Source organism: Methylobacterium sp. Leaf466, from assembly GCF_001425565.1.
Lineage (GTDB): Bacteria > Pseudomonadota > Alphaproteobacteria > Rhizobiales > Beijerinckiaceae > Methylobacterium.
In genome coordinates, this window is sequence record NZ_LMRC01000034.1 from 284,583 (window position 1) to 382,252 (window position 97,670).

General features: G+C 70.4%; 90 protein-coding genes, 1 tRNA gene and 1 pseudogene (1 of these 92 only partly in view). 39 read left to right on the forward strand and 53 right to left on the reverse strand.

Annotated elements, in window-relative coordinates; all coding sequences use genetic code 11:
* Together ASG59_RS17465 and ASG59_RS17470 are read left to right on the forward strand one after the other, a co-directional pair.
* Positions 1 to 307: the 3' portion of a protease modulator HflC gene (locus ASG59_RS17465; RefSeq protein WP_055886732.1), read on the forward strand. The gene continues 641 nt to the left of window position 1, outside the view; 307 of the gene's 948 nt are visible here — the last part of the coding sequence; its start codon lies off the left edge, out of view; it ends in the stop codon at positions 305 to 307.
* Between the two features lie 135 nt (positions 308 to 442).
* Complete coding sequence (locus ASG59_RS17470) at positions 443 to 1,966, forward strand: Do family serine endopeptidase (RefSeq protein WP_056410351.1); 1,524 nt, start codon at positions 443 to 445, stop codon at positions 1,964 to 1,966.
* 253 nt (positions 1,967 to 2,219) lie between these two features.
* Here ASG59_RS17470 and ASG59_RS17475 read toward each other — a convergent pair whose 3' ends face one another.
* A complete protein-coding gene (locus tag ASG59_RS17475) occupies positions 2,220 to 2,714 on the reverse strand; it encodes a phosphohydrolase (RefSeq protein WP_056410353.1) in 495 nt (164 codons plus the stop codon).
* A 30-nt stretch (positions 2,715 to 2,744) separates the two neighbouring features.
* Positions 2,745 to 3,008, reverse strand: a complete 264-nt coding sequence (locus tag ASG59_RS17480) for a hypothetical protein (protein WP_055887378.1) — start codon at positions 3,006 to 3,008, stop codon at positions 2,745 to 2,747.
* 197 nt (positions 3,009 to 3,205) lie between these two features.
* Between ASG59_RS17480 and ASG59_RS17485 the strand changes: the two genes are divergently transcribed.
* Positions 3,206 to 4,654 (forward strand): phospholipase D-like domain-containing protein, encoded by a 1,449-nt coding sequence (locus ASG59_RS17485; RefSeq protein ID WP_055886721.1) that lies wholly within the window; start codon positions 3,206 to 3,208, stop codon positions 4,652 to 4,654.
* 28 nt (positions 4,655 to 4,682) lie between these two features.
* Here ASG59_RS17485 and ASG59_RS17490 read toward each other — a convergent pair whose 3' ends face one another.
* The 3 genes from ASG59_RS17490 to ASG59_RS17500 form a co-directional block, all read right to left on the reverse strand.
* A complete protein-coding gene (locus tag ASG59_RS17490) occupies positions 4,683 to 5,435 on the reverse strand; it encodes an endonuclease/exonuclease/phosphatase family protein (RefSeq protein WP_244475746.1) in 753 nt (250 codons plus the stop codon).
* 90 nt (positions 5,436 to 5,525) lie between these two features.
* Positions 5,526 to 6,296 (reverse strand): glucose 1-dehydrogenase, encoded by a 771-nt coding sequence (locus tag ASG59_RS17495; RefSeq protein WP_056410355.1) that lies wholly within the window; start codon positions 6,294 to 6,296, stop codon positions 5,526 to 5,528.
* A 130-nt stretch (positions 6,297 to 6,426) separates the two neighbouring features.
* Positions 6,427 to 6,693 (reverse strand): YARHG domain-containing protein, encoded by a 267-nt coding sequence (locus tag ASG59_RS17500; protein ID WP_055886715.1) that lies wholly within the window; start codon positions 6,691 to 6,693, stop codon positions 6,427 to 6,429.
* Between the two features lie 205 nt (positions 6,694 to 6,898).
* On the opposite strand from ASG59_RS17500, the gene ASG59_RS17505 reads away from it, so the two are divergent.
* From ASG59_RS17505 to ASG59_RS17515, 3 genes are all read left to right on the forward strand, one after another.
* Positions 6,899 to 7,147 (forward strand): hypothetical protein, encoded by a 249-nt coding sequence (locus ASG59_RS17505; protein WP_056410357.1) that lies wholly within the window; start codon positions 6,899 to 6,901, stop codon positions 7,145 to 7,147.
* A gap of 68 nt (positions 7,148 to 7,215) precedes the next feature.
* Positions 7,216 to 8,205 carry an Ldh family oxidoreductase gene (locus tag ASG59_RS17510; RefSeq protein WP_056410359.1) on the forward strand — a complete coding sequence of 330 codons (990 nt, stop codon included), beginning with the start codon at positions 7,216 to 7,218 and terminating at the stop codon, positions 8,203 to 8,205.
* A 23-nt stretch (positions 8,206 to 8,228) separates the two neighbouring features.
* Positions 8,229 to 8,477, forward strand: coding sequence for a hypothetical protein (locus ASG59_RS17515; protein ID WP_055886707.1), 249 nt, complete (start codon positions 8,229 to 8,231; stop codon positions 8,475 to 8,477).
* Positions 8,478 to 8,492: 15 nt separating this feature from the next.
* Here ASG59_RS17515 and solA read toward each other — a convergent pair whose 3' ends face one another.
* A complete protein-coding gene (solA, locus tag ASG59_RS17520) occupies positions 8,493 to 9,713 on the reverse strand; it encodes an N-methyl-L-tryptophan oxidase (protein WP_082528827.1) in 1,221 nt (406 codons plus the stop codon).
* Positions 9,710 to 10,717, reverse strand: a complete 1,008-nt coding sequence (locus tag ASG59_RS17525) for a threonine aldolase family protein (protein WP_056410527.1) — start codon at positions 10,715 to 10,717, stop codon at positions 9,710 to 9,712. Before ASG59_RS17525 ends, solA begins: the two co-directional genes overlap by 4 nt.
* Before the next feature lie 252 nt (positions 10,718 to 10,969).
* Here ASG59_RS17525 and ASG59_RS17530 point away from each other — a divergent pair, with 252 nt between their 5' ends.
* Positions 10,970 to 12,418 (forward strand): DEAD/DEAH box helicase, encoded by a 1,449-nt coding sequence (locus ASG59_RS17530; protein ID WP_244475747.1) that lies wholly within the window; start codon positions 10,970 to 10,972, stop codon positions 12,416 to 12,418.
* Here ASG59_RS17530 and soxA read toward each other — a convergent pair.
* The 9 genes from soxA to serB all read right to left on the reverse strand — a co-directional run bounded on the left by soxA (position 12,408) and on the right by serB (position 19,736).
* Positions 12,408 to 13,178 carry a sulfur oxidation c-type cytochrome SoxA gene (soxA, locus tag ASG59_RS17535; protein WP_056410363.1) on the reverse strand — a complete coding sequence of 257 codons (771 nt, stop codon included), beginning with the start codon at positions 13,176 to 13,178 and terminating at the stop codon, positions 12,408 to 12,410. The two genes, ASG59_RS17530 and soxA, sit on opposite strands and share 11 nt — an antisense overlap.
* Positions 13,175 to 13,495 (reverse strand): thiosulfate oxidation carrier complex protein SoxZ, encoded by a 321-nt coding sequence (gene soxZ, locus ASG59_RS17540; RefSeq protein ID WP_056410365.1) that lies wholly within the window; start codon positions 13,493 to 13,495, stop codon positions 13,175 to 13,177. Before soxZ ends, soxA begins: the two co-directional genes overlap by 4 nt.
* 4 nt (positions 13,496 to 13,499) lie before the next feature.
* On the reverse strand, positions 13,500 to 13,973 hold the full coding sequence (locus tag ASG59_RS17545; protein ID WP_056283176.1) for a SoxY-related AACIE arm protein: 474 nt from the start codon (positions 13,971 to 13,973) through the stop codon (positions 13,500 to 13,502).
* Positions 13,970 to 14,362, reverse strand: coding sequence for a sulfur oxidation c-type cytochrome SoxX (gene soxX / locus ASG59_RS17550; protein WP_244475755.1), 393 nt, complete (start codon positions 14,360 to 14,362; stop codon positions 13,970 to 13,972). Before soxX ends, ASG59_RS17545 begins: the two co-directional genes overlap by 4 nt.
* Positions 14,363 to 14,478: 116 nt before the next feature.
* Complete coding sequence (locus ASG59_RS17555) at positions 14,479 to 15,735, reverse strand: NAD(P)/FAD-dependent oxidoreductase (protein ID WP_056410368.1); 1,257 nt, start codon at positions 15,733 to 15,735, stop codon at positions 14,479 to 14,481.
* Positions 15,732 to 16,061: a cytochrome C gene (locus ASG59_RS17560; protein ID WP_244472334.1), complete on the reverse strand. Its 330-nt coding sequence runs from the start codon at positions 16,059 to 16,061 to the stop codon at positions 15,732 to 15,734. Before ASG59_RS17560 ends, ASG59_RS17555 begins: the two co-directional genes overlap by 4 nt.
* A complete protein-coding gene (locus ASG59_RS17565; protein WP_056410371.1) occupies positions 16,058 to 18,259 on the reverse strand; it encodes a molybdopterin cofactor-binding domain-containing protein in 2,202 nt (733 codons plus the stop codon). Before ASG59_RS17565 ends, ASG59_RS17560 begins: the two co-directional genes overlap by 4 nt.
* Positions 18,260 to 18,269: 10 nt before the next feature.
* The gene (locus ASG59_RS17570; RefSeq protein ID WP_055886691.1) at positions 18,270 to 18,737 is read right to left on the reverse strand and encodes a (2Fe-2S)-binding protein; all 468 of its coding nucleotides are present in this window, start codon (positions 18,735 to 18,737) and stop codon (positions 18,270 to 18,272) included.
* Between the two features lie 96 nt (positions 18,738 to 18,833).
* Complete coding sequence (gene serB / locus ASG59_RS17575) at positions 18,834 to 19,736, reverse strand: phosphoserine phosphatase SerB (RefSeq protein ID WP_056410372.1); 903 nt, start codon at positions 19,734 to 19,736, stop codon at positions 18,834 to 18,836.
* Between the two features lie 3 nt (positions 19,737 to 19,739).
* Here serB and miaA point away from each other — a divergent pair, with 3 nt between their 5' ends.
* Positions 19,740 to 20,684 carry a tRNA (adenosine(37)-N6)-dimethylallyltransferase MiaA gene (gene miaA, locus ASG59_RS17580; protein ID WP_056410374.1) on the forward strand — a complete coding sequence of 315 codons (945 nt, stop codon included), beginning with the start codon at positions 19,740 to 19,742 and terminating at the stop codon, positions 20,682 to 20,684.
* Here the strand turns inward: miaA and ASG59_RS17585 are convergent.
* Positions 20,674 to 21,540, reverse strand: a complete 867-nt coding sequence (locus ASG59_RS17585; protein ID WP_056410376.1) for an NAD(P)-dependent oxidoreductase — start codon at positions 21,538 to 21,540, stop codon at positions 20,674 to 20,676. The genes miaA and ASG59_RS17585 overlap by 11 nt on opposite strands.
* Before the next feature lie 85 nt (positions 21,541 to 21,625).
* A complete protein-coding gene (moaA, locus tag ASG59_RS17590; RefSeq protein ID WP_055886681.1) occupies positions 21,626 to 22,663 on the reverse strand; it encodes a GTP 3',8-cyclase MoaA in 1,038 nt (345 codons plus the stop codon).
* A 181-nt stretch (positions 22,664 to 22,844) separates the two neighbouring features.
* On the opposite strand from moaA, the gene ASG59_RS17595 reads away from it, so the two are divergent.
* Positions 22,845 to 23,363 carry a DUF971 domain-containing protein gene (locus ASG59_RS17595; RefSeq protein WP_056283166.1) on the forward strand — a complete coding sequence of 173 codons (519 nt, stop codon included), beginning with the start codon at positions 22,845 to 22,847 and terminating at the stop codon, positions 23,361 to 23,363.
* A gap of 131 nt (positions 23,364 to 23,494) precedes the next feature.
* Positions 23,495 to 23,821 carry a hypothetical protein gene (locus tag ASG59_RS17600; protein WP_056410536.1) on the forward strand — a complete coding sequence of 109 codons (327 nt, stop codon included), beginning with the start codon at positions 23,495 to 23,497 and terminating at the stop codon, positions 23,819 to 23,821.
* Positions 23,822 to 23,932: 111 nt separating this feature from the next.
* On the opposite strand, the gene ASG59_RS17605 is transcribed toward ASG59_RS17600, so the two are convergent.
* The 3 genes from ASG59_RS17605 to ASG59_RS17615 all read right to left on the reverse strand — a co-directional run bounded on the left by ASG59_RS17605 (position 23,933) and on the right by ASG59_RS17615 (position 25,984).
* Positions 23,933 to 24,640: a hypothetical protein gene (locus ASG59_RS17605; protein WP_056410378.1), complete on the reverse strand. Its 708-nt coding sequence runs from the start codon at positions 24,638 to 24,640 to the stop codon at positions 23,933 to 23,935.
* Positions 24,633 to 25,529, reverse strand: a complete 897-nt coding sequence (locus tag ASG59_RS17610; RefSeq protein ID WP_056410381.1) for a PhzF family phenazine biosynthesis protein — start codon at positions 25,527 to 25,529, stop codon at positions 24,633 to 24,635. Before ASG59_RS17610 ends, ASG59_RS17605 begins: the two co-directional genes overlap by 8 nt.
* Before the next feature lie 107 nt (positions 25,530 to 25,636).
* On the reverse strand, positions 25,637 to 25,984 hold the full coding sequence (locus ASG59_RS17615; RefSeq protein ID WP_055886670.1) for a hypothetical protein: 348 nt from the start codon (positions 25,982 to 25,984) through the stop codon (positions 25,637 to 25,639).
* A 287-nt stretch (positions 25,985 to 26,271) separates the two neighbouring features.
* Between ASG59_RS17615 and ASG59_RS20755 the strand changes: the two are divergent.
* The 3 genes and pseudogenes from ASG59_RS20755 (at position 26,272) to ASG59_RS17630 (ending at position 28,842) form a co-directional block, all read left to right on the forward strand.
* Positions 26,272 to 27,148: pseudogene (locus ASG59_RS20755) on the forward strand (CoA ester lyase).
* The gene (gene dut, locus ASG59_RS20760) at positions 27,145 to 27,648 is read left to right on the forward strand and encodes a dUTP diphosphatase (protein WP_055886667.1); all 504 of its coding nucleotides are present in this window, start codon (positions 27,145 to 27,147) and stop codon (positions 27,646 to 27,648) included. Before ASG59_RS20755 ends, dut begins: the two are co-directional and overlap by 4 nt.
* Positions 27,649 to 27,777: 129 nt before the next feature.
* Entirely contained in the window at positions 27,778 to 28,842 is a 1,065-nt protein-coding gene (locus ASG59_RS17630; RefSeq protein ID WP_056410383.1) for an HD domain-containing phosphohydrolase, read from the forward strand.
* A 63-nt stretch (positions 28,843 to 28,905) separates the two neighbouring features.
* On the opposite strand, the gene fabI is transcribed toward ASG59_RS17630, so the two are convergent.
* The 5 genes from fabI to ASG59_RS17655 all read right to left on the reverse strand — a co-directional run bounded on the left by fabI (position 28,906) and on the right by ASG59_RS17655 (position 32,704).
* Positions 28,906 to 29,715 carry an enoyl-ACP reductase FabI gene (gene fabI, locus ASG59_RS17635; protein ID WP_056410386.1) on the reverse strand — a complete coding sequence of 270 codons (810 nt, stop codon included), beginning with the start codon at positions 29,713 to 29,715 and terminating at the stop codon, positions 28,906 to 28,908.
* Positions 29,716 to 29,789: 74 nt separating this feature from the next.
* Positions 29,790 to 30,518, reverse strand: coding sequence for a sigma-70 family RNA polymerase sigma factor (locus ASG59_RS17640; RefSeq protein ID WP_055886658.1), 729 nt, complete (start codon positions 30,516 to 30,518; stop codon positions 29,790 to 29,792).
* Positions 30,519 to 30,668: 150 nt separating this feature from the next.
* A complete protein-coding gene (locus tag ASG59_RS17645; protein ID WP_055886654.1) occupies positions 30,669 to 31,499 on the reverse strand; it encodes a class II glutamine amidotransferase in 831 nt (276 codons plus the stop codon).
* A 91-nt stretch (positions 31,500 to 31,590) separates the two neighbouring features.
* The gene (locus tag ASG59_RS17650) at positions 31,591 to 32,076 is read right to left on the reverse strand and encodes an MmcB family DNA repair protein (RefSeq protein ID WP_055886651.1); all 486 of its coding nucleotides are present in this window, start codon (positions 32,074 to 32,076) and stop codon (positions 31,591 to 31,593) included.
* A gap of 106 nt (positions 32,077 to 32,182) precedes the next feature.
* Positions 32,183 to 32,704: a DedA family protein gene (locus ASG59_RS17655; RefSeq protein ID WP_056410540.1), complete on the reverse strand. Its 522-nt coding sequence runs from the start codon at positions 32,702 to 32,704 to the stop codon at positions 32,183 to 32,185.
* A 175-nt stretch (positions 32,705 to 32,879) separates the two neighbouring features.
* On the opposite strand from ASG59_RS17655, the gene pdxY reads away from it, so the two are divergent.
* A complete protein-coding gene (gene pdxY / locus ASG59_RS17660; RefSeq protein ID WP_055886649.1) occupies positions 32,880 to 33,728 on the forward strand; it encodes a pyridoxal kinase PdxY in 849 nt (282 codons plus the stop codon).
* On the opposite strand, the gene ASG59_RS17665 is transcribed toward pdxY, so the two are convergent.
* Positions 33,715 to 35,511, reverse strand: coding sequence for an ABC transporter ATP-binding protein (locus ASG59_RS17665; RefSeq protein ID WP_056410387.1), 1,797 nt, complete (start codon positions 35,509 to 35,511; stop codon positions 33,715 to 33,717). The two genes, pdxY and ASG59_RS17665, sit on opposite strands and share 14 nt — an antisense overlap.
* Before the next feature lie 219 nt (positions 35,512 to 35,730).
* Between ASG59_RS17665 and ASG59_RS17670 the strand changes: the two genes are divergently transcribed.
* From ASG59_RS17670 to ASG59_RS17685, 4 genes are all read left to right on the forward strand, one after another.
* On the forward strand, positions 35,731 to 36,060 hold the full coding sequence (locus tag ASG59_RS17670; RefSeq protein ID WP_056410389.1) for a hypothetical protein: 330 nt from the start codon (positions 35,731 to 35,733) through the stop codon (positions 36,058 to 36,060).
* 4 nt (positions 36,061 to 36,064) lie between these two features.
* Positions 36,065 to 37,555, forward strand: coding sequence for a methyl-accepting chemotaxis protein (locus ASG59_RS20995; RefSeq protein ID WP_056410390.1), 1,491 nt, complete (start codon positions 36,065 to 36,067; stop codon positions 37,553 to 37,555).
* 243 nt (positions 37,556 to 37,798) lie between these two features.
* Complete coding sequence (locus tag ASG59_RS17680; protein ID WP_056410391.1) at positions 37,799 to 39,958, forward strand: helicase-related protein; 2,160 nt, start codon at positions 37,799 to 37,801, stop codon at positions 39,956 to 39,958.
* Positions 39,959 to 40,409: 451 nt separating this feature from the next.
* Positions 40,410 to 40,604, forward strand: a complete 195-nt coding sequence (locus ASG59_RS17685) for an Rmf/CrpP family protein (RefSeq protein WP_056410396.1) — start codon at positions 40,410 to 40,412, stop codon at positions 40,602 to 40,604.
* 7 nt (positions 40,605 to 40,611) lie between these two features.
* On the opposite strand, the gene hrpB is transcribed toward ASG59_RS17685, so the two are convergent.
* A complete protein-coding gene (gene hrpB / locus ASG59_RS17690) occupies positions 40,612 to 43,116 on the reverse strand; it encodes an ATP-dependent helicase HrpB (protein ID WP_056410397.1) in 2,505 nt (834 codons plus the stop codon).
* A 262-nt stretch (positions 43,117 to 43,378) separates the two neighbouring features.
* Between hrpB and ASG59_RS17695 the strand changes: the two genes are divergently transcribed.
* Together ASG59_RS17695 and mutS are read left to right on the forward strand one after the other, a co-directional pair.
* The gene (locus ASG59_RS17695) at positions 43,379 to 43,666 is read left to right on the forward strand and encodes a hypothetical protein (RefSeq protein WP_055886631.1); all 288 of its coding nucleotides are present in this window, start codon (positions 43,379 to 43,381) and stop codon (positions 43,664 to 43,666) included.
* A 258-nt stretch (positions 43,667 to 43,924) separates the two neighbouring features.
* Complete coding sequence (gene mutS / locus ASG59_RS17700; protein WP_244475756.1) at positions 43,925 to 46,579, forward strand: DNA mismatch repair protein MutS; 2,655 nt, start codon at positions 43,925 to 43,927, stop codon at positions 46,577 to 46,579.
* Positions 46,580 to 46,624: 45 nt separating this feature from the next.
* On the opposite strand, the gene ASG59_RS17705 is transcribed toward mutS, so the two are convergent.
* A complete protein-coding gene (locus ASG59_RS17705; RefSeq protein ID WP_056410399.1) occupies positions 46,625 to 47,443 on the reverse strand; it encodes a universal stress protein in 819 nt (272 codons plus the stop codon).
* A gap of 262 nt (positions 47,444 to 47,705) precedes the next feature.
* On the opposite strand from ASG59_RS17705, the gene ASG59_RS17710 reads away from it, so the two are divergent.
* Positions 47,706 to 48,311 (forward strand): SAM-dependent methyltransferase, encoded by a 606-nt coding sequence (locus tag ASG59_RS17710; RefSeq protein ID WP_056410401.1) that lies wholly within the window; start codon positions 47,706 to 47,708, stop codon positions 48,309 to 48,311.
* Between the two features lie 5 nt (positions 48,312 to 48,316).
* Here the strand turns inward: ASG59_RS17710 and ASG59_RS17715 are convergent, their stop codons facing one another.
* A complete protein-coding gene (locus ASG59_RS17715) occupies positions 48,317 to 48,745 on the reverse strand; it encodes a response regulator (protein WP_056410402.1) in 429 nt (142 codons plus the stop codon).
* A gap of 42 nt (positions 48,746 to 48,787) precedes the next feature.
* Positions 48,788 to 49,894: a PAS domain-containing protein gene (locus ASG59_RS17720; protein ID WP_055886615.1), complete on the reverse strand. Its 1,107-nt coding sequence runs from the start codon at positions 49,892 to 49,894 to the stop codon at positions 48,788 to 48,790.
* A gap of 368 nt (positions 49,895 to 50,262) precedes the next feature.
* On the opposite strand from ASG59_RS17720, the gene ASG59_RS17725 reads away from it, so the two are divergent.
* Together ASG59_RS17725 and ASG59_RS17730 are read left to right on the forward strand one after the other, a co-directional pair.
* Positions 50,263 to 51,705, forward strand: coding sequence for an MFS transporter (locus tag ASG59_RS17725; protein ID WP_055886612.1), 1,443 nt, complete (start codon positions 50,263 to 50,265; stop codon positions 51,703 to 51,705).
* Positions 51,706 to 51,765: 60 nt separating this feature from the next.
* Complete coding sequence (locus ASG59_RS17730) at positions 51,766 to 52,698, forward strand: EcsC family protein (RefSeq protein ID WP_055886610.1); 933 nt, start codon at positions 51,766 to 51,768, stop codon at positions 52,696 to 52,698.
* A gap of 3 nt (positions 52,699 to 52,701) precedes the next feature.
* On the opposite strand, the gene ASG59_RS17735 is transcribed toward ASG59_RS17730, so the two are convergent.
* Entirely contained in the window at positions 52,702 to 54,081 is a 1,380-nt protein-coding gene (locus tag ASG59_RS17735) for a leucyl aminopeptidase family protein (protein WP_056410403.1), read from the reverse strand.
* A gap of 115 nt (positions 54,082 to 54,196) precedes the next feature.
* On the opposite strand from ASG59_RS17735, the gene ASG59_RS17740 reads away from it, so the two are divergent.
* The 4 genes from ASG59_RS17740 to ASG59_RS17755 all read left to right on the forward strand — a co-directional run bounded on the left by ASG59_RS17740 (position 54,197) and on the right by ASG59_RS17755 (position 58,085).
* On the forward strand, positions 54,197 to 55,054 hold the full coding sequence (locus ASG59_RS17740; RefSeq protein ID WP_056410404.1) for a tetratricopeptide repeat protein: 858 nt from the start codon (positions 54,197 to 54,199) through the stop codon (positions 55,052 to 55,054).
* Between the two features lie 91 nt (positions 55,055 to 55,145).
* Positions 55,146 to 56,975: a PQQ-binding-like beta-propeller repeat protein gene (locus ASG59_RS17745; protein ID WP_056410409.1), complete on the forward strand. Its 1,830-nt coding sequence runs from the start codon at positions 55,146 to 55,148 to the stop codon at positions 56,973 to 56,975.
* 20 nt (positions 56,976 to 56,995) lie between these two features.
* A complete protein-coding gene (locus tag ASG59_RS17750; RefSeq protein WP_056410410.1) occupies positions 56,996 to 57,391 on the forward strand; it encodes an acyl-CoA thioesterase in 396 nt (131 codons plus the stop codon).
* Between the two features lie 172 nt (positions 57,392 to 57,563).
* Positions 57,564 to 58,085 (forward strand): DUF1993 domain-containing protein, encoded by a 522-nt coding sequence (locus ASG59_RS17755; protein WP_056410412.1) that lies wholly within the window; start codon positions 57,564 to 57,566, stop codon positions 58,083 to 58,085.
* 382 nt (positions 58,086 to 58,467) lie between these two features.
* On the opposite strand, the gene ASG59_RS17760 is transcribed toward ASG59_RS17755, so the two are convergent.
* A complete protein-coding gene (locus ASG59_RS17760; RefSeq protein WP_056283088.1) occupies positions 58,468 to 59,124 on the reverse strand; it encodes a class I SAM-dependent methyltransferase in 657 nt (218 codons plus the stop codon).
* Positions 59,125 to 59,351: 227 nt separating this feature from the next.
* On the opposite strand from ASG59_RS17760, the gene ASG59_RS17765 reads away from it, so the two are divergent.
* Positions 59,352 to 60,515: an endo-1,4-beta-xylanase gene (locus tag ASG59_RS17765; protein ID WP_055886591.1), complete on the forward strand. Its 1,164-nt coding sequence runs from the start codon at positions 59,352 to 59,354 to the stop codon at positions 60,513 to 60,515.
* Between the two features lie 5 nt (positions 60,516 to 60,520).
* On the opposite strand, the gene ASG59_RS17770 is transcribed toward ASG59_RS17765, so the two are convergent.
* A complete protein-coding gene (locus ASG59_RS17770; RefSeq protein WP_056410414.1) occupies positions 60,521 to 61,426 on the reverse strand; it encodes an alpha/beta hydrolase in 906 nt (301 codons plus the stop codon).
* Between the two features lie 88 nt (positions 61,427 to 61,514).
* Positions 61,515 to 62,732, reverse strand: a complete 1,218-nt coding sequence (locus tag ASG59_RS17775; protein ID WP_056410415.1) for a glycosyltransferase — start codon at positions 62,730 to 62,732, stop codon at positions 61,515 to 61,517.
* Positions 62,733 to 62,855: 123 nt separating this feature from the next.
* On the opposite strand from ASG59_RS17775, the gene ASG59_RS17780 reads away from it, so the two are divergent.
* Together ASG59_RS17780 and ASG59_RS17785 are read left to right on the forward strand one after the other, a co-directional pair.
* The gene (locus ASG59_RS17780) at positions 62,856 to 64,130 is read left to right on the forward strand and encodes a glycosyltransferase family 4 protein (protein WP_056410417.1); all 1,275 of its coding nucleotides are present in this window, start codon (positions 62,856 to 62,858) and stop codon (positions 64,128 to 64,130) included.
* Between the two features lie 55 nt (positions 64,131 to 64,185).
* On the forward strand, positions 64,186 to 64,392 hold the full coding sequence (locus tag ASG59_RS17785) for a hypothetical protein (RefSeq protein ID WP_056410419.1): 207 nt from the start codon (positions 64,186 to 64,188) through the stop codon (positions 64,390 to 64,392).
* 60 nt (positions 64,393 to 64,452) lie between these two features.
* Here ASG59_RS17785 and chlG read toward each other — a convergent pair whose 3' ends face one another.
* The 5 genes from chlG to ASG59_RS17810 all read right to left on the reverse strand — a co-directional run bounded on the left by chlG (position 64,453) and on the right by ASG59_RS17810 (position 70,576).
* Positions 64,453 to 65,472: a chlorophyll synthase ChlG gene (chlG, locus tag ASG59_RS17790; protein WP_082528829.1), complete on the reverse strand. Its 1,020-nt coding sequence runs from the start codon at positions 65,470 to 65,472 to the stop codon at positions 64,453 to 64,455.
* Between the two features lie 13 nt (positions 65,473 to 65,485).
* Positions 65,486 to 67,060: an alpha/beta hydrolase gene (locus ASG59_RS17795; protein WP_056410421.1), complete on the reverse strand. Its 1,575-nt coding sequence runs from the start codon at positions 67,058 to 67,060 to the stop codon at positions 65,486 to 65,488.
* Positions 67,057 to 68,322 (reverse strand): Coenzyme F420 hydrogenase/dehydrogenase, beta subunit C-terminal domain, encoded by a 1,266-nt coding sequence (locus ASG59_RS17800; protein ID WP_056283067.1) that lies wholly within the window; start codon positions 68,320 to 68,322, stop codon positions 67,057 to 67,059. Before ASG59_RS17800 ends, ASG59_RS17795 begins: the two co-directional genes overlap by 4 nt.
* Before the next feature lie 189 nt (positions 68,323 to 68,511).
* Complete coding sequence (fghA, locus tag ASG59_RS17805) at positions 68,512 to 69,345, reverse strand: S-formylglutathione hydrolase (RefSeq protein ID WP_056410423.1); 834 nt, start codon at positions 69,343 to 69,345, stop codon at positions 68,512 to 68,514.
* 94 nt (positions 69,346 to 69,439) lie between these two features.
* The gene (locus ASG59_RS17810) at positions 69,440 to 70,576 is read right to left on the reverse strand and encodes an S-(hydroxymethyl)glutathione dehydrogenase/class III alcohol dehydrogenase (RefSeq protein WP_056283525.1); all 1,137 of its coding nucleotides are present in this window, start codon (positions 70,574 to 70,576) and stop codon (positions 69,440 to 69,442) included.
* A 271-nt stretch (positions 70,577 to 70,847) separates the two neighbouring features.
* Here ASG59_RS17810 and ASG59_RS17815 point away from each other — a divergent pair, with 271 nt between their 5' ends.
* The gene (locus ASG59_RS17815; RefSeq protein WP_056283061.1) at positions 70,848 to 71,408 is read left to right on the forward strand and encodes a hypothetical protein; all 561 of its coding nucleotides are present in this window, start codon (positions 70,848 to 70,850) and stop codon (positions 71,406 to 71,408) included.
* Positions 71,409 to 71,471: 63 nt separating this feature from the next.
* On the opposite strand, the gene ASG59_RS17820 is transcribed toward ASG59_RS17815, so the two are convergent.
* Complete coding sequence (locus ASG59_RS17820) at positions 71,472 to 71,963, reverse strand: DUF4174 domain-containing protein (RefSeq protein ID WP_347379718.1); 492 nt, start codon at positions 71,961 to 71,963, stop codon at positions 71,472 to 71,474.
* Positions 71,964 to 72,052: 89 nt separating this feature from the next.
* On the opposite strand from ASG59_RS17820, the gene ASG59_RS17830 reads away from it, so the two are divergent.
* The 3 genes from ASG59_RS17830 to ASG59_RS17840 all read left to right on the forward strand — a co-directional run bounded on the left by ASG59_RS17830 (position 72,053) and on the right by ASG59_RS17840 (position 74,895).
* Positions 72,053 to 73,069, forward strand: a complete 1,017-nt coding sequence (locus ASG59_RS17830) for an NADP-dependent oxidoreductase (protein WP_056410425.1) — start codon at positions 72,053 to 72,055, stop codon at positions 73,067 to 73,069.
* A gap of 203 nt (positions 73,070 to 73,272) precedes the next feature.
* Complete coding sequence (ssb, locus tag ASG59_RS17835; protein WP_055886559.1) at positions 73,273 to 73,854, forward strand: single-stranded DNA-binding protein; 582 nt, start codon at positions 73,273 to 73,275, stop codon at positions 73,852 to 73,854.
* 99 nt (positions 73,855 to 73,953) lie between these two features.
* On the forward strand, positions 73,954 to 74,895 hold the full coding sequence (locus ASG59_RS17840) for a GAF domain-containing protein (RefSeq protein WP_055886557.1): 942 nt from the start codon (positions 73,954 to 73,956) through the stop codon (positions 74,893 to 74,895).
* 11 nt (positions 74,896 to 74,906) lie between these two features.
* On the opposite strand, the gene ASG59_RS17845 is transcribed toward ASG59_RS17840, so the two are convergent.
* Positions 74,907 to 75,896 carry a catalase family peroxidase gene (locus ASG59_RS17845; RefSeq protein ID WP_056410427.1) on the reverse strand — a complete coding sequence of 330 codons (990 nt, stop codon included), beginning with the start codon at positions 75,894 to 75,896 and terminating at the stop codon, positions 74,907 to 74,909.
* A 368-nt stretch (positions 75,897 to 76,264) separates the two neighbouring features.
* On the opposite strand from ASG59_RS17845, the gene gyrA reads away from it, so the two are divergent.
* On the forward strand, positions 76,265 to 78,985 hold the full coding sequence (gene gyrA, locus ASG59_RS17850) for a DNA gyrase subunit A (protein ID WP_056283048.1): 2,721 nt from the start codon (positions 76,265 to 76,267) through the stop codon (positions 78,983 to 78,985).
* Between the two features lie 180 nt (positions 78,986 to 79,165).
* Complete coding sequence (locus ASG59_RS17855; RefSeq protein ID WP_156399283.1) at positions 79,166 to 79,999, forward strand: porin family protein; 834 nt, start codon at positions 79,166 to 79,168, stop codon at positions 79,997 to 79,999.
* A gap of 121 nt (positions 80,000 to 80,120) precedes the next feature.
* Here the strand turns inward: ASG59_RS17855 and ASG59_RS17860 are convergent, their stop codons facing one another.
* From ASG59_RS17860 to ASG59_RS17870, 3 genes are all read right to left on the reverse strand, one after another.
* Positions 80,121 to 81,611, reverse strand: a complete 1,491-nt coding sequence (locus ASG59_RS17860) for a carbohydrate porin (protein WP_082528830.1) — start codon at positions 81,609 to 81,611, stop codon at positions 80,121 to 80,123.
* A 293-nt stretch (positions 81,612 to 81,904) separates the two neighbouring features.
* On the reverse strand, positions 81,905 to 83,527 hold the full coding sequence (locus tag ASG59_RS17865) for a peptide chain release factor 3 (RefSeq protein WP_056283045.1): 1,623 nt from the start codon (positions 83,525 to 83,527) through the stop codon (positions 81,905 to 81,907).
* A 146-nt stretch (positions 83,528 to 83,673) separates the two neighbouring features.
* Positions 83,674 to 84,423: an SDR family oxidoreductase gene (locus ASG59_RS17870; protein WP_055886546.1), complete on the reverse strand. Its 750-nt coding sequence runs from the start codon at positions 84,421 to 84,423 to the stop codon at positions 83,674 to 83,676.
* A 68-nt stretch (positions 84,424 to 84,491) separates the two neighbouring features.
* On the opposite strand from ASG59_RS17870, the gene ASG59_RS17875 reads away from it, so the two are divergent.
* Positions 84,492 to 84,566 (forward strand) — tRNA-Gln (locus tag ASG59_RS17875).
* Positions 84,567 to 84,687: 121 nt separating this feature from the next.
* Here the strand turns inward: ASG59_RS17875 and ASG59_RS17880 are convergent.
* The 8 genes from ASG59_RS17880 to ASG59_RS17920 form a co-directional block, all read right to left on the reverse strand.
* On the reverse strand, positions 84,688 to 84,945 hold the full coding sequence (locus ASG59_RS17880) for a hypothetical protein (protein WP_056410428.1): 258 nt from the start codon (positions 84,943 to 84,945) through the stop codon (positions 84,688 to 84,690).
* A gap of 160 nt (positions 84,946 to 85,105) precedes the next feature.
* Positions 85,106 to 86,614, reverse strand: coding sequence for a hypothetical protein (locus ASG59_RS20765; RefSeq protein ID WP_156399284.1), 1,509 nt, complete (start codon positions 86,612 to 86,614; stop codon positions 85,106 to 85,108).
* 115 nt (positions 86,615 to 86,729) lie between these two features.
* Positions 86,730 to 87,233 (reverse strand): hypothetical protein, encoded by a 504-nt coding sequence (locus tag ASG59_RS17895; protein ID WP_056410433.1) that lies wholly within the window; start codon positions 87,231 to 87,233, stop codon positions 86,730 to 86,732.
* 98 nt (positions 87,234 to 87,331) lie between these two features.
* Positions 87,332 to 87,994, reverse strand: a complete 663-nt coding sequence (locus ASG59_RS17900) for a tail assembly protein (protein ID WP_056410434.1) — start codon at positions 87,992 to 87,994, stop codon at positions 87,332 to 87,334.
* Positions 87,991 to 88,338, reverse strand: a complete 348-nt coding sequence (locus ASG59_RS17905; RefSeq protein WP_056410440.1) for a C40 family peptidase — start codon at positions 88,336 to 88,338, stop codon at positions 87,991 to 87,993. Before ASG59_RS17905 ends, ASG59_RS17900 begins: the two co-directional genes overlap by 4 nt.
* A gap of 79 nt (positions 88,339 to 88,417) precedes the next feature.
* A complete protein-coding gene (locus tag ASG59_RS17910) occupies positions 88,418 to 88,918 on the reverse strand; it encodes a hypothetical protein (protein ID WP_156399285.1) in 501 nt (166 codons plus the stop codon).
* A gap of 205 nt (positions 88,919 to 89,123) precedes the next feature.
* Entirely contained in the window at positions 89,124 to 89,735 is a 612-nt protein-coding gene (locus ASG59_RS17915) for a hypothetical protein (RefSeq protein ID WP_056410445.1), read from the reverse strand.
* Positions 89,732 to 90,352: a recombinase family protein gene (locus ASG59_RS17920; protein WP_056410449.1), complete on the reverse strand. Its 621-nt coding sequence runs from the start codon at positions 90,350 to 90,352 to the stop codon at positions 89,732 to 89,734. Before ASG59_RS17920 ends, ASG59_RS17915 begins: the two co-directional genes overlap by 4 nt.
* Before the next feature lie 713 nt (positions 90,353 to 91,065).
* Here ASG59_RS17920 and ASG59_RS17925 point away from each other — a divergent pair.
* Complete coding sequence (locus ASG59_RS17925; RefSeq protein WP_156399286.1) at positions 91,066 to 96,468, forward strand: calcium-binding protein; 5,403 nt, start codon at positions 91,066 to 91,068, stop codon at positions 96,466 to 96,468.
* A 20-nt stretch (positions 96,469 to 96,488) separates the two neighbouring features.
* Positions 96,489 to 97,670, forward strand: a 1,182-nt coding sequence (locus ASG59_RS17930; RefSeq protein WP_162245468.1) for a calcium-binding protein, incomplete at its 3' end; no start/stop codon positions are given.

The window sequence follows — 97,670 nt, forward strand, 5'->3', positions numbered from 1 at the left end:
GAAGGCCGACCGCGACGTCACGGTGCTCCTGTCGGAGGCCAACCAGTCCTCCGAGACCCTTCGCGGTCAGGGCGACGGCGACAAGAACCGGATCCTGGCCGAGGCCTACGGCAAGGACGCCGACTTCTTCAGCTTCTACCGGTCGATGCAGGCCTACGAGGCCGGCCTGAAGGGGTCCGACACCCGCCTCGTCATCAGCCCGAACTCGGACTTCTTCCGCTACTTCAGCGATCCGCAGGGCCGGGCACCCGGCACCGCGCCGCGGGCGGCCCGCGATCCCGGCGCCACGGGATCGACGGCCCGGTAAGACGCGATGCGGCCGGCTCCGTTCTCCACGAGCCGGCCGCGGATGCGGCCAAGCGCCCGAGCGGCATCCGATGCCCTTGATCGGCGCACGCCCCGGACGATCTACCACCCTCCCCGCCATTCGAGAGGTTGATCCATGGTTTCCGTCGCGAGCGCCGTGAAGATGCCCCGTGTCCGGGCCATGCTGGCCAGTGCCGTCATCGGCGCCTCCGTCGCTGCGGCGGCCCTGCCGTTTCCGGCCCTCGCCAAGGGCCCGGAATCCCTGGCCGATCTCGCCGAGCAGGTGACCGACGCGGTCGTCAACATCTCGGCATCCACGACGGTCGAGGCGCGCCCGCCCACCAGCCGCACCCTGCCGCAGTTGCCGCCGGGCACGCCGTTCGAGGATCTGTTCGAGGACTTTTTCAACAAGCGTGGCCAGCGCGGCGGTGGTGACCGCAGCGAAGGCGAGAACAGCACGCCGCGTCAGCAGCGCAAGTCGAACTCCCTGGGCTCGGGCTTCATCATCGACGCCTCGGGCATCGTGATCACCAACAACCACGTCATCGGCGATGCCAACGACATCCAGGTGATCCTGCACAACGGCTCCAAGCTGAAGGCCGAGATCATCGGCAAGGATCCGAAACTCGACCTTGCCGTGCTGCGGGTGAAGCCGGAAGCCGACAAGCCGCTCAAGGCGGTACCGTTCGGCGATTCCGACAAGATGCGCCCCGGCGACTGGGTGATCGCCATCGGCAACCCGTTCGGCCTCGGCGGTTCGGTCTCGGCCGGCATCGTCTCGGCGCGCGGCCGTAACATCGAGTCCGGCCCCTACGACAACTACCTGCAGACGGACGCGGCCATCAACAAGGGCAACTCCGGCGGGCCGCTGTTCAACATGAACGGCGAAGTCATTGGCATCAACACTGCCATCCTGTCGCCCACCGGCGGCTCCGTGGGCATCGGCTTTGCCGTCCCCTCGGGCACCGCCGGCCCGGTGATCCAGCAGCTGCGCGACTTCGGTGAGGTCCGCCGCGGCTGGCTCGGCGTGCGCATCCAGAACGTCGACGACGTGACCGCCGATGCACTCGGCCTCAAGGGCGGCGCCAAGGGTGCCCTCATCGCCGGCATCGACGAGAAGGGTCCGGCCAAGTCCTCGGGTCTCGAGGTCGGCGACGTGATCACCCGCTTCAACGGCACCGTCGTCCAGTCCTCCGCCGACCTGCCGCGAATCGTGGCGGCGACGCCGGTGGGCAAGACCGTCGAGGTCCTGGTCGTCCGCAAGGGTCAGGAGGCGACCAAGTCCGTCACCCTCGGCCGGCTCGAGGACAACGAGAAGCCCCAGCTCGCCAACGTCCGCCAGCCCGAGGCCGAGAGCGTCGCCCGGCCGGTCCTGGGCCTCAGCGTCTCGGGCATCACCGACGAGCTGCGCCGCCGCTACAGCATCAAGGACACCCTCAAGGGCGTCGTGGTGACCAAGGTCGACGCCAACTCGGCCGCGTCGGACAAGCAGATCAAGCCCGGCGAGGTCATCGTCGAGGTCGGTCAGGAGGCCGTCGCCACCCCCGCCGACGTGACCAAGCGTGTCGACCAGATCAAGAAGGAGGGCCGCAAGTCGGTGCTCCTGCTCGTGGCGAGCGCCACCGGCGACGTGCGGTTCGTGGCGATCGGCCTCGAGTAGTCGTTTCGCGCGAACCATCGTCGGGCGGCTCACGCACCGGTCCGTGCGCCGCCCTTTTGCCATCTCACCACAGAAACGCTTGCTGTCTGCGAGGTTTCAGATTTGCGATCCGTGACCACCGGCTTCTGCCGTCGTCCCTGAAGGAAACGCGACGACGTTCCGGGAGCCTGAATCCCCGCGCCGGGTGATCCGGGACGCGGTGAGGGAAGCGGCGCGTCGTAAGGGTGGACCATTCCGGATCTAGTCGCCGGATCTAGTCGCCGGTGTAGCCCAGAGCCCGCGCGGCCTCCCGCAGGCGGGCGAAGGCGATGGCGTAGCGGGTCCGGCGATCCTCGCCGTCCGGCAGGGTGCGCTCGGGACTCAGGTTGTCCTCGGTGTCCGACATCTTGATGAGGATCGCGCCGAGGTTTCCGCTCTCGACGATCCGGTCGATCGCCTCTTCGTAAGGGGGCTTGCCCGGCGGCTTGGTGAGCAGCACCACCTTCGCGATCACGGCGTCGGCGAAGCCGCGCACGCGCAGGTCGGTCGAGGTGGTCGCCGTGTCCTCGATCACGTCGTGGAGGATGGCCGCCTGCATCACCACCATCGGGTCGATGCCGAGGTGGTCCACCGCCCGCGCGTGCCCGGCCCGTCCGACGGCGGCGTTGGCCACCCGTTCGAGGTGCCGGATGTAGGGCTGGCCGCCCTTGTCGATCTGGCCGGCGTGGGCGACGACCGCCAGGCTGTGTGCGTCGAAGATGGATGCCATGGTGCCTTCGTCCCGGCCGGTGGGGTGCCCCTATTCCCGAAGCGGCCGCGCCTCGAGGATGGCGGCCCGCACGAAGGGGAGCCGCATCTGTGGGCCGGCCCTCCCGTTGTTGACGATGTCGTTGGCGCCCGGATGACGCCGCACCGCCTTGGCGAGGTGCAGACGGTAGCCTTCCCGGAACACGAACGGCGGCGCCATCGGGTTCGCCATGAAGGCGGCGACGGCCGCATTCACCTCGTCCTCGGAGATCAGGTTGAGGTCGCGCAGGGCGGCGACGGTGAGGGTCTCGGTCATGGCCGCCAGAGTGGACGCCCGCGGCGCCCGCCGCAACCGGGCCGACCACGATCGGTGCGTCGGTCCGGCATCGCGATGGCGTCGCACCCCTCGCCGAGGGGGCGGTTGGTCCGTGGCATGGCTTCACGTATCCCACGTCGCACATGGGGGCGGGACGCGGCCGGCCCGGTCGAAGGATCCGCGGACGGGGAGCGGCGGTGGAAGAGGTGATGCTGCGGTGGATCGGCCAGACGGCCGCGATCCGTACCGACATCCTGTCCGTGGCGGGGATCTGCCTCGCCGTGGCCGTCACGGTGCACGTGCTCCTGCGCAAGCGCGAGGTCGGGGCGGCGATCGGCTGGATCGGCCTCGCCTGGCTGTCGCCGTTCCTGGGCGGCAGCCTCTACATCCTGTTCGGCGTCAACCGCGTGACGCGCCGGGCCAGGCGCCTGCGCGTCAAGCCGTCGTCCCCGGGACAGACCCGGGAGGGGGGGCAAGCCACGGCCGAGGTCGCGGCCACCGCCGTTCTCGCACCCCTCGACCGGGTGGTGGGGACGATCACCCAGCTTCCCCTGTCGCCGGGCAACGCGGTGACGCCCCTGCGCCACGGGGACGAGGCCTATCCCATGATGCTGGCGGCGATCGGCGCGGCGCGGCGGTCGGTGGTCCTGTCGAGCTACATCATGCGCGACGATCGGATCGGACGCACTTTCGTCGCCGCCCTGGCCGGGGCGAAGGCCAGGGGCGTCGAGGTCCGCGTCCTGATCGACGGCATCGGCAGCGGCTACCTGATCTCGGGCATCCACCGGCGCCTGCGCCGGGCCGGCGTGCCGGTCGCACGGTTCATGCACTCGGCGCTGCCGTGGCGGATGCCGTTCCTCAACCTGCGCAGCCATAAGAAGCTGATGATCGTCGACGGCGAGATCGCCTTCACCGGCGGCATCAACATCGCCGACGCGAACTGCCTTTCCGCCCGACCGTCCGACCCGATGCGCGACACCCACTTCCGCCTCGTCGGGCCGGTGGTGGAGCAGCTCGTGGCGGCCTTCGCCAGCGACTGGGCATTGGCCGACGGCGAAGACCTCGACGGTCCGGTCTGGTTCGCACCGCCTTCGGCCGGCGGCCCGACCTCGGCCCGCGTGGTCACCTCCGGCCCCGATGCCGACCTGCGCAAGATCGAACTCGTGGTGCTGCAGGCGGTGGCCTGCGCCCGGCGCAGCATCCGGCTCGCGACGCCCTATTTCCTACCGAGCGAAGTGCTGTCGAGCGCCCTCGCGCTCGCCGCCGGCCGCGGCATCGCCGTGGACGTGATCGTTCCCGAAACCAGCGACCACCGCCTCGTCGACTGGGCGACGCGGGCGCATGTCGATCCCCTGCTGGCGGCTGGGGTGCGCATCTGGCTCGACACGCCGCCCTTCGACCACTCGAAGATCCTGGTGGTGGACGAGGTCTGGTGCTTCGTCGGCAGTGCCAATTGGGACATGCGCAGCTTCCGCCTCAACTTCGAACTCAACGTTGAGATCTACGACGCCGACCTCGCCCGCTGGCTCGGCGCCGTCATGGACGAGAAGACCGGTGCCCTCCTCACCCGCGAGGATCTGGCGCGCCGCTCCCTGCCGATCCGCCTGCGTGACGCCAGCGCCCGCCTCTGGCTGCCGTATCTCTGATCGTCGATCCGCCCGGGCTGGAGCCGGATCACAACCCCGCGCGGCGCTTCAGCGAGGCCGAGATCCGCATCGCGAAGCGATCGATCGGGTTTCTGCCGCGCGCCCGCTCCTCGCGCGGCTGCGGCGCCGGAGCGAGGTGGACGACGATGGGCCGATGGTCCGAGGCCCCGCGTGGCAGCACCGCCCCGCCCTGGCAGACCAGCCCGCGCACGAGGCAGCGGTCGAGGCGCAGGGGAACCACCCGGCCCATGGCGTGGGTCGGCCGGCGCGGGCCGGCATCGGTGAAGCCCGGCAGCAGCGGCGGCCCCACCAGGTTGAAGTCGCCGATGACCGCGGCGCGCTCGGGCAGGCTCAGGGCGATGCGGCGCAGCTGGCGCCGGTTGAGGACCTGTCCGTGGGAGAGGTGCACGTTGGCGACCCCGAAGTCGCCGAGGTCGAGCACCTGGCAGACCCGGTCGATCAAAGCGCCGGACGGCAGGGCGATGACCTCCGGCCGCGTCACGAACGGCGTCCGGCTCCAGATCGCCAGGCCGTGGATGCGGCCCGGCAGCTGCGCCCAGGCATAGTCGCCGCCGAGCCGGGCCTTGAGGCCGTCGATGTCGCGGGTGGCCTCCTGCATCAACACGAGGTCGGGCTGTTCGCGCTCGATCAGGGTAGCGATGCCGGCGACGTTGGCGCCGACCCGCCGCAGCAGGTTCCAACTCAGGATCTTGCGCTGGCCGGGATGGGGGAACGCCGTGGTCGAGAGGCGGTGGTCGGCGAGACGGCGGTCGTTGAGCATGAGGCGATTAACTGGGACGCCGCGCCCGGTTGGAAACCCCGGCGGGGTGAATCGACGGTCTCCCGACCGACCCGCCCCGCCGCCGGTGCCTCAGGCGCCGCCCCATTGCATGGTCAGGCCGCCATCGACCACCAGGGTGTGCCCGGTGACGTAGTCGGCGGCCTCGGAGCACAGGTAGAGGATGGCCTTGGCGATCTCGTCGGGCTGGCCGGCGCGATGCCACGGGATCCGCTCGAGGGATTGCGCGAGCTTCTCCGGGTTCTCGAAGCGGTCGCTGGTCATCGGGGTCTGGATCAGGCCGGGGGCGACGATGTTGACGTTGATCCTGTCCTCGGCGAGCTCCCGCGACAGGCTGCGGCACAGCGAGCCGACACCGGCCTTCGACATGCCGTAGGGGGCGCTCTCGGGGGTCGGCAGGTGCTGGGCCACCGAGGACACCAGCAGGATCTTGCCGCCGCCGCCGTTGGCGCGCCGCACCTTGATGAAGGCCCGCGCGCAATAGACCGGCGCCATCAGGTTCACGCGCAGGATGCGCTCCAGGGTGTCGTCGTCCATCTCGGCCACCGGCATGCCGTTCATGGCCTGGCCGGCGTTGTTGACGAGGATGTCGAGGACGCCGAGGTCCGCCGCCACCTGGGCGAAGGTGGCCTCCACCGAGGCCGGGTCCGACACGTCGTTGCGGATCACCAGGCAGCGCCGCCCGGCCGCCTCGACCCGGCGCGCCGTCTCGCGGGCGCCCTCGGCATCGGTGTTGTAGGTGATCGCCACGTCGGCGCCCTCGCAGGCGAAGACCTCGGCGGTGGCCTGTCCGATTCCCGAATCGGCCCCGGTGATGAGGGCGCATCGTCCTTGCAAGATCATGGTCGGCCTGTGTTCGTGGGGAAACGCGCCGCCGGGAGCGGCGATGGACCCACGTCAAGGCGACCCGGCGAGGGTGTGTTCCGCCCCGCCGGGCTGCCGGACGGTCGCAGTCGCTCCGGCCGGAAGGGCGTCAGGGCGCGCAGCCGTTGAGGCGTTCCTGGCGCTGGATCTCGGCGATCTTGGCGCGGACGCGGCTGGACAGCGGCACGTCGCCGATCTCGTCGTAGCGGCACCCGGCGTTGCCGAAGGCGCGGATCGCCTTGGGCGTCTTGAAGCAGTAGCCCGCGTCCTTGTAGGCGGCGTTGCGCTCGCCCCAGAGTTCGTCGCAGGGAAAATCCGCCCGCGCCGACCCGGTCCCTACGCACAGTGCCAGCCCTGCGATTGCCAAACGAACCATGGTGCGACGGCTCCCCTCCCGGCCGGCGGTGGGCCGGCCTCCGCCCGATCATAGCCACTCCCGTGCGGCGGGAGAATCCGCAGTCGCGGTGCGTGGCGTCGGTCGGGGGGAACCGAAGGCCCCCGCCGCGGCATCCTCACGGCAGGGTTCGCAAACGGGGGCACCGGTTTTGCGGCAGGAGCCCGCCTCGGGTTCGGGGACCGCCATGACCATCCGCCTCCACCTCGCGTTCGCTCTCGTCGCCGCCTCGGTCCACGCCTGCCCGGCGCTGTCGCAGAACATGGCGTTGACGCTGCCCGGCCACGTCGATGCGGCGCCGCCCCCGCGCGCTTGGCCCGAGCCGCCGCCGCGTCCCAGCCTGCTCGTCCCGGATACGTCGCTGCCCAACCAGCGCACCGGGCCGCCGCGCCCGCCTCGCGTCGTGCGCGACATCTGCATCGGGTGCGATCGCTGACCGGCGCCGGCCTGTATGGACGCCCGATGGAGGGTGACTTCGCGAAGGGCCCGCCATAGGGATGGGGCATGCCGATCCTCAGCCTCGATGCCGCCCGGACCCTCGCCGTCGAGACGCTCGTCCGTTGCGGCACGGCGCCGAGCGCGGCGGCCAGCACCGCCGCGGCCCTCGTCGGCGCCGAGGCCGACGGCCTCAGGACCCACGGCCTGATGCGCCTCCTCGCCTACGGCGAGCAGGTGAAGGCCGGCAAGGTGGTGGGGCACGCCGAGGTGACGACGGCGCGCCCGCGCCCGGGGTTGCTGGCGGTCGATGCCGCCCACGGCTTCGCCTATCCCGCCCTCGACGTCGCGGTGGACCTGCTTCCCGAGATCGCCCGGTCGCAGGGCGTGGCCGCCGCCGCCATCCGCCGCTCGCACCATTGCGGCGCGGCGGGACGCCCGGTGGAGGCCCTGGCCGAGCGCGGCCTCGTCGCCATCCTGTTCGCGAACGCGCCCGCCTCGATGGCGCCCTGGGGCGGGTCGCGCCCGGTCTTCGGCACCAATCCCGTCGCCTTCTCCTGCCCGCTGCCGGGCCTCGATCCCGTGGTCGTCGACCTGTCCTTGTCGAAGGTGGCGCGCGGCAACATCATCGCCGCCCACCAGCGCGGCGAGGCGATCCCGGAGGGCTGGGCCTTCGACGCGAACGGCGAGCCCACCACCGATGCGGCGGCCGCGCTCGCCGGTACCATGGTGCCGCTGGGCGACGCCAAGGGCACCGCCCTGGCGCTCATTGTCGAACTCCTGGCCGCCGGGCTCACCGGCGCGCGCTTCGCCGGTGAGGCTTCGTCCTTCCTGGATGCGCAAGGCGACCCGCCCGGCACCGGCCAGCTCATCGTGGCGTTCGACGCCACCGCTTTTGCCGGCGACGCCACCGAGCGGTTCGCCTGGCTTGCCCGCTCGATCACGGATCAGGAGGGGGCCCGCCTGCCCGGCGCCCGCCGCGTCGCCGCCCGTGCCCGCGCCGTCACCGAGGGCGTCACGATCTCCGACTCGCTCCTGGCCCAGATCGAGGGCCTGTGAACCCCCATGCCCGGGAGACGCCCATGACCGCCCGCAGCTTTCCCAGCCCCTGGACCGTGGTGGAGGGGCCGGGGGCATTCTGCGTCGAGGACGCCGAGGGCGGCCGCATCGCCTGGACCTATTTCGACGACGATGCCGGCACCGGCGCGATGACGCGCGAGGAGGCCCACCGCGTCGCCAAGGCGATCGCCATGGTGCCCGAGATGCGCACCATCATCCGGTCGCTGCAGGACGGGTTGGCGCAAGCCGAGGACGATGCGCCCACGGCCTGAGGCACGCGCGACGGCTCAGGTGAACCGCGACAGCGAGAACGGGGCCAGGTCCACGGTGCTGCGGCCCGTCGTCATCACCTGGGCGACCGCCTCGCCGATGCCGGCGGAATGCTTGAAGCCGTGGCCCGAGCAGGCGGCCACCACCAGCACCCGGTCGTGGGCGGGATGGCGGTCGATGATGAAGCCGCGGTCGGGGGTGACGGTGTAGAGGCAGGCCGCCGCCTGGACCACCTGCGGTGTCGCGCCCGCCAGCCGCCCCGCGACATGGCGTTCGTACATCGCGGCGGATTCCTCGGGCCTGACCACGCGGTCGAGGGCGTCGGCGGTGGTCCAGCCGTCGTATTGCTCCGTGGCCACCTTCAGCCTGGGGTCGCCCGGCATCGGGGGGAAGCCGTAGAGATAGTCCGTGTCGGTGGCGCCGTGCATCCAGATGAAGACCGGCGCATCGGCGCCGTAGGCGCTCGTGTCGTCGAGGGCATACCAGTGCAGCAGCTGCCGGTTGACCTTGAGCAGGCGGTCGAACGGCCGGCCGAGCAGGGGAGCCGTCCAGGCGCCGGCCGAGACCACCGCCTGGGCCGCCCGCACCGTGCCGCCGGTGGTGGTGACGACGACGCCCTCGGCGTCCTGGGCGATCGCCAGCACCTCGGTGCCGGTGCGGATCTCGGCCCCGAGTTCGCCGGCGCGTGCCAGTTGGGCGGCGATGCAGCGCTCGGGCCGGACATAGCCGCCGCCGGGCTCGTAATAGGCCTTTTCGTCGCCCTTCAGGCCGAGGAACTGGGGAAACCGCGCCCCCACCTCCACCCCCGACAGCACTTCGTGCGGGATGCCGAAGGCCTCGGCGCCGGCGATGGAGGTGGCCACGAAATCCCGCTTGCCGTGGTGCGAGGCGCCGCCGGCCGGGGCCATCACCACCACGCCGCAGGCGTTGAGCAGGTCCTCGCCGGTCTCGGCCTCGAGCTCGCGCCAGATCCGGTGCGAGGCCAGGACGAGGGGGACGTAGTCGCGGCCCTCGCCCACCGACTGGCGGGTGATGCGGCTCTCGCCGTGGCTCGACCCATTGGCGTGGGGCGGGGCGAACCGGTCGAGGCCGATCACCCGCGCGCCGCTCCTGGCGAGCTGGTAGAGGGCGGCGCTGCCCATCGCGCCGAGACCCACCACCACGACATCCGCCCGCCCGCTTGCAGCGACAGGCGTCTCGCGCTCGCTCGTGACGACGGACGTTTCGCGTTCGCTCATGACGACTGCCTCTCCTCGAAGAGGCGGTCAGCCTCGGCCCGGATGACCGCCGCGGCCCGCTCCACCTGCGCGCGGCTCACGTCGAGATGGGTGGTGACGCGGATCTGATGCCCGCCGATCGCCCGCACCCGGACGTCGTGGGCGAGGCAGGCGCGGGCGAAATCCGCCGCCGTCACGCCTAGCCCGCGCACCGAGAAGCACAGGATGTTGGACTGGCCGGCGGTGGGCTCGAAGCTCAGGCCCGGCGCGTCGGCCACGACCCCGTGCAGGAGCCGGATGTGGGCGTTGTCGGTGGCGAGCTGGTCGAGGTGGTGGTCGAGGGCGTAGAGCCCGGCCGCCGCCAGCACGCCCGACTGGCGCATGGCGCCCCCGAGCCGGTACTTCCAGCGCCAGGCCTCCACCACGAAGTCGTTCGTGCCGCACAGGACCGCACCGACCGGGCAGCCCAGCCCCTTGCTGAGGTCGATCCAGACGCTGTCGAACCCGCGCGCGTATTCGGCGGCCGAAATCCCCGTGGCCATGACGGCGTTGAGGAGGCGGGCGCCGTCGATATGCGCCTTGAGGCCGCGGGCATGGGCGATGTCGCGGATGCGGCGCATGTCGTCGAGCGCCCAGATCGAGCCGCCGCTGAAGCTCGTGGTCTGTTCGATCGACACCAGCGCCGAGCGCGGCGCCGTGCGGGCCGGCGGCCGGATCGCCGCCTCGAACGCCGCCACGGAATAGACGCCGGCCGGGGTCGCGAGCGGCGCCACCGAGACGCCGCCGATGGCCGCCGCCCCGGCGGCTTCGGTGTTGTAGATGTGGGACTGGTCGTCGACGATGATCTCGTCGCCGGCCCGGGTCTGCACCAGGATGGCGGCGAGGTTGCACATCGTGCCGGAGGGCATGAACACGCCGGCCTCCTGGCCGAGCATCGTGGCCACCCGTTCGCACAGCGCCAGGGTGGTGGGATCGTCGTTGGACTGTTCGTCGCCCACCACCGCGCGGGCCATGGCCTCGCGCATGCCGGGCGTCGGCCGCGTCTGGGTATCGCTGTAGAGGTCGATGGTCACGTCGCGTTGTCCGGTCGGGTGCGAGGCGGGAGGCCGGGGATTCGGACCGGTTTCATCGGGATGATCCGATCCCAGACCTGAGGAGCGAGAGCGTCGGGTCGGAGATCCTGTCCGGTCAGATGCAAGAGGTTTTAAAGTTTGATGGCTCCCGGCGCCAGGGGCGAGGCCCGTTCCGGCGATCCGTGCCATAAGCCGGCCCGTCCCATGGCCTCCATCGACCATACGCCCGCCGCCCTCACCATGCTGACGCCTCGCCCCCATCAGGTCGCGGCCCGGGACGCGATCCTGCGCGCGCGGGCCGCCGGGCGCAGCGGCTTCCTGCTCGGCGACATGACCGGGCTCGGCAAGACGCTCTCGGTCTGGAGCGCGCTGGCATCGATGCCCGAGGCGGAGGTGCTGATCGTCTGTCCGAAAGGGGCGATGCCGCAGTGGCGCCACACCATCGCCCGCTCGGGCCTGGCCGCCAAGACGGTGACGCTGATCAACTACGAGCGCACCAAGTCGCTGATGGCGCCCTCGGCCGCCGTCGTCCGTCGCTCGACGCGGGCGAAGAACAACGCCCTGGCCAAGCACGGCGCCCTCAAGCGGTCCTGGCCCCTGGTGGTGTTCGACGAGAGCCACCGCCTGCGCAACCCTCAAGCCCAGCAGAGCCTGGTCTGCCGCCAGATCGCGGAGGCTGCCGCCTTCACCATCTACATGAGCGCCACGGCGGGGCAGGCGCCGCACGAATTGTCCTACCTCGGCCGCCTGCTGGGCGAAGCGGCCGGCCGGCCGGCCGGGACGCTGGCCGAATTCCGTGCCCTGATGCAGCACCTGGCGATCGGGCGGGCCAAGGGGCGCTGGGTGAACTGGTCGTGGCAGGCCAACGCCCACGATTGCGCCGTGATGGCCGGTCTCCTCTATGCCGGGCCCGACGCCATCGGCCTGCGGCGGCGGCCCGGCGACATCGCCGGCTGGCCGGAGGTGCAACGCGAACTCGCCGCCACGGCGCTCGGACGCGACGAGCGCCGGCTCTACGACGCCACCTGGCGCGAGTTCCGCCGCGAATGGGGCTTAGCCGGCGGCAGCACCCGCCGGCCGGTCGGCTGGGCGGCGGACCTGCGCTTCCGGCAGAAGGCGAGCCTGCTGCGGGTCTCGGGCACCGCCGATTTCGCCGAGCTGTTGCTGGAGGACGGCCAGCAGGTGGCGGTCTCGGTGGCCTTCCTCGAGACCCGCGCGGCGCTGTGCGAGGTTTTCGCGGCGCGGGGCTGGCGGGCCGGGGCCATCGACGGCACCCGGTCCTCCGAGGTCAACGAGGCGACGCGCACCGCCTTCCAGACCGGCAATCTCGACGTGGTGGTGTTCACGGTGACCGAGTCGATCTCGCTCCACCGCAACGAGATGCCCGGCGGCGAGCGACCGCGCAGCCTCGTCGTCCACGACCTGCGCCACAGCGCCATCCAGCTCGCGCAGATCGAGGGCCGCTGCCACCGCGACGGCGAGGCGGCGACGATCGTCTACGCCTTCGCCGAGGACACGGTGGAGGAGGCGATCGCCGCCACGGTGCTGCGCCGCATGACCGCCATGGACGCCATGGCCGGCGAGGACACTGCGATGCTCGACGCGATCGTCGCCTGCCTCGACGCCGCAATGGGCGAGCCCGTCACGGTCTGACGGCGGGCGTCTCGATGGGCAGGGGGGCTGCCCGGTCCATCAGGTAGCGTTCGAGGGCGACGAACTCCGCCGATCCGTAGGCGAAGGGCTCCGCCCGCATCCCCGTCATGCAGTTGCGCAGGCGCCGCTGCACCGAGCCGAGGCCCTGCCATTCGAGCCGGTAGAGCGGGTAGCCGGTGGGATGGCCCTGCGGGATCGTCGCCGCACCCAGGCGCCGGCCGTGGTTGTCGTCGTGGCAGGCGGCGCAGGACAGGCCGAGCTGGCCGATCCGCTCGCGGAACAGCGCCGCGCCCTGCGCCCGCGCCGGATCGAGGCGAGGGTCGCGCGGCGATGCGATGGGAAGGCCGCGCGATTGGAACCCGAGGTAGGCGGAGAGCGCCAGCAGCTCGCGGCTCTCGTGACCGTAGGGGGGTTCTCCCTGGTGCTCGCGCCGGCAATGGTTGATCCGGCCCTGCAGGTCGATCGCAGCGCCGCTCGCTTCGTCCAAGGCCGGATAGCGGGCGGCGACGCCGCGCAGGGTCGCGGCCTCGCCGTGGCAGCCGGCGCAGGCGGGCCGGCCGGAGGCGGGCGCCCTGGTCCAGAGATCGGCGCCGTCCTGCACCCAGAGCAGGCCGGGGTTGGCCGTGTCGTCGACCTGCATCGCGCGGGTCTCGGCGCTCATGGCGTCGAAGCCCGAGCGGCGCTCGGCCTGCGGGATCTCGTCCGCCACGGCCGCGAGAGAGGCGAAGGCGCCGAGGGCGGCGGCAGCGAGCCGTCTCACGTCACGGTCAGCGTCGCGGTCTCGGTCTGTGAAAACCCGTTGTCGCCGCGCCAGGTGAAGGTGAGCGGGCCGGTCGCCTGCGCCACCAGGGTGAAGGTGATATAGGGGTTGGCGGCGGTGGCCGGAAACAGCTCTGCGCGAAACACCTCGCGCCCGTCGTAGTGGCAGGCGAAGTCCGTGATGATGTCGCGGGCCATGATGCGGCCGTCGGCGCCGGGGCGGAAGCCCGTCTCCATGGGGTGCGAGATCAGCGTCTTGATGGTGACGACCTCGCCGGCCTTGGCGGATTTCGGCACGTTGATCAGGGTGCGGGCCATCGGCTCAGCCCTCCAGGCAGGCGGCCAGCGTGACGATCGCGTCGGCGCTGGTGGACCAGTAGCGCCCGTCGCTGGTCTCGGCGATGGCGGTGATGCGCTGGGTGTCGGCCAGCCGGATGCGGGTGGTCACCGCCGCGCGGCCGGAGGCCGGCCCGAGATGCACCGTGACCACGTTGGGCTGCGGGTTCTTGTCGTTGAACACCGCGATGCGACGGACGTGGTCGTCGGCGGTCATCGGGCTGTCGACGGTCACCGTGATGGTCACGGCGTTGCCGTTCTCCACGAGGGGGGGCAGGTCGAGGTGGATCCGCCCCGGCGTGATCGCCGCCTCCCCGGCGAACCGGCGGATCGCCTCGGCCGTGCTCTCGGTGCGCACCGGGGAGGCCGCCGCGACGGGCCGCACCGTGATGGCCAGGACGGCCGCCGCCCCGGCGGCGAGGAGGTCGCGGCGGTTCCGGGTTCCGGCGGAGGGCGTCATCGGGCTGGTCCTTCCCTGGTGTCGTCGCGCAGCGTGGCGAGGTAGGCGACCACGTCTTCGATCTCCTGGGCCTCCAGCACCGGCTTGCCGCGCCAGGCCGCCCCGACCCGCGGGCTCGGGTCGACCCGGTGATAGGAAGGCATGATCGTGTCCGGGTTCAAGGCCCGGCCGTCGACCAGGCGCAAGCGAAGCTGTCCCGCCGTGTGGCGGCTGCCGGCGCCCGACAGGTCGGGGCCGAGGTCGCCCTGGAACCGTTCCTCCGGGATCGGCCCGGCGTGGCACAGCAGGCACAGCCCCCGGGTGCGGTCGGCGACGATCGCGCGGCCGCGCGCGGGGTCGCCGGGGGTGTCGGTGAAGGGGGCGGGAATGGCGTCGCCAACGATGGCGATGGGAGGGCGGCGGGTGTCCGTCGCGCCCGCGAAGGATGCATCGACTGCCAGAAGGCACCCGGCCGTAAGAACGAGGCGCGTGGCCTTTCCGGCGGTCTCATGCGGCCCGGTCCGCCTCACCCGAACACCCGCCGGGTGATAGTCCGGTACCAGTCGGCGGCATACGCCGCCTCCTGCTCGCGCAGGGACGCCGGGGCGTCGAGGGGGCTGATCCCGCCCGCGCCCTCGACGTCGGCCAGGACGCCGCCGGACGGGCGGTAGACCCCTGCGATGGAGATGCCGTAGCCGGGTGCCACGAGGCTGTAGCAGGTGTTGATGAGCTTGGGCTCCTCGGGCGCGCGCCCGGCCAGGAGGTCGATCACGGCGAGCGCACAGACCTGGGCCTGCGCGTCGGCCGAGAAGGCGGATTTCGGCATGGCGCCGGCGATGGCCGCGTCGCCGATCACGTGGATGCCCGGCACCAGCCTGGATTCGAACGTCACCGGGTCGATCGGGCACCAGCCAGAACGGTCGGCGACCCCGGCGGTGACCGCAATGCGCCCGGCCCGCTGGGGCGGGATGATGCAGGCCACGTCCGCCTTGTACTCGGAGAAATCGGTGCGCACGGTCATGGTGGCCGGGTCGACCCCGGTCACCTGCCCGCCGCCCGCCAGGGGCACGTATTCGAGGATGGAGGGGTAGAGGGAGGCCCAGGCCGCCTCGAACAGGCGCTGCTTGGAAAAGACGTCCTTCGCGTCGAGGACGATCAGTTTCGCGCTCGGCTTGCGGGTCTTGAGCACATGCGCGATCAGGCTCGCGCGCTCGTAGGGCCCCGGCGGGCAGCGGTAGGGGTTGCCCGGCACCGACAGGACGACGGTGCCGCCCTCCGGCATCGCCTCGATCCGACGCCTCAGGAGCTCGGTCTGCACCCCCGCCTTCCAGGCATGGGGCATCACCTCGGCCGCCGCCTCGTCGTAGCCGGGAATCACGTCGAAGCGCAGGTCGATGCCGGGCGACAGGACGAGGCGGTCGTAGGGCAGCGTCGCGCCGTCCGCGAGGGTGACCCGGCGCCGGTCGGCATCGATCGCCGCGGCCACCGCATGGACCACCCGGACCCCCGATCCGGACACGCCGTCGTAGCCGAAGCGCTGGGCCTCCATCGGCTGCAGCCCGGCGATGACCTCGTTGCTGAACGGGCAGGCGGTGTAGGTGGCGTTCGCCTCGACCAGGGTGACGTCGAGGCCGCCGGCCAGAAGCGCGCGGGCCGCACTGGCGCCGCCGAACCCGCCGCCGACGACGACGACCTTGGGCTTGCCCTGGGCGAGGCTGGGCTTCGGGAACGCCAGGACGGCCCCGGCGGCGCAGATGAGGTCACGACGGGTCGGGGCGGTCATTCCGGCGGCCTGCGCGAAACATACGCCGCGATGGCCCGGCTCTCCGCCTCCGAGAACCCCTTGGCGATGCGTCCCATCACGCTCGCCGGCCTGGCGCCCGAGCGGTACTCGGCCAGGGCGGTGGCGATCTCCGCCTCCGGCCGTCCGGCGATGGCCCCCATGGCCGCGCCGGCCGCGTGACAGCCGGCGCAGGAGGAGGCGCCCGGCGGCGGCCGCATGTCCTGTGCGGCCGCCGCCGGCATGTCTTGCGCGGCCTTCGGCGAAAGGTCTCGCGCGGCGGCCGGCACGGCGGCGAGCAGCAGGAACGCGGCCCCGATCCCCCTCACGCCCGGCGCAGGTCCGTGTTCTTGAGCGGCATCTGGCGCACGCGCTTGCCGGTGGCGGCGAAGACCGCGTTGAGCACGGCAGGCGCCGCCACGGCGATGGTCGGCTCGCCGACGCCGCCCCAGAACCCACCCGAGGGCATGACGATGGTCTCCACCACCGGCATCTCGTCGAGGCGCATCACCGGGTAGCTGTCGAAGTTGGTCTGCTCGATACGGCCGTCCTTGACGGTGCACTCCTGGTAGAGCGCCGCCGAGAGTCCGTAGACGAACGATCCGCCAATCTGCGCGTCGATCTGCTGCGGGTTCAAGGCATGGCCCGGATCGGTGGAGGCCACGATGCGGTGGACCTTGACCTTGCCGTCGTCGGTCACGGAGATCTCGGCCACCGCCGCCACGTAGCTGCCGAAGCCCATCATCTGAGCGAGGCCGCGGAACACCCCCGGCGCGGGCTTCTCACCCCAGCCGGCCTTGTCGGCCACCGCCTGCAGCACGGCGCGGTGCTTGGGGTGGTTGCCCATCAGCTTCAACCGGAAGGCCAGCGGGTCCTGCCCCGCCGCGTGGGCGAGCTCGTCCATGAAGCATTCGAGGTAGATGGCGTTGGGGTTCATGTTCACGCCGCGCCAGAACCCCGGCAGGATGTGCGGGTTGCGCATGGCGTGATCGACCAGGATGTTGGGGATCGTGTAGCCGATCGCCGCCTCCGCGCCGCCCGGGTTGAGCCCCTGGAACACCACCGGGTCCTTGCCGTCCACCATCCGGTTGGGCGCCACCGATGCGAGGATCGACTGGCCGGAGATGCGCATGTGCAGGCCGGTGAGGTTGCCCTGCCCGTCGAGGGCGGCGCGCATCCGGCACTGGGTGATCGGGTGGTAGCGCCCGTGCGCCATGTCCTCTTCGCGGGTCCAGATCAGCTTGACCGGGGTGCCCGGCATCTCGCGGGCGATCAGCACGGCCTGGCGCAGCCAGTCGTGGGTGGCGCCGCGGCGCCCGAAGCCGCCGCCGAGGTGGATCTTGTGGACGTCGCATTGCTTGGCCGAGAGCCCGGACGCCTCGGCCACCGCGGCCAGGGCCGCCTCGCCGCTCTGGGTCGGCGCCCAGGCCTCGCAGCGCTCGGGCGTCCAGCGCACCGTGGCGTTCATCGGCTCCATGGTGGCGTGGTTCTGGAACGGCACGCCGTAGGTGGCCTCCACCACCTTGGCGGCACCCTTGAGGGCGGCCTCCACGTCGCCGCCCTTGTTGCCGACATGGGCCTCGGTGGCGTCGAGGCCCTCGCGCAGCATCGCCGCGATGGTGGCGCTCGACACGGTGGCGTTCGGCCCCTCGTCCCAGACGATCGGCAGCGCATCCAGCGCGGTCTTGGCCCGCCAGAAGGTGTCGGCGATCACGGCGACCCCCGTGTCGCCGACCTGCACCACGCGCTTCACGCCCGCCATGCCGGTGACCGCCTTGGCGTCGAAGCTTTTCACCGTGCCGCCGGTGACCGGGCAGTCGCGGATCGCCGCGTTGAGCATGCCGGGCAGGGTCAGGTCGATGCCGTAGACCTGGCTGCCGTCGAGCTTTTCCGCCGTGTCGAGGCGCTTCACCGGCTTGCCGGCGATGGTCCAGTCCTTGGGGTCCTTGAGCACCACGTCCTTGGGCGGCGCGATCTTGGCCGCCTCGACGGCGACCGCGCCGTAGGTGGTGGTCCGGCCCGAGGCGGCATGGGCGATCACGCCCCTGTCGGCGCGGCACTCGCCCGGCGCCACGCCCCAGCCCTTGGCGGCCGCCTCCACCAGCATGATGCGGGCGGCGGCCCCGCCCTTGCGGACGAGGTCGTGCGAGTCGCGGATGCCGCGGCTGCCGCCGGTGCCGAAATCGCCCCAAACCCGGCCCCGCGCCAGGTTCTGGCCCGGCGTCGGATACTCGGTCACCACGCGCGACCAGTCGCAGCCGAGCTCCTCGGCCACCAGCTGGGCGAGGCCGGTGAGCGTGCCCTGGCCCATCTCGGAGCGGGCGATGCGGATCACCACGGTCTCGTCGGGGCGGATCACCACCCAGGCGTTGACCTCGGGCGTGATGGTGGCCGCGTCCTGCGCCATCGCCTCGCCGGCGAAGGGAACGTGGAAGCCGAGGCTGAAGCCCCCGGCGAGGGCCGCCACGGAGGCGACGAAACCGCGGCGCGACAGGGCGGCGGCGGGGGTCGGGCGATGATCGGTCATGGTTGCCCCCTCAGCCGCGGCCGGCTTCGCCGCGCTCGGCGGCGAGCTTGATGCCGGCCAGCACCCGCGTGTAGGTGCCGCAGCGGCAGATGTTGGTGATCTCGGAGCGGATCTCGGCCTCGCTCGGGCGCGGGTTCTGCGCCAGCAGCGCGGCCGAGGCCATGATCATCCCGGGCTGACAGAAGCCGCATTGCGGCACGTCGAGCTCGCCCCAAGCCTTCTGCACCGGGTGCGAGCGGTCCGCCGACAGGCCCTCGATCGTCACGATCTTCTGGTCCGCCGTCACGCTCGACACCGGCATCGAGCAAGAGCGCACCGCCGCCCCGTCGATGTGGACCGTGCAGGCCCCGCATTGGGCGATGCCGCAGCCGTACTTCGTGCCGGTGAGGCCGGCCTGCTCCCGGATGACCCAGAGGAGCGGCGTTTCGGGTTCGGCATCGACCTCGCGGACGACACCGTTCAGGTTCAGCCGGATCATGCTTCGTCTCCGCGCTCGGCCCCAGACAGGCTCTTCGATCACACCAGTAGATGGACAACGCGAACGTTTTGCAACGCCGCCTGGCGACGCAGCCGCTCAGGCCGCCGTCACGAACTCGCTCGCCGCGAACCCCTGCAGGTAGAGCAGCGCCGTGAGGTCGCCGTGGTCGACCTGGACGCGGGCGGCGGCCGCCACCTTGGGCTTGGCCCGGAAGGCGACACCGAGCCCGGCCTCGGCGAGCATGTCGAGGTCGTTGGCGCCGTCGCCCACCGCCAGGGTCTCGGCCGGGTCGAGGCCGAACCGCGAGCGCAGGGCGATCAGCGTGGCCCGCTTGGTCTCCCGGCCGACGATGGGTTCCTCCACGGTGCCGGTGAGGCGTCCGTCGCGCACCCCCAGCGTCGTGGCATGGGCCTCGTCGAAGCCGATCGCCGCCGCGATCGGTCCGGCGAACAGGGTGAAGCCGCCCGAGACGAGGCAGGTGTGGACGCCATGCGCCTTCAGGGTTCGAACGAGGGTGAGTGCGCCCGGCGTCAGGGTGATCCGGTCGCGGATCAGCCCTTCGATGGCGGCGAGCGGCAGGTCGGCGAGCAGTGCCACGCGCTCGCGCAGCGCCGGCTCGAAGGCGATCTCGCCCCGCATCGCCCGCTCGGTGATGGCCGAGACGCGCTCGCGCAGGCCGATCGTCTCGGCGAGTTCGTCGATGCACTCCTGCTCGATCATGGTGGAATCCATGTCGGCGAGGAACAGGCGCTTGCGCCGATGGCGCCCCACGGGCAGCACCGCCACGTCGAACGGCTCGGCCGCGAAGGCGGCGCGCAGGCGCCGCGCCAGGGCAGGGGCCGCCGCCGCCTCGCCCGGGATCAGCAGTTCGGCGGCGATCTCGCCGTTGAGGATGCGCGGCTGGTGCTCGGTGGCCATCACCGCCCGCGCCTCGGCCAGGACCGCATCGGTGATGGCGGGCCGGGATTCGTTTGCTATCAGGGTGGCGACGAGGGTCATGTCGTGAGCGTCCCCACCTTGCCGACCCGGAACGGACCGGCCGCGATCCTCATTGCAGGGCCCACCGCCTCGGGCAAGTCGGGGCTGGCCCTCGACCTGGCCCGCCGGCTCGGCGGGGTCGTGGTCAACACCGATTCGATGCAGGTCTACGCCGACCTGCGCCGGCTCTCGGCGCGCCCGAGCCCGGCCGAGGAGGAGGGCGTGCCCCACCGCCTCTATGGGCACGTCGACGGCGCCGTGAATTATTCCGCCGGGCACTTCGCCCGCGATGCCGCGTGTCTCCTGACGGAGTTGGAGGCAGTGGGGACCCTGCCGGTCTTCGTGGGCGGCACCGGCCTGTACTTCCGGGCCCTGGAGGAGGGCCTGTCCGATCTCCCGGCGGTGCCGGACCCGGTGCGTGCCGCCATCCGCGCGCGGGCCGAGGGATGCCCGACCGAGGCGCTCCATGCCGATCTCGCCGGCGTCGATCCGGCCGGGGCCGCGGCGCTTCGCCCGAGCGACCGCGCCCGGATCATGCGCGCCCTGGAGATCCATGCCGCCACCGGCCGGCCGATCGCCGCCTTCCACGGCGAGCGCAGGCCCGGGCCGCTGGCCGGCCGGCCCCTCCTCAAGCTGTTCCTGTCGCCGGAGCGCGAGACCCTGCGCCGGCGCATCGACGACCGCTTCATGGCGATGATCGCGGACGGCGCCCTCGACGAGGTCGCGACCTTGCGCGAGCGCCGCCTCGACCCGCTCCTGCCGATCATGCGGGCGCACGGCGTGCCGGGGCTGATCGCTCATCTCGACGGCGAGATCGGGCGGGACGAGGCGATCCGCCGGGGGCAGGCCGACACCCGCCGCTACGCCAAGCGCCAGTTCACCTGGTTCCGCCACCAGATGGGATCGGAGTGGCTGTGGACGGACCCCGAGGCGGCCCTCGCCCTGGCGCTGGCCCGCCTCAGCGCTTGAGGCGGGCGAGGAGGCTCGAGGTGTCCCAGCGGTGGCCTCCCATGGCCTGCACGTCGGCGTAGAACTGGTCGACGAGGGCGGCCACGGGTAGCTGCGCGCCGTTGTGGCGGGCCTCCGCCAGCACGATGCCGAGATCCTTGCGCATCCAGTCGACGGCGAAGCCGAAGTCGAACTTGGCCGCGTTCATGGTCTTGCCGCGGTTCTCCATCTGCCAGGAGCCGGCGGCACCCTTGGAGATCACGTCGAGGACCGCTTCCACGTCGAGCTCGGCGGATTGCGCGAAATGGATCGCCTCGGCGAGCCCCTGCACGACGCCGGCGATCGCGATCTGGTTGACCATCTTGGTGAGCTGGCCCGAGCCGGCCGGCCCCATCAGCCGCGAGGCCTTGGCGTAGGACAGGATTGCCGGTTCGACGGCCGCGTAGACGGCCTCCTCGCCGCCGCACATCACGGTGAGGGTGCCGTTCTCCGCGCCGGCCTGACCGCCGGAGACGGGTGCGTCGACGAAGCCGAGGCCGGACTTTTCCGCCACCGCCGCCAGCGCCCGGGCGATCTCGGCCGAGGCGGTGGTGTGGTCGACGAAGGTCGCGCCCTTGTCCATGCCCGAGAAGGCGCCGTCCTCGCCCATCGTCACGCCGCGCAGGTCGAGGTCGTTGCCGACGCAGGCGAACACGATCTCCCGGCCCTGCGCCGCCTCGTAGGGGGTCGGCGCGGAGCGGCCGCCGTGCTGCGCGACCCAGGCCTCCGCCTTGGCGGCGGTGCGGTTGTAGACGGTGACGTCGTGGCCGTGCTTGACGAGATGCCCGGCCATCGGGCCGCCCATGACACCGAGACCTAAGAACGCGACCTTGGCCATGACCTGCTCCGAACGGTAAAACTACCGCAGCGGTCTAAGCCTCATTCCACGGTCTGTCATACGGTCGACCTGAAAAAATCCGTGCTCAGCCGCCGGTCACGCTCATGTGGCGGGGCACCGCCGCGGGCCGGGCCCGTTCGATGACGAAGTCGTGGCCCTTGGGCTTGCGGGCGATGGCGTCGATCACCGCCTGGGTGACCAGCGCGTCGTCGGGCGAGGCGCGCAGGGCCGCGCGCAGGTCGGCCGCGTCCTCCTGCCCCAGGCACATGTAGAGCTTGCCGGTGCAGGTGAGCCGCACGCGGTTGCAGCTCTCGCAGAAATTGTGGGTCAGCGGCGTGATAAAGCCGAGGCGGCCGCCGGTCTCCGCGATGCGGACGTAGCGGGCCGGGCCGCCGGTGCGGTCGGGCAGCGGCACCATGGTGAAGCGGCTCTCGAGCCGCGCCCTCGCCACCGAGAGCGGCAGGAACTGGTCGGTGCGGTCGCCCTCGATCTCGCCCAGCGGCATCACCTCGATCAGGGTCATGTCCATGCCGTCGCCGTGCGCCCAGGCGATCATGTCGGCGAGTTCGTCCTCGTTGACGCCCTTGAGCGCCACCGCGTTGATCTTGACCTTGAGGCCGGCGCGGCGCGCCGTCTCGATCCCGTCGAGCACCACCTTGAGGTCGCCGCGGCGGGTGATCGCCTTGAACTTGGCCGCGTCGAGGGTGTCGAGCGAGACGTTGACGCGCTTGACGCCCATCGCCGCCAGGTCGCCGGCGAAGCGCCCGAGCTGGGTGCCGTTGGTGGTCAGCGTGAGTTCGTCGAGAGCGCCGCTGTCGAGGTGGCGCGAGAGGCGGCCGAACAGGTGCATGATGTCGCGGCGCACCAGCGGCTCGCCGCCGGTGATGCGCAACTTGCGCACGCCGCGCCCGATGAAGACCGCGCAGAGCCGGTCGAGCTCTTCGAGGGAGAGCAGGTCGCCCTTGGGGAGGAACTGCATGTCGTCGGACATGCAATAGACGCAGCGCAGGTCGCAGCGGTCGGTCACCGAGATGCGCAGGTACGTGATCGCCCGCTGGAACGGGTCGATCAGCGGCATCGCCACCGGTGCGGACGGACGGGAGACGGCGTGGGGAGCGTCCATGCTGGACTCGCGACTGGAACCTGGGGACAGGGTATCGGTATTGCCGCGTGACGAACCTGGCATGCCACGCCATATGATGCGTCGCGGGCCCATGAGCAAGCGCGCGCCTCGGCGCGCCGGGGTTGTCGCGGCCGCAGGCCTGCTGGGCAGGCCTTTCTGGGCAGGCCTTCTGGGGATGACCATGACCGATCAAGCGACGACCCGGCCGATCGTCGAGCAGCAGGTGTCCGGCGGCACCGAACGCTGGCCCACCGAGATCCGCCTGTCGGGCGACAAGCGCACGCTCACCGTGGCCTTCGAGGACGGCGGCCGCTTCGCGCTGCCGGCGGAATACCTGCGGGTATCCAGCCCATCGGCGGAAGTGCAGGGGCATTCGCCGGCCGAGCGCAAGGTGATCGGCGGCAAGGTCGACGTGGCGATCCTGGCGGTGGAGCCGATCGGCAACTATGCCGTGAAGCTCACCTTCGACGACATGCACGACACCGGCCTGTTCGGCTGGAGCTACCTGTACGACCTCGGCCGCGAGTACCGGAAGCGCTGGCCGATCTACCTCGCCGAACTGGAGGAGCGCGGCCTCACCCGCGAGCCGGCCAGACGGTCGGTGGCCAAGCCGACAGCTGCCAAGCCGGCCGCGGCCAAGCCGGCCACCGACGAGCCCGCGGGCGGCGGAAGCTGCGGCAGCGGTTGCGGCTGTCATTGAACCGCAAGCCCGGCGAACGCCCCGGCGTGTTCCGATCCCACGAGTCCCCGCTCCCGAGATTGACCCGGCCCGAGCCTGGCGGCAGAACCCCGCCAATTCTGTCGCCGTCGGATGAGGACATAGCCGTGACGATCCAGCCATCAAGCCGTCTGCTGGCCCTTGTCCTGTCAGCCGGTGCCCTCGCGGGGTGCCAATCGACGGCGAGCGCCCCGCCGCCGGCCGCAGTGGCGGCGGCTCCGACCGCCGTCGTGCTGCCGCAGGGGTCAGGGTGCGGCCCGGCCATCGCCAGGACGCAGGCGGTGGTGGAGAGCGATGTGGCGACCGGCAACCTCAACAAGCCGGTGGGCGACCGCTTCCAGGCCGACCTGAGCGTGGCGGCCCAGGCCTGCGCCGCCGGCCGCGACCGCGACGCCTCCGGCCTGCTCGCGGCGGCCAAGGCCCGCTACGGCTACCCGTAAGGGGCATCGTACCATTTCCGGGTGATCACTTCGTGATGCGGACATGGGCTTCGCTCAGGTGCCGCGCGGGCTCGGTGATACGGTTCCCGCTCGATCCAAGCGGAAACCGTATCACCCACCGAAGGCGTGGCCGAGCGCGGCTCGCACGAAGCCCGGCATCCGCGCGGGATCGATGTCGCCGGTCCTGCGCGCGATCGTGAAGCCGGCGAGTTCCGGTGCGGCTTCCGCCCGGCGGTGGCGGTCCATCCTGGCCACCAGCGTATCGGCGTCCTCGGGGAAGTCGATCTCACGCAGGAACGCGAGCTGGCCGTCGCCCTGCCAGAGGGTCCAGCGCTCGGGCGCGCCGTCTGGCACCGCCATCCCGGTCTCCTCGGTGAACTCCCGCGCGGCGCTGCCCGCGAGATCGACGCGACCGTCCGCTCTCAGATCGTCGAGGTCGGGGGTGCCGCAGGGGAAGTACGCCTGGCCGGCATTGGCGGTGTGGCCGCCCATGATGCCGAGGATCACGGCGCCGTCCGCCGAACGCGGCACGACCGCGGCGAAGACGTTCTTCACGCCGCCATCGGGCGAGCCGGCGTCGCGGTGCCCGAGGAAGCAGGCGTAGCGCGTCTCGAACAGATCGAGCCGGCAGGCCCCCTCCGTCACTTCCCAGCCGCAGGCGAGGAAGACCCGGCCGTCGAAGATGCCCGGCCGCTCGGCCATCCGGCGCGCCCAGTTCCGGGTGACGAAATCCGCCGCCTCGCGCGCCCACGGCCAGTCGTGGGCGACGCGGCGCGCGGCGATGCGGCTCACGGCGTGCCGGGTGAACGCCTCAGGCATGCAGGGTGCCTTCGGTGACGACCACCGCCGAGCCGGAGATCTCCACCGTGCGCAGGGCGCCCGACGCGATCGTGAGCTGGACCCCGATCGCGCTCGGCCGACCCATCGCCACCCCTTGCGTGATCGCCACGTCGTGGGTGCCGTCGCCGAGGGGCTCGAACTGCATCATCACCCCGGCGAAGGCCGCCGCCGCCGAGCCGGTGGCCGGATCCTCCGGCACCCCGAGGTGGGGCGCGAACATCCGCGCGAGGTAGCGGTGGCCGATCCCCTCCGGATCGACCGCGTAGAGGTAGAGGCTATCGCCCGTCTCCAGGGCCGCGAGGCCCGCCGGATCGACCGTCGCGGCGTCGAGGGCGGCGCCAGTGGCCACCGGCACGAAGGTGAAGCCGTGGCCGATGCCGTGCCGGCTCGGGACGTGGAGACCGAAGCCGACGTCGGAGGCCGATAGGCCGAGGGCCGCGGCCAGGGCCCCGCGGGCCGGCGCCTCGCCGCGGTATTCGGGCATCACCGGCAGGGTGAAACGGGCGCGCCCGCCGTTCGCGCGGGTCTCGACCACGCAGGAGATCACGCCGATCTCCTCCTCCAGGCCGAAGGCGCTGGCGTCCGCGAGCCCCGCCCGCCCGTCCTGCAGCGCCAGCAACACGGCCGTGCCAATGGTGGGATGGCCCGCGAACGGCAGTTCCCGCGCCGGCGTGAAGATGCGCAGCCGCGCCTTGCGCCGGGGCTCGTCGGGGGGCAGCACGAACACCGTCTCGGAGAGGTTGAACTCGCGCGCGATCCTCTGCATCGCCGCCCCGTCGAGCCCCTCGGCCTCGAGGACGACAGCCAGCGGATTGCCGGAAAACGGCGCCTCGGTGAAGACGTCGAGGGTAACGAAGCGGCGTGCCATGGGCTGTCCTTGCGGCGAGGTGGCGGATCGGGCCGCAGGATAGCCTGCCCTCGCCCCCGGCGCATGCCCCGGGCGAGGCCTCCGATCGCCACCGCAGGCCGGTCGTCTCAGGCGGGCGGGCCGTTCTCGGCCGTGTCGCGGCCCGCGTCCCGCGACGCCTCGGCCCGGCCCTGCTCGCGTGCGGCCGTCATCAGCGCGGCGATCTGGCTCGCCGTCGCCTCGTACGTGGCGGTGCCCTCGACCCTGCGAAACCCGTGGAGCAGCGCGCTCTCGATCAGGGCGTTCTCGGCCTCGCTGCCGGGCGCCGGCGACGCCGGGGGAATGCGACCGGTGTCGCGGAAAGTCCTGGCGCGGCGCAGGCCGACGTAGATCTGTTCGATGAGGACATGGCCGCTCCAGTCGTCGTCGATGGTGATGACGCTGGCGCCGTGGTGGATCGCGATGGGAAAGGTCATGCCGGCTCCGGCCCCTCGACGGGCGTCTCGTGAACGCTCCGGTCCGGTCCATGGACGTGCGCTCCTGCCCGGGCAAGCGCCGGCGCGCGGGTTGAAACCCGCTGCCCGGACCGGTATCGCCGTCGTGGCGATTCCGTCTTCGGCCCCAGGGCTCCCGCGGACCTCGGCGCTTCGTCCCGTGACAGCCGGGCGATGTCGAGGCACCGGTGCCGATGGACGGCCCTCACGCGCAGGTCAGTCCCAGGTCGGTCAGTCCCATGTCGGTCAGCCCCACGTCTGTCAGCCACTTGTCCGAGATCCGCCCGCGTCGCAGCGTGCTTTCCATGCCGGGCTCCAACGCCCGCGCCCTGGAGAAGGCCCGGACCCTTCCCACCGATGTCGTGATGATCGACCTCCGCCCCCGAGGTGAGGACGCAGGCGCGTGCCGCCGTGGCCGCGGCCGTCGCCGCGCGCGGCTTCGGGCGCCGCGAGGTGGTGGTGCGCATCAACGCCCCCGACACTCCCGCCGGCGAGGCCGATCTCGCCGCCATCGCCCCGGCCGGCCCCGATGCCATCGTCGTGCCCAAGGTCTCCGGCCCCGACGTGCTGGTGAGCGTCGGCTCGCGCCTGCGGCGGCTCGGCGCCCCCGACAGGACCCGGCTGTGGGCGATGATCGAGAGCCCGATGGCGATCCTCGAGATCGGATCGATCGCCAGCGCCGCGCGCGACGTCGATTCGCGCCTCGCCTGCCTGATGGTGGGTCCCAACGATCTGGCCAAGTCCAGCCGCCTGCGCCTGGGCGTGCCCGGCCGGGCGGCGCTGCTGCCCTGGCTGATGACCGCCCTGGTGGCCGCCCGCGCCTACGAGATCGACATCGTCGACGGCATCTACAATTCCTTCACCGATGCCGAGGGGTTCCGCGCCGAGTGCGAACAGGGCCGCGATTGCGGCTTCGACGGCAAGATGCTGATCCACCCGAGCCAGATCGAGCCCGCCAACGCCATCTTCGGCCCGACCGCCGAGGAGATCGCCGAGGCCCGTGCCATCATCGCCGCCTTCGCCGCGCCGGAGAACGCGGGCCGCGGCGTCATCCCGTTCCGGGGGCGCATGGTCGAGCGCCTGCACGCGGTCGAGGCCGGCCGCACCGTGGCCATGGCCGAGGCGATCGCGGCCCTCTCGGCGTGACCGGGGCGCCGCCGGATCTGCGCATCGCGGTCCGCCTTCACGACGCGCGGCTGCGGGACTGGGGCTTTCCGCGCTGGGGCTCGGCCGGGGCCGCGGGCCTCGACCTGCATGCCTGCCTCGACGCGCCTGTGACGTTGCTGCCGCAGGCGCCCCCGGTGCTGGTGCCGGCGGGGTTCTCGGTGCGGATCGGCGATCCGGACTGGTGCGCCCTCGTCGTCCCGCGCTCCGGCCTCGGGCACAGGAGCGGCCTCGTCCTCGGCAACACGGTGGGCGTCGTCGATGCCGACTACGAAGGCCCGCTCCTGATCTCGGCCTGGAACCGCAACCCGCCCGGTGCGGCGGATGCCGACATCGTGATCGCGCCGGGCGACCGCATCGCCCAGCTCGTCTTCACGCGGGTCGTGCGCCCGCAGATCACCATCCTGGACGGCGGTTCCGGCGGCGAGGCGCCGGGCACGCGGGGGACCGGAGGCTTCGGGTCCACCGGAATTCGCCCTTGACCGTTGCCGGCTCGCGACGACTTTCAGCCTCGCTTAACTGGTCGTGAGCCAAGGTCTCACGGTGCCGCAGCCTCTCGGGCCCCATGCGGCGCGGCGCGATCCGTGGCGGACGGTTTCGGACAGGCAGGCATGGCGGCAGATCCCGAACCCTCGCAGATCGCCATCGTCTGCTCCGCCACGCCGACCGATCTCGTCCTGGCCCTGCGCCCCCTCGACGCCGCCCTGCGGGTCATCGAGGGAGCCGGCACCGCGGCGGATCACCTGCGCGACCCGGCGGTGGACGTGGTCGTCGTCGAGCACGGCACCGGCCTCGACGGGCTCGGCCTCGCGGCGGCGCTGCGCGGCGAGCCCGATCTTGAAGAGACGCCCATCATCCTGATCGTCCCGGCCGAGGGCGGCCCGTCGCGGCGGGAGGGCATCGCCGCCGGCGCCACCGACGTCGTCCTGGCGCCCTACGATGCCTTCGACCTCCAGATCCGCACCCGCAACCTCGCCGCCCTGTCGCTGGCGCGCCGGCAGGCGGAGCGCCAGGCCCGGTCGATCCATCGCGTCGTGAACCGCGCGGTGGCGGAATCGGCCCAGCGCGAACGCGAGATCATCCGCCGTCTCATGCTGGCGGCGGAGTACCGCGACGACCAGGCCGGCGACCACCTGACCCGGGTGGCGGGCTGCGTCATCGCCATCGCCGAGGGCCTCGGCCTGTCGGAGGCGGACGCCAACGACATCGCGCTCGCCTCGACCATGCACGACATCGGCAAGATCAGCATCGCCGACGACATCCTCATGAAGGCCGGCCCGCTCACCCCGGCCGAGCGCGACGAGATGAACCAGCACGCCCTGCGCGGCTACCAGATGCTCAACGACAGCCCGTCCCACCTGCTGCAACTCGCCTCGGAGATCGCGCTCACCCACCACGAGCGCTGGGACGGCACCGGCTACCCGCAGGGGTTGGCGGGCGACGAGATCCCGCTCTCGGGCCGCATCATCGCGGTGGCCGACGTGTTCGACGCGCTGATCTCGGAGCGGGTCTACAAGCGCGCCTGGCCCGTGGACGAGGCGCGCCGCCACCTCGAGGACAACGCCGGCACGCATTTCGACCCGGCCTGCATCGCCGCCTTCGTCTCGCGCTGGGACGACATCGTGCTGCTCACCCAGGAGCGCCCGACCGTGGCGGCGACCGCGTCGGCGGCCTGACGCGTCGGACCGAAGGGCGGCTGCCGGCCTTCGAAAAAAATCCGGTGCGCTACAGAGCCCGCCTCACCCCGCGTCCTGCCCCAAAGCCTCGGGGCGCGGCATCGCGATGATGCTGTAGCCGGCATCGACGAAATGGACCTCGCCGGTGACGCCGCCGGAGAGGTCGCTGAGGAGGTAGAGGGCCGAGCCGCCGACCTCGTCGAGGCTCACGGTCCGCCGCAGGGGCGCATGCGCCTTCTGGTGGGCGAACATCGCGCGGGCGTCGCCGATGCCGGCACCGGCCAGCGTCCGCATCGGCCCGGCCGAGATCGCGTTGACGCGGATGCGGTCGGGGCCGAGATCGGCCGCGAGGTAGCGCACCGAGGCCTCGAGGGCGGCCTTGGCCACCCCCATCACGTTGTAGTTGGGCATCACACGGGTGGCGCCGCCGAAGGTCAGGGTCAGGAGCGCGCCGCCCGGCCGCATCATGGGTGCGGCGCGCTGGGCCACCTCCGTGAAGGAGAAGCACGAGATCGTCATCGTGCGCGAAAAGTTCTCGCGGGTGGTGGCGTCGACGTAGCGGCCCTTGAGCTCGGCCTTGTCGGAGAAGCCGATGGCGTGGACCACGAAGTCGATGCCCTCGGGGAAGCGCTCTCCCAGGGCGGCGAACACCGCGTCGACGCTGGCGAGATCCTCGACGTCGCAGGGCAGCACGATATCCGACCCGACGGAGGCGGCCAGCGGCGCCACGCGCTTGCCCAGGGCCTCGCCCTGGTAGGTGAAGGCCAGCGCCGCCCCGTGGGCGTGTAGCGTCCTGGCGATGCCCCAGGCGATCGAATGGTCGTTGGCGACGCCCATGATCAGGCCGCGCTTGCCTGCCATCAAACCCGTCATGCGTGTCCTCTCGTGGGCGATCCGGTTCTGAACGACCGGATTCGCCGGAAGTGTCGTTAAGCTCGGGGGCTCGATCAGTCCTTGGGCATAGCCGACTGGATCAGCCGGTCGGAGCTCAAGTCTTCCTCGTCGTAGCCCAGGAGTTCGGCGAGGCGCCCGCGGGCGCGGCTGACGCGGCTCTTCACGGTGCCGACCTTGCAGCCCATGATCGCGGCGGCCTCCTCGTAGGAGACGCCCTCGGCGCCCACCAGCACCAGCGCCTCGCGCTGGTCGGGCGGCAGCTTGGCCAGCGCCGTCTGCAGGTCCTCGACGTCGAGGCGGTCGCCCTGGTGCGGGGCGGTGGCCAGGCGCGCGGCGTAGGAGCCGTCCTGGTCCTCGACCTCGCGCACGCGCTTGCGATGGTCCGAATAGAAGATGTTGCGCAGGATCGTGAACAGCCACGCGTTCAGGTTGGTGCCCGGCTGGAAGCGGGCGCGGTGCTGCCAGCCCTTCAGCAGCGTGTCCTGGACGAGGTCGTCGGACCTGGCCGGGTTGCTGGTGAGCGAGAGGGCGAAGGCCCGCAGGGACGGCACGGCCGCGAGCAGGCCGTTGCGGAACTCCGGCTCGATCGCCTCGCCGCGGGCCTTGAGGGCCGCTTCCAGCTTCTCGATGAGTTCGGCGAATCGGCTCGGCTGGTCGTCCGTGGGCAACCGGTCGTAGATCGTGCGCAGGTGCTCGCCGAGGTGCGTCCGGATGGTCGCCGTCAGGTTGGGACGTCCATCGGCGGCGTCACCGCCGGTCGTCTCGATCACGTCGCGTGTCATGGCTCGTGGCGTTCTGATCTGGTCGGAAAGGGGCCGGCGACCGGCTTCCCGGCGCGGGGTGAGGTATCGCGGCGGTCCGCTACCGGCCGGGATGCCCATCGTGTCGGACAGGGTTGTAGCGCATCGCGGGCGGTGACGCACCCCGTACGCTCAAGCTCCTGCCACGGCGCCCGTCGCCACCGGCCGGACCGCGACCGCCCGCCGCGCCCCGGGCTTGAGCACCCGCACCGCCCCGTCGCGCAGGGACAGGACATGGCCGCGCTCCACATGCGTCCAGCACTCGTCGCGGGTCAGGGCCGTGGTGGCGACGACGGTGACCACGTCGGACGGGCCCGTCTCACGGGAAAAATCGACCCGCCAGTCCTCGTCCACCAGGGTGGCGGTGCCGAAGGGCGCGCAGCGGGTGAGGTAGCACAGGCGCTTGCCGCAATGGGCGTAGAGGGTGCGACTGTCGGACAGCAGCATGTTGAACACGCCGAGCCCGTGGAGTTCGGCGCAGAGGTCGGCCACCGCCCGGTCGAGCTGGGCCGAGGTCGGCAGTTTCGGCCAGCGCGCCTGCAACTGGTCCATCATCCAGCAGAAGGCGTGTTCGCTGTCGGTGGAGCCCACGGGCTTGAACCAGGTCAGCGGCCAGCCCTTCACGCCGCGCAGCTGCCCGTTGTGGGCGAAGGTCCAGCGCCGGCCCCACAGCTCCCGGCTGAAGGGGTGGGTGTTCTCCAGCGCGACCCGGCCGCGGTTGGCCTTGCGCACGTGGGCGATGACGATGCGGCTCTTGATGGGAGCGTTGCGCAGGAGCTTGGCGAGTTCCGAGCGCGCGCTCGGCTCGGGCTCGTGGAAGGCGCGGCAGCCGCGCCCCTCGTAGAAGCTGATCCCCCAGCCATCCGCATGCGGCCCGGTCTCGCCGCCCCGGCGGGCCAGCGCCGCGAAGGAGAAGCGGATGTCGGTGGGCACGTTCGCGCTCATGCCGAGCAGTTCGCACATGGTGTGGGGGCGATTTCTTTGGAAGAAGGGAAAACCCGCAGCAGGCGGGCAGGCTTAAGGGCCTTTGCGGAATCCCACAACGCGCCTTCGCCTACAACGCCCCCTCGCGGATCGCTCCGGGGTCGGCCAGCGCATGCAGCAGCCGCGCCGCGTTGTGAGCAAAGCGCAGGGTCACGGCCTTGCGCCGGGCGCCGCTCAGGGGATGCTCCGGCCCCTCGCGCAGGATCATCGCCCCGAACGCATCGGCGACGATGAGGCCGGTCTCGGCCGGGATCAGCGACTCGGGCAGGGTCTCGGGGATCGCGAACAGGAAGCGGTCGCAATAGGCCCGGTAGTCCGGCCATTTCCTGTCGGCGCGAAAATCCGCCACGCTCGACTTGATCTCGACGATGGTGAGCCGCCCGGCCGGGCACAGGGCGATGACGTCGGCACGGCGCCCGCCCGCGAGGGTGAACTCGGGGATGGTGACGTGGCCCATCTCGCGAAACAGCCGCCGGACTCCGCGCTGGACCTGCAGCGCGGTGGCCGATTGCCGGCGGTCGGGGGGAAGGACGACGTGGGCGAGGGAGGCGGACATGCGCGGCGCGGGGGCGTGTGACGGCGTCCCGAAACGGGACGGCGCCCCTCAAGAATCAGGTCGCGGCGCCGTTGTCACCTGCGGCGTCGTTCCGTCAGCCCGCGCCTCACCCGCGAAAGTACGTGAACAGCCCGGCGCCGGGCGCCAGCATCGCGAAGGCCCAGACCAGGGCGGAGAGCACGTTGGCCACCTGGAACGGCATGCGGGCCACGCCGAAGGCGCCCGCGATCAGGGGCACCACCGCGCGGGCCGGCCCGAAGAACCGGCCGACGGCCACGCCCATGGCGCCCCAGCGCCGGCAGAAGTCCTCGCCGCGCGCCACCATGTCGGGGTACCGGCTCATCGGCCAGAGCCGCTTGGTGGCATCGGTGTAGTGGCGCCCGACCTCATAGGAGAGCCAGTCGCCGAGGATCGCGCCGAGGGCGGCGGCCAGCACCACCGGCCAGAACGGGATACCCACCGCCCCCATCAGCGCGCCGATTCCGATCAGCAGGACGGTGGAGGGCACCAGCAGCGACAGGAATGCCAGCGATTCGCAGAAGGCGAGCACCCCCACCACCAGGGGCGTCCACTCCTTGTTGGCTTCTACGAAGGCGAGGCTCGCGGTCTTGATGGCGTCGAGGTCGATGAAATCGAAGGTCATGTCGGCTTTCAGCAGATCGTGTCCGCTTTCAAAAGGTCATCGGCCGCCTTCATACGGGGGCGGGGTCGCACCGCAAGCCCGCAGATCGTTTCCCCGGCGGGCGGTGCAAGGACGCCACGAACCGGCTAGAGCGCGGGCTGCTCGCAAACGGTCGGCCCCCATGAACATCCTCTCGATCCAGTCGCACGTCGCCTACGGCCATGTCGGCAACGCCTCGGCGGTATTCCCGATGCAGCGCCTGGGCGTCGAGGTCTGGCCGATCCACACGGTGCAGTTCTCCAACCACACCGGCTACGGCGCCTGGCGCGGCAACGTCTTCGACGGGCCCTCCATCGAGGACCTCGTGGCGGGGATCGCCGAGCGCGGGGTGCTCGGCACCTGCGACGGGGTGCTCTCGGGCTACATGGGGTCGGCCGACATCGGCACCGCCATCGTGCGGGCGGTGGCGGCGGTGCGGGCCGCCAACCCGAAGGCGCTCTATTGCTGCGACCCGGTGATGGGCGACACCGACCGGGGCGTCTACGTCCGCCCCGGCATCCCCGACTTCATGCGGGGCCAGGCGGTACCCGCCGCCGACATCGTCACCCCCAACCAGTTCGAGCTCGACCACCTCTCGGGCCTGGCCTCCACCAGTCTCGCGGCGGCCAAGCGCGCCGTCGCGACGGTCCAGGCGATGGGGCCGCGGGTGGTACTGGTGACCTCGCTCGTCACCGATGCGACGCCGGCCGATGCCATCGACCTCCTGGCGGCCGAAGGCGGCGCGTACTGGCTCCTGCGCACGCCCCGGCTCGACCTCGGCGTCAACGGCGCCGGGGATGCCATCGCGGCGCTGTTCCTGGTGCATTACGCCCGCACCGGCTCGGCCGCGGTCGCGCTGGGGATGGCGGGCGCCTCGGTCTACGGCCTCCTGCGCCGCACGGCGGAGGCCGGCTCGCGCGAGATCCTCACGGTGGCGGCCCAGGACGAGTTCGTGACCCCGACGACGACGTTCCCGGTCACGCCGGTGTAGCGGCGCCGGCCTCCTGCGCCGGCGCCAGCACGGCGGGCGAGAGGGAGGGGATCACTGCGGCCGGCGGCCCCGAGGCGACGATGCGGCCGGCTTCCAGCACGTGGACCGTGTCGGCCCGCTCGAGGCTCGCCAGCCGGTGGGCGATGAGGATGAGGGTGCGCCGGCCGGTGAGCGCATCGAGGGCGGCCATCACCGCCGCCTCGGTCTCGCCGTCGAGGGCGGAGGTGGCCTCGTCGAACACGATCACGTCGGGGTCGTGGTAGAGGGCCCGCGCGATGCCGAGGCGCTGGCGCTGGCCGCCGCTGAGCCGGGCGCCGCGCTCGCCGACGCGCTCGCCGTAGCCGCCGGGCAGGGCGGCGATCACCGCGTCGAGGCCGGCCAGGCCGGCGGCCCGGCGCACGGCGTCGTGGTCGACGGCCTCGGGCGGGACGCCGAGCGCGATGTTCTCGGTGACGGTGCCGTCGATCAGGAACACGTCCTGGGGCACGTAGCCGACCCGGTTCTGCCAGGCCGGCAGGGTCGCCTCGTCGAGGAAGACGCCGTCGACGGCAATGGTGCCCGAGGTCGGCGTCAGGATGCCGAGGACGAGGCCGACGAGCGTCGACTTGCCCGAGCCCGTGCGCCCCACGAGGCCCACCGTGGTGTGGGCGGGGATCGTCAGGTCGAGGGCCGAGAGCGTCCGCCGGCCGGGCTCGTAGTCGAACGACACGCCCGCCAGCCGGATCTCGCGGGCGAAGGGGAGGGTGTCACCCGTGCGCGGCGGCACGCTGCGCTCGCCGGCGAGTTCGTCCACCACCACCCGCACCGCCGGCAGGTAGAACCGCAGCAGCGACAGCGACAGGAAGATGTTCTGGAAGGCCGGCAGCATCCGGTAGCCGGCGAAGGCGAACAGCCCGAGCAGCGGCAGCAGCCCGGCGGTGTCGAGCCCCTGCGACAGGGCGAACAGCACCACCGCGACGACGCCGCCGAAGGCCAGCGATTCCATGACGAACCGGGGAAGCTGGCCGGTGAGGAGACTGGCGGCGGTGGCCTTGGCGTAGGCGCGGGCGGGACCGTCGAAGCCGGCGGCGAAGGCCTCGGCCCGGCCGTAGAGCTTGAGTTCGGTCAGCGCCCCGAAGGTTTCCTGCACCACCCGGTAGCGCCGCTCGTTGTCGGCCACGGCCTTGGCCCCCAGCCGCGCGAGGCGGGCGCGCATGACGAGGTAGAGGGCGACGTAGAGGCTGCCGAAGCCGCCGCCGAGGATGAGGGCGAGCCGCGGCGCATAGGCCATCAGGAAGCCGATCACGGCCAGCGCCGAGAAGCTGCGCGAGGCGATGACGGTGGCCGGCGTCAGCACGCCGACCACGAGGCGGTCGGTCTCGCTGAGCACGTTCTTGGCGAGTTCGGCGCTGTTGGCGCGGGCGAAGAACAGGCGCTCGCGGGCGAGGTAGCGGGCGAGCAGGCGCCGTGCCAGGCCGTATCCGGTGAGGTTGGTGAACAGCAGCGTCGCGAAGGTGAGCCCGGCGTTGATCAGGCTCGTCGTCAGGATGGCGAGCAGCGCCGCCGCCCCCATCGCCATCAGGAAGGTGCGGTCGTCGGTCAGTCCCATCGTGGTGCGCAGGGCGGCCAGATACGGCACCTTGGCCGCCGCCGAGGGATCCCCGACCAGCGTCAGGAACGGCACCACCGAGGCGACGCCCACCACCTCGAACAGGGCGGCGAAGGCCAGCCCCATCGCCAGCAGGGCGAGCCGCCGCCGCTCGTGGGGCCGCAGGATGCGGACGAGGTCGATCAGCGCGCGCATCGCGGATACGGGCTTTCGGTCACGGCCGTGGCGGGGCGGGGGCGGTCCATCTGGCTCAGCGCGATAGAGGCGGGGCGCGCCGGTGTCCATGGCGCGGGGGGGAGGGGGCTCTGGCCGGTGGCCTGGCGGGAGGCTGCACCCCCCAAAAGCCTGGCGCGGGCCGCGACGATTGGAGAAAGGCTTAAACCAATCTTGATCTATGTGTTGAATTCTGTCCGCATGAGTTGGCGCATCGTCGAAAACTGCCTTCTGTCCGCCGCCATAGCCTTCGTGCTGCCGCTCCTGGCGGTCTCGCCCGCTCGCCCCGGCGCGGCGGTCCTCGTCCTGGTGGCGCCCTGGGCCGCGCCCGACCGGGCGATCGGCCTGATCGCAGCGGCCGAGGGTCAGATCGTGCGCGGAACGGCGATGTCCTGGCTCGCCGTGGCCCGATCGGACCGGCCCGATTTCGCGGCGAGGCTGAGGCGGGCCGGTGCCTGGATGATCTTCGATGCGTCCGGGGTCGGCGGTTGCGACCCGCAGGGGCGAGACGAAACCAAAGCGAGAGACTGACGAGATGCACGAAGCGATCAGCACATCCGGCGATACCCTCCATCGCATCCGGTCCTCGGCCGGTTTGGCGATGATCGGGTTCCTCTGGGCCAACGCGGTCCTGGTGGTCGGCGCCAACGTCTGGCGGGAGACCTTCGCCGCGCCGGGGCTCGCCGGTGCCTCGCTGGCGCTCGCGGCGGTGCCGACCTGGCTGGCCTACCGGACCCCGGCCGACCCGCGCACCCGCATCGTCGCCAGCATGGCCCTGGCCGCGCTCGTGGCGGTGCTGGTGGCGGTGTTCCAGCCCGCCGGCGGTGCGCCCACCATCCAGGGCGACCTGCACATGTACTTCTTCGCCTGCCTCGCCATCACCGCCGCCTTCGTCGACTGGAAAGCCCTGGTGGCCTTTTCCACCGTCGTGGCCGTGCATCATCTCGGCCTGTCGCTGCTGATGCCGAGCCTGGTCTTCCCGAACGGGGGCGGCCTCGACCGTGTCGCCGTGCACGCCGTGATCCTGGTGGCCCAGACCGCGGTGCTGGCGTGGCTGGTGTTCCAGGTCCAGGCCGGGCTGGCCGCGGGCGATGCCCTCGTTCGGACCAGGGGCGAGAAGGACGAGGCCGACGCTCTCCGGGCGGAGGCGCAGGCCCTGGCGCGCAAGGAGGAGGTTCGCGCCGCGGCGGTGGAGGGCCGGGTGCGCGCGTTCCAGGGGGCGGTCGCCGGCGTCGTCGCGGCCATCGAGGCGGCGCTCGGCCGGATGGGGGCGAGCACCGCCGCGATGGTGGAGGTCGCAGGACGCACCGCCGCGGATACCGACGACGCCACCGACTCGTCCCGCCGCGCCGGGCAGAACGTCAGCCGCGTGGCATCCACCTGCGGCGGCCTGACGGCGGCGGCCGAAGAGATCGCGCAGCATCTGGCGGCGACCAACGCCGTCACCCGCGCCGCCGGCGAGGAAGCCCGCCAGACCGGCGAGACCGTCGCCAAGCTCATGGCCTCCGTCGAGAGGATCGGCTCGGTGATCACCACCATCCGCTCGGTCGCCGAGCAGACCAACCTCCTCGCCCTCAACGCCACCATCGAGGCGGCGCGGGCCGGCGAGGCCGGGCGGGGCTTTGCCGTGGTCGCCGCCGAGGTCAAGGAGCTCGCCGGCCAGACCGCCCGCTCCACCGAGGAGATCGCCGCGCAGATCCGCGACGTGCAAGGCGCCACCGAGCAGTCGGTGGCCTTCATGCGTGCCTTCGCCACGCGCATCGGCGACGTCGAGCGCACCGCCGGCGCCATGGTCGAGGCGATCGACCGGCAGCGCGCGGCGACGCGTGCGATGGGCACCGACATCGAGGCTGCCCTCGACGACGCACGCGCCGCCACGACGCAGGTGACGGCGGTCTCCCAGGCGCTCGGCACCACCGAGGCCGCCATCGGCGACGTCCAGGGCTCGGCCGATGCCGTCCACCGCCAGGTCGAGATCCTGCGGGAGGTCACCGCCGGCTTCGTGCGCGATCTCGACGCCGCCTGAGAGCGAAGGCGCGCCGCCGCCGGTGCGGCGGAGGCCTTCGACCGGCGATCGCCGCCGGGACGGGCCGTCCCGCTTTCTCCCGCGCGACCGGCGATGCGCCCCTCGCCGCGGCCCGTCCTCCCGTGGGATACCGTCGGGGCGCCAAGGCAGCCATGCCGCGGCGCGGGTTTTCGAGGGGAAGCCGGTTTTCGTCGGGAAACCGATGACCACTTTCCCCGATACCCGCTCTGGGACGGAGGATCGATGGCACGCAAGCGCAGACGGGCGACCGCCGAGATCCTGGTGGAGGCGCTCTGGCGGCTGGGACACGATGCGGCCGCCGTCGATCTCGCGGCCCTCCAGGCCCGGCTCGGCCTGCCCGACGTCGACGGGTGGGTCGAGGACGAGGCGGTGGCGCAGGCACTGGCGGCGCGGGCGCCGGTGCCGGCCGAGCGCGTGGCCGAGGTGGTCCGCGCATGTCCCGGAATCAGGGGCGGGCTCGGCCCGGACGGGGGTCCGGAGTGGCGCGTGACCGCGACGATCCCGATCCTCGACGACGGCCGGGCGGACCTGCGCATCGACGCGACGCCCGAGCCCGGCGCCGTCGAGATCCTCGATGCCATGGCACGGCGCAACGATCCGAGCTGGCGGCGCGACGAGCTCGTCCGGCTCGTGGCGGCCGCGCAGGCGGGGATCGAGCGCGCCCTGCGCCGGCCGGTGGAGCGCCTGCGCGGCCAGGTCGCCGCGGACCTCGCCGAGGTCGGCGCCGACGCCGTCACCTACATCGCCCACCTCGACCGCTCGCTGCGCTCGCGCCGCTTCGCCTACGGCCCCGACCTGCCGGGCGCCCTCATCGAGACCCTGAAGCCGGTGCGCAGCCGCGGGCGGGTGCTGGCGCAGGAAAACTCCCGCCAGCGCCGCCTGCGCGACCGGATCGGCTTTGCCACCTACATCGACCGCTTCAGCGCCGCCCGCCGGCTCGGGCGGCGCATCGTCTTCCACATGGGGCCGACCAATTCGGGCAAGACCTACGCCGCGCTGCGCCATCTCTCGCAGGCCGCCACCGGCTGCTACCTCGCGCCCCTGCGCCTCCTGGCACTCGAGAACTACGAGACCCTGGTCGAGCGCGGCCTGCGCGCCGGCATGGTCACCGGCGAGGAGGTGCTGGGCGAGGCCGACCCGAGCCACACCGCCCGCACCATCGAGACCGCCGACCTGCGCCGCCCGGTGGACGTGGCGGTGATCGACGAGATCCAGATGATCATGGACCCGGACCGCGGCTGGGCCTGGACCAACGCGCTGTTCGGCATTCCCGCCCGCACGGTCGTCGTCTGCGGCTCGGAGGACGCGCTGTCCTACGTGCGCCGCGCCGCGGAAGCGGCCGACGAATCCCTCGACGTGGTCGCCTTCGCGCGCAAGACGCCGCTCCACCTGATGGACGAGCCGGTGCCCCTCGATCGCGTCGAGGCCGGCGACGCCGTCGTCGCCTTTTCGCGTCGGGCCGTCCACGAGAACCGCCAGGCGCTCATCGCCGCCGGCCACAGCGTCGCGACGATCTACGGCGCACTCTCGCCGGAGGTGCGCCGGGCCGAGGCCGCCCGCTTCCGGTCGGGGGAGGCACAGGTGCTGGTGACCACCGACGCCGTGGGCATGGGCCTCAACCTCGGGCCGCTCAAGCGCGTCGTGTTCTCGGCGGTGCGCAAATGGGACGGCACTGCCGATCGCCCGCTGACCCACTCGGAGATCCGGCAGGTCGCCGGCCGGGCCGGACGCTACGGCCACCAGGAGGCGGGCTACGTCGCCGCCCTCGACGAGACCGGGATCGCGCCGTTGCGGGCCGCCCTGGGCGGTGCCCTGACCGCGCCGGCGGCGGACCCGCGCTTCTACGTCCGGCCCGACCTCATCGCCATCGAGGCCCTGGCCGCGGAGATGGGCACCCAGAGCCTGCACGCGGTGCTGAGCCGGTTCGCGCTCGCCACCTTCTACGAGGGCTCGCCGTTCCAGCCCGCCGACCAGGCCGAGATGCTGGCGGCGGCCGTACGCACCGACCGGGTTCCCCTCGCCCTGGCCGACAGGTTCGTCTTCGCGGTCTGCCCGATCGACCGGCGCGACGCCGTCTCGGTGGCGGTCCTCGACCGCTGGATGGAGGCGTGTTCGCTCGGCGCGGCGGTGCCGGCGCTGCGGCCGGGCGCGTCCGGCGACCTCGCCGAGCAGGAGCGACTGGTCAAGCTCGCCAGCGCCTATCTCTGGCTCGGGCGCCGCTTTCCGGACGTCTTCGTCGCCCTCGACGAGATGCGGGCGATGCGCGGGGCCGCCAACGCGGCGATCGAGGCCTACCTCGTCGCCACGGCCGCCTCGAAGGCCACCGGCCGCCGCCCGCGTGGCCCGACCCCGCAGGCCGCCCTCGCCGATACGGATGGTTGAGACGGGTTCCGCTTGAATCAAGCGGGACCCGTCTCACCGAGCCCGCGCGGCGCCTGGGCGAAGCCCATGTCCGCATCACGACGTGATCAACCGGAAATGGCATGAGACCGACCGGCACTATCGTGCCGGTCGGGACCCGCGCGCGATTACAGCGGTGCAGACTTCTTCATCGCCATGCGGTGCATGACGGCAAGACCGAGCCAGGGACCGACGAAAACCAGGAAGTAGAAGAAGCTCATGCTCTCGCTCCCGTCCGAACGCAGCCGGAAATGTCCCGCTGCCCGGAACGATAAGTCATGAAGGCGGGGTGGAGTTCAACATGTCGGTCCCCCCGCGACGGCCGGCGATTCCGGGTGGGCGCGACGCCGGGGCGAAGTCGGTCCGTGACCCATGTCCCCTCGTCGCGCGTTGCCGCAGCACCCGACGAGTACCGGCAAGCGAGGAGAACACGATGAGCGACGGCGCCACCGCCAGCGATAGCCCCTTCATCCAGGGACGCAACGCCCGCCTCTATGGCAAGACCCGCGAGAGCTGCCCCTACGGCGAGGGGACCGACGACCGGGCCGCCTGGCTCCAGGCCTTCGACGAGGCGGCCGACGACGGCCGGGAGGGAACCCCGACCGCGGGCGACGCGACGCCGGCCTGAGGCCGGGTCACGTCCCGCGCGGCTTGGCCCGGCGGGTCGGCGGTTCGGCGATCGGGTCCTCGGGCCAAGGATGACGCGGGTAGCGGCCGCGCATGTCGGCCCGCACGCCGGCCCAGGAGCCGCGCCAGAAGCCGGGCAGGTCGCGGGTGATCTGGATCGGGCGGGAGGCCGGCGAGAGCAGGTGAAGCACCAGGGGCACCCGCCCGCCGGCCAACGCCGGATGGCGGTCGAGGCCGAACAGTTCCTGCACCCGCACCGCCAGCACCGGCCCGCCCTCCACCTCGTAGTCCACCGGGATGCGCGAGCCGGTGGGCACCTCCACATGGGTCGGGCAGGCGCTGTCGAGGCGGGCCCGCAGGTCCCAGGGCAGCAGCGCGAGCAGGGCGCGGCCGAGGGTGTCGGCGGGGATCGCGTCCACGCGCGTCACGCCGACGAGGTCAGGGGCGAGCCAGTCCGGTGCCGTCTCGGCCAGCGCCGCGTCGGACAGGTCCGGCCACGGCTCGCCCTCGGCCGCGCGCATGAAGCCGACGCGGGCCCGCCACTGCGTCAGGGCCGGCGTCCACGGCAGCGCCGCGATGCCGATCCGTGCGACCCCGCGTGCCAGGATCTCTGCCGAGGCCGCATCCGCCGGCACCGGCAGGGTGCGCTCGGCCAGCGTCACCGCACCCAGCCGGCGGGTGTTGCGGGCGCGTAGCGCCCGCGCCGCCGTGTCGAAGCTCACGGTGGTCGTCGCCTCGATCCGGTCGGAAAACAGGGCCTCGATCGCCTCCGAGGCGATGGCGGCCCCGGCCAGGATGCGGGCGTTGCCCGCGGCCCCCGCGAGGTCGGCCACCACGATGTAGGTCTCGCGTGCCAGCGCCGAGGCCGGATCGAGCCGTCCGCCGCGGCCGTTGGCGAGGACGAACTCGCCCTCGCGTCCCCGTGCCCTGGCGATCCGGTCCGGATAGGCGAGCGCCAGCAGCGGGCCGGCCTCGCGCAGATCGGGGCCGCCGCTGCGGTCGGGGTGTGACTCGGCCTGTCGCTCGGCCTGCCGCGCCCAGCCGTCGGCGAGCCGGCGCATGTCGGCGGCGCGCTGGCCGCGGTCGCGGGCGAAGCGGTCGACCCGCTCGGCGAGGTCGGCGCCGTCGCCGCCCAGGCCCCGTTCCACCAGCACGGCCGCCAGGCGCGCCGCCTGCGCCGCCGCGCCGAGGCCGGCCGCGCCCACCACCATGCGGGCCAGCCGTGGCGGCAGCGGCAGGGCGCGCAGGCGCCGCCCGGAGGCGGTGAGACGGCCCTCGTCGTCGATGGCCGCGATGGCCCGCAGCATGGCGCCGGCTTCGTTCAGCGCCGGGGCCGGCGGCGGGTCGAGGAAGGCCAGCGTGCGCGGGTCGAGGACGCCCCAGGACGCGCAATCGAGCACGAGCCCGGCGAGATCCGCGGCCAGGATCTCCGGCCGGCCGAACGGGTCGAGGGCCTGCGTGGCGGCCTCAGCCCAGAGCCGGTGGCAGACGCCGGGCTCGGTGCGCCCGGCGCGGCCCCGGCGCTGATCGACCGAGGCGCGCGAGGCCCGTGCGGTGACGAGGCGGGTCAGCCCCGTGGCCGGCTCGTAGAGCGGCACCCGCGCCAGCCCGGAATCCACCACGATGCGCACGCCCTCGATGGTCAGCGAGGTCTCGGCGATGCTGGTGGCCAGCACCACCTTGCGCCGGCCCGCCGGAGCGGGGGAGACCGCCCGGTCCTGCTCGGCCGGGGTCAGGGCGCCGTAGAGGGGCGCGACCTCGGTGTCGGCCGGAACCCGCCCGTCGAGGAGCCCGGCGACGCGGCGGATCTCGCCCTGGCCCGGCAGGAAGGCGAGCACCGAGCCCGGATCGGCCCGCAGGGCCCGCAGGATCGCCTCCGCCATCGCGTCCTCGATGCGTCCGTCGGGAGAGCGGGGATGGTGGCGGGTCTCGATTCCGAAGGCCCGGCCTTCCGATTCGATCACGGGGGCCTCGCCCAGGAGCCGCGCGACGCGGGCCCCGTCGAGGGTCGCCGACATGACGAGGATGCGCAGGTCCGGCCGCAGGGCCCCCTGCGCGTCGAGGGCCAGCGCCAGGCCGAGGTCGGCGTCGAGGGAACGCTCGTGGAACTCGTCGAACAGGACCGCGCCGACCCGCGCGAGCTCCGGATCGTCGAGGATCATGCGGGTGAACACGCCCTCGGTCACCACCTCGATGCGGGTGCGGGAGGAGACCTTCGAGCCCAGGCGCACGCGCAGGCCCACGGTCTCGCCGACCGCTTGGCCCAGCGTCGCGGCCATGCGCTCGGCCGCCCCCCGGGCTGCGAGGCGGCGCGGCTCCAGCACGATGATGCGGGCCCTCTCCTCGAGCCAGGGCGCGTCGAGCAGGACGAGCGGGACGCGGGTGGTCTTGCCCGCGCCCGGAGGCGCCACCAGGACTGCGCTCGTCGCTCTCTCCAGGGTCGCCCGCAGGCGGGGCAGCACCGCATCGATGGGGAGCGGGTGGTCGGTCGGGGCGGGAGTCACCGGTGCCATGGTCCAGGCTCCTGCGACGCGGTTTCGCGAACCGCAAGGGGGCGTGCCGGCGCGACGGCGACGGTGGCTCGGACGGGCGCGGCGGACCGACACGTCGGGCGCGGCGTAACAATCCGATGCGCGCCCTTCAAAAATCCGAATGGCCTCAAGGCTTTGTATACACCGTTTTCATGTGCGCGATGTCGGATTTCCGGGAACAGGTCGCGCACAAGCGACTTATCAGGCCGGCGCGGTATCGCGCGGACCGACCGGATTGGACGACATGAACAAGCTGACCCTCACCCTCGCCGCGAGCCTGATGCTCGGCGGTCTCGGCCTCACCACCGCCTCCGCCGCTCCCGCCGTGCCGGCGGCCGCGACCCTCGCCGAGGGCCTGGCCACCACCGATGTCGCCTACCGCGGCAGCTACGGCGCCCGCCATCGCCACGGCTACCGCAACAAGATGCGCCGCCGGCAGCCGCGCATGATGAGCGACCCGAATTCCCGCAACCCGTCGCAGCCCGGCTACCAGCAGCAGAAGGGCAACACCTCGGGCGGCCCGCGCTACTGAGGTCAGGCGGAAGGCCGGCGCACCGCCGGCCCCGATCCGACCGGAGATATGGGGTCGATCCGTCGAGGGCCGATGCGGCGACGCATCGGCCCTCGTCGCGTCTCCAGGGCCTCCACAGGCCAATGCCGGCGCCGCGCTGAAACGCGACCCGGGGTCTGATACCGTCACGCCATGTCCGAGCGTGCCGCCCGATCCCAGTCGAAGATCCCGCCTGTGCCGGACGGGCCCGCCCCCTTCGACAGGGCCGGCGCCACGCCGATGATGGCCCAGTACATCGAGATCAAGGCCGCCAACACCGATTGCCTCCTGTTCTACCGGATGGGGGACTTCTACGAACTGTTCTTCGAGGACGCCGAGATCGCCTCGCGGGCTTTGGGCATCGTGCTGACCAAGCGCGGCAAGCACGGCGGCGCCGACATCCCGATGTGCGGCGTGCCGGTGGAGCGGGCCGACGATTACCTCAGCCGCCTGATCGCGCTCGGCCACCGCGTCGCCGTCTGCGCCCAGACCGAGGACCCGGCCGAGGCCAAGAAGCGCGGCCCGAAATCGGTGGTGAACCGCGCCGTGGTGCGCCTCGTCACCCCCGGCACCATCACCGAGGAGCGGCTGCTCGATCCGGGCCGGGCCAGCATCCTGCTCGGCCTCGGGCGCCGCAAGAACCCGGACGGCGGCTTCGCCTACGGGCTCGCCGCCATCGATATCTCGACCGGGCGGTTCTCGCTCAGCGAGGTCGACGGCAGCGAACTCGCCGCGGCCATCGCCCGGCACGAGCCGCGCGAGATCGTCCTCTCGGAGGCGATCCACGCCGATCCCGGCCTCGCCCGGCTGTGGCGCGAGATCGCCGCCGCGGTGACGCCGCTGCCCCAGGCCGAACTCGAACCGGCCTCGGCCGAGCGGCGCATCCGCGAGCAGTTCGGCGTCTCCACCCTCGACGGGTTCGGTACGTTCGGCCGGGCCGAGATCGCCGCGGCCGGCGCGGTGCTCCTCTACATCGCCCGTACGCAGATCGGCGCCCGCCCGGCCCTGTCGCCGCCGACCCGCGAGGCCAGCGGCGCCACGCTCTCCATCGATGCGGCCACCCGCGCCAACCTCGAACTCACCCGCACCCTCTCGGGCGAGCGGGCCGGGAGCCTGCTCGCGGCCATCGACCGGACCGTGTCGGCCGGCGGCGCGCGGCTGCTGGCCGAGCATCTGGCCGGTCCGCTCACCGATCTGGCCGCCATCGGCCGTCGCCACGCGGCGGTCGCGGTCTTCGTGGACGACGGGGTGTCGCGCCGGGCCTGCCGCGAGATCCTGGCCCGCGCCCCCGATCTCGCCCGCGCCCTCTCGCGGATCGGGTTGGGGCGCGGCGGCCCGCGCGATCTCGCCGCCCTTCGGGACGGCCTCGACGCGGCCGGGGCGCTGGCCGACCGGCTCTCCGGCGTGGGCGCGCTGCCGGACGTCCTCGCCGGGATCGCCGAGACCCTGGCGCGGGTCGACCCCGACCTCGTCGACACCCTGCGCGCGGCCTTGGCCGACGAGCTGCCGCTCAACCGCCGCGACGGCGGCTTCGTGCGCGCCGGCTACGACGCCGAGATCGACGAGACCCGTCTCCTCGGCCAGGATTCCCGCAAGGTCGTGGCTGCCCTCCAGGCCCGCTACGCCGAGGAGACCGGCTGCCGCACCCTGCGCATCAAGCACAACCACCAGCTCGGCTACTACATCGAGGTGCCCCAGGCGGTGGGCGAGACCTGCCTCAAGGGTCCGATGCGCGAGACCTTCGTGCATCGCCAGACCATGATCGACGCGATGCGGTTCACGAGCGTCGAGCTCGGCGCCCTCGAATCGAAGATCTCGGGCGCCTCGGAGCGGGTGCTGGCCCTGGAGGGCGCGATCTTCGACGCGCTGGCCGCACGCGTGATGGGGCAGGCCACCACCATCGCCGCCTGCGCCGAGGCGCTCGCGGGCCTCGACGTCACCGCCTCCCACGCCGAACTGGCGGTGGAGCTCGACTGGACCCGGCCGTTCGTCGACGACGGCTTCGCCTTCGTCGTGCAGGGCGGGCGCCACCCGGTGGTGGAGGCGGCCCTGCGCCGGGCCGGCGAGCCCTTCATCGCCAACGATTGCGACCTCTCCGGCGAGGGCCGGGGGCGCATCCGCCTCATCACCGGCCCCAACATGGGCGGCAAGTCGACCTTCCTGCGCCAGAACGCCCTCATCGCCGTGCTGGCGCAGATGGGCGCCTTCGTGCCGGCGGCCCGGGTCCACCTCGGGGTGGTCGACCGCCTGTTCTCGAGGGTCGGCGCCGCCGACGACCTGGCGCGCGGGCAATCGACCTTCATGGTCGAGATGGTGGAGACCGCCGCGATCCTGAACCAGGCGACCCGGCGCTCCCTCGTCGTCCTCGACGAGATCGGGCGCGGCACCGCCACCTTCGACGGGCTCTCCATCGCCTGGGCCTGCCTCGAACACCTGCACGAGCAGAACGGCTGCCGGGCCCTGTTCGCCACCCATTTCCACGAACTGACGGCGCTCGGCCAGCGCCTCACCCGCCTCGACAACGCCACCCTGAAGGTGACCGAGCACAAGGGTGCCGTGGTGTTCCTGCACGAGGTCGTGCCCGGCGTGGCCGGTCGCTCCTACGGCCTGCAGGTGGCGCGCCTGGCCGGCCTGCCGGCCGGCGTGGTGGCGCGTGCCGGCGCCATCCTCAAGAACCTGGAGACGGCCGAGCGCGACCGCCCGAACCGCCCGCGCATCGACGACCTGCCGCTGTTCGCCAGCCTCGCCCCGCCGCCGCCGCTGCCGGAACCCGCACCGGCCGACCCGCTGGGCGATCTCCTCGACACCATCGATCCCGACGCCCTGACCCCGCGCGAGGCCCTGGAGGCGCTCTATCGCCTCAAGGCGCAACGCCAGGGGGGCGGGCCCGGGTGAGGATGCCGCCACCGGCCGCGCGGGCCATGCCAGGCGGCCTTGCGTTCAATGGCTCATCAGGCAGCAGATCGGGATGCGCTCCAGCAGGGTGCGGGTGACGCTGCCGAAGATCACCTCCCGCATCCTGGTATGGCCGTAGGCTCCGGCGACGATCAGGTCGGCACCTTCCCGTTGCGCGATCGCGATGACCTCGGCGGCGACGCCGAGCTTCGGAGGCGGCCGCAGGACGGTGGTGGCGGTGACGCCGTGCCGGGACAGATAGGCCCGGGTCTCGCCGGCGCCCGTCCAGTCGGCCTCGTCGCCGAGGGCGACGATCAGCACTTCCTCGGCCATCCGCATGAACGGGAGCCCGTCCGATACGGCGCGGCGCGCTTCGCGGGTGTCCTTCCAGGCGACGACGATCCTGCGTGCGGCGAGGGTCTCGACGGACGGCGGGGCGATGAGCACCGGCCGGCCGAGGCGAAGCACCAGCTCGCCGGGCTCGATGGACGAGCACCAGTCCCCGGCGCCTTCTTCCCGGTACGGGTTGACCACGACGAGGTCGGCCGACCGGGCCTGCCGGACCAGGAACGCCATGGGATCGGTCTTGGCCGCGCGCCATTCGACATCGTCGGAACCGGCCGTGGCCTCGCGGAACCGTGCCTCGACCTGCGACAGCTCCTCGGACGCGCGGGTGCTGGCCTGGTCCACGAACTGGCTGCTGATGTAGGCGCCCCGGCCGTACAGGTGCTGCGGCAGGGCCTGCCGGGCCGCGAGCCCGATCAACCGGGCCTCGAAGCGTCGGGCCAGGGTGCTGGCGAGCCGCAGGCGCACGGCCGCGGACGCCCCGAGGTCCAACGGAACCATCACGCTCGCGAACGCCATGACCGACCCCTCGCGGCCTCCCAGGTCCGGCAGGCGCGCCGGAGGATGGGGCCGTGGTTCAGCCTACTGCGGACGCGCCCTCCCGGCGAGGCCCTACGCAAGCAATCTCAGATCACCGTGCAGCCCCAAGGTCCGGCCCGGACCGGCCCGTGCGCGTCCCGGCCCCGATCCGCTCCCGACGCGACGCTTGACCGCGCCCGCACGACCATGCTGCGCTTGTCGGCGCACCGCGGAACAGCCTGCGGCACGGACCGACCCACCCATGACCCGACACGCCGATACCGTCCCGCCGGACTATTTCACCAACCTCTACGCCACCAATCCCGACCCGTGGAATTTCGAGACCAGCGCCTACGAGACCGCGAAGTACGACGCGACCCTCGCCGGCCTGTCGCGGCCGACCTACGACGCGGCCGTCGAGATCGGATGCTCCATCGGCGTTCTGACCCGGCGGCTGGCCCCGCGCTGTCGCGACCTCCTCTCCCTCGACGTGGCCGCCCCCGCCATCGCCGCCGCCGCGGCACGCTGCGCCGACCAGCCCCACGTGCGGTTCGCGCAGATGGTGGTGCCCGGGCAATGGCCCGAGGGGCGCTTCGACCTCGTGATGCTGTCCGAGGTGCTCTATTTCTTCAGCGACGACGACATGGCCGCCCTGATGGCGCACCTTCGTATCGCCCTCGTCCCCGAGGGTGAGGTGGTGCTCGTGAACTTCCTCGGCGAGACCCATTATCCCAACACCGGGGACGGGGCGGCCGAGGCCGTCATCGCCCTCGGGCACGACTGGCTCGACCTCGTCCGCCAGGAGCGCACCGAACGCTATCGCCTCGACGTCCTGCGCCGCCGTCCCGTGACCGCGCCGGTCGCCTGAGGGCGTCACCCTGAGCGAGCGGGGCCCGCGAGGCGGAATCCCTCGACCCGGCCGCCGCCGGGTTCGGCACCCGCGCGCAGGGCGGCGACGTAATCCAGCGCGGCCATGACCGTCCGTTCGGAATAGGGCTTGGCGATCACCCCGATGGCCCCGGCGAAATCCTCGGGGATGCGCTTGTCGTTGGCGGTCATGAAGATGAGGGTGATGCGCGGGTCCGCACTCAACGCCTCCGACACGCGGACCCCGGTCGGACCGTCCATGAGGTGGATGTCGACGAAGGCCACGTCGGGCACGCCAGCGAGGCCCAGGGCGATCGCCTCGGCGGAACCGACCGCCGTGCCGATCACCTCGTGCCCGAGATCCTGGAGGAGGCTGCCGAGTTCGAGGGCGATCAGCGCCTCGTCCTCGACCACCAGGATGCGCAGCGCGCTCAAACGCGGCCGCCGGTGCGGACGAGGTCGGGTCCTGCCGCGGGATCAGGCACCCTTGAGCCTGACGCCGTCGAGGGGGACGGCGATGGCTACGCAGGTGCCCGGGTTGGTCTCGGTCCAGGCGATGGTGCCACGCAGCTGCCGCACCACCATCTCGGCCAGCGACCGCCCGAACCCGGCAGGGTTCGGCGTCCCGGCCCCGATCCCGATGCCGTCGTCCTCGATCCGCACGTTGAGGATGTTGCCCTCGCGGCGCGCCACGATGGAGACGCGGCCCTCGCGGTCGCCCGGGAAGGCATGCCGGATCGCGTTGCTGGCGATCTCGTGCATCAGGAGCGCCAGCGGGGCGGCCATGGCGGCGGAAACCGAGACCTCGTCGAACTCCGCGCTCACGGTTGTGCGCTTGCGGTCCACGGTCGCGGTGAGGTCGCCGAGGAAGTCGTCGGCGAAGTCCTTGATGTTGAACTGCGTCGCGTCGCCCGCGGAATACAGCATCCGGTGCGCGGTGGAGAGGGCGCCGACCCGCTCGGCCATGGCCTCGAGGGCGTCGCGGGCCTCGCCGAGCGGGGTCCGCCTGGCCTTCAGCAGCATCAGCGAGGAGATGACCTGGAGGTTGTTCTTGACGCGGTGGTCGACCTCGTGGAGCAGCGCGGTCTTCTGCTCCAGCGCCGCCTCGAGGGCCGAGGTGCGTTCGCGGACCTGCCGTTCGAGTTCGGCGTTGGCGTCCGCCATGGCCGCCTCGAGGCGATGCTTCTCCGTCATGTCGGCCTGGGCGGCGAAGTAATAGGCCACCGCCCCCTCCTCGTTCCGGACCGGCGCGATGGTCATGCCGTTCCAGAAGGCCGAGCCGTCCTTGCGGTAGTTCAGGATCTCGACGTCGATGGGAGAGCCCGCCGCCACCGCCTCCGTGATGCGGCTGACGGTGCCCGCGTCGGTATCCTCGCCCTGGAGCATGCGGCAGTTGCGCCCCTCGATCTCCTCGCGGGCATAGCCGGTGAGGGCGAGGAAGGCGTCGTTCACCCAGATGATCGGGTTGTCGGGCAGGCGCGGATCCGTCACCACCATCGGTGTCCGGCTGGCGCTGAAGGCCGAGACGAATGTCCCGGCGCCGACCTTGCGGACCTGATCGTTCGAGTCGTTGTCGTTGGCCATCCCGTTCCGACCCGAAACCCTGCTCCGAGCAATGGCGCCGTCGACGGACCGTGCCCGATCTGATGTTTCACGACCTTTCCCGACGCGCAAGTCAGCATCGGCGCGGGCGAGACCTTCCCTGCGTCCCTGATCAATTGACATTACGGTGCGCCGATCTCCACAGTCGAACAACTCTAGCGATGGATGGCCTTGGGCCGGAGCCATGCTGGCAGGGTTTCGCGGTCATCGCATGTCCTGGCGTGCGAACCGGTCGCCGGGACGGCGCCGGCGGAATCCGCCGTGTCGGTTTTCTCTTGGCGGCGGTCTGGGCTAACGAGAGCCACGATCATCCGCCATCAAGGGTCGTCGCGACCCGGGAGTTCCACACGATGGCCAACAGCGTTGTGCACGAGGCTTCCGAATCCTCGCCGCCGCGGCCGTTCCGCCTGCGCGACATCGTCGAGGATCCGCGCATCCTGCTGATGCTGGCCCTCGGGTTCTCGTCCGGCCTGCCGCTGCTCCTGGTGCTCGGCACCTTCTCGACCCGGCTCGCCTTCTCCGACGTCGACATCAAGGCCATCGGCCTCTTCAGCTATCTCGCGCTGCCCTACACCCTGAAGTTCCTCTGGGCCCCGATCATCGACCAGTTCGACGTGCCGGTGCTCACCCGCCGGTTCGGCCGCCGCCGGGCCTGGATGATCGCCACCCAGATCGCCGTCGCCCTCTCCCTGACGCTGATGGCCTTCGCCGACCCGGCCACCAGCCTCGCGCTGCTGGGGCTCGGCGCCTTCCTGGTGGCTTTCTGCGCCGCCACTCAGGACGTGGTCATCGACGGCTGGCGCATCGATGCGGCCGGCACCGACCTGCAGGGGGTGATGGCCGCCACCTCGAACCTCGGCTACCGCCTCGCGCTGATGTCGGCGGGTGCCGGCGCGCTGTTCATGGCGAGCTACGCCGGCTGGACCGCCGCCTACCTGACCATGGCCGCCCTGATGGGGGTCGGCATCCTCGCCGCCCTGTTCGCGCCCGCCTTCGACGCCAGGCACGCCACCGCACTGGCCGCCGCATCCCGCCCCGCCGCGGACGGCCGCAAGACAGCATGGTCGTTCCGCACCGCCGTGTTCGAGCCGTTGAAGGAGCTGCACACCCGCCTGGGAGTCGGCCTCTGGGCGATCCTGGTGCTCGTGGCCTTCTACCGGATGCCGGACTTCATCTCCGGCGTGATGGCGAGCCCGCTCTACCGGCAGGTCGGCTTCAGCCTCGTGGAGATCGGCACCGTGTCGAAGCTCTACGGCATCTGGATCGGCATCGCCGGGGCCTTCGCCGGCGGCTGGGCGATGACGCGGTTCGGCCTGTTCCCGACGCTCGTGGTGGGCGCCTTCCTGGGCGCCGCCTCCAACCTGTCGTTCTCCTGGCTGTCCTACGGCGGGCCGGAGGTCTGGCGGCTCACCACGGCGATCTCCGTCGACAACTTCTGCGGCTCCTTCGCCGGCATGGCGCTGATCGCCTACATGTCGAGCCTCACCGCGCCCGGCTTCGCGGCCAGCCAATACGCCCTGTTCTCCTCGCTCTACGCGTTGCCGGGCAAGCTGGTCGCGGGCACCTCCGGCTTCATCGCCTCGGCCTACGGCTACCCGGTGTTCTTCGCCTTCACGGCCGCCGTGGGCATCCCGGTGGTCATCCTCTGCCTGTTCGTCGGCCGGGCCGGCGAGCGCGCCGCCGTGGCGGTGCCGGAGCCCGATGCGGCGGTGGGGCTCGACGGCGACGGCCTGGCCCCGGCCGGGTTGCCCGCGGGGAACCATCCGCCGGGGCACGGGCTTGCGTCCCGGTAACGGCCTTTCATCCCAGGCCCGGCCTCACCATGCCGGTCCCCGATCCGCTACGCGCATGAGATGGCAGACGTGAGCATCGCTCTGATCACCGACGACAGCGTCACCCTTCCCGCCGCCCCCGCCGGCGCCCCCGGCCTCAGTGCGGACGATCGCGAGGCCCTGCGCCGGGCCGTGCTCGCCCTCGAGAAGCCGGGTCTGGCCGCCCGCCTCTCGGCTGCGGTGGGCGCGCCCCTCGACATGATCGGGCGCGCCTTGCCGGCCCCGGTCACCGATGTGGTGGCAAGGTCCACGGACGCCGCCATGCGCACCGCCCTGCGGATCGCCCTGGCGTCGCTGCCCGCAGCCAAGCCCGCCACCGGGCGCGACCTGATCGACGCTCTCGACACGCCCGCGCCCAAGCGGTTCGCCAACCTGTTCGGATCGAGCGAGACCAAGCACAAGGTCTTCGCCGGTCTGTCGGGCGCGGTGGGCGGTGCCTTCGGCCTCGCGACCCTGGCCGTCGAACTGCCGCTCTCCACCACGCTGATGCTGCGCTCCATCGCCGAGATCGCCCGCAGCGAGGGCGAGGATCTCGCCAAGCCCGAGAATGCGCTCGCCTGCATGCAGGTGTTCGCGCTCGGTGGGCGCGCGGGCGCCGAGACCTCCCTCAGCGACAGCGGCTACTTCGCCGTACGCGCCGCGCTGGCCAAGACCATGGCCGAGGCGGCCCGCTACGCCGGCAACAAGGCCCTCCTCGACGAGGCGGCCCCGGCCCTGATCCGGTTCTCGGCGCAGATCGCCTCGCGCTTCGGCCTCGTGGTCTCGCAGAAGGTGGCGGCCCAGGCCGTGCCGATCGTCGGCGCGGTCGGCGGGGCGGCGGTCAACGTCGCCTTCATGGACCATTTCCAGGCCACCGCCCGGGCCCATTTCACCGTCCGGCGGCTGGAGCGCGTCTACGGCCAGCCGGCGGTGCGGGCCGCCTACGAGTTGGAGCGGGCGGCGCTCGGCGCCTGAGGCTCACGCGCCGTAGCGGTCCTTCAGGAGGCGGTACACCAGCCGCGCGCCCTGGACCTCGCCGCCCTCCGGCCGGCCCGGCCTGGTGGTCGGGTTCCAGCCGTAGAGGTCGAGGTGCACGTGGCGGCGGGTCTTGGGCGCGAAACGGCGCAGGAACAGCGCCGCCGTGATCGCTCCGGCGAAGGGACCGCCCGAGACGTTGTTGATGTCGGCCACCTTCGAGTCGAGGAGCTTGGCGTAGGGCTTGTGCAGGGGCATCCGCCAGACCGGGTCGATCGCGCGGGCGCCCGCCTGCATCACGGCGCCGGCCAGATCCTCGTCCTCGGTGAAGAAAGCCGGCAGGTCCGGCCCCAGCGCCACCCGGGCCGCCCCCGTCAGGGTCGCGAAATCGACGATCAGGTCGGGTTCCTCTGCGTCGGCGAGGCAGAGCGCGTCGGCCAGGATCAGGCGACCCTCGGCGTCGGTGTTGCCGATCTCGACCGACAGGCCGGCCCGGCTCGCGAGCACGTCGCCGGGCCGGAAGGCGTTGCCGGCGACGGCGTTCTCCACCGCCGGGATGAGCAGGCGCAGGCGCAGCCTCAGGCCCGCCCCCATCACCATGTCGGCGGCGGCGAGCGCCGCGGCGGCCCCGCCCATGTCCTTCTTCATGAGCAGCATGCCGCTCGACGGCTTGATGTCGAGGCCGCCGGTGTCGAAGGCGACGCCCTTGCCCACCAGCGTCACGCGGGGCGCATCCGCCGGCCCCCAGGTCAGGTCGATGAGGCGCGGCGCCCGCGGCGAGGCGGCGCCGACCGCATGGACCAGGGGGAAGTCGCGGGCGAGATCCTCGCCCAGCGTGACCGCGACCGCGGCGCCGTGCCGTTCGGCCAGGGCCCGGGCCGCGGCCTCGATCTCGGCGGGGCCGAGATCGTTGGCGGGCGTATTGACGAGGTCGCGGCCCATGGCGACGGCGACGGCGATCCGCACGATCTCGGCGGCGTCGACGCCCTCGGGCGCCACGAGGCCGGGGCTCGGGCTCGCCGTCCTGTAGCGGGCGAAGCGATAGCCGCCGAGCAGCCAGGCGAGGGCGGCCTCGGCCGCGTCGAAGCCGTCGCGCGTCTCGAACCGATAGGTGCCGGGCGGCAGCAGGCCCGGCAGCTTGCCGGCGACGAGGCGGTCCTCTCCGGGTTCCCCGAGCCCGTAGAGGACGCGGGCGAGGGTGCCGTCCTCGCCGGGCAGGAGGACGATCCGCCCGGCCTTGGGCGTGAAGTCCACGGCCGTGCAATAGGCGCCCTGCGCCCGGCTCAAGGCGTCGCGCGCCGCCGGCCACTCCTCGAGCGTCAGGCAGGCGATCGGGGTCGCCGCGGTTCCGGGCGGCAGCAGTTCGGGCGGGCGAGAAGGCATGGGCCGGCGGGGCTTTAGGGAGGGGCGGGGTTAACCCGGGATTAGGGTTAACGCTCTATCACCGGCTGGCCGGCGGCGTGAAGCGCGAGACCGGCCAGTCAGTTCGGAGTGCGTCATGGCCACGCCTAGGTCCGGGTTCCATCGCCGTACGGGCGTCCTGCTGCGGGCTCCCCTGGCCGGCGCCATCCTCGTCGGCGCGGTGCTCGGCGGCTGTCAGTCGCGCTCGCCCGAGACCACCGGATCGATCGGCTCGCCCGGCCCCGGCTTCGGGCGCCAGCGCGAGACGGTGAGCCGCCGCGACGTGGAATCGCTGGGCGAGCGCTACGCCGCCAGCCCCTCCGACGTCGGCCTCGCCCTGCGCTACGCGCAAGGGCTGCGGGCCACCGACCAGAAGCCCCAGGCCGCCGCCGTCCTGCAGCAGACGGCCCTGCGCAACCCCAAGAATTCCGCGGTCCTGGCCGCCTACGGCAAGGCCCTCTCCGACGTCGGCCGCTTCACCGAGGCCGCCGACGTCCTCCAGAACGCCCACACCCCGGCCCGGCCGGACTGGCGCGTGCTCTCGGCGCAGGGCGCGGTGGCCGACCAGCTCGGCGATCACGCCCGCGCCCAGGCGTTCTACGAGGCGGCCTTGAAGATCCAGCCCGAAGAGCCGTCGGTCATGTCCAACCTCGGGCTGTCCTACGCGCTCGCCCGCCAACTCGACCCGGCCGAGGCGATCCTGCGCCGGGCGGCGGCCCTGCCGCAGGCCGATTCCCGCGTGCGCCAGAACCTCGCCCTGGTGCTCGGCCTGCGTGGCAACTTCGCCGAGGCCGAGGAACTCTCGCGCCGCGACCTGCCGCCGGACGTCGCCGCCGCCAACACGGTCGCCCTGCGCGCTCTTGTCGCCCGCACCAGAGCACCGAAATCCGCGGCCGCCCCGCGCAGCACCGCCCGTGCGGGCGAGGCGGCCAATTCCGCCAGCCCGCGCGGCTGAGTTCCACCGCGGCCCCGCCCCTGGAATCGCCGGCGGGGAGACGGCATAAGCCTTCCACCGCCGGAGACGGTTCGGAAAGGCAGATCCAGGCATGACCGCATCGACCGGCGACACCTCACTTCCGGCCAGCGACCATGAGCGTGCCGGCCTCGCGCGGTGTGGCAAGGTCCTTCGCCATGTCCTCCTCGGCGCCGCCGTCCTCCTCGGCACCGTCCCGGCCCGGGCCGACGACTGGCCGATGTTCGGGCGCGACCACACCAACCGGCACTACTCGCCGCTGACCGCGATCGACCGCACCAACGTGGCGCGCCTGCGGCCGGCCTGGATCTTCCAGACCGGCATCACCGGCTACTTCCAGGCCGAGCCGGTGGTGGTCGACGGGGTGCTCTACGTCTCCACCACCCAGAACCACGTCGCCGCCCTGGAGGCCGGCACCGGCCGGGTGCTGTGGACCTACACCCACAAGGCGCGGACCGAGAAGATCTTCGGGCCGCCCTCGAACCGCGGCGTCGCCGTCTCCGGCGGCAAGGTGTTCGAGGCGACCATGGACGGACGCCTCATCGCTCTCGACGCCGGGACCGGCAAGGTGGTGTGGGACCATGAGGCGGTGCGGCCGGAGGAGGGCGAGTCCGAGACCGCCTCGGATCTCGCCGCCACGCTCGGCGCCAAGGGCGTGCAGGGTTCGAGCCGGCTCGGCTTCAAGATGCCGCCGCTGGTGGCCGAGGGCCTCGTCATCGTCGGGGTCGCGGGCGCCGGCTACGGGCTCCATGTGGAATCCGACAAGGGCGGCGTCGGCGAGGGCGCGGTGGTGGGCATCGAGGGCGGCTACGGCCGCCGCGGCTGGCTCGCCGCCTACGATGCCGCCACCGGCGCGGAACGCTGGCGCTGGTACGTCACCAAGGCCGACGGCTGGGAGGGCGGGTTCGTCGACAAGACCCTCGACGGGCTGCCCTTGAAGCGCGACCTGCCCGCCGAGCGGGCGGCCGCCCTGCGGTACCCCGACGCCTGGAAGGTCGGCGGCGGCTCCCTGTGGATGACCCCCGCCTTCGATCCGGGCCTCGGGCTGGTCTACGTCGGCACCGGCAATCCGGCCCCGCAGAACTTCGGAATCTCGCGGCCGGGCGACAACCTCTATTCGGTGAGCCTGGTCGCCCTCGACGTGCGCACCGGGGCCTTGCGCTGGTACCACCAGCACGTGCCCCACGACGAATGGGGCTACGATGTCGCCAGCCCGCCCTTCCTCCTCGACTACCCGACCCCGCAGGGACCGGTGAAGGCGGTGGCCCAGGCAAGCAAAACCGGCTGGATCTACGTCAACGACCGCGTGAGCGGCGCGCTTCTGGGCCGCTCGGCCTCCCTCGTGGAGCAGAAGAACCTGTTCGCGCCGCCCACGGAAGCCGGCGTGGTGGTGAGCCCCGGCCCGCTCGGCGCGATCTCCTGGCATCCGGTCGCCTACGATCCGGCCATGGGCGCGGCCTTCGCCCAGGTCCGCCAGAGCGCCACCACCTACGTCGTCAAGACGGTGCCCGCCGCCGCCGGGCGCCCGGCGATCCGCTACACCGAGACGGCGGAAGCCCCGGGCGAGCCCGCCTTCTCGGCGCTGACCAAGGTCGACCTCGCCGCCGGCGGCGCCCTCGCCTGGTCGGTCAAGGCGAAGACCCGCCTGTCGGGCGGCACGCTGGCCACCGCCGGCGGCCTCGTGTTCTCCGGCGAGGAGGACGGCCACATCAACGCCCACGACGCCACCACCGGCGCCGTGCTCTGGCGCTTCCAGTGCGGCGCCGGCATCAGCGGCCCGCCGATCACCTTCTCGCTGGGCGCTACGCAATACGTCGCGGTGGCGGCGGGCGGGGCCTCCTACACCAAGGGCTCGGGCTTCGGCACGGGCGATGCGTTGGTGGTGTTCGCGCTGCCCGATTGACCCGGCGAGGAGAGACGAGGATGGACGCGGCCCAGCCCACCGACAGGGGCCCGCCGGTGGTGCGCACCATCGCGATGCCCGCCGACACCAACCCGTCCGGCGACATTTTTGGCGGCTGGCTGATGGGCCAGATGGATCTGGCCGCCGGCAACGTCGCCGCCCGCCGCTCGAGGGGGCGCTGCGCCACCATCTCCGTCGACGCGATGACCTTCCACTCCCCGGTCTTCGTGGGCGACGAGGTCAGCCTCTACGCCTGGGTCGTCGCGGTGGGCCGCACCTCGATCCGCATTCAGGTCGAGGTCTGGCGCCGCGAGCGTACCGGCGAGGCGACGATCAAGGTGACGGAAGGGCGGTTCACCTTCGTGGCCATCGACGGCGAGCGGCGGCCGCGGGTGGTGCCGCCGGAGGTTGGTTAGGGATGACCGCAAGCCGTTGAGCAGTGGGCATCTGCTTGCGACCCATGCTCGCCGCCCGCACCATCCCGGTCACGTCTCCGACGCGGCCGTTCGGCGACGTTGCTGGACGCATCCTTTCGCGGTGTGCGCCTTCTCACCGCGTCTTCGATCGCATGTGCTCTAGCCAGCCCTGATGAGCATCAGCATCCACGACGTCAGCGTCCCGATCTTCGTCAACGCGCTTGGCAACATGAGCGCGTGGCTCGACAAGGCGGCATCGGAGAAGCCGGAAGCCGAGTTGCTGATCCGGCGGCTGGCTCCGGACATGAAGCCCTTGCCTGCCCAGTATCAAATGGCGTCCGACAGCGCGAAGAACGCGGTGGCACGGCTCGCCGGGATCGAAGCGCCCTCGATGCCCGACGTCGAGGCGACGTTCGCCGAACTGAAGGAGCGCTGTGCCAGGACGATGGCCTTCGTCGAAGGCGTCGATCCGGCCGCGTTGGCCTCGGGCGCGCAGCGCGAGGTGGAACTGACGTTCCCGAACGGCATGGGATACCGCTTCACCGGGCAGGCCTATCTCACCGGCTTCGCGCTTCCGAACTTCTTCTTCCACGTGACCACAGCCTACGGGATCCTCCGCAACGCTGGAGTGAGCCTCGCCAAGCCGGATTTTCTTCGGCATCTCGGGCCTCCGAACATCCTCGGCGCGAAGTAGTCGTTCAGGCTTCCCAGTCTCGCGACCGATCTGCGGAATCGGCTTGGGGCGCGCATGGCGCCCTCAGCTCGGCAGTCTCCAGGAGGTCGATCTCCAGGAGGTCGATTGAGCCTTGCCGACGTCGGCGCGTTCCTTCCCACGTCCTGCGCCGAACCGAAGCCCCCATGTCGAGCCTGTCCGAGGGAAAGGCTCGCTTGACCGACCGTGCCGAAGCGCCGCTCCGCCGCCTGCCTGTCTCCCGACCGAGGCGGCTCGTGAAAGTGCTGGACCTCGACGTGCGTTCCGATGCTCCGCCACGCGGATGCGGACCGGCAGAAATCCACCCGCGTCGGACCTCGGTCCGAACGCCTCGGTCATGCTCGGACCATCGGCGACACGGCCCTCACCGGATCGCCACGAACGACTTCACCAGCCCGCAAAACCGCTCCCGCTCGATGCGCGCGTCGGGAAACAGCGCCGTCATCTCGCGCCCGTCGAGTAAACTCGAATCGGACAGGATACGGTCGGCCTCCTCGAAGGTCTCGGCACGGGGGAAGAAACCATGGGCGCTCGTCATCACCAGGCTGCGTTGCCAGGGGCGGGGGAGCCAGTGGATCAGAGGCGTGCGCAGGTGCGGTTCCACCGGGAACCAGTAGTTGGGCGTCTGGACGTAATAGCGGGGTGCGACGCGGCGGATCTCGGCGGCCATGCGGACCTTGTTGCCCCAGCTGCCCACATGCTCGATCACCGAGTTGGAATGCACCACGTCGAAGGCGAAGTCGGGGATGTCGGTCAGGGCGCAGCCGTCGCCCACGGTGGCGACGAAGCGGGAATCGGGCGTCTTCTCCGGGTAGAGATTGAGCAGGGTGAAATGCAGCGGCCGGTCCTTCCACAGCGATTCCAGCCCGAGCCAGTAGTCGGCCGCTCCCCCGAGGTCGAGGACGCGGCAGGTCGGCTGGCGCGCCAGGATCTCGTCGCAGACCGCCAGGAACGCGCTCACCCGCCTGCGGCGGAAACGGTTGGCGTAGACGGCCGTCTTCGTCGGCTTGACCCACCACATCGGACGATCCCGTCTCCCCCTGGCACATCCGGACGGGTCCTTTCGGAACCGCAGCCCGCCTGTGCCGACCGTTTTCGGCACGCCTGGCGCGCCCCCCGGCCGCTCGGTCCCGGCCGCCGCAAGGGAAGAGCCAGGACGGCCCGTCGTGCAACCGGTATCCGCCGGCATGGTCACTGGTTCGGCTCCTCCACCCCGGCGGCCGCGTGCTCTCCGGTGAGGGCTGCGCGATGATCTTTGCGCGCGAGCCCGATCGCGCCGCCGGCGGGGGGACCGATCGTCGGGCCGTCGTCGCCGGGGGGCTCGCGCTCGCCGCCGGGATGGGGGGGCAGGCCCGGGCCTGGGCGCCCGACGGCCTCCACGCCGCCGCGCGGGCCAAGGGGCTGGCCTACGGCTCGGCCGTCAACATCACGCCGTTGCGCCGCGACCCGGCCTACGGCCGGGCGATCGCGCGGGAGTGCGGGCTGGTGGTGGCCGAGAACGAGATGAAGATGGCCCACGCCTGGCCGCAGGCTGAGCGGCCGGCCTTTGCCGGCGGCGACGAGACCGCGGCCTTCGCGCGGGCCAACGGCCAGTCCCTGCGCGGCACGACCCTGGTCTGGCACGAGGCCCTGCCGGCCTGGGCGCGGGAGCGGATGACGGCGCCGCGCGAGGCGGAGGCACTGATGCGCCGCTGGATCGGCCTCATCGCCGGGCGCTACCGCGGCCGCATCGAATCCTGGGACGTCGTCAACGAGATCTGCGGGCCGCAGGACGGGCGCGAGGGCGGCTTGCGCAACAGCCCCTGGCTCGACGCGCTGGGCCCCCGCTACGTCGACCTCGCCTTCGCGATCCTGCGCGAGGTCGATCCCCTCGCCGCAGGGGTCTGGAACGAGAACGACCTCGAACCCGCCGCCGACTGGGTCGAGCGCCGCCGCGCCATGGTGCTCAAGACCCTCGAGGGCCTGCTGGCCCGCGGCGTGCCGGTCCGCCGCTTCGGCCTGCAGGGGCACCTCAACAGCACGCTGCCGTTCGACGAGCGCGCCTTCCGCCGGTTTCTGGCGGAGATCGCGGCGTTGGGGCTCTCCATCGAGATCACCGAGTTCGACGTCGACGACAGGGCCTATCCGGCCGACATCGCCGTGCGCGACCGCAAGGTGTCCGACTTCGCGCGGCGCTTCCTCGACGTGGCCCTCGACGAGCCCGCGCTCCTCGCCGTCACGACCTGGGACATCACAAACGCCAACACCTGGCTCGACGTGAACCCGCAGCGCCGCCGCCGGGACGGGCTGCCCCAGCGCGCGCTGCCCCTCGACGACGCCTACGGGCGCACGCCGCTCTGGCAGGCGATGCGGACGGCCTTCGTCGATGCGCCCGACCACCGCGCCATGCGCGCCCGGCTGCGGGGGGGATAGGCGCCTTACCGGCGCGCCGCGGACACCGAGGGCCGCTCCTCGGCGTATTGCCGGAGGAAGGCGGTCATTTCCGACAACGCCGGTGCCTTCGAGCGGAAGGCCACCGAGAGGGCCAGCAGCGTGTCGGCGTGGTCGAGGCCGGGGTAGACCCGCTCCTGCACCGGCACGCGCACGGCGCGCAGCCTGGCGGCGAGGTTCTGCGTGTTGCGCGGGCGCACGATGGTGTCGGCCTCGCCCGTGGCGAGGAAGGCCGGCGGCGAATGCGGCCCGGCGAAGGTGATCGGCTGGGTCGCGGCCTTGTCGGGCGCCTCGCCGAAGACCTCGCGGGCGGTGCCCTCGTCCAGCGGCAGGAAATCGTAGGGGCCCGACAGGCCCGCCACCGCCCGGATCGCCTTGGGGTCGACGCCGGCCCGGCGCAGGTAGCGGGAATCGAGCCCGAGCATCGCCGCGTTGTAGGCCCCGGCCGAATGGCCCGCGAGCACGATGCGGTTCGGGTCGCCCCCCAGGGCCGCGATGTTGTCGCGCACCCAGGCGACGGCGGCGGCCCCGTCGTCGAGGAAGGCGGGGAAGCGCACCGCCGGGTACAGCCGGTAATCGGGCATCACCGTCACGAAGCCCTGCGCGGCGAGCGCCTGGCCGACGAAGGCGTAATCCTCCTTGGCGCCGCTCTTCCACGAGCCGCCGTAGAAGAACACCAGCACCGGCGCCCGGTTGGCCGCGGCCACCGGCACGAACACGTCGAGTTTCGCGCGCGGATCGCTGCCGTAGACGGCATCCTTGAGGGCGAGGCGGCCGCCGCCGTCGCGGGGTCCCAGCGCGTCGAACAGGGCGAGCGGCGAGCAGGCCGACAGCCCGAGCGCCCCGAGGGCGAGGGCGAAGAGGCCGGCGACGACGGTGAGGATTCGGGTCATTCAGCTCTCGGAACGGGGCGACGCCGACCCTGATCCACGGCCGAAGGGGCGGATTCATGACCGAACGCCGGACAAGGGCGCACGCGCGTCAATCCGGCCGTCGGCTCGCCAGATCGTCGTAGAGGGCGATCAGTGCCGCGGCGTGGCGCGCGGCCGTCATCGGGCTCGCCCAGTAGTGGTCGTGGGCCGCCCGCCCGAGGTCGGCGACCCGCCGGTCGTCGTGCAGCTGCCCGAAGGCCGCCGCGAGGGCAGGGACCTCCGGGGCGGTGACGAAGCCGGTGAGCCCGTCGACGACCTTCTCGGCCGCCCCCGACCGGTTCGAGGCGACGACCGGGATGCCGGCGGCCAGGGCCTCGTAGACCGTGAGCGGCCCGGTCTCGTACCAGCGCGAGGGGGCGGCCAGGGCCCGGGCGCGCGAGCGCAGGATCGCGGCGACGGCCTCGGGCGCCTGCCAGCCGACGACCTCGACGCCGGGCCGCGCCCGCAGCTCCTCCTCCAGCGGCCCGGCGCCGATGAACAGGGCGGTGAGCCCGGCGACCCGGGCGGCCTCGGCCACGAGGTCGGCGCCTTTCTCCCGGGTGAGGCGCCCGACGTAGGCGACCGCGTCGCCGCGGTCCGGCTCGGCCGGCGGGCCGGGCATCGCCCGCACCGGATTGTCGATGCGGTGATGGCGCAGGTCGAGGCCGCCGACGAGGTCGCCCATCCGGTCCAGGCTCGCGTCGCAGACGTGCACGACGTCGAGCCGGCGGCGGCGCAGGGTGGCGCGAAGGGCGGCCGTTCGGCCGACCCGGACGAGCTTGTGCAGGCGCCCGCGACCGTCGCAGGGTGCGCTCAGGCAGGCCGGCGAGAGCGGCCGGAGGGTGCAGGGCTCGTTCCGGTCGAACCGGTAGTAGACCCCGTTGGGACAGGCGAGGAAGTAGTCGTGCAGGGTGACGAGCACCGGCACGCCGCGCTTCGCCAGTACCGGAAACGCGCTCGGCGACAGGCTCCGTGTCCATTGGTGCAGGTGGATGACGTCGGGGGCGCGCGACAGGCCGTCGAGAGCCGCCGCGAGGCGCCGGGCCGATGCCCGGTCCCAGAGGCCGGCCATGGCCCCCGCCAACCGCGGCCGGTCCCAGATGTCGGCGTTCCCGAGGACGATCCGGGCGATGCCGGCGTGGTCGAGCAGCGGATCGGCCGGTCCCGCGATGGCCTGGACGTAGGTCACCGCGACGCCCGCCTCGGCCAGGGCCCTGGCCGATTCCACCGCGACCTTCTCGGCGCCCCCGCTCGCCACCGCGAATTCGGCCAGGACAACGACGTGCATGGGCGTGTCACCGGCTCGGGCGGCATCGTCGCCGACTGTCGACAATCTAACCTGGTTTACGGCCGATCAACGCACGGATGGTAAAGATCGGGTCCCCGCCGCCCCGATGAAGGTCGACCCGCCATGCACGTCGTCCTCGTCGCCGACCACGCCTTCATCAACGGCGGCCAGGCCAAGGTCGCCATCGACGAAGCCCTCGGCCTCGTCGGGCGCGGGCACCGGGTCACGCTGTTCGCCGCCGTCGGCCCGGCCGATCCGCGCCTCGCGGCCGCCGGCGTCCGGGTGGTCTGCCTCGACCAGGACGACATCGCCACCACCCGCAACCGCCTCGCCTTCGCGGTCCAGGCGATCTGGAACCGGACCGCGGCCCGGCGCCTCGCGCAGGAGCTGAGTGTCTGCGACCCGCGCGACACCATCGTGCACGTGCATGCCTTCGCCAAGGCGTTGTCGCCCTCGATCGGGGTCAGCCTGCGGCGCTCGGGGCTGCCGCTCCTCTACACGATGCACGAGTTCTTCCTCGTCTGCCCGAACGGGGGGTTCTACGAGTTTCCCGCCCAACGCATCTGCCATCGCGTGCCGATGTCGCTCGATTGCGCCACCACGAACTGCGACGCGCGCAGCTATCCGCGCAAGGTCCTGCGCCTGGTGCGCCACGCCGGCCTCGACCACGTGGCGGGCCTGCGCGACGTGTTTCCCCACATCGTCACCATCAGCGCCCTGCAGGAGCGGGTGGTGACGCCCTACCTGCCCGCCGGCACCGCGTTCCACCGGGTCGACAACCCGATCGGCATCGCCCAGGCGCCCCTGCGCGAGGGGCCGCCCGGGGACTTCCTGTTCGTGGGCCGCATCTCCAGCGAGAAGGGTGCGCCGGTCTTCGCCGAGGCCGCGCGGCTCGCCGGCGTGCGCCCGGTCTTCATCGGCGACGGACCGCGCCGGGACGACCTCGTCGCGCGCTATCCCGAGGCGGTGATGCTCGGCTGGAAGGACCCCGAGGCGGTGGCGGCCGCCATGCGGCAGGCCCGCGCCCTGGTGTTCCCCAGCGTCTGGTACGAGGGTCAGCCGCTCACGGTCTACGAGGCGCTCGCCTGCGGCACGCCGGTGGTGGTGAGCGACGACTGCGCCGGCCGCGAGGCGATCGAGGACGGCGAGAACGGTTTCTGGTTCCGCACCGGCGACCCCGAGGCGCTGGCCGCGCACCTGCGCCGGCTCTGCGACGACGACCTCGCCACACGCATGGGACGGACCGCCTATGACCGCTACTGGAGCAGCCCGCTGACCCTCGACGCCCATCTCGACCGCCTGCAGGGCGTCTACGAGGTCGTCCGGCGCAGCGCGGCGGCGAGGCCCGACCGGCCCCGGCTGACCCGTCTGGCACCTCTGGGCTCCGCCGCGCGTTGACCGCATGAGAGCATCGCCGCTGCGGTGCACGACGCGAAACCTTGGGAGACAACCGATGGTCGACGACGCCAGGACGCCCGGCAAGGGCCAGCCGCCGGGTCCGCACGAGGACGACACCAAGCCCACGAGCGGCGCCAAGACCGCGCCGTCGGACAAGGGCAGCCCGGAGAACGACCAGGGCGCCCTCAACGAGCGCCTCGACGAGGCGCTGGAGGAGACGTTTCCCTCGAGCGATCCGGTCTCGGTGAAGATCACCAAGTAGGGCGGAGTCGGTCAGCGGGCGGGGAACCGCACGGTGGGACTCGGTCTGCGCGCCCGCCGGTCACACCACCAGCCCGCGGACCGCGAACGCGCTGGCCAGCATCCCGAACACGAACAGCGGTACGCCGAAGCCGCTGTACCAGATCGCCCGGGCGGTCGGCGCCTTGAGGAACGTCTGCATCATCACGAGCTGGCCGGCCAGGAAGACCACGATCACCGCGGCCTCGACCTGCCGGTCCCAGGCGAGCAGAAAGCCGATCACCGCCACCTGCGGCACCGCCATCATCCAGCAGGCCACCGTCGCGGCCCGCTGCGGACCCAGCATCGCCGGCAGAGACCGGATGCCGGTCTGGAGGTCGCCCTTGATCGATTTGAAGTCGTTGAGGGTCATGATGCCGTGGGCCCCGGCGCTGTAGAGGGCGGCGAGGATCAGCGAGGGCGCCGGCGGCAGTCCGCCGCCGACCATCACCGCCGCTCCGGTGACCCAGGCGAGGCCTTCGTAGCAGAGGCCGCATGCGGCGTTGCCCCACCAGCCGTTGCGCTTGAGCCGCAGGGGCGGCGCGCTGTAGGCCCAGGCCAGGGCCAGCCCGACGACGGCCGCCACGAACACCCATGGCCCCAGGGCGAGCGCCACCAGGAGCGAAAGCCCCGTCCAGGCGACGGCGATGCGCAGGCCCCAGGTGCCGGGGATGCGCCCCGAGGGGATCGGCCGGTTCGGCTCGTTGATGGCATCGACCTCGCGGTCGTACCAGTCGTTGACCGCCTGGCTCGTGGCGCAGACCAGCGGCCCGGCGAGCACGATGCCGACGACGGCCACGAGCCAGTTCCCGGCGAGCGGTACGCCCGAGGCGACCACGCCGCAGCCGAAGGCCCACATCGGCGGAAACCACGTCACCGGCTTGAGGAGTTCCAGCACCGCGGAGGGAGCGGGCGTGGTCCTGGCCGGCGTAGTGCTCGCCGGGGTCGTCGCGGCCGTGCCGTCGCGGCCCGGCTCGTGCGCGAAGCCCGGCGCCGCCGTCGTCGCCGAGCCTCGAGACTCCGTCGAGACCCGGGAATCGATCGAGATCTGGGATTCGCTCATGTCCGCCTCCGTCTCAGCGTGCCAACAGCGGGAAGGTGACGCCGATCGCCCAGGCGAAGGCGATGGCGTTGGCGAGGCCCGCCACCATGGGGTGGCCGGTGCGTCGGTAGCTCCAGCCGCTGATCGCGCCGTATACGAGGAAGAACAGCACGATCACCGGCACGATGATGACGAGGAAGAACAGGCGCCCGAAGTCGAGCCCGACGGCGAGCGCCAGCGACGCGAGGAAGACGAGCTTCGAGGCGGCGTAGGCCCCTCGTGCGGCCCCCCGCCCGCGCGTGAGCCATTCGTCGGCGAGGAAGAACGACAGGGTCCCCACCAGCATCGCCAGGATCAGGACCACCCGGTGCGGGGCGGGCACGAAGGCGGTCGCATAGGCGTCGATGGGCAGGACGAGGCCGACGAATCCGTAGAGCGTGACCGCGGCGGCTCCGGCGGCGAGCGCCGGGACGGAGATCGGCGCCTTCGTCCGCACCGGTGCGCCACGCCGCCCGATCCACCACAGGCAGGCGGCGGTGAGGAGACCGTAGGCGGCGAAGTGGACGGCGAGGTAATCCGCCACGAGGACGGGCAGGACGTGGGTCGGCACCACCCGCAGGACGAGGGGCGTGACGATGGCGGGGATCGCCAGCGCCGGCCACAGGCGGCGCCAGCTCAAGCCTGCGCCCAAAGGCACCGGGCTCACGACGGGCAGGAGACGGGAGGCCGGCCAGGCCAGGGCGACGACTCCGGCGAGCAGGAGGACGATCCAGGGGCCGCGCCCGTCAAGGGGACGCGGTATAGGACCGGACCGCAAGAACGTCGCGTCGAGCCAGGCGGCGGCCTCCTCGAGTCCGGCCCGGGCATAGAGCACGCCGACATGCTCGACGCCGGGGGAGACGGCGAGCCGGCGGGCGGTGCCGGCCGCGAGGTCGCCATAGGTGACGCCCTCGCGCGGCGCGTCCGGCGCCGAGCTCAGCCCGACCGCGCGCAGGCCTTCGGCCCGCAGGGCGCCCTCCCAGCCCCCGGCGACGATCAGCAGGTTGCGCGGGCTGTCGCGGGTGACCGCGGGGGAGAACATCGAGACCGCGACGGTGGCGGCGACCTCCGGCACTTCCTGGTCCGGGATGTCCTGCGCCGGCATGTTCTGGGCGACGCGCACGACGATGTCGGAGGCCATGGAATGGCCGAGGAGGGCCAAGCGTCCGTCGCCGCGGCCGCGCAGGCGGTCGATCACCCGCTTCGTCGCGTCCACGAGGCTGCGGGTCGCGCCGTCCTCGCTGGTGATGCTGCCGGTGAGGGGCGCGGGGTTCCGGCCGTGGCCGGGAAAGTCGAAGGTGACGGCGACGTACCCGCTGTGCGCGAGCGTCGTCGCGAACGGCAGCATCAGCTGCTGCGAACCGGCGAACCCGTGCGCGATCACCACCACAGGCCCGGGCGGGGCGCCGGCCGCCCGGAACACGGTGGCCGGCGTGCCGTCGACCGACACCGCCTCGACGACGAGCCCTCGCGTGGCCGCCTGCAGGTGCCACAGGGCCGCCGCGATGGCGATGAGCGCGGCCACGGCCACGGCGGCCCGCCGGACCCGCTGCATCGTCGGACGCGTCATGCCGGGTCGACGGGGATCGCGGCCCTGGGCGTCTCGTCCTCGGTCGGCGTCAGCCCGTAGGGGGCGACCAGGGCCCAGACGTGGGGCGGCACCATCGTGCGCAGGCGCCGCGGCCGGTTGCGGCGCAGGTGCAGCACCGTCTCGACGGCCTTCATCTCGACGCGGGTACGGGCGAATTCGAGCCCGCGCGGTCCGACCCGCGGCATCAGCCAGCCGACGATGGGGCGCACCCAGTCGGGCATGCGGCGGAGCGGCAGGCCGCCGGCCGCGCGCTCGACGTTGGCGAGGAACCCCTTCACCGCCCCCTTCCGCTTGCCCGCGCTGCCGGGGGCCGCGGTGCGGACCTCGTCACCGAGCAGGGCGAGCAGTTCCTCGCCCCGCTCGTTGCGGACGATGAGCCATTGCTCGCCCTGCCCGGCCATGTAGCCCACCGTGATGTCGGACAGGACGTTGGTGTAGTCGACGCAGGTCCGGCAGGTGAGGGGAAAGAAGTCGGGCGGCAACTGCGAGATCGGCAACTGCAGGAACGGGATCGCCTTCACGCGCCCGTCGGAGAAGCGCAGCTCGACGTGGTAGTCCGCCCGGAACTCCAGGTAGACGATCGTGGCGGGATCCTCGGACAGGAGCGCCAGGAAGTCGTGGAACCGCTCGGTGGTGGTGTTGTCCGAACACGGCGTGCCGATCACGTAGAGGCGCTCGAACCCCAGTTCGGCTTCGAGGGCGCGCAGGGCATAGACCTGGCAGGGAATGCCGACGACGGCCAGGCGCCGGTAGCCGCGTTCGCGCGCCGGTTCGAGCAGGGCGAGGAGGGGCGCGTAGCCCATGCGCATGCCCCGGCAGGCCGCGAGATCCTCGGGGCGGGTGACGAGGACGGGGACCGGCCGCCAACGGTCGTCCGGGTCCGCGGCCATGGTCAGCACGGCATCCACCGCGCCGGTCTCGAGCAGGCGTTCGGCGAGCCGCGTGGTGATTCCGCTCCATTGCGCGCCCTCGCGCGGCGCGACGAGGTTGGCGCGCAGCATGCGCCGGAACGGCCCGAAGAAGCGTTCGTCGGTGCGGGCCTCGTCGCGCGCCCGGCCGTGCACCCGCGCCTCCAGCCCCGCGTAGTCCGGCTTGATGAACTGGCAGGCCGTGCCGCAGCGCTTGGGGTCGGCCGTCCGGGAGATCCCGCAGTCGGTGCACAGATCGCGCGGCGCCGGCACCGGCCAGGCCGGAGGGGAGGGGGGCGATGCGAGGGATCGCTCGGTACGGGACGCGGCCATGACTCTACTCTGGGAGCGCGTCCACCTGTCCCGGTCGATCCCCGGGGCCGCCGGATGGGCAACGTGCTCGCACTTCGAACCGCATCAAAGCCGCTGATGGCGAATGTGTAAAGTTGTTTTGACACACGGCAAGCGGCGTCGGCCTCCGAAGGGTCGGACGGAGTCCGACCCTTCGGAGGCGGGGCGGGATCATCCCAGCCGCTTGGCGGCCCAGGCGATGTGGTCGGCCATGAAGGTCGAGATGAAGTAGTACGAGTGATCGTAGCCCTCGCGCATGTTGAGGGTCAGGGCGATACCGGCCTTTTTGCAGGCCTCTTCGAGCAGCCAGGGGCGAAGGCCGTTGTCGAGGAAGCTGTCGGCCGTGCCCTGGTCCACCAGGAATTCCGCGAAACGCTTGCCGTCCTCGATCAGCGCGGTGGCGTCGTGGGCGCGCCACGTGGCGGTGTCGGCCCCGAGGTACTTCTCGAAGGCGGGCTTCGACCATCCGGCCGTGGAGGGCTGGGCGATGGGGGCGAAGGCCGAGCACGACTTGAAGCGGTCGGGGTAGGTCAGCGCGATGGTGAGGGCCCCGTGGCCGCCCATCGAGTGGCCGAAGATGCCCTGGCGGGTCATGTCCGCCGGGAACTCCTTGGCGACGAGGGCGGGCAGCTCCTCGGTGACGTAGCTCCACATCTTGTAGTTCGCGGCGTAGGGCGCCTGCGTGGCATCGAGGTAGAAGCCCGCCCCTGAGCCGAACTGCCAGTTGTCCGCCTCGTCCGGGATGCCGGGGCCGCGCGGGCTGGTGTCGGGCGCCACGATGATGACGCCGTGCTCGGCTGCCGCCTTGCGGTACTCGCCCTTGTCCATGACGTTGGCGTGGGTGCAGGTGAGGCCCGACAGGTACCATAGCACCGGCACCGGGCCGTTCTCGGCTTGCGGCGGCACGAACACCGCGAAGGTCATCGGGCAGCCGGTGGTCGCCGCATCGTGCTTGTAGACGCCCTGCGTGCCGCCATGGGCGCGGGCCTTCGAGATGGTTTCCATGTGTGCTCTCCTGCTAGGGGCATGGATTTTATTGGGGGCATGGATTTTCCCTCCCCACAAAGGGGGAGGGAGGCAGTGTCAGCCAAGATCCATCCTAGTAAACCACCACCGACCGGATCGACTTGCCCTCGTGCATGAGGTCGAAGCCGTGGTTGATGTCTTCGAGCGGCATGGTGTGGGTGATCAGATCGTCGATGTTGATCTTGCCCTCCATGTACCAGTCGACGATCTTCGGCACGTCGGTGCGGCCGCGCGCTCCGCCGAAGGCCGAGCCCTTCCAGACGCGGCCGGTGACGAGCTGGAACGGACGGGTCGAGATCTCCTTGCCGGCCTCGGCCACGCCGATGACGATGGATTCACCCCAGCCGCGATGACAGCATTCGAGCGCCTGGCGCATGACGTTGACGTTGCCGGTGCAGTCGAACGAGAAGTCGGCGCCGCCCCCGGTCGCGTCGAGGATCGCCGCCACGACGTGATCGTTGCCGACTTCCTTAGGGTTGATGAAGTGGGTCATGCCGAATTTGCGGGCCATCTCCTGCTTGTCCGGATTGATGTCGACGCCGATGATCTTGTCGGCGCCCACCATCCGGGCGGCTTGGAGCACGTTGAGGCCGATGCCGCCGAGGCCGAACACCACCACGTTGGCGCCGGGCCAGACTTTCGCGGTGTAGATGACCGCGCCGATGCCGGTGGTGACGCCGCAGCCGATGTAGCAGATCTTGTCGAAGGGGGCGTCTTCGCGGATCTTGGCCAGGGCGATCGCCGGCAGCACCGTGAAGTTCGAGAAGGTCGAGCAGCCCATGTAGTGGAACACGGAATTCGCGCTGCCCGGGCTGCCGCCGGTGGAGACGCAGGAGAAGCGCGAGGTGCCGTCCGGCATCACGCCCTGGCCCTGCGTGGAGCGGATCGCCGTGCAGAGGTTGGTGCGCTGGGACAGGCAGGACTTACAGCTGCGGCATTCCGGCGTGTAGAGCGGGATGACGTGGTCGCCGACTTTCAGGTCGGTGACCCCGGCGCCGACTTCGCGCACGATGCCGGCGCCCTCGTGGCCGAGGATCGCCGGGAACTTGCCCTCGGAATCGAGGCCCGACAGGGTGTAGGCGTCGGTGTGGCAGATGCCCGTGGCCATGAGCTCGACGAGAACCTCGCCGGCCTTGGGTCCTTCGATATCGATGGTCTCGATGGTGAGAGGCTTCTTGGCCTCCCACGCCACCGCTGCGCGCGTCTTCATGATCGTCATGTCTCTTGGGTATCGATCACGGACGGCGTCGAACTGCCGACTCTTCGCGCCGCGTCGTCCCGGAAGGACGGCGGCACGAACGGCCCGAAAATCTGGGTGGTGTGTGATGGTTCTGGCCGCGAGATGCAACGCCCCGGCGCCGACCGTTCGGATCGGACCCCGCAAACTTGCCGCGCCCACGGGGCGAAACGGGGCATGAACCGTTTTCGACAACCACGCGTTTCATGCCCATGGGGGACGTGACGTCTTTCGGAGATCGATCATGAAACGTGTTCTTCTCGCATCAGCCGCCATGGTCGGGGCGCTGGCCCTGATTCCCGCCACCGCCGATGCCCGGGGCTTCCGGGGCGGTGGCTTCCACGGCGGCGGCTTCGGTGGCGGTGGCTTCGGCGGTGGTGGCTTCCGGGGCGGCTTCGGCGGCGGCGGGTTCCGCGGAGCCGGCTTCGGCGGGGGCTATCGCGGCGGCTTCGGGGGATACCGTGGCGGCTTCGGCGGCGGTTATCGTCCGGCGGCCTTCGGCGGTTATCGCGGTGGCTTCGGCGGCTATCGCGGCGGCTACTACGGTGGCCGCGGCTATGGACGCGGCGTCGGCATCGGAGCGGTCGGCCTGGGTCTCGGCCTCGGTCTGGCGGCCGGCGGTCTATACGGCGGCGGCTACTACCCGAGCTACGGCTACGCACCTGTGGGCTACGGTGGCGGTTACGGCTACGGCGGTGGCTATGCCCCGGCATCCTACGGCGGCTACGGCGAGTGCTACACCGTGCCGCGCACCCGCTGGACGCCCTACGGTTACCGCCGCGTGCTGGTCGAGCGCTGCTACTGAGCGACCGACTTCGGTGATCTCGACGATGGGGGCCGCGATCTCGCGGCCCCTTTTTCGTCGTGCCTAGCGTCGCATCTCGTCCCGTCGCATCGGCATCGCATCGATGGTCGAGGCCAGTTGCGCCGCCGTGATCGGATCGGTGGCCACGAGTTTGGCCCCTCCGTCCTTGCCGATCAAAACCGACCGAAAGGCGCCCTCGGGAAGTCCGAGCTTCTTCCTCAGGGCCACCGCCGATGGGGCGTCGCCATAGGCGTCCACGCTCACGAGGTCGCGCTCGGCCATGGCTTTCCCGGCCGCCGCGGCGATGGCGCGTTGCGCCCGTGCCCGCGGGTCGTCGGCGCTGGGTGCGGAGATCACGAGGACCCGCGACCGCCAGCGATGCTCCGAGAGAGGATCGGCCTTGACCGCCGCCGCCGAGCCGATCGCGACCATCGCCAGGCCGACCGTCCAGACGGGCGCGACGGTCCTGCCCCCGGATCGCGCGACAGACCGGAGGTCGCTCGGGCTCGCCGAAATCGATCCGTCGAGGCCTGCGATCATCCCCATTCGCGCCATGCTGCACTCCTATGGACCGCACCACAGCGGCGCGCCGGTTCGCGCCGTGGTCGCCGTGTCCTGAACGTCTCCAACCCCTGAAAGTGCCCATGGCCGAGCTCAACCGCCGCATCGTCCTCGCCTCGCGCCCCCATGGCGAACCGAGCCCGGCGCATTTCCGGATGGAGGAGGTGCGGGCACCCACCCCCCAGGAGGGCGAGGTGCTCCTGCGCAACCGCATCCTGTCCCTCGACCCCTACATGCGGGGCCGCATGAGTGCGGCGAAATCCTACGCCAAGCCCGTCGAGATCGGCGAGACCATGGTCGGCGCCACGGTCAGCGAGGTCGTGGCCTCGCGCCATCCCGATTTCGCGCCCGGCACCCTCGTCGTCGGCTTCGGCGGCTGGCAGGATTTTGCGATCTCCGACGGAAGCGGCCTGCGGCGGCTCGATCCGGCCGTGGCCCCCGTCGGTACGGCGCTGGGCATCCTCGGGATGCCGGGCATGACCGCTTATACGGGCCTCCTCAACATCGGTCGTCCGAAGGCGGGCGAGACGGTGGTTGTGGCCGCCGCCGCCGGCCCGGTGGGATCCCTGGTCGGCCAGATCGCCAAGCTGAAGGGCGCCCGGGCCGTCGGCATCGCCGGGGGCGCGGAGAAATGCACCTACCTCGTCGACGAACTCGGCTTCGACGTGGCCGTCGACCACCGCGGCCCCGACCTGCCGGGCAGCCTCGCCGCCGCCTGCCCGGACGGCATCGACGTCTATTTCGAGAACGTCGGCGGCGCGGTGTTCGAGGCCGTGCTGCCGCTCCTCAACGATTTCGCCCGCATGCCGGTCTGCGGCCTCGTCTCCGGCTACAGCCTCACCGACCTGCCGCCCGGCCCCGACCGTTCGCCGATCCTGATGCGGGCGGTGCTCACCAAGCGCCTGCACATCCAGGGCTTCATCGTCTGGGACTTCGCCGACCAGGAGGCCGCCTTCCTCGCCGAGGTCGGCGAATGGCTGGCGCAGGGGCGCGTCAAGCACCGCGAGGACATCGCGGAGGGCCTCGACAGGGCACCCGAGGCTTTCGTCGGCCTGCTCAAGGGCCGTAACTTCGGCAAGATGCTCGTCAGGCTGTCGTAGGCGACGGGCCTCGTTCCCTTGCTGGGTGACGAGAACATGAGTAGAACATCGGAGGTCTGGGGACAGATTCGCTGCGTGGTGGACAACGCCGGCCGATGCGGTTGTCGGCGGCGCGCGAAAGCCTCAGGACGTGGGTCGGCGGGGGCGGCGATGTGGAGCCCGGCCTTGCGCCGTCGTGAGATCGGTTCGGAGGAGAGAGCGGCATGGCCGGCAGCGTCAACAAGGTGATTTTGGTTGGCAACCTCGGACGCGATCCCGAGACGCGGCGGCTCGCCTCCGGCGACCCGGTGGTCAACCTGCGCATCGCGACCTCGGAGTCCTGGAAGGACAAGATGTCCGGCGAGCGCAAGGAGAAGACCGAGTGGCACTCGGTGGTGATCTACAACGAGAATCTCGCCAAGGTCGCCGAGCAGTACCTGCGCAAGGGCTCGAAGGTCTACATCGAGGGCCAGCTGCAGACGCGCAAATGGGCCGACCAGTCCGGCGTCGAGAAGTACACCACCGAGGTGGTGCTGCAGCGGTTCCGCGGTGAGCTCACCCTCCTCGACGGCCGCAGCGGCGGCGGTGGCGAGATGGGCGCCGACGAGGAGGGCGGTGGCCAGATCAGCCGAGGCGGCGATTACGGCGGCGGCCGTGGCGGCTCCGGAGGCGGTTCGGATCGCGGCGGCGACTACGGTGGCGGTGGTGGTGGCCGCTCCGGCGGGGACCGCCGGCCGGCTCCGTCGTCCGGCGGTGGCGGCGGCTCGAAGCCCAATTACGACCTCGACGACGACATTCCGTTCTAGGCAGGCTCACGTCGGCGAGCCGACGCTCCACCCCGCCTACGCCCGGTGCCTCGGCGCGGTTCTTGCTCCCCTTGCGTGCAAAGGGAGTGAGACGGCGCCATGGCATCCTTCATCCGCGTGACCGAGGTGTGGGTTCCCTCCAAGGACGGGACGGCCCTCGAGTTCGGGAGCGGCAGCTACGGCGGCCTCGACGGCTTCCATGCGCAGAGCCACCAGACGGTGTTCGGCTACGGCGAGGGCCTGCCGGGGCAGGCCTGGGCGACGCGCCGGCCCATCGTCCTCAAGGACCTGCAGAATTCCTACTTCAAGCGCGGCGCTGCGGCCGCCGCGGCGGGGCTGACCTGCGGCCTCGCCCTGCCGATCTTCGCCGGCGACGTGCTGCAGGCGGTGGTGACGTTCTTCTGTGCCGACGACGACGAGAAGGTCGGGGCGATCGAGGTCTGGAGCAACGACCCCGCGCGATCGAGCGCCATGGCGGTCGAGGACGGCTACTACGGCAACGCGGAGTTCTTCGAGCGCAACTCGAAGGCGATCCAGTTCGGACGCGGACAGGGCCTGCCCGGCGAGGTCTGGGAGCGGGACCGGCCCGTCGTGGTCAAGGAGCCCTACGGCTCGCACCGGTTTCTGCGAAAGGCGGAGGCCCTCAAGATCGGGCGGACCACCGCCTTCGGCCTGCCCTGCCACGGCGACCGCGACCGGGACTGGGTGATGACCTTCCTGTCGGCGCTCGGCACCCCCATCGCCCGGCGCTTCGAGGTGTGGAAGGTGGAGCCCGACAGCGAGCACCTCACCTATGAGGCGGGGCTTTGCGAGGTGCAGGGCGATGTCGCGGCGTCCTACGGCCCCCTGAGCCTGACCCGCGAGGACGGCACCATCGGCCGCATCCTGCTCACCGGCCTGCCGGTGATCGCCACCGACTTCTCGCACGAGCCGACCGTGATCGCGGCGAGCCTGGCCGCCGCCGGGCTGACCACCCTCGTGGCCATCCCGGTGTTCAGCGGCACCGCCCGGCTGAACGCCGTGGCGGCCTGGTACTTCTGACGCGCAGTGGGCTATTGCGACCGCTTGCCGAAGGACACCGCATAGGCCTGGGTGCGCGCGTCGATCAGCGGATCGTCGGACACCTCGATCCCGTCCACGAGGTTGGTGGGCAGGAACAGGAGCGGCTTCTCGGCCGCCGCCGTATCCGCCGCGGCCTTCGAGAGGGTGAGGGTGCCCATGGTCACCAGCCGGCGGTCCTCCGGCCAGACCTGGGTCGGGTCCTTGGTCTGGTCGCCCGGATTGGCCAGTTGCGCCTGGATCGTGAAGGCCACCGGACCCTTGGCGAGGGTGGCGGGCAGGCCCTCCATCAGGAAGTTGGGCGGCTGCTTTCCGGCCTCCTCCGCCGAGAGATGGTCGTTGCCCGCCACCGGCACGATGCGGAAGCGGAACGGCTGCCTCTTGCCCTCGGCGTTCACGAACACGAAGGCGTCGATGCCGTTGTAGGTCTCCCGCGCCAGGCTCGAGGGCGTCTTCACGCCGGCTCCCGCCTTGGGCACCATCGGATGGGCGGCGACGAACTGCTCCAGCGGCGTCGGCTTTGGGGTATCGGGCTTGGTCTGCGCATTCGCCGTCAGCAGCGCCAGGAACTCCTCGCCGGTGGCGACGGGGAAGAACGGCAGCGAGTTGGCGACAATGTCGAACTCGCCGTCGGGAAGGGCGAACTTCAGCGCCATTCCGTGCGGGTTGGCGGGCTTGGCGCCGTCCGCGATGGCGGGCAGGCCGGTGGCGTTGGAGAACCGCACCGTCACCGGCACCGGCTTGCCGCCGAAGACGCTGGCCTTGCTCAACGGCGCGGCCTCCGGGGTCGCGGTGAAGCTGCCTTCCACCACCACGCCCTTGGCGTGGTTGGCGCGCAGGCCCGCGTGGCTGCCCCACAGGGTGTTCATCACCGTGATGGTCCGCTCGGCGGTGGTGCCCTCGGCGGCGGCGGCCAGCGGCGCGAAGCCGACGGCGAGGAGGGCGGCCAGCCCAAGGGGGCGGCGCAAGCGGGTGGCAACCATGCACGATCTCCCGACGTGTCTGTCGATCGAGCGGGATGATCCCGCGCTCGGCCTCGTGTCTATCCACAACGGGAGCGGTCGAACAGACGTGGCCGGCGGGACCCGCGACGCCCCGCTGCCGGCGGTCGGGCCTGCGTAAGCCCTTGAGCCGGACGGTCTATCGCGCTTCGCTTATCCCCGTGCCGCGGTCGGGGTCGCGGTGGCGTGCCGCAGGCGAATGGCGTATGGAAACAGGGTGACAGACGTGGCGCGACGCGACCGGGGCGGACCCGGCCGGCGAGCGCCCGACATCCGCAGTCCCACGAACGCGACGTCGTTCGGCGCGGCCCCGGCCGCGCCGGCCCGTATGCAGGCAGAGATCGAAGACCTTGGCAGAGAACGACACACCGGGCGCGGGCACGCCGCCGCCCGCCAGCGACATCCGCCCCGTCTCCATCACCGACGAGATGAAGCGGTCGTATCTCGATTACGCCATGAGCGTGATCGTGAGCCGGGCCCTGCCCGATGCCCGCGACGGCCTCAAGCCGGTCCACCGCCGCATCCTGTTCTCGGCCTACGAGAGCGGGCACCTGCCCGAGCGCAAATACGTCAAGTCGGCCCGCATCGTCGGCGACGTGATCGGCCTCTACCACCCGCACGGCGACCAATCGATCTACGACGCCCTGGTGCGCATGGCCCAGGACTTCTCGATGCGGCTGATGCTCATCGACGGGCAGGGCAACTTCGGCTCCGTCGACGGCGATCCGCCGGCCGCCATGCGCTACACCGAATCGCGCCTGGCCAAGCCCGCCAACGCGCTCTTGGCCGACATCGACAAGAACACCGTCGATTTCCAGCCGAACTACGACGAGTCGCGCGAGGAGCCGACCGTCCTGCCCGCCCGCTTCCCCAACCTCCTCGCCAACGGCGCCGGCGGCATCGCGGTGGGCATGGCCACCAACATCCCGCCCCACAACCTCGGCGAGCTGATCGACGGCTGCGTCGCGCTCATCGACGATCCCAGCATCGACGTGGAGGGCCTGACCGAGATCATCCCGGGCCCCGACTTCCCCACCGGAGGCTCGATCCTCGGCCGGGCGGGCACCCGCCAGGCCTACGCCACCGGGCGCGGCTCCATCATCATGCGGGCGAAATCCCACGTGGAGGAGCTGCGCAAGGAGCGCGAGGCGCTGATCTTCACCGAGATCCCGTATCAGGTGAACAAGGCGACGCTCATGGAGAAGATCGCCGAGCTGGTGAAGGAGAAGCGCGTCGAGGGCATCTCCGACCTGCGCGACGAATCCGACCGCGACGGCATGCGCATCGTCGTCGAGATCAAGCGCGACGCGATGGCCGACGTGGTGCTCAACCAGCTCTACCGGTTCACGCCGCTGCAATCCTCCTTCGGCTGCAACATGGTGGCGCTCAACGGCGGCCGCCCCGAGCTGATGAACCTGAAGGACCTGCTGCAGGCCTTCGTGGACTTCCGTGAGGAGGTCGTCTCCCGCCGCACCAAGTTCCTGCTCAACAAGGCCCGCGAGCGGGCGCACGTGTTGTGCGGCCTGGCCATCGCGGTGGCCAACATCGACGAGGTCATCCGCCTGATCCGGACCTCGCCCGACCCCAACACCGCCCGCGAGGCGCTGATGGGCCGCGACTGGCCGGCCCACGACATCGCGCCCCTGATCGCGCTGGTGGACGACCCGCGCCACCGCATCAACGCCGACGATTCCTACCGCCTCTCCGACGTCCAGGCCCGCGCCATCCTCGACTTGCGCCTGCAGCGCCTCACCGCGCTCGGCCGCGACGAGATTGGCGGCGAGTTGCAGAAGCTCGCCGACGAGATCGCCGACTACCTCGACATCCTGCGCTCGCGCCTGCGCATCATGGGGATCGTCAAGGACGAGCTCGCGGAGGTCCGCGAGGCCTACGCCACGCCGCGGCGCACCGTGATCCTCGACTGGGACTCCAACGTCGAGGACGAGGACCTGATCCAGCGCGAGGACATGGTCGTCACCGTGTCCCACGCCGGCTACGTCAAGCGCGTGCCGCTCTCGACCTACCGGGCCCAGCGCAGGGGCGGCAAGGGCCGCTCGGGCATGTCGACCCGCGACGAGGATTTCGTCACCCGCCTGTTCGTGGCCAACACCCACACGCCGATCCTGTTCTTCTCCAGCCAGGGCCAGGTCTACAAGGAGAAGGTGTGGCGCCTGCCGATGGCGGCGCCCAACGCCCGCGGCAAGGCGCTGGTCAACATCCTGGCCATGGATGCCGGCACCGAGCGCATCACCACGATCATGCCGCTGCCCGAGGACGAGGCCTCGTGGGAGACGCTGGACGTGATGTTCGCCACCGCCTCGGGCGGCGTGCGGCGCAACAAGCTCTCCGACTTCGTGCAGGTGAACCGCGCCGGCAAGATCGCCATGAAGCTCGACGAGGGCGACCACATCGTCCACGTGGAGATCTGCCGCGCCGACCAGAACGTCCTGCTCACCTCGAAGGACGGGCAGTGCATCCGCTTCCCCGTCGAGGACGTGCGGGTGTTCAAGGGCCGCGATTCCACCGGCGTGCGCGGCATCAGCCTCGCGGCGGGCGACCGCGTCATCTCGATGACCATCCTCAACAGCTTCGAGGCGACGCCCGAGGAGCGCGGCGCCTTCCTGAAGATGCAGCGGGCGGTGATCGGCGACACGGAAGGGGGCGACGCCGATTCCGAGGAGATCGCCACGGATGCGCCGCTCCTCTCGCAGGAGCGCTACGCCGAGATGGGGGCGAACCAGCAGTTCGTGCTCACCCTGTCCGAGCGCGGCTTCGGCAAGCGCAGCTCCTCATTCGAGTACCGGACCTCGGGACGCGGCGGCAAAGGCATCACCGCCATGCGGGTGAATGCCCGCAACGGCAGCCTCGTGGCCTCCTTCCCGGTGCAGCCCTCGGACCAGATCATGCTGGTGACGGATGCCGGCCAGCTCATCCGCGTGCCGGTCGACGACATCCGCATCGTCGGACGCGCCTCGCAGGGGGTGACGGTGTTCAACACCGACAAGACCGAGCGCGTGGTCTCGGTGGAGCATATCGAGGGCGAGGACGAGAGCGGCGACGAGGTGGCCTGATCGCCTGCGCCGATCCGTCCGGCGACGGTCGGGGATGAACAAGTCGTTACGCGCGTGTCGGAAAACGGAAACCGGGCGGCCAACATGTGGCCGTTCGGTGTTGCTCTGATGTCATAGGTGCTCGGGCCGCTTGACGGTAAGACGGGGGCAGTGAAACAGCCCCTCCGAAGGACTGCCCCCGTGTTCAAGAAGATCCTCCTCGCCGGCGCCTCCCTGGCCGTGATGGTCGGCACCGCCGCCGCCGCCGATCTGCCGCGCCGCGCCGCGCCGCCGGTCTTCGTTCCGGTCCCCGTCTTCACCTGGACCGGGTTCTACTTCGGTATCAACGCCGGCTACGCCTTCAGCGAGAACGACCGCGTCCGCACCACGGGCATCGGCGCCCTGCAGGCCAACGTGAACAACAACCTGCGCCCCGGCACGATCGGCGTCTCGCAGGAAGGTTTCACCGGCGGTGGCCAGGTCGGCTACAACTACCAGTTTACCCCGGGTTCGGGCCTCGTGGTCGGCATCGAAGCCGACGCGCAGTACACCGATCTCCAGGCCACCAGCGTGAACTCGGTGCCGCGTACCCCGCCGCTCTCGACCCTCACCAACACGTTCCGGACCGAGCTCTCCTACCTCGGCACCGTCCGTGGTCGTGTCGGCTTCGCCTTCGACAAGGTCCTGTTCTACGGCACCGGCGGCTTTGCCTACGGCGACGTGACCAGCAGCGTCGCTTTCCAGACCAACGCCCCGGTCGCTTACGCCGGTTCGCGCTCGACCATGGAGACGGGCTACGTTTACGGCGGCGGCATCGAATACGCCCTCCCGACCGACTCGTTCCTGAACTTCTTCAAGTCCAGCGCCGTGACGGTGAAGGCCGAGTACCTCCGGTACGATCTCGGTTCGCGCACCCTGCTGGTCGGCAACACCGGCTCGCTGCCGCCCCAGCCCGGCATCGGCTACAACTCGCGCTTCTCCACCGAGGGCAGCATCGCCCGCGCCGGCCTGAACTACAAGTTCGGCTCCTACTAGGACCTTCCATCGAAAGCAGCCACGCTTTCGAAGTCCGACGATCGGCCTGCCTCGCGTATCCCCGGATGCGCGAGGCAGGCTTTTTTTATGGGTTCCCACTGAGTCCGGGGCCTCCTCGTCGTCAGTATACGACCGTCGATCGGAGCCCGAAGACGAGGCCGCCCCTCGTCCTGGTTCCGGGACGGGAGGGATTCTCGACGCCGCCGCCCGGGTTGACGACGTACTGGATGTCGGGCTGCACGATCCAGCCGGGGGCGATCCGGGCCTGGTAGCTGAGCTCGACCGTCGCTTCGAAGCTCCTGACCGGCCGGTAAGCATGGCCCCACCGCGCCCCATCGATGTCGGCCGCCCGCGCCCCGTCGCCGATCCGCGCGTAGATGACGCTCGCGCCGAACCTGTCGTCTGGCCGGCCTGGAATCATGCCGGCGCAGACCACCCCGCCGTCGGCCCAGAGGTCGATCAGGTTGCGGTCCGCCGGGCTGCCCGAGATCCGGGCGTAGACCGAGACCCCGCCATCGGGGCCCGCGCCCTCGGGACGATGAAGTTGCTGGTCGACGACACCATAGACGCCGCTGGTGCCGCGCAGGCGCCGGGCGGCGCCGTTGGCGAAGGGACTGGCCAGCGGCAGGCCGGCGGTATCGAACCGCAGGTCGTCGAAGCGGCCGAAATGCCGGTATCCGCCGAGCTTGAGGCTGCCGGCGAGCCCGCGCGACTGCATGTCCTGGTTGTAACGGACCTGCGCCTCGGCCATCACCAGGGGCGGGTCGCCGAGCCGGAAGTTCGTGCCGGTCCGGTTGACGATGCGCTGGTCGCCCGGATCGCCGTTGAAGATCGCCACGAGGGCCGAGACCGCCGCGTTCGGGTCGTAGCGCAGGCGCACTCCGGGGGTGGCGAGCGGATAGGCCGGGCCGCCGCTCGGCAGGTTGGCGCCGGTGATCGTCGGCCAGTCGTTGCTCACGAACAGCTTGCCGGTGTCGGACGAGAAGAACTCGCCATCGGCGACGAGCTGGCCGAATCGTACCGCGAAGTGGTCCCCGGCCCACTTCTGCTCCAGCCAGATTTCGGACAGGCGCGTCGAGGGAAACGCCTCGATGTTGCTGACGGTGATCAGGCGCCCGAAGCTGCGGTCACGCAGGCCGCCGGTGTCGTGGATCTGGAAGGCGTTGGCGAAGAAGGTGAGGCCATCGAGGCCGGCGAGCGTCCCCAGATCCACGGTGACGATGGTCTCGAGCTTTCCGGCGTAGATCGGCCCGCGGGCAAAGCCGCCGGTGACGTTCCCCAGCGCCTCGTTGGTGGAGATGGCGTTGTAGGTGATGCCGCGGGCACCGAGCGCGGCCCGAAACCCGCCCGGATCGCCGAACGCCCCGAGGGACGACTGGATCGACGCAGGTCGGGCGGAGTCCGACTCGGGCTCTACCGCGGCCGATTGCGCCGGTCTGTCGGCAAGCGGCGAATCGATGTTCGGCTGCGCGACGGCCGGAAAATCGGGAGCGACGAGGCAGACCGCGACGCAAAGGCCGCGCGCTGAGGCCCATGGCCGCTGCCCCGGCCCGATCGCAGGCGGGCGAGGCGCGGATCGGGGCGACCGAAGCCATGGAGAGAGTCGCCTCATCTGCGCCTATGCTGTGAAGTATGCCTCTTGCTATACTCTGTAGGACGCGCAAATTCCCGCTGTCAATCGCGACGGCGTTCGACCGGAGACATTTCGGGGGGAGGGAGGCGAGGCGGGGGATCCTCGCCGGCGTCCACGGTCGCAGGTCCGGCGCGCCTCGTGGCGCAACCGCATCGGGCGGCGATAGGACTGCGATGGACGGGTCGTGGGTAAAGGGATCGGCGCCGCGGTCGCCGGCCTTCCGTTCGCGGACCGGCGCGACCGCCGGCCCCCGAGAATTCCGCGACGGAGCGCTACGCCTTGCGCTTCTGGTAGTCCTTCACGTCGGTGAACCGCACGTCCGGCGCGCGCTCCTCCTCGTAGCGCAGCGAGAACGCGGTGGTCGCCATGAACACCGGGGCGCCATCGAGGTCGCTGGCCATGGCCGAGCCGTGGCTGCCGACGAATTTGTCCAGCGGCGCTTCGGTGTCGGCCTCGATCCAGCGGCAGATCGAAAAGCGGGTCGGCTCGTAGTCGATGGGCAGGCCGTACTCCGCCTGGAGCCGCTCCTTCAGCACGTCGAGCTGCAGCGCGCCCACCACGCCGACGATGGCCTGGGAGCCGTCATGCGGGCGGAACACCTGCACCACGCCCTCCTCGCCCATCTGCTGCAGGGCCTCGCGCAGCTTCTTGGCCTTCATGGCGTCGGTGAGCTTGATCCGGCGCAGGATCTCGGGCGCGAAGCTCGGCACGCCGCGGAACACGATCTCCTCGCCCTCCGTCAGCGTGTCGCCGATGCGCAAGGTCCCGTGGTTGGGGATGCCGACGACGTCGCCCGCGAACGCCTCGTCGGCGATGGCGCGGTCCTGTGCAAAGAAGAACTGCGGGGCCGACAGCGACATCGGCTTGCCGGTGCGCACGAGCTTGGCCTTCATGCCCCGGCTCAACCGACCCGAGCACACCCGCATGAAGGCGATGCGGTCGCGGTGGTTGGGGTCCATGTTCGCCTGGATCTTGAACACGAAGCCGGTCATCTTCGGTTCGGTGGGCTCCACGAGGCGCTTGTCGCAATCCTGGCCGCGCGGCGGCGGCGCGAAGCGCGCCAGGCCGTCGATGAGGTCGCGCACGCCGAAGTTGCGCAGCGCCGACCCGAAGAACACCGGCGTGAGGTGGCCCTCGCGAAAGGCGTCGAGGTCGAAGCGCTTGAGGCCGGTCTCGGCGAGTTCGGCCTCCTCTCGCCAGGTCGCGGCCTCGCCCTCCTCCGTGAGCAGCTGGTCGAACAGCGGATCGTCGACCCCGGTCACCGGCACGGTGCCGGCGTCGTCCGCCGCATCGAGCCGGCGCACGCGGCCGTTGCCGAGATCGTAGGTGCCGGCAAAGCTGCGGCCCCGCCCGATCGGCCAGGTCACGGGCGCCACGTCCAGCGCCAGGGTCTTCTCGATCTCGTCCAGGAGCTCGAACGGATCGCGGGCCTCGCGGTCGAGCTTGTTGATGAAGGTGACGATGGGGATGTCGCGAAGCCGGCAGACCTCGAACAGTTTTCGCGTGCGCGCCTCGATGCCCTTGGCGGCGTCGATCACCATCACGGCCGAATCGACCGCCGTCAGGGTGCGGTAGGTGTCCTCCGAGAAGTCCTCGTGGCCAGGGGTGTCGAGGAGGTTGAAGACGCAGTCGCCGTACTCGAACGTCATCACCGAGGTGACGACGGAGATGCCGCGCTCCTTCTCGATGCCCATCCAGTCCGAGCGGGTCGAGACGCGGTTGCGCTTGGCCTTGACCTCGCCGGCGAGCTGGATGGCGCCGCCGAACAGCAGCAGTTTTTCCGTGAGCGTGGTCTTGCCGGCGTCCGGGTGCGAGATGATCGCGAAGGTGCGCCGGCGCGCGACGGGGTCGTCGGTGCGGGCGGGTTTCGCGTCGGGCTGGGTCTGCATCAACATCGCGGGGAATTGCTTTCGAGGCCGCGTCCGCGGGCCTTTTTTTCAGGTCTGACGGAGGTCGACGGCTCGCCGAGGAGCCCGCCCCGCCCCTCCTTACAGGAGAGGGGGGCCGCGCTCCACCATCGGTGGAGGGGCCCCGCGTCGGCTCAGCCCCGCCCGATGTAGGGCATGCCGGTGGCCATCACCGTGAGGAACGGGACGTTGGCATCGAGCGGAAGGCCGGCCATGTAGACCACCGCATCGGCCACATGCGCGACATCCATCAGCGGTTCGGACCTGATCGACCCGTCGGCCTGGCGCACGCCGGCGGCCATGGGCCCGGTCATCGCGGTGGCGGCGTTGCCGACGTCGATCTGGCCGCAGGCGATGTCGTGGGCGCGTCCGTCCAGCGCCGTGGCCTTGGTGAGCCCGGTCATGGCGTGCTTGGTGGCGGCATAGGCCGCCGAGTTCGGCCGCGGCACATGCGCCGAGATCGAGCCGTTGTTGACGATGCGCCCGCCGCGCGGCTCCTGCGCCTTCATCATCCGGAAGGCCGCGCGCGTGCACAGGAAGGCGCCGGTGAGGTTGACGTCCACGAGGCGGCGCCAGTCGTCGAGGGCGACCTCGTCCACCGGCACCGCCGGCGCGAACACCCCGGCGTTGTTGAACAAGAGGTCGAGGCGGCCGAACTCCTGCCGCACCCGCGCGAACAGCGCCTCGACGGACGCCTCGTCCGCCACGTCGGCGGGCACGGCCCGCGCGGTGCCGCCCGCCGCCGCGATCGCCTCCGCGACCGCCGCCAGCGGCTCGGCCCGGCGCCCGGCGAGCACGACGACGAAGCCCGCCCGCGCCAGCCCCTCCGCCACGGCCCTGCCGATCCCCGATCCCGCCCCCGTCACCACCGCGATCCGCCGCATCGATTCTGTCTCCCCGTCCTGTTGCCACTCGCAGGCCCGGCGTCTAGACAACGCCGATCCTGCCAGGATGGGGCGTCGCCAAGTGGTAAGGCAGCGGTTTTTGGTACCGCCATTCCCAGGTTCGAATCCTGGCGCCCCAGCCAACCTTGCCGGATGGCAATAAAAACAACGACTTAGGTCGAAATCTGATTTTCCCTAGAGATTGCAGGCGTAACAGTCCGGTGGGTGCCACGGCCGGTGTCGGACCACGCCGCCACCTACCACTCAGTTCCAGTTATAAGCGCTCGAGAGCGGAGACCCGGGGTCTCGATAGATCGCGGTGCCAGCATTGTAGCCCGGTGGGTCGAAGCGGGTGTCGGAAAGCAACATCGCGCCCTGGTCGAGCTGGATCACGATCACCTGTCCGAGACCCCGGCATATGCCGGTTGTCACCGTGAGCCCGTCGACGATTTTGCGATCCGTAACCGCCATCCGGTCGTGGATGTCGGCGAATTCGGGCAGCGTGATCCTGCAAGAGTACATATCGTTTCGGGTCCATCTTGAGTGTCGTGCTTGACCCGTATTGCAGACTGGCGATTCACCGGGAAGTAGCGAAATAACAACACTCCCTTATCTAAGTATTGGGTCAGTCAAAATTGATTTACATCTTGGTGATGATTGCGAATCGGTCTCGATGGCGATGTTAGCGCAGACTTACTCGCCCGTACCGCGCGGCAGGCGGTCGATTCGCTGAACCTTGTAGCCCTTCCGGGTCAGGCAGTCCGACACGAAGTCGCCGACGTAGAAGCTCCGCTCGCGCGAGAGTTCGTTGCAGACGATCTGGTCGCGGGAGTAGGCGGCGGCGTCGACGCCGGTCATGTCGACAAGTGGCGGCACGCCGCTGCATCCGGTAAGGGCGAGAAGTGCGATCAGGCTCAGGGTGCGTGTCATCCCCGCTCGTCGCCCGAGGGTTCACGGCGGTCAATCCCGAAGGTGGATCTGGACCGTGCCGGTCGATACGAACCAGGTGGCGCTGGTAGTGCTCCTGGGTCGGCCGCAGCAAGTATCGCATCACAGCCCCGCTGGCGGGCTTAATTGACGCCGGGGCAGTTCCCGGCGCGGGAACGACTGACGGCCGCAGGCGGGCCTGTAGCACGACCTGGCGGGCCATCTCGGCCGTGGCCTTGGCGAGCCGGGTCGCACCGCGCGTCATCATCGTCACCGCGCCGTCGAATGACGGGGCTAGATGCATCTGGGTGGTGCCGGCGAGAAGCCGGCGCATGAACGACGTGGCCCAGCGCGCGCTCTTCGAGGCGTAGGAGGCCCAGCCGACATCGATCTGGTGATCGAACTTGATCTGCTTTCCCTTGCCGGGTCGCTCCCAGGTGCCGAACGCCGCCCGCATCGCAGCGCGTGCTTTTTTGGCGCGCCGGTGTGATCCGAGACCCAGGCTAAGCACACCATGGACATGAAGCCGAGGCTTTCCAGTCGTGGGATCGCGCGTCTCTTCGACGTTTATGGTGAAGTCGGTGGTCTCGGAGAACGCCTTGCCGAGCTGCTCACGGAGCTGCTTCTGGAGCCACGGCCCCGGCTTCTCCTTGGAGTAGGCGCGGGCGTTGACGTCATCGGAGAGGTGCGCGGTGAAGCCCGTCACCGGCCCGTGATCTTGGAGACCGACGAAGGCGAACACAGCCTGGGCGTGATCATCGAGATCGCGCCAGGCGGGCGGCTTCTTCGTGGTGGTGGTGCTGGTCGTGGGGGCTGTGCGGATCTTGTGCTCGAGGTAGCGCAGGTTCCTCGAGGGAGAAGGAGAAGGAGATCCTTTGGCGCTACTTACTGAAGCGTGCACGGGTCGATGGGGCTGGATGACCCCCGTCTCGGTTAGGAATTCCCCTACGAAAACGATGCTGGCGAGGGCATCGCGGCGCGACCGGGATGCTCCGCCTTTTTTGCACATCGCAGACACGGCCGGAGCGGGTGCGGACGGCGCTGCCTCGATGATGATGGAGGGCGAGACGGTAGGCTCTGAAATATGCCAGGTCGCGATCTCGCGCACCCACCACTCGTCGTCGTTCGCCGGGGCTGGTGGCATGGCGGCAGGCGCGATGCCCAGCGCGCGGTCGAGCGCCCGGTTGATGCCGGTGATCTCGTGCTCGGGCGACAGCGGCTTGCGCCGCGCGCGCACAATCGCATCAATCTCGGCGATCATCATCGCGAGATCGAGACAATCCTCTTGAGTAGAGGCGGGGTTATCGCTAGGTTGTTGCTGCATCGTTTGAGACCAAAGGCCGCCGCCCTGGCAGGGGATTTGGCGGCCTTTTCTTTGGTCAGTTGACGGTGACGCGGGTGACGGTGAGGATCTGGTTCACCACATCCATCGCAAGGCCGGGCGGGCACGAGAACATCTTGGTGCAGCTCCCTGCATCCGTCTTGAGGATGAACTTCACACCACGACCGACGCGGCCGATCGCCAGAGTGCCGTTGCCGTCGCCGAGATCCAGCACCACGGGTCGGCCGACTTCGAGATAGAAGCCGAGCTCTTCATCGGGCTCGCCGGCTGCCGCCGAAAGCACAGAGGCGATCACTGCGGCCTTCTGGATTTTCACGAAGGGTAGGTGATGGCCGGCGATCTGGATCGCGACCACGTCATCATCACGAACGACCGAGAAGCCGGGCGTCTGGGGCGAGATCTCGCCCTCGGCGATGGCGCGGGCGATCCACGCCTCGATCACCGCAGTCGGGTTCGGGAGCCCGCGCTTGTCGGCGATGGCCGCCAACTGTTCGAAGCGGGCGCGCGGAAGGGTGATGGTGGTGCGGGGAGACGGCGACATGATGATATGAACTCACTTTGAATCGATAAGTGAATTCTATCGGTGATTGGAGCAAACTACAACGGTCGCCATCCGCATAATCGCTTTTACGAGCTGCCCTAGGAGCCCACGGCAATGTCTTCGATGTCGAACCCAGACGAAATCGGGATGCCACCGGCGATGACCTCCCCGATAACGAGCGGGACGGGGTACCCCTGCCCTTCAAGGTTAGTCGGGCCCGAGAGCGCGTAGCTGTCGCTCTTGTCGGTGCCGGTCGTGGCCTTCTGGGTGGGCGAGATCATCTGGGAGATGCCAGCGAGCGCCATGGTGACGCCCAGACCCGCCATGGTGCCATAGGTGAGGCCGATCCCACCGAGCCCTGGCAGTGCGGTGCCCATACTGGCCAGGGGCGCCGCGAGCGTGCCGCCCGAGAAGAAAATTGCTGCGCCGACGAGAGCGACGCCGAGAACAGCTTTGATCACCCCGCCGTTCTTCGCGCCGCCGATCACCGGAACGATGTGAAAGTCCTTCGATCCCAGACCCATTTCGAGATGGGTCAGATCGATTACATCACCGCCATGACGACGGCCGACGACCAACCTGTAGTAGCCGTCGCGTAGCTGCTTCTGAAAACCCGGGAAGTTGGCGTTCAGGAGCCGAATAGCCTTGCCGGGCGTGCCTACGCTAAGCCGGAAATTCGAGCCGAAGGACTTCTTCAAGTGACCATAGAGGTGCACCGTCCTCATGGTCTTCTGGTGGCTGGCGAAGGTGGCGATGGTCATGGGGTTGCCTCGTGGCTGTCGAAGGTGATGGGCTGGAACATGCACTCGGCATCGAGCGGCAGGATCACCCAGGGCAGGCCGGATGCAGCCTGTGCGCGGCAGTCGACCTCTGAGGGGGCGTGGGGACCGTCTGGGTGCGAATGGACGACGGCAGGAAGATCACCCGTCGCCTCGGCATCGAGGTAGACCTGGGTGGCGATCTCGAAGTCCTGCATCGGGTCGGCGGCTTCGTTCCGGCAAGGCCGGTAGGAATCGCCGACGACGAGACCGCAGGCCTCGCGCGGGTATTCGGCGCGGGCGTGGCGCTGGGCGGCCTCGAGGATCGTGGAGGTTATCTGCTTCATGGTTTCGGACATAGCGAGACCTCAGCGAGCACGTCGCCAAGACCGGCGTCACGGCGGCGCTGGTGTTCTACCTTTGTGTTCACGAGACCGCCTTCGCTGCCTTGGAGGCGCGGTCCTCTAAGATCCGTGCGAGATCGTTGGCGACGGAGCGCGTGAGCGAGACCACGGCAGCACGCGGCACTCCATCGAGGTTGCCGGCAATCTTCAAGGTGTAGCCCCTGCCCCGGCGCTCGCCTACGAGACCACCAGGCCGGCCGGCGCAACGTGCGGCAACGACAAAGCGAGAAGCGGAGCCGGCGAGCAGCGCCATGATGCCGTTCGCTACGGCGTGCGCCTGGTCTGCGCTGAAATCGAGAACGTCGGCGCCAGGCGTCGAGAGGAACACCCGTTGTTCGCCAGTCGCATCGTCACGACCGACCGGCATGTCGAACGGCGGCAAATCGAACTCGAAACCGGCGTGATCCCACGATCCACGGATGAACTCGTCAAGCAGATCGGCAGCGGGGACTTCGTGATGGCGTGCAAGCAGACGGAATTGATGGGCACGGGCGGTCGGGATACTTACGGTCGAATGGCTCACAGGCACCTCCTCGGGCAACGCACTGCAATTATACCATCCTGAATTAGTTCTGTCCTGCGGATGTGATGACCCCGAGAGATTTCGCCTTCGAATTTTTCCTGTCACCGCAGTGTTAACCCCCTTCGAGGGATCGTGATTTTCGCTGGGACTTCGGTCCGATTACAGAATGTAGCTATGTGCCTCCGACTACGAACCGGAGACGCAATCAATCGACTACGAGCACCTCGTTATCGACAGCAGCGAAGGCGCCGGGATCGGGATCGTCTTCATGTTGATTCCGATGCATCTCGGTGATCTCCTCGGCCGACAGATCCTGGATCTGAAGAGTCGGCAAATCATCATCGATCAGGCTATCGTCATTGAGACCCAAGGCTGCGCGCTTGAGCCCGTGTAAACGTTCTAATGCAGCCGCTGCGATCCCAAGCATTTTGATTGCGCTGGCGGCTGCAAAGGTCGTGCCTGGGTCTGCGGCCGCGCCTTCAAGTCGTTCGATAATCATATTCTCGATTGCGACAGCGTTTCGATAGGCGGTTTCTCGAGTATCGATGGCGCGTTGCACGGTTGCGTCTACATCTGGCAATGTCTCCTCGTAGACCCTGGCCATCACTTTGGAGGCAACAACCTTCGCCTGCGATCCCTTCGTGACCTTATTCTTCGCCAGATGCATCTGGATGCCACGAACGGTGACGCCATGCTGGTGGGACAGTTGCTCGAGGGTGAATTCACCGGTCTCCCACTGCGCGACGATCTCAGCCCAGATGGAGGGCGCGAGACGGGCGTATTTGCGGGTGGGTGCGGTGGGCCGGGTCGCGGTCATGACGCTGCCTTCAACGACTTGGCGATGGTGGCGACGGTGGTGCGAGAGCAGCCCGAGGCCGTCATGACCGCGTTCCAGGACATGCCCCGTGTCAGCATGTCAGCGATAACCGCATGTCGCTTGATGTCGGTAGGGCGCCCCTTATAGAGGCCTGCCGCCTTGGCCTTCTCCTGGCCCTGGGCCTGTCGGCGGCGGCGGTCCTCGAAGTCCTTGCGCGACACAGCAGCGAGCACGTCCAACATCATGCCGTTGACGGCTTCGAACATCCGGCTGGTGAAGTCGTCGGCGTCGGTCGTCGCCATTATCCAGGAGGTCGGCAGATCGAGCGCCACGACCCGGATGCGGCGCGCGGAGATTTCGATCTTCAGCTTCGACCAGTCGCCGGCCGTGAGGCGACTGAGGCGGTCTACCTGCTCAACGAGAAGTACGTCACCGGGCCGAGCATCACCCAGGAGCCGGAATAGCTCGGGCCGGGCCAACGTCGAGCCGGACTCGTTCTCGAGGTAGTAGGCCGCGATGGTCAGCCCGCGCTCCGAGGCAAACGCCTCGAGTTGCGCCTTAGCGCGGCTGGCATCCTGCTCCGTGGTGCTGGCCCTGAGATACGCCCGAACAAACATCTTGAACCCCGGCAGTCCGTTTTGACTGGTCCGTTATGATGCGGTCCGTTTCGAACGGTCAAGGGGTATTTATCAGACCGCGATCGGGCCAGTCCGAAAAGGGCATGCCCAAAATGTACCGACTGAAGCGCATGGGTGTGCAGCATCCCAACACTGATAGCGAACATCGAAGATCGGCAGTCCGAGTCCGACCGCTGATGTCGTGCCCTGATAGACGTCTGCCCACTGAACAAGTTGTACCCTTACGGATACTGTTCCGTGTGATTATCCGCCTATCAGTTGCGGCATGGTTTGTGCGCTTTTGCTCCGGCTTTTGAAACCGCGATTCCAAAACCGCCACCATTGCGGTCACCCATGATCATCACCATGGCACACGAAATCCGCGAAAACAGACCATTTTCCTTCAGTCGGCAAAAATAGTACTAAAGGTAGTTGTCGTTTCATAATTCTCGTCTTAGTTGTTCTGTGCTTCATTCTCAATCTGAACAAATCTGAGTCCCGGAAGCCTCCATGTTTCTGAAGTGCAAAGATTTTTACTGCATCGCCATAATTCCATGATCGCATTGACTGAAAATTGAAAGCCAAGATTGCATCGCAGCAATGCCGCTATGATCGCCGTGCAATTTTTTGCAATATCATTGGCATTTTGAGAAGCATTTGGTACGAGAGAAAAGGCATTTGCCTATCTGCCGGCTTTTTGCACTGGATTGCCGATGACTGACGAGTTCGCGCGCTGCGGATGCGTTTTTTGCTCAGGCTTGAGCTTTAGTGTTTCGGCAGCCGATCCCGACGCGGAAAGAATGGGCGGCGCGAGCTTAGCCTCCAAAATAGCGTGCCAAGCCGGTCCAAGGATCGAACTTTGCGTCGGGGCCGACACGCATAACCTGGCTTCCGTGTCTGCGCCCGAATGGGCCGCCGAAGTGCGCAGCCAGCTCACTGACTTCGCAGCGTCGGCCCAGGCGCTCCGGGTCTTCGAAGCAAGTTTCGGAATTGGTCTCGACAGGCCGCAGGTCGAGGACCAACTGGCCCGCTGGCAGGCAGGCGACTTCACCGGCGCGCCCAAGATCGCCTTCGCAGACGAAGGCAGCCTAAACGGCGCGCGCGCCGCCTATTCCCAGGGCATGGGAACAATCTATCTATCGACGAACTGGGCCCTTGACAGCGCGCGCACGGCCGGAGAGGTCGCGCGTGTTATCATCGAGGAAATCGGCCACGCGCTCGATGCGAGGCTCAACGGCGTCGATACAGCCGGAGACGAAGGCGAGCTGTTTTCAGCGCTCGTTTTCGGCGGCGGCGGCGTCGACGCGAGGCGGCTCGCCGTCATTCGCGCCGAGGACGATTCGGGAACGATCAGCATCGATGGACAAGTGCTGTCGGTCGAGCAGGCCGCGGGCGACATCGTCTACGAGAAGCTCCTCACCTATTCGGACGGCATTTCCCAGGCCCTGACCTCGATCGAGAACGCGCTGGCCAACAAGGTCTTCGCCCAGGCGCTGCCGCTGTTCGGCGACGACCTCAACTCCGCCTTCACGGCCACCTCCTCGGCGGCGACGCACGCTCTGCGCGGAGTGCGAAGCTTCAAGGACGCAGTCCAGGGCGCGATCGACAATGCGATCGCCGGTGGCTCGAACGGTACGCCGTACAGCGGCACGAATATCGCCAACGCCATCAACAACGCGCTTAGTAATGCCGGTTTCTTGGGCTCGCCGGTCAGTTTCAACACCACGAACGGCGAGTGGAGCTTCAACAATACCGGCATATTCATGCTCAACACTCAGCCGCTGAGCAACAACCTTGGCCTAGGACCGGGGAACTTGCTGCAACTTACCAGCACCGCCACCGCAAATATCGGCCTAGCCTACGGAATTGCTCTGACTATCGGGTCCGACACCAACACCAGCGGTTTCTATATACGCGGCGATACAGCCAACGAGCTCTCACTCAACCTCTCAGCAAGCACACTCAATCTGGGCGGCGGCGTTCAGGTCGGCGGCCTTCAGCTGTTCTCCGCCAATGTCGCTACCGATCCGGCCCGGCCGACTAACTTCACGGCGAATTTCGCTCTCGACCTGCGCGACGGTCAGAACGGTACAACCAATGACGGCAAAATCTATATTGGTGAGATGGGAACGGCCGGATTCCAGATCTTGAATCCGACCGTTAGCGGCGGCCTGAACCTCAACGTCGATCTGCGGACGCTCGACTCACTAGAAGGCGTCGTGAAGATTGAAACCGATTTCGGCGTCAACTGGAATTTCGCCGGCAGCACTAATGGCCTGTTCGGCAGCGCGCCGGTGGTGTCGTTCAAGAATACCGACGTCGCATTCCTGAGCTTCCTGACCGAGGTGCTCCTGCCGTTCGTGACGAATGTCAAGGCCGGCATTGAGCCGATTAGAGACATCCTCGATATCCTCAAAGCCGATATCGGCGCCTTGAGCAACATGCCTGGTGGCGGCGCAGATTTCCTCGATGTGGTTGACGAGGACAACGGCTTCGTCGCAGGCCAGGACGGCACCATTTCGCTGCTCGACATTGCGAAATTCAAGAATATGGCCGGAATCGACACGGCGCTGACGCTGTTCCCGATCCTCGACGCTGTCGTGACCTGGTACGATTTCCTGACCGGACCGCTCGCCAGCACCGGCCTTATGAGCGTCGGCGACTTCACGATCACGGACGATATCCGCGACGCCACCTTCGTCCTGTCGGGCGCGAATGCCAGCGTGACCGGCGCGGTTGATGATCTTCACGATTTCATCGACGCCCAGTTCGCCCCGTCGGCGGCCGCGACGCTCGGCAACATGCTGAGCAACGGACCCGCCGCCCCCAATAAGATCATCGCGCCGATCTTGACCGACGCGCAGGAGGCGCTCGGATATCTTTTCGGCCGCAACACAGATATTCTGAAATTTAACCTGCCGAAGGTTGGCTTCAGCTTCGGCAGTGGCATCGAGCCCGATGGCAGCTTCAACGGCTCGCTCTCCGATATTTTCAATATCCCAATCTTCCTACCGGGACTTAATATTGAGGTCGAAGCGGCGCTTCGCGCCATCATCGACATCGATTTCGGCTACGATACACGCGGCATCTCGCAATATATCCTTAGCGGCTCGTTTCTGCCGGGAGCCAACACGGCGCCGGACCCGACGAAGCTGCTCAACGGCTTCTTTATCACCGACTGGGACGAGAATGGACAGGAGCGCCCCGAACTTGTGCTCGGCGCCCAGATCAATTTCGGTGTGGGCGCAGGCATCGACGGTTTGCTGAAGGCCTTCGCCGGCGGCGCGATCGAGGGCGTGGTCAATCTCGACATCATCGATGGCGGCGGCGCCAATCCGCAGGACGGCAAGGTCCATTACGACGAATTCGTCGCGGCCCTCTCCAGCCCACTGAACCTGTTCGAGGGTCGCGGTCTGATCACCGCGGGCATGATCGCCTATGTCGAGCATCTGTTCGGCACCCATGAATGGCGCTCGCCGATGATTTCGCTCGCCAGCTTCAATTTCGGCGGCCAGGGCTCGGCCTTCGATCCGGGCCTGGCGACGCCCGACGAGCCTAACAACGCGCTGACGCTGAACATCGGCGTGAATGCCGGCCTGCGCCTGATCGACAACAAGCTCGACGGCAACGAACAATTCAGCATCGTGGCCGGTCCCGGCGTCGGTCGGTTCACCGTGATCGCCTTCGGGCACCAGCAATCCTTTGACGATGTCGGCAGTATCGACGGGGTGGCCGGCAGCGGTAACGACATTATCGCGGTCGACGAGAACCTAACGACCGCCGTCGATTTCGCCGGCGGCGACGGCGAGGACGTGCTCTATGGCGGCGCGGGTACCGACACGCTCGCTGGCGGCGACAATTCGGACTATCTCGTTGGTGCAGGCGGCGCCGACGACCTCGACGGCGGCGACAATGACGACGTGCTCGACGGTGGCGCGGGCGCCGACACGCTCGACGGCGGCGGCGGCATCGACCTTGTCACCTATGTCCGATCGACCGTCTCGATCGGCGTCAATCTCGGCAATGGCGCGACGTCGGGCGGTGATTCGACCGGCGACGTCCTGATATCGATCGAGAACGTCGTCGGCGCCGACGTCGCCGGCGCGGGCGATACCATCTTTGGAATCGATGGCGGCACTGTCGCCAACGTCATCAATGGCCTGAAGGGCAACGACAATCTCTATGGCGGTGGCGGCGACGACACCCTGATCGGCGGCGACGGCAACGATACAGTGGATGGCGGGCTAGGCGCGGACGTTCTCTCCGGCGGCCAGGGCGACGATACCTACGGCGTCAACAGCCTGCTCGATGTGATCGATGAGAATAGGTTCGGCGGCGGTAGCGGCCGCGACCGGATCATTTCCGCGATCGACATCAACATTGAGGCGCTGACCGATATCGAGGAGTTGCAGCTCTTTGGAAGTGCAAGGGTCGGCGAAGGCAATCATCTCGCGAATCTGATAATCGGCACGACTTTCAACGATACGTTGCGGGGTCGTGCAGGAATCGACACGATCAAGGGCGGCGTCGGCGCGGATATGCTCGAAGGCGAGGCTGACGCCGACGACCTACAAGGCGAGGCCGGCAACGACACCCTCGTTGGCGGCGCCGGCAACGATTCGATGGCCGGCGGCCTCGAGAGCGACACCTATATCGTCGCCGATGCCGGCGATGTTGTCTCTGAACTTGTTGGCCAAGGCACCGACACTGTGCACACCTCGGTCAATTACGTCCTGACCGCCGGCAGCGAGGTCGAGAGCATCGAGACGATCAATGCGGCGGCGACCACCCCGCTTGAACTAGGCGGCAACGCTTTCGCGCAGAGGCTCACTGCCAATGTCGGCGACAACGTGCTCGAGGGCTATGCCGGCGCCGATACACTCGATGGCGGCAGCGCAGGCTTTGATATCGCCTCTTACGAGCATGCGAGCGCGGCGATCTCGTTCAATCTGACCACGGGCGCCAAAACCGGCGACGCGGGTGGCGACATCTTCATCGCGATCGACGCCTTCCGCGGCACGGCCGTGACCAGCGTCGGCGACTCGATGACGGGCGGCGGCGCAGGCGACAATTTTAACGGACTTGCCGGCAATGACAGCCTCTTGGGCCTCGGCGGCGCCGATACGCTGTTTGGCGGATTGGGCAACGACACGCTGGACGGCGGCCTTGGCGACGATATCTTGGGGGGCGGCACCGGCGACGACACCTACCGCGTCGACAGTCTCCTGGACGTCGTCGACGACGATCGCACGGCTTATACCAATGGCGGCGGCGGCCGCGACATCATCATTACCGGACTGAATTACAATCTCGGAGCATCCGCCGACCGGAACGACATCGAGGATCTAACTATCACCGGGACCGCGCGGAGCGCGACCGGCAATGCGCTGGGCAACCTAATCACCGGCACAGACGGCAACGATACTATCGACGGCGCCGGAGGCGCGGACGACCTGCGCGGAGGCTGGGGCAACGATCTCTATTTCTTGGATTCCGCCGCCGATCGCGTGGTCGAGAACGCCAATGCCGGCACGGACGAGATCCGGGTCGCGACAGCGGGTTTCTACAATGTCGGCCCTGCCCCGGATTTCACTCAGTCGCCCTACGCCATCGACATGCAGGTCTCGTGGCTGGTCAATATCGAGGACGTCGTCCTGCTCGACAATGGCCGCCTCGTTCATCTGACAGGCAATGCGCTCGGCAACCGGCTGGTCTCCAACGACCAGAGCAGTTCGCTCACCGGCGGGCTCGGCGGAGACACACTCGTCACGGGCCAGGGGCGGGATGTCGCCGCCGGCGGCGACGGCCTCGACACGCTGATCGTCGACTGGTCGATGCAGAGCGGCGTCTACGACTTCACAACCTTCAGCTTCGTCGGCAGCCTCGCGGACGGATATTCCGGCCGCTATGCCGACGTCTACAACGGCTCATCGGGTTATAATCTCGTCGATTTCACTGGCGTCGAGCGCTTCAACGTCGCGGTGGGAACAACGAACGACTATGTCCTTACCGGCGACGGCGACGACACTGTCTCGGGCGGAGCCGGGCAAAAGGCGTCGACGTCATCGACGGTGGCCTCGGCGACGATCGCTGGGAGGCGGACAAGTCGGCGCTGACCACGGCGCAGCCTTTCGTCATGAACCTGCGCAACCTCGGCATCCAGTCGACCTATGTCGGCACGGGTACGGTGCGAGGCGTCGAGATGCTGACGCTGTTCACGGGCGCGGGTAACGACGTCGTCACAACCCTGCTGGCTTTCCACGACGACCAACTCACGACCAATGCCGGGACCGACACGGTCACCATTTCAGGCGGTCGCGACACCGTCGCGATGGGCGACGGCTTCGACACGCTGATCGTCGACTGGTCGGCGCAGACGGGTGTCTACGACACCGTCACCCACAGCTTCACTGGCAGCCTGGCGACTGGTTATACCGGTCGTTACGCCGACCAGTACAACGGCTCGTCGGGCTATAATCTCGTCAACTTCTCCGGCGTCGAGCGCTTCAACATCGCGGTGGGAACGTCGAACGACATCATCGTCACCGGCGACGGCAACGACACCGTCGCGGGCGGCGGCGGCAGCGACTTCCTCTCGACCGGTAAGGGCGCCGATATTATCGACGGCGGCAAGACGCTGGCCTCCGGCGTGCTGGTCTCGGGGGCCGACCGCTGGCAGGCCGACAAGTCGGATGCGACGGTGGGCCTGACCATCGACCTGACCGCGGTGACCTCAAGTTATGTCATCTCGGGCATCACCGGCACGGTGACCAATATCGAGGCGCTGGGCGACGTCGACGCCACCGGCAGGCGTTTTGCAACCGGTTCCAGTAACGACGTCATCGTCACCCGCGCCGACTATCTCTCTGACTTCATCGACACCAATGCCGGCGCAGACACCGTCACGGTGAAGGGCGGCATGGACATCGTGAACATGGGCGGCAACGCCGCCGGCACGGTCGACACGCTGATTGTCGACTGGGCAGCGATGACTGGCACCTACGACTTCACCACCTTCGACTTCGCCGGCAGCCTCGCGGACGGATATTCCGGCCGCTACGCCGACGTCTACAACGGCTCGTCGGGTCACAACCGCGTCGTCTTCACTGGCGTCGAGCGCTTCAACGTCGCGGTGGGAACAACGAACGACTATGTCCTTACCGGCGACGGCGACGACACTGTCTCGGGCGGAGCCGGGCACGATCATCTGAGCACTGCCAAAGGCGTCGACGTCATCGACGGTGGCCTCGGCGACGATCGCTGGGAGGCGGACAAGTCGGCGCTGACCACGGCGCAGCCTTTCGTCATGAACCTGCGC

Coding starts and splice junctions, on each gene's coding strand:
- ASG59_RS17470 (WP_056410351.1), top strand. CDS start 443: ATGGTTTCCGTCGCGAGCGCCGTGAAGATGCCCCGTGTCCGGGCCATG.
- ASG59_RS17475 (WP_056410353.1), bottom strand. CDS start 2,714: ATGGCATCCATCTTCGACGCACACAGCCTGGCGGTCGTCGCCCACGCC.
- ASG59_RS17480 (WP_055887378.1), bottom strand. CDS start 3,008: ATGACCGAGACCCTCACCGTCGCCGCCCTGCGCGACCTCAACCTGATC.
- ASG59_RS17490 (WP_244475746.1), bottom strand. CDS start 5,435: ATGCTCAACGACCGCCGTCTCGCCGACCACCGCCTCTCGACCACGGCG.
- ASG59_RS17495 (WP_056410355.1), bottom strand. CDS start 6,296: ATGATCTTGCAAGGACGATGCGCCCTCATCACCGGGGCCGATTCGGGA.
- ASG59_RS17500 (WP_055886715.1), bottom strand. CDS start 6,693: ATGGTTCGTTTGGCAATCGCAGGGCTGGCACTGTGCGTAGGGACCGGG.
- ASG59_RS17505 (WP_056410357.1), top strand. CDS start 6,899: ATGACCATCCGCCTCCACCTCGCGTTCGCTCTCGTCGCCGCCTCGGTC.
- ASG59_RS17510 (WP_056410359.1), top strand. CDS start 7,216: ATGCCGATCCTCAGCCTCGATGCCGCCCGGACCCTCGCCGTCGAGACG.
- ASG59_RS17515 (WP_055886707.1), top strand. CDS start 8,229: ATGACCGCCCGCAGCTTTCCCAGCCCCTGGACCGTGGTGGAGGGGCCG.
- solA (WP_082528827.1), bottom strand. CDS start 9,713: ATGAGCGAACGCGAAACGTCCGTCGTCACGAGCGAGCGCGAGACGCCT.
- ASG59_RS17525 (WP_056410527.1), bottom strand. CDS start 10,717: ATGCGCGAGGCCATGGCCCGCGCGGTGGTGGGCGACGAACAGTCCAAC.
- ASG59_RS17530 (WP_244475747.1), top strand. CDS start 10,970: ATGGCCTCCATCGACCATACGCCCGCCGCCCTCACCATGCTGACGCCT.
- soxZ (WP_056410365.1), bottom strand. CDS start 13,495: ATGGCCCGCACCCTGATCAACGTGCCGAAATCCGCCAAGGCCGGCGAG.
- ASG59_RS17545 (WP_056283176.1), bottom strand. CDS start 13,973: ATGACGCCCTCCGCCGGAACCCGGAACCGCCGCGACCTCCTCGCCGCC.
- ASG59_RS17555 (WP_056410368.1), bottom strand. CDS start 15,735: ATGACCGCCCCGACCCGTCGTGACCTCATCTGCGCCGCCGGGGCCGTC.
- ASG59_RS17565 (WP_056410371.1), bottom strand. CDS start 18,259: ATGACCGATCATCGCCCGACCCCCGCCGCCGCCCTGTCGCGCCGCGGT.
- ASG59_RS17570 (WP_055886691.1), bottom strand. CDS start 18,737: ATGATCCGGCTGAACCTGAACGGTGTCGTCCGCGAGGTCGATGCCGAA.
- serB (WP_056410372.1), bottom strand. CDS start 19,736: ATGACCCTCGTCGCCACCCTGATAGCAAACGAATCCCGGCCCGCCATC.
- ASG59_RS17585 (WP_056410376.1), bottom strand. CDS start 21,540: ATGGCCAAGGTCGCGTTCTTAGGTCTCGGTGTCATGGGCGGCCCGATG.
- moaA (WP_055886681.1), bottom strand. CDS start 22,663: ATGGACGCTCCCCACGCCGTCTCCCGTCCGTCCGCACCGGTGGCGATG.
- ASG59_RS17595 (WP_056283166.1), top strand. CDS start 22,845: ATGACCGATCAAGCGACGACCCGGCCGATCGTCGAGCAGCAGGTGTCC.
- ASG59_RS17605 (WP_056410378.1), bottom strand. CDS start 24,640: ATGCCTGAGGCGTTCACCCGGCACGCCGTGAGCCGCATCGCCGCGCGC.
- ASG59_RS17610 (WP_056410381.1), bottom strand. CDS start 25,529: ATGGCACGCCGCTTCGTTACCCTCGACGTCTTCACCGAGGCGCCGTTT.
- ASG59_RS17615 (WP_055886670.1), bottom strand. CDS start 25,984: ATGACCTTTCCCATCGCGATCCACCACGGCGCCAGCGTCATCACCATC.
- ASG59_RS17630 (WP_056410383.1), top strand. CDS start 27,778: ATGGCGGCAGATCCCGAACCCTCGCAGATCGCCATCGTCTGCTCCGCC.
- fabI (WP_056410386.1), bottom strand. CDS start 29,715: ATGACGGGTTTGATGGCAGGCAAGCGCGGCCTGATCATGGGCGTCGCC.
- ASG59_RS17640 (WP_055886658.1), bottom strand. CDS start 30,518: ATGACACGCGACGTGATCGAGACGACCGGCGGTGACGCCGCCGATGGA.
- ASG59_RS17645 (WP_055886654.1), bottom strand. CDS start 31,499: ATGTGCGAACTGCTCGGCATGAGCGCGAACGTGCCCACCGACATCCGC.
- ASG59_RS17650 (WP_055886651.1), bottom strand. CDS start 32,076: ATGTCCGCCTCCCTCGCCCACGTCGTCCTTCCCCCCGACCGCCGGCAA.
- pdxY (WP_055886649.1), top strand. CDS start 32,880: ATGAACATCCTCTCGATCCAGTCGCACGTCGCCTACGGCCATGTCGGC.
- ASG59_RS17665 (WP_056410387.1), bottom strand. CDS start 35,511: ATGCGCGCGCTGATCGACCTCGTCCGCATCCTGCGGCCCCACGAGCGG.
- ASG59_RS17670 (WP_056410389.1), top strand. CDS start 35,731: ATGAGTTGGCGCATCGTCGAAAACTGCCTTCTGTCCGCCGCCATAGCC.
- ASG59_RS20995 (WP_056410390.1), top strand. CDS start 36,065: ATGCACGAAGCGATCAGCACATCCGGCGATACCCTCCATCGCATCCGG.
- ASG59_RS17680 (WP_056410391.1), top strand. CDS start 37,799: ATGGCACGCAAGCGCAGACGGGCGACCGCCGAGATCCTGGTGGAGGCG.
- ASG59_RS17685 (WP_056410396.1), top strand. CDS start 40,410: ATGAGCGACGGCGCCACCGCCAGCGATAGCCCCTTCATCCAGGGACGC.
- hrpB (WP_056410397.1), bottom strand. CDS start 43,116: ATGGCACCGGTGACTCCCGCCCCGACCGACCACCCGCTCCCCATCGAT.
- ASG59_RS17695 (WP_055886631.1), top strand. CDS start 43,379: ATGAACAAGCTGACCCTCACCCTCGCCGCGAGCCTGATGCTCGGCGGT.
- mutS (WP_244475756.1), top strand. CDS start 43,925: ATGATGGCCCAGTACATCGAGATCAAGGCCGCCAACACCGATTGCCTC.
- ASG59_RS17705 (WP_056410399.1), bottom strand. CDS start 47,443: ATGGCGTTCGCGAGCGTGATGGTTCCGTTGGACCTCGGGGCGTCCGCG.
- ASG59_RS17710 (WP_056410401.1), top strand. CDS start 47,706: ATGACCCGACACGCCGATACCGTCCCGCCGGACTATTTCACCAACCTC.
- ASG59_RS17720 (WP_055886615.1), bottom strand. CDS start 49,894: ATGGCCAACGACAACGACTCGAACGATCAGGTCCGCAAGGTCGGCGCC.
- ASG59_RS17725 (WP_055886612.1), top strand. CDS start 50,263: ATGGCCAACAGCGTTGTGCACGAGGCTTCCGAATCCTCGCCGCCGCGG.
- ASG59_RS17730 (WP_055886610.1), top strand. CDS start 51,766: ATGGCAGACGTGAGCATCGCTCTGATCACCGACGACAGCGTCACCCTT.
- ASG59_RS17735 (WP_056410403.1), bottom strand. CDS start 54,081: ATGCCTTCTCGCCCGCCCGAACTGCTGCCGCCCGGAACCGCGGCGACC.
- ASG59_RS17740 (WP_056410404.1), top strand. CDS start 54,197: ATGGCCACGCCTAGGTCCGGGTTCCATCGCCGTACGGGCGTCCTGCTG.
- ASG59_RS17745 (WP_056410409.1), top strand. CDS start 55,146: ATGACCGCATCGACCGGCGACACCTCACTTCCGGCCAGCGACCATGAG.
- ASG59_RS17750 (WP_056410410.1), top strand. CDS start 56,996: ATGGACGCGGCCCAGCCCACCGACAGGGGCCCGCCGGTGGTGCGCACC.
- ASG59_RS17755 (WP_056410412.1), top strand. CDS start 57,564: ATGAGCATCAGCATCCACGACGTCAGCGTCCCGATCTTCGTCAACGCG.
- ASG59_RS17760 (WP_056283088.1), bottom strand. CDS start 59,124: ATGTGGTGGGTCAAGCCGACGAAGACGGCCGTCTACGCCAACCGTTTC.
- ASG59_RS17765 (WP_055886591.1), top strand. CDS start 59,352: ATGATCTTTGCGCGCGAGCCCGATCGCGCCGCCGGCGGGGGGACCGAT.
- ASG59_RS17770 (WP_056410414.1), bottom strand. CDS start 61,426: ATGACCCGAATCCTCACCGTCGTCGCCGGCCTCTTCGCCCTCGCCCTC.
- ASG59_RS17775 (WP_056410415.1), bottom strand. CDS start 62,732: ATGCACGTCGTTGTCCTGGCCGAATTCGCGGTGGCGAGCGGGGGCGCC.
- ASG59_RS17780 (WP_056410417.1), top strand. CDS start 62,856: ATGCACGTCGTCCTCGTCGCCGACCACGCCTTCATCAACGGCGGCCAG.
- ASG59_RS17785 (WP_056410419.1), top strand. CDS start 64,186: ATGGTCGACGACGCCAGGACGCCCGGCAAGGGCCAGCCGCCGGGTCCG.
- chlG (WP_082528829.1), bottom strand. CDS start 65,472: ATGAGCGAATCCCAGATCTCGATCGATTCCCGGGTCTCGACGGAGTCT.
- ASG59_RS17795 (WP_056410421.1), bottom strand. CDS start 67,060: ATGACGCGTCCGACGATGCAGCGGGTCCGGCGGGCCGCCGTGGCCGTG.
- ASG59_RS17800 (WP_056283067.1), bottom strand. CDS start 68,322: ATGGCCGCGTCCCGTACCGAGCGATCCCTCGCATCGCCCCCCTCCCCT.
- fghA (WP_056410423.1), bottom strand. CDS start 69,345: ATGGAAACCATCTCGAAGGCCCGCGCCCATGGCGGCACGCAGGGCGTC.
- ASG59_RS17810 (WP_056283525.1), bottom strand. CDS start 70,576: ATGAAGACGCGCGCAGCGGTGGCGTGGGAGGCCAAGAAGCCTCTCACC.
- ASG59_RS17815 (WP_056283061.1), top strand. CDS start 70,848: ATGAAACGTGTTCTTCTCGCATCAGCCGCCATGGTCGGGGCGCTGGCC.
- ASG59_RS17820 (WP_347379718.1), bottom strand. CDS start 71,963: ATGGCGCGAATGGGGATGATCGCAGGCCTCGACGGATCGATTTCGGCG.
- ASG59_RS17830 (WP_056410425.1), top strand. CDS start 72,053: ATGGCCGAGCTCAACCGCCGCATCGTCCTCGCCTCGCGCCCCCATGGC.
- ssb (WP_055886559.1), top strand. CDS start 73,273: ATGGCCGGCAGCGTCAACAAGGTGATTTTGGTTGGCAACCTCGGACGC.
- ASG59_RS17840 (WP_055886557.1), top strand. CDS start 73,954: ATGGCATCCTTCATCCGCGTGACCGAGGTGTGGGTTCCCTCCAAGGAC.
- ASG59_RS17845 (WP_056410427.1), bottom strand. CDS start 75,896: ATGGTTGCCACCCGCTTGCGCCGCCCCCTTGGGCTGGCCGCCCTCCTC.
- ASG59_RS17860 (WP_082528830.1), bottom strand. CDS start 81,611: ATGAGGCGACTCTCTCCATGGCTTCGGTCGCCCCGATCCGCGCCTCGC.
- ASG59_RS17865 (WP_056283045.1), bottom strand. CDS start 83,527: ATGTTGATGCAGACCCAGCCCGACGCGAAACCCGCCCGCACCGACGAC.
- ASG59_RS17870 (WP_055886546.1), bottom strand. CDS start 84,423: ATGCGGCGGATCGCGGTGGTGACGGGGGCGGGATCGGGGATCGGCAGG.
- ASG59_RS17880 (WP_056410428.1), bottom strand. CDS start 84,945: ATGTACTCTTGCAGGATCACGCTGCCCGAATTCGCCGACATCCACGAC.
- ASG59_RS20765 (WP_156399284.1), bottom strand. CDS start 86,614: ATGATGATCGCCGAGATTGATGCGATTGTGCGCGCGCGGCGCAAGCCG.
- ASG59_RS17895 (WP_056410433.1), bottom strand. CDS start 87,233: ATGTCGCCGTCTCCCCGCACCACCATCACCCTTCCGCGCGCCCGCTTC.
- ASG59_RS17900 (WP_056410434.1), bottom strand. CDS start 87,994: ATGACCATCGCCACCTTCGCCAGCCACCAGAAGACCATGAGGACGGTG.
- ASG59_RS17905 (WP_056410440.1), bottom strand. CDS start 88,338: ATGAAGCAGATAACCTCCACGATCCTCGAGGCCGCCCAGCGCCACGCC.
- ASG59_RS17915 (WP_056410445.1), bottom strand. CDS start 89,735: ATGACCGCGACCCGGCCCACCGCACCCACCCGCAAATACGCCCGTCTC.
- ASG59_RS17920 (WP_056410449.1), bottom strand. CDS start 90,352: ATGTTTGTTCGGGCGTATCTCAGGGCCAGCACCACGGAGCAGGATGCC.
- ASG59_RS17925 (WP_156399286.1), top strand. CDS start 91,066: ATGACTGACGAGTTCGCGCGCTGCGGATGCGTTTTTTGCTCAGGCTTG.